This is a genomic window from Curtobacterium sp. 9128, from assembly GCF_007673775.1.
GTDB lineage: Bacteria > Actinomycetota > Actinomycetes > Actinomycetales > Microbacteriaceae > Curtobacterium.
In genome coordinates, this window is record NZ_VEAF01000001.1 from 455985 (window position 1) to 562163 (window position 106179).

Genomic DNA, 106179 nt, shown 5'->3' on the forward strand with positions numbered 1-106179 from the left:
TCGCGAGGTAGTTGCCCATCCCCGGCCAGCTGAAGACCTGCTCGACGACGACGTCACCGGCGAACATGAAGCCGAGCTGGAGTCCGGCCATCGAGAGGGCGGGGCCGATCGCGTTCCGCACGACGTGGTGTGCGAGGATCCCGGCGTCGCCGATCCCCTTCGACCGCGCGGTGCGGATGTGGTCGGCGGCGAGGGTCGTCTCCAGCCCGGCACGGAGGATCCGACCGATCGCCAGGGCCGGCGCGATCGCGAGGACGGTCGCGGGCAGCACCAGGTGTGCGAGCTCCGAGCCGGGTCCACCGTCGCCCCGCCCGGAGGCCGGCAACCAGCCGAGCTGCGCGTAGAAGAGGACGATGCCGCCGAGGGCGAGCAGGAACGGCGGTGCCGTCGCCCCGAGGAGCAGCACGCCGCGGTACACGCCGGCGAACGGCCAGGACAGCGCTGCCGACGCCGCGAAGAGCGTGGCCAGCAGGAGCGCGACCACGAACGCGGCGAGCACGAGCTCCACGGTCGCCGGGAGCGCCGACGCCAGGTCCGTCGCCACCGCGCGGTGGGTCCGGAAGCTCGTCCCGAAGTCCCCGTGCAGCGCGTTGCCGAGGAAGCGCAGGAACTGGACCGGCAGCGGGTCGTCGAGCCCGAGACGGTGGCGTTCGGCGTCGACGGCCTGCCGGGACGCATTCGCGCCGAGCGCCGCCCGCGCCGGGTCGCCCGGTGCGACCTGCTGCAGGACGAACACGACCACGCTGAGCACGAGCAGCACCACGACGAGCGAGCCGGCGCGTCGGAGCAGGAACCTGGTCATGCGGTCACCTCCTGGTGACGAGGGTTCGGATGCCGTCGCCGGCGAGGTTCGCGACGAGGCTGAGGACGAGGACGGCGACACCGGGGACGACGGGCACCCACCACGCGGTGAGGAGCAGCTGCGTGTTCGCCGCGGTGTCCGCGCCGAGCTCCGGCGCCGGTGACGGCTGCCCGAGTCCGAGGAACGACAGACCGGCGAGCAGCAGGACGACGTTGCCGATGTCGAGGCTCGCGGTGACGATCGCGGTGGGGACCGCACCGGGCAGGACGTGCCGGAACACGAGGCGTGGACCGCCGACGCCGGTGACACGGGCGGCCTCGACGTGTGGCCTGGCGACGATCGACCGGATCTCCGAGCGGATGATCCTGGCGTAGTACGGCCACCAGACGACCGAGATGCCCATGAGGGTGTTGGTCAGCCCCGGGCCGAGCGCGGCGACGATCGCGATCGCGACGAGGGTCGACGGCAGCGCGAGGAACAGGTCGGTGACCCGCATCAGCGCCGTGTCCACCCACCCTCCGGCGACACCGGCGGTGACACCGACCACGCCGCCGACGAGCAACCCGACCGCGACGACGGCGAGCGCCGAGAACCACGAGGTGCGGAGCCCGTACAGGGTGCGGGAGAGGATGTCGCGCCCGATGGAGTCCGTGCCGAGCAGGTGACCGGGGGTCCCGACGGCCAGCTGCACACCGCCGACGGGTTGGATCGGGTCGGCCGGCGCGAGGACCGGCGCGAGGAGGGCGACGAGGGTGAGTGCGCCGAGGAGCCCGACGAGGACCCAGGCTGTTGCCCGGCCGGCGTGCACACCGTTGGTGAGGTTCACCGGGGAGAACCGTCTCGTGACGGCGACGGCGCTCACCGGGTCACCGCGATCTCGGGGACCGACGCGACGAGGGTGCGCGTGTAGGGCTCGCGGGGGTCGCGGACGACGGCGTCGGAGTCGCCGACCTCGACGATCCGACCGCCCTGCACGACGGCGATCCGGTCCCCCATCAGTCGGGCCACCGCCAGGTCGTGGGTGACGAACAGCACGGTCATGTCGAGCTCCCGTCGCATGTCGCGGATGAGGTTCAGGGTCATCGCGGCGAGCGACGCGTCGAGGGCGCTGGTCGGTTCGTCGCAGAGGAGGACGGCGGGTCGGACGATGGTCGCCCGGGCGAGGGCGACGCGTTGCCGCTGCCCGCCGGACAGGTCGGCCGGTCGGAGCCGGGCGACGGCGGCGGGGAGTCCGATGCGCTCGAGCGCTGCCGTCACGCGTCCCTCCGTCTCGGCGCGGCCGAGCCGTTCCGGCGCGAGGCGTTCCCGGAGGGTCTCCCCCACGGTCATCCACGGCGTGAGCGACGACCCGGCGTCCTGGAACACCATCTGTGCGCCGCCGGCGGCGACGGTGATCGATCCTGACCGTGCGGGGACGAGTCCCGCGACCGCGCGGAGCACGGTCGACTTGCCGGAACCGCTCTCGCCGACGATCGCGAGTGCCTCGCCGGCGCCGACGGTCAGGTCGATGCCCTGCACGGCGTGGACGGTGCGACGACGGCGGCCGTGCCCGGTGGTGTAGGAGCAGACGAGTCCGGAGACGACGACGGCCGGTGCGGCGGCCGGGTCCGCCGTCGGTGGGGCGGACGTGACGGCCGTCGGTCGGGCGTCGTGCACCGGGGCGGAGGCTCGGCTCGCCGCCGTCAGGTCGGTTCGGACCGTCTCGGCGGGCACCAGGCACGCGGCGCCGTGGTCCGGAGCGGGTCGGGAGTCCGCCAGGGTCGGCATCTCGACGGCGCACCGGTCGAGGGCGAGCGGGCAGCGTGCCCGGTAGGGGCACCCGACGAGGCGCTCGGCCGGGTCGAGGGTGTCGACGGGGAGGGTGGGCAGTCGGTCGCCCCGGTCGAGGCGGAGCGAGAGCCGGGAGCGCATGAGCCCGGCGGTGTAGGGGTGTGCCGGTGTGGTCAGGACGGCGGCGGCCGGGCCGACCTCGGCGAGGCGTCCGGCGTACATCACGGCGATGCGGTCGGCGATCTGCGACGCGACGCCGAGGTCGTGCGTGATCAGGAGGACGCTGCACCCGTGCTCGTCGCGGAGTTCGCGGAGGAGGTCGAGCAGCTGGGCCTGCACCGTGACGTCGAGCGCGGTGGTCGGCTCGTCGGCGACCACGAGCGCGGGACGACCGGCCACGGCGATCGCGGCCATGACCCGCTGCCGCAGACCACCGGAGAGCTCGTGCGGGTAGACGCTGAAGCGCATGGTGGGGTCGGGGACGCCCATGGCGTCGAGCAGCGCGATCGCGCCGGCACGGTCCTGCCCTGCCTCGACGATCTGTCGGCCGACGCGCATCGTGGGGTTCAACGAGGTCATCGGGTCCTGGAACACGGCGCCGAGCGCGGTGCGTCTGGTCGCGCGCCGTTCGGACTCCGCTCCGTGTGCCATGTCGGTCCCGGCGACGGTGACCGCACCGGTGACGACCGGGTGCGCGGCGTCCGGCAGCAGGCCGAGCAGGCTCATCGCGAGCATGCTCTTGCCGGATCCGGACTCGCCGACCAGGCCGACGATCTCGCCGGGTCCGATCGTCAGGTCGATCCCGCGGAGCACGTCGGAACGGACGCCGTCGCGTTCGAGCGACAGGTGGAGGTCGTGGACCTCGGCGATCGGGGTCATGCCGTCCTCCCCACGTCGGTGCCGTGCGCGGCGAGGTGCGCGGCGATGGCGCGGGGCTGGGTGAACCACACCGCGTCGCGCCGTTCGGTCATGTGGCGCAGCGCCCGGTCGAGGGCACGGAGGCGGAACGGTGCGCCGGAGATGAACGAGTGCACGACGACGCTCATGACGAGGGGCTGGTCGGCGGAGCGTTCGAGCAGTTCGTCGAACTCGTCGACGATCATGTCGGCGAACTCCCCCGCGGACGCGCCGCGCCCGATGACGGTCGTGCTGTCGTTGACCTCGAGGGCGTAGGGCAGCGCCGTGATCGGCCCGGACGGCGTCGTGATGGTCACCGGACGGTCGTCGATCCGCAGGTCGAGCAGGTAGCGGTACCCGGTCGCTGCGAGGTTGTCGACGGTGGAGGTGGTCTGGGTGAGCCACGGGCTCGACCAGCCGCCGGGCGCGGTCCCCTCCTCGGCCGCGATCCGTGCGGCGACGGCGGCGAGGTACGCCGCCTCCTGCGCCGAGGACATGCCGGCGAGGGAGTCGGAGTTCGAGATCCCGTGTCCGACGAACTCGGCGCCGAGACGCCGTGCCTCGGCGACGAGTCCCGGTGCGGTGTCGTAGACGGCGGTGTTGAGCAGCACGGTCGGGGGGATGCCGGCGCGGTCGAGTCGTTCGAGGAGCCGGAACGCGCCGACGCGGTTGCCGTAGTCGCGCCACGAGGTGTTCACGAGGTCGGGGGCGGTGACGTCGGGGACGACGTCCTCGGTCCGACCGACGCCGAAGCGGTACTCCTCGAGTCCCACGGCGACGTAGACGGCGAGCCGGCGGCCGTCCGGCCAGGCGGGTCCGCCCGGTGCCGTGATCGGCCGGTAGGGCCAGAGGTCGTGTCCGGGGGTCGTGGCCGCCCGGAGCATGTCGTCGTGTGTCATCCGATCCACCTGTTCATGCCGACGTCGGTGCGGGCGGCGCGGCGCACGACGGCGTCGTACGCCGGCAGCACCGCGTCGGCCGCGGCCCACGTCCGTTCGAGAGCCGGGCGGCGAGCGGCGTGCAGCTCGCGGGCCTCGGCGAGGAGTGCGTGTTCGTCGACCGAGACGACCCGGCCGTCCTCGGCGACCACGCGGCCGGCGACGATCGTCATCCGGACGCTGCCGCCGGTCTCGCAGTACACGAGCTGGCCGCGGAGGTCGTTGAAGGGCGTGAACGCGGGAGCGTGCAGGTCGAGGAGCACGAGGTCCGCCTGGGCGCCGACCGACACGCGGCCGATCTGCCCCGTCCGCCGCATCGCCGCGGCACCGCCCTCCCAGAGCGCGTCGAGGACCTCGGCCGGTGCGGGCCAGTCGTCGGCGTCGAGTCCGGAGACGTTGTGCACGAGGCCGGTCTGCTTGACCACGCCCCACGTGTTGACGGTGTCGTCGCAGATCGCCTCGTCGACGCCGAGGGCGATCGTGATCCCGCGGTCCCGCATGGCCCGGAACGGCATGACCCCGCTGCCGAGGCGCAGGTTGCTGACCGGGTTGTGGGCGACGACGGCGCCGGCCTCGGCGATCAGGTCGAGGTCGTCGTCGTCGACCCACACGGCGTGGATGACGTTGACACGGTCGTGCAGCAGCCCGAGGTCTGCCGCGTACCGCACCAGGCTCCGTCCGACGAAGCGCTCCTGGCCGCTGCCCGGTGCCGAGAGCGCCCGCTGGGTCCGGGTCTCGAGCATGTGTGCGAACACGGGCAGGTCGTGGGTACGGCTGAGGTCGTCGAGTGCTCCCCAGTACTCGGGGCTCACCCGCTGCGGTGCCGAGATCGACACCGCGGCGGACAGACGACCGCCGGCAGCGCCGTGCCAGCGCCCGATCAGGTGGTCGTAGGCGGCGAGGAGTTCCGGTGCCGCCGCCGGGGCCGGTGTGTGCAGGGCTGCGGCGAAGTCGGTGTCGGCGCCGTCGAGGAAGGGCAGCTTGTCGGCGTCCGGGAGCTCCGGCTGGTCGAGTGCCACCGTCGCGCGGATGCCGCTGTCGGCGTAGGCCTGCAGCACCGCGTCGATGACGTCGGGGTCCGGCGTCGGCATCAGGAACGCGTCGTCCTGCACGCTCGTCGTCCCCGTGCGGAGCATCTCCAGCGCGGCGAGCATGGTGCGCAGGTACGCCTCGCGCGGAGTCGGTGCGAGTGCCGGGTCCGCCGGCGACTCGTAGAGCATGAACGTCTCCAGGGGACGGCTGCGGAACGCGCCCTTGAGGTGGTTCGCCGGCGAGTGGAAGTGCGCGTTCACGAGTCCGGGGACGACCACGTGGTGTCCGCCGCCGTCGACCACGCGGGCGTCGGCCGGAGCGGCCGCGCGGGCACCCGGTCCGATCGAGAGGACGGTGTCGTCGACGACGAGGACGTCGGTCGGCCCGGTCATGCCGGCCGGCGTCGCCGGGGCCCAGACGTACACGTCGGTCAGGAGCACGCTCATCGCCACACCTCGTCCGTCGTGGCCGAGCCCGTCGGCGCCGCCCAGGTGCCCGCCCTGGACGTCGAGAGCCGCTGCGCCAGCAGGCCCTCGACGGCGGTGGTCGCGGCGGCGACGCCGTCGACGACCGGGATGCCGAGCGCGTCCGTGAGCGACGCGACGAGCTCGGTGAGCCCGGCGCAGCCGAGCACCACGGCCTCCGCACCGTCCGCTGCCACCGCGGCACGGGCCTCCAGGACGAACGCGTCGAACGCCGGACCGGCGCCCGCCTCGATCGCGGCGACCGAGACGTCCACGGCGCGCACCGTGCAACGGTGCGCGAGTCCCATGGACGCGACGACGCGGTCCGTCATCGCGAGCGTCCGTGGGGGCATGGTGATGACGGTGAAGCGGTGTGCCAGGAGCGTCGCGGTCTGGAGCGCCGCCTCGGTCATGCCGACGACCGGGCCGGCCGCGCGTTCCCTGGCTGCCTCGAGCCCGGTGTCGCCGAAACACGCGACGACGTACCCGTCCACGCCGTCGCGTTCGCCGCGCTCGACCTGGCCGAGCACGCCGGCGGCACCGAAGACCTCGTCGACGTGCGTCTCGACGGTCGCCGGCGCCCCCGAGGAGTGCGTGGCACTCACCGTCGTGTCCGGGCGGGCGACGGCCCGGGCCGCGGCGAGCACAGCGGCGGTCATCGTCGCACTGGTGTTCGGGTTCAGGATCCGCACGTGGGTCATCGGTGGTCCTCCATCCGGGCGATCGTGCGGGTGATGCCGTGGTCGTCGAGGAGCGCGGACACGCCGTGGCCGCCGATCGCGACCCGCGCCGCTGCCGCGCCGTGCCGGGCTGCCTCGACCGGGTCGGCGCCGGCGACGTGCGCCGCTGCGAAGGCGCCGCAGAACGCGTCGCCCGCACCGGTCGAGTCGACCGGCTCCACCGCGTCAGTCGGGACGACGACGACGCCCTCCTCCGAGCAGACGAGGCAGCCGCGTTCGGCCGTCTTGACGACGACGACGCCGGCACCGGCGTCCCGGAACCGGGACGCGGCGAGCGGCAGGTCGGTGGTCCCCGCCAGGGCGACGGCCTCGACCTCACTCGGCAGGAACACGTCGCACGTCGGGAGGAGCGCCATGAGCGCGGCCTCGTTGCCGACGACGTAGTCCTCCTGCAGGTCCAGGTAGACCGTGGTCCGGCGGGCTCGGGTCGCCGCCCGGAGCCAGGGGCCGAGGGTGAGCTGCGAGCCCAGGCTCATCGCGGAGACGAGCACGCCGTCCACGTCGAGCGCCGCGGGAGCGACGTCGTCCGGGTACACGCTCATCACGTCGAACGCGTCGTCGCCGGAGAGCAGGTCCCACGACCGCGATCCGTCCGCCGCGTACGTCACCCGGTTCCGGATCGTGGGCACGGCACGGGGTCGGGTCGCCTCGATCCGGACGCCGGCTCCGGCGACGGCCTGGAGGAGCGGTGCCGGCAGGTCCGTCCCCACCGGTGCCAGCATGCGCACGTCCGACAGCACGCGTCGCGCCGCGAGCGCGGCGAAGAGGGCGTCGCCGCCGAGGGCGGTGGTCGTGGTGCCGTCGAGGACGAGGTCGTCGATCGTCAGGTTGCCGATGCAGAGCAGCGAGGCGTCAGCCATCGAGGCTCCCCGATGCGAGGGCGGCCTCGGCGGCGCGGAACTGCTCCATCGCGAGGAGGTAGCCGACCAGCTGCGCGGGAAGCACGGTGAGCAGCGGACTCAGCGGCTCGGGGACGGCCGGGACGACGAGGACCTCGTCCGCGACGGTGTCGAACGCGTCGACGCCGTCGGTGGTCACCACGTGGACGCGACCGCCGAAGCGCTTGGCCTCGCTCGCCGTGTGCACCGCGCGCGGCACCGAGGGGCCGGCGGGGGCGATGATCCAGATCGGCTCCCCCGTCTTCAGGGAGTTGTAGTGGTGGAACTCCTCGACCTGGATCGCCTCGGCGCGGTCCGGGGTGCACTCCTTCACCTTCGCGGCGCCGATGATCGCCGCGCCCCAGCTCGGGCCGGCCGCGGAGAACAGGAAGGTCCCGCTGGCGTGCTCGCGGGCGGCCACGGCGGCCAGGCGCGGTTCGGTGGCGGCGATGACCTCCTCCATCCGGTCGGGGATCGTCGCGAGACCGGCACGGAGTGCCGCGGCCTCGGGGTGCCCCTGCACCACGCCGACCCGGGTGGCCAGGTCGAGCAGCAGCGCCAGGGCGGTGGTCGAGGACTGCGTCGGCCAGCCCACGCGGGTGGCACGCAGCAGGAGGGTGCGCTCGCTCTCCTGGTCGAGGGTCGACCCGGCGGTGTTCGTGATCGCGACCGTCAGTGCGCCGACGTGCTGGGCGATGAGCGCTGCCTCGACCGTCCGGGTCGTCTCCCCCGAGCTCGAGAGCGCGATGACGACGCTGCGGCTCGTCACGAGCGGTGCGAGGTAGTAGGCCAGGTCGAGGCTCTGCACCGGTTCGCACGGGACGCCGAGCATGAGCTCGAGTGCCTGGCGCGCGGCGATCGCCACCGCGAGGGAGTCACCGGCGCCGGTCACGAAGACGCGGTCGACGTGCATCGCCGCGATGACCTCGGCCAGGTCAGTGAGGGCGGCGTCGTTCACCGCGAGGGTCTCCCGGATGCGCTCGGGTTGCGCCAGCAGCTCCGGGTAGGTCGCCTCGTCACGAGCGCGTCGCTTCGGGTCGAGGGGGTGGTCGGTGGGGAGCGCGACGATCGAGGCGTGCTCGGCGGCCGAGACCCGCTCGACGACGCGCTGCTGACGGGCGTCGAGGGGGCTGCCGTCGCCGATGAACGGGCTGGGCGGGGTGGTGGTCATCGCGGGCTCCGTGTGTCGGGGTCGGTGGTGGTCAGTGCGGCGCCGAAGCGGGCGGCGACGGCGGGGTCGACCCGGGCGTCCGCCGCACGGGACCGCTTGATCGCGCTGCCGAGGACCGCGCCGTCGGCGCCGGCGACGGTCTCGCCGATGGTGTCGAGCGTGACCCGTCCTCCGACCAGGAACGGAACGTCGGGCAACGTCGCGCGGAGGGACGCGATGGACGCCAGCGCGTCCGGGACGCCGCTGTCCCGCGTGACGACGAGGGCGTCGGCCCGACCGAAGTCGTGCGACTCGACCGCGGCCCACGCCGGGGTCGACGCCAGCGCCAGGCTCGTCGCCTCGTGGACGTCGGCCCAGACCTCGACGTCGCTCCCGATCAGGCGGCGCATCGCCGCGACCTCGTGGGCGCACCCCTGGATCCAGCCGGTCGGTCCGATCGAGACGCCCGTGAGGACCTTCACCCGGACGAAGGACGCGCCGATCGCGTGGGCGATGGCCACGGCACTCGGGCCGTCGTTGTGGCCCACCACGACACCGACGGGCAGCTCGACCGCGGCGGTGACGGCGGCGCCGATGACGGCCAGTGCCGCGACCGTCGGGGCTCCGACCCGCACGGCCTGGGGCATGTCGCTCGCATCCTGCACCATCACGTGCGTGAAACCGGCGTCCCGGAGGGCGACGGCGTCCTCGGCAGCGCGTTGCGCGATCTCGCGGACGAAGGCACCGGCGTAGTTGACCGCACCGGGCAGCGGTGGGAGGTGGAGGACCCCGACGAGGCGGAAAGCGTGTGGCATGCGGCAACGGTATACAGTTCGGTGTTTCCGTCGCGTCAACGCAGATTTCGAGGCTGTTACGGGAGGGTTGTCTTCACGGCAATTGGGGTAGAAACCCCCGTTCAGCGCGGTTCGTCGGCGTCTGGCCACCCATCGAACTCGCTCAACTCGGCTGCGAACGTGTATACACGCGAGCGATCCTCGTGCTCGTGGTCCGGCGCGCATGCCCGCCCGGTCGAGCGGGCGGAATGCCGTGGTGTGCCTGGCTTCCGTCCCCGCGATTCCGCCCGCTCAACTCGGAGGCATGCGCCGCGGGGCATGCAGACCACGTCGAGCGGGCGAAATGCCGCGGTGCGCCCAGCGCCCGACCCGGCGATTGCGCCCGCTCGCGGACGCATACCTCTCCACGCATGGTCCCGACGCTGAGCGGGCGAAATGGCAGGGTCGAGCGGCTCACGCACCCCGGTACTTCGCCCGCTCGGCCCACGGCCGATGCCGCGCGGCGCATGAGGCCCTGTCGAGCGGGCGGAATGCCAGGGTCAGGCGGCTCGCGCACCACGGCATTCCGCCCGCTCGACGGCGGGCGAGTGCCGCGCGGCGGGCGACGCGGGTACGGGCGGGTGTAGGAACGAGGGATGAGGCGGGTTGCGGCAGCGGTGGCGGCAGGGGTCGTGGTCGTCGCGCTCGCGAGCGGGTGTGCGCAGCAGGGAACGCCGACCTGGTCGCGGCCGACCGACCTCGCCACACGTGCGGCGGCGGCCGGACTCCACGACGTGTGGGGGCAGCCGCTCGCCGAGCACATCCACACGCACGTGACGATCACGGACGGGGACACCCCGGTCGTGATCCCGGCGGACATCGGCCACTCGGACACCCGGCGGTTCGCCGCCGAGCTGCACACGCACGACACGTCGGGGATCGTCCACGTGGAGTCCCCCGAGCGCCGCGACTTCACCCTCGGGCAGTTCTTCGACGAGTGGGACGTCCCACTCAGCGCCTGGGGCGTGGGTGGACTGCACGGCGACCTCACGGTGTGGGTCGACGGGCACCGGTACTACGGCAACCCGCGCTCGATCGTGCTCCGGGACCTCGGCGAGGTCGACCTCGTCGTCACCTCGATCGGCGAGGCTCCGCATCGCCCGGCGGCGTTCGACTGGCCGCCGCAGTACCACTGACCGCAGCGTCCGCGACGGCACGGACGACCGCGGCGGGGTGCTCGACGTGGGCGAAGTGGCCGCAGTCGTCGAGGAGCACGGTGCGTGCCTGCGGGACCACGCGACGGAGTCCGTCGAGGTCCGACGCGCGGGCGAAGACGTCGTCCCGCCCCGAGATCGCGACGACCGGGCAGGACACCGCACGCCACCGCTCGGTGTCGTAGCCGGCACCCGTCCGCGCCGCGGCGAGGAACGCGGCCGGACGGAGCTCCTCGACGAACGCGTCGAGGACGCTGCGGTCCAGTCGGCGGACGTGGGTGAAGACCGGAGCGGCGAGGAGCCGGAGCAGCCCGATCCGGTCGGAGGCACGGAGCAGTGGGAGCGCCGCGTTCCGGGTGACCGCGAGCCCGGCCCGGAGCAGCGTGAACGCCGGCAGCGTCACGGCGCCACGGAGCGGGTGTCGGGCGGCGTCGATCCCGGCGAACGTGGTCCCGGACACGAGCGCGACCGACCGGGTCCGCTCGGGAGCGGTCACCGCGAGGTGCATGCCGATGAATGCGCCCATCGAGTGCCCGACGACGTCGACGGACGCAAGGCCGAGCGCGTCGAGCACCTCGCTGACCACGGCGACGGCGTCGTCGACGGAGAGCGGCCGCGCCGGGGCCGGCGAGGATCCCCAACCGGGCAGGTCGAGGAGGACCACCCCGCGGGACGGGTGCCCGTCGGCGGCGTCGAGCAGCGGGGTCCACGTGGTCCACGACCCGGCGACGCCGTGCAGGAACAGCACCGGGTGGTCACCCGGACGCGCGTGCACGACGACCGGCCCGGACGCCGTGTCGACGACGGAACGGCGGAGCGACCACCTGGCGGGGTCGGACGTGAGCGGGAAGGGCGCGTACTCGTCCGTGGTGACCACCCGCGGTGCCGCGGTGCTGTCGGGTGCGTGCACCGTGCCTCCAGTCCGGCGCGGATGCGCCCAGGAGGTGTTCGGAACGGGAGGGACGGGCGCTTGCCCTAGCCGACCGGGACGGGCGCGGTGCAGGCGGCGAGCCGGTCGAGGGCCGCCCGGTACTCGGTGACGTCGCGGGCGACGCCGGGCTCCGAGATGATGGAGGCGCGGATGCGGCCCTGCACGTCGATGACGAACGTGGCGCGGTTGGCGAAGCCCTTGTGCTCGAGGAAGACGCCGTACTCCTTCGACACCGCGCCGTGCGGCCAGAAGTCGGCGAGCAGCTCGAAGTCGTAGCCGTTGACGTCCGCGAACGAGCGGAGCGTGGCCTTGGAGTCGACCGAGATGCCGATGAGCTCGACGCGGTTGTCCTGGAACATCGCGATGTTGTCCCGGAGGGCGCAGAGCTCACTCGTGCACGTCGACGAGAACGCGAGCGGGAAGAAGACGAGCGCGACGGGGCGGGACCCGCGGAAGTCGCTGAGGCGGATGTGCTCACCGAACTGGTTCGGGAGTTCGAAGTCCGGCGCGAGTGAGCCGCTCTCCAGTGCCATCGTTGCGTGTGCTTCTTCCTCGGGCGGCGGGTGTGCCCGTTCGGTCCGTGCACGCGCAGGGTCGCACGGGCACGATCGGCAATCGTACGCCGACGGCACGCGAATGCAAGCACCCGTTCACCCGCTCGGGACACACGGCACCATCAGGTGGCACGTCGGCGGCTGGGCCTAGAGTGGGGTCGGCCCCACCGCTGGTCGTGACCCGACCGACCGGTGCGCCACCATGTCCACCACCACGAGAACGAACCGAGGTCAAGGGTGACGGTGAACGACCAGGACCCGCGCAGCACTGCAGCAGGGACCGACCAGGACCCCGAGGAGACCGCAGAGTGGCGTGAGTCGCTCGACGGCCTCGTCGCGACGCACGGCCACCAGCGGGCCCGCGAGATCATGCAGAGCCTGCTGAAGCGCTCGAACGAGCTGCACCTCGGCGTGCCGATGGTCCCGACGACGGACTACGTCAACACGATCGCGCCCGAGGACGAGCCGGAGTTCCCCGGCAACGAGGAACTCGAGCGCCGCTACCGCCGGTGGATCCGGTGGAACGCGGCGATCACGGTGCACCGCGCACAGCGGCCGGGCATCGCGGTCGGCGGGCACATCTCGACGTACGCGTCGAGCGCCGCCATGTACGAGGTCGGCTACAACCACTTCTTCCGCGCGCAGGACCACCCGTCCGGCGGCGACCAGGTCTTCTTCCAGGGCCACGCCTCCCCCGGCATGTACGCCCGCGCCTTCATGGAGGGGCGTCTCAGCGAGGACCAGCTCGACGGGTTCCGCCAGGAGAAGTCGCACGCGGGCGGCGGTCTGTCGTCGTACCCGCACCCGCGACTCATGCCGCACTTCTGGCAGTTCCCGACCGTGTCGATGGGCATCGGCCCGATCAACGCGATCTACCAGGCCCAGCAGGCCAAGTACCTCTCGAACCGCGGCATCAAGGACGCCTCCGACCAGCAGGTCTGGGCCTTCCTCGGCGACGGCGAGATGGACGAGGTCGAGTCCCGCGGGCAGCTGCAGGTCGCGGCGAACGACGGGCTCGACAACCTCAACTTCGTCATCAACTGCAACCTCCAGCGCCTCGACGGCCCGGTCCGCGGCAACGGCAAGATCATCCAGGAGCTCGAGGCCTTCTTCCGCGGCGCCGGGTGGAACGTCATCAAGGTCGTGTGGGGCCGCGAGTGGGACGACCTGCTCGCCCGCGACACCGAGGGCGCCCTGCTCAACCTCATGAACCAGACGCCGGACGGCGACTACCAGACGTACAAGGCCGAGAACGGCGCGTACGTCCGCGAGAACTTCTTCGGGCGCGACCCGAAGGCGCTCGCGCTGGTCGAGGACTACACCGACGACCAGATCTGGAACCTCAAGCGCGGCGGTCACGACTACCGCAAGGTCTACGCGGCGTTCAAGGCGGCGACCGAGCACAAGGGGCAGCCGACGGTCATCCTCGCGAAGACCGTCAAGGGCTACGGCCTCGGCCCGAGCTTCGAGGGCCGCAACGCGACCCACCAGATGAAGAAGCTCACGCTCGACAACCTCAAGCAGTTCCGCGACGAGATGCGCATCCCGATCTCCGACGCGCAGCTCGAGGAGAACCCCTACACGCCGCCGTACTACCACCCGGGAAACGACGACGAGGCGATCCAGTACATGCACGAGCGCCGTCGCGCGCTCGGCGGGTACGTCCCGGAGCGCCGGACGAAGTACACGTCGATCACCCTCCCCGACGACGCCAAGTACCAGGTCGTCAAGAAGGGCTCCGGCAAGCAGGAGATCGCCACGACCATGGCGTTCGCCCGGCTGCTGAAGGACCTGCTCCGCTCCCCGGACTTCGGCGACCGCGTGGTCCCGATCATCCCGGACGAGGCGCGCACCTTCGGCATGGACGCGTACTTCCCGACGGCGAAGATCTACAACCCGAACGGGCAGCACTACACGTCGGTCGACCGCGAGCTGCTGCTGGCCTACAAGGAGAGCCCCCAGGGCCAGATCATCCACGTCGGCATCAACGAGGCCGGAGCCCTGGCCGCGTTCACCGCCGTCGGTACCTCGTACTCGACGCAGGGCGAGCCGCTCATCCCGGTCTACGTCTTCTACTCGATGTTCGGGTTCCAGCGCACCGGCGACGCGATCTGGGCCGCCGGCGACCAGATGACCCGTGGGTTCATGATCGGCGCCACCGCCGGTCGCACCACCCTGACCGGTGAGGGCCTGCAGCACGCCGACGGGCACTCGTTGCTCCTCGCGACGACCAACCCGGCGGTCGTGTCCTACGACCCCGCGTACGGCTACGAGATCGGGCACATCGTGCAGGCCGGCCTCGACCGGATGTACGGCACGGACGAGGACGGCTCGCCGAAGCACGACGACCCGAACGTCATGTACTACCTGACGGTGTACAACGAGCCGATCGTGCAGCCGGCCGAGCCCGAGGGCGTCGACGTCGACGGGATCGTCAAGGGCATGTACCTGCTCAAGCCGAGCGAGCACGACGGCCCGAAGGCCCAGCTGCTCGCGTCGGGTGTCGCGGTGCCGTGGATCCTCGAGGCGCAGGAGCTGCTGGCGTCCGACTGGGGCGTCTCCGCCGACGTCTGGAGCGTCACGAGCTGGGGTGAGCTCTACCGTGACGGTCTCGCCGCGGAGCAGCACGCGTTCCTCAACCCGGGCGACCAGCCCCGCACGCCGTACGTCACCGAGCGCCTGCTCGGCACCGAGGGGCCGGTCGTCGCCGTGAGCGACTTCATGCACCAGGTGCAGGAGCAGATCCGCCCGTTCGTGCCGACGGACTACGCCACGCTCGGCGCCGACGGCTTCGGCTTCTCGGACACCCGCCCCGCGGCACGCCGTTTCTTCCACATCGACGGCCCGTCGGTCGTCGTGCGGACGCTGCAGCAGCTCGCGAAGCAGGGCAAGGTCGACGCCGCGCTCGTGCAGCAGGCGATCGACAAGTACCGGCTGCACGACGTCACCGCCGGGACCACCGGCTCGGCCGGCGGCGAGAGCTGACCTCGCCTGTGACGACACCCCGCACCGCCACCGCCGCGAGCCGGGAGAGCGATCGCGAACGCGCGCTCTCCTGGCTCCGGCAGGTGTCGGGCGAGCTCTCGACCGCCACGATCAAGCGGCTCGAGGACACCCTCCCCTGGTACAGCGAGATGCCTCCCGGGCGCCGTTCGGCGGTCGGGATGGTCGCGCAGGCCGGCATCACCTCGTTCATCTCGTGGCTCGAGGGCAGCGCGTCGACGCCGTGGATCGCCGCCGCCGACGTCTTCGGGTCCGCTCCGCGGGAGCTCCTGCGCTCGGTGAGCCTGCAGCAGACCCTGCAGCTCATCCGCGTCGTGGTCACCGTGGTCGAGGAACGCGCCAAGGACGACGAGATGCTGCAGGAGGCGATCCTGAAGTACTCGCGGGACATCGCCTTCGCGGCCGCCGACGTCTACGCCCGAGCGGCCGAGGCCCGTGGGCTGTGGGACGCCCGGCTCGAGGCGCTCGTGGTCGACTCGATCCTGTCCGGGGAGTACGACGACGAGCTGCCGTCCCGGATCGCCGCGCTCGGCTGGCACGGGCACGGCGAGGTCGCGGTGCTCGTCGGCACGGCACCGAAGCAGCTCGAGGTCGACCAGGTCCGTCGGACGGCGCGCCACATGGACGCCGACGTCCTCATCGGCGTGCAGGGCTCCCGGCTCGTGGTCGTCATCGGCCGCTCGACCCCGCGGGACGACGTCCCCGAGGGCGAGGAACCGGTCTCGTTCATGGCCATCGCGCAGTCCCTCGAGCCGATGTTCGGCGAGGGGCACCTGGTGCTCGGCAACGAGGTCCCCGGTGTCGTCGACGCGTCCACCTCGGCGAAGGCCGCCCTCGCCGGGTTCGCCGTCGCCCGGGCCTGGCGCGGCGCTCCCCGCCCGGCACTCGCGGACGACCTGCTGCCCGAGCGTGCCCTGGCCGGCGACCCGCTGGCCCGATCCGCCCTCGTGCAGCGCATCTACGTGCCGCTGAAGGACCAGTCCACCGAGCTGCTCCAGACGCTCTGGTGCTACCTCGACACCGGACGGTCGCTCGAGGCGACCGCCCGCGAGCTCTTCGTCCACCCGAACACGGTGCGCTACCGCCTCCGCCGTGTGGCCGACATCATCGGCTGGGACGCCACCCACGCCCGAGACGCCCTCATCGTGCAGTCGGCGCTCATCCTCGGTGCGATGTCGGAATCGGCCTCCGGTCGTCGCCGCGTCGGTCGCCGATGACCACGACACGCCGTCGCCGCGTCGGTCACCGATGACCACGACACGCCGTCGCCGCGTCGGTCGCCGATGACCACGACACGCCGTCGCCGCGTCGGTCGCCGGTGACCTCCTCCCCGCGAGACCACACGGACGGTAGGGGTTCCACAATGTCCCGTAGCGTTTCGTGTCGGGTGTCCACACGGGCCCCGCGCCCCGCTGCCGTCAGGATTGTCCGGTGATCGTCGTCGTCGCGCCCGGACAGGGCTCCCAGACCCCCGGCTTCCTCGCCCCATGGCTCGAGGACGCCGCCGTCCGCGAACGCGTCGGGCAGTGGTCCGAAGCGATCGGCGTGGACCTCGCCCTGCACGGCACCGACTCCGACGCGGACACGATCAAGGACACCGCGCTCGCCCAGCCGCTCATCGTCGCCGCCGGTCTCGTCACCGCGGACGCACTCCTGGCCGACGGCCGCCGCTCGCTCGTCGGCGGTGTGGCCGGGCACTCGGTCGGTGAGTTCACCGCCGCAGCGGTCGCCGGGGTGCTGCAGCCGACCGACGCCGTCTCCCTCGTCGCCGCCCGCGGTCGCGCCATGGCCGACGCCGCCGCGCTCGAGCCGACCTCGATGGCTGCCGTCCTCGGCGGCGACCCGGACGAGCTGGCCAGCGCACTCGAGGCCACGGGTCTCGTCGCCGCGAACCACAACGGCGGCGGCCAGACCGTCGTCGCCGGTGCCGCCGACGCGATCGCCGCCCTCGCCGCCGACCCGCCGGCCAAGGCCAGGGTCGTGCCGCTCGCGGTGGCGGGTGCCTTCCACACCCGGTACATGGCCCCGGCGGTCGAGCGCGTCGCGCCCGTCGCCGCCGCAGCAGCGGTGGCCGACCCGACGCTGCCCATCTGGACGAACGCCGACGGGTCACGTGTCGACGACGGCCGCCGGTTCGTGGACCTGATGGTCGCCCAGATCGCCAGTCCGGTGCACTGGGACGCCGTCATGACCTCCTTCCAGGAGGCCGGGGTCACCGGGATCATCGAGCTCGCTCCCGCAGGGGCGCTCGTCGGACTCGCCAAGCGCGGCATGCGCGGCACGCCGTCGGTCGCGATCAAGACCCCCGAGGACCTGCCGGCCGCGATCGAGCTCCTCAGCACCTCGGAGGTGTCCGCATGACCGACGTGTCCACGCACGACGAGCCCGCCGTCCGTCCCGTCCTCGCGCAGCGCCGCGGGCACGAGTTCAGCCGCATCCTCGCCTTCGGCGCAGCCCGTGGCGCGAACACCGTCCCGAACGACGACCTCGTCGGGCCGATCGACTCGTCGGACGAGTGGATCCGCCAGCGCACCGGCATCGTGACGCGCATGCGCGCCGGGGCCGACGTCGAGGCCGTCGACCTCGCCGAGGAGGCCGCCCTCGAGGCGATCGCGAAGGCCGGCATCGCCCCGGAGCAGATCGGCGTCGTGCTGGTCAGCACCGTGACCCACACCGTGGCGACCCCGTCGATGGCGTCGCTCCTCGCCGAGCGCATCGGGGCCACGCCCGCGGCCGCGTACGACATCAGCGCCGCGTGCGCCGGCTACGCCTACGGCATCGCCCAGGCGGACTCGTTCGTCAAGTCCGGCATCGCCGACCACGTGCTGGTCGTCGGCGCCGAGAAGCTCAGCGACATCGTCGACCCGACGGACCGGTCGATCTCGTTCCTGCTCGGCGACGGAGCGGGCGCGGCGATCGTCGGCCCGAGTGACTTCCCCGGCATCGCGCCGACCATCTGGGGCTCCGACGGCTCCAAGTGGGACGCGATCGGCATGACCGCCACCTTCAACGAGTGGGAAGCGGGGGCCGCGCGGCCGACGATACGGCAGGCCGGTCAGACCGTGTTCCGCTGGGCCGTCTGGGAGATGGTCAAGGTCGCCCGCGAGGCGCTCGAGGCCGCCGGGGTCCGTCCCGACCAGCTCGCCGCGTTCGTGCCGCACCAGGCGAACATCCGCATCATCGACGAGTTCGCCAAGCAGCTCGGCATCCCCGACTCCGTGATGATCGCCCGCGACATCACGACCACCGGCAACACCTCGGCCGCGAGCATCCCGCTCGCCACGCACCGCCTGCTCGACGAGCACCCCGAGCTGTCGGGCGGCCTCGCCCTGCAGATCGGGTTCGGCGCCGGACTCGTGTTCGGCGCACAGGTGGTCGTCCTCCCCTAGCACTTCCCAGTCCCCCCGGCTGCAGGCACGGAACCACCCCGTGCCCTAGGCTGGTCCACGGTCAAACGACACCCCCCTCAAGGAGACACCATCATGGCCCTGTCCAACGAAGAAGTCCTCGCCGGCCTGGCCGAGCTGATCAACGACGAGACCGGCATCGCGACCGACACCGTGCAGTCCGACAAGTCGTTCACCGACGACCTCGACATCGACTCGATCTCGATGATGACCATCGTCGTCAACGCCGAAGAGAAGTTCGACGTGAAGATCCCGGACGAAGAGGTCAAGAACCTCAAGACCGTCGGGGACGCTGTCGACTTCATCGTCAAGGCCCAGGCCTGACACGTCCTTCCTGAGCGCCGTGGTCCGGCTCGACCCTTCCGGTCACGGGCCGCGGCGCTCTTCTCGTCCACCTCGGAAGAAACAAGTCGTTCCATGACCAACAAGACCGTCGTCGTCACCGGGATCGGTGCGATCACCCCTCTCGCCGCGACCGCCTCGGAGACCTGGGACGCCCTGCTCGCGGGCAAGTCCGGCATCACCAGGATCGAGGACCCGCGCTACGCCGAGCTCGAACTCCCCGTCGAGTTCGCCGGCCAGGCGCGGAACTTCATCACCGACCAGCTCACCCGCCCGGAGACCAAGCGGTTCGACCCGTCGTCGCAGCTGTCCCTCATCGCGGCGCGCGAGGCATGGGCCGACGCCGGCATCGACGACGAGACCGTCGTGCCCGAGCGCCTCATCGTCGACTGGGCGACCGGGATCGGCGGCGTGAACACGCTGCTCGACGCCTGGGACACCCTCCGCGAGAAGGGTCCGCGTCGCGTCCTGCCGATGACGGTGCCGATGCTCATGGCGAACGGCCCGGCGGCGGCGATCGAGATGGAGTTCGGCGCCCGTGGTGGTGCCCGCACGTACCTCTCCGCATGCGCCTCGTCCACCGAGTCGCTCGCCGAGGCCTACCGGCACGTCGCCACCGGCGAAGCCGACATCGTGATCGCGGGTGGCGCCGAAGCCGCCCTGCACCCGATGCCGCTCGCGTCCTTCGCCGCGATGCAGGCCCTGTCGCGTCGGAACGACTCCCCCGAGACCGCATCGCGCCCCTACGACGTCACGCGCGACGGCTTCGTGCTCGCCGACGGGGCCGCTGCCCTCATCCTCGAGACGAAGGAGCACGCCGAGGCCCGCGGCGCGAAGATCTACGCGGAGATCGCCGGCGCCGGCATCACCTCGGACGCGTTCCACATCACCGCTCCGGACCCGGAGGGCAGCGCGGCCGCCCGTGCCGTCCTGACGGCGCTCGAGCACGCCGGCGCCTCCCGCGACGACGTCGTCCACGTCAACGCGCACGCCACGTCGACGCCGGTGGGCGACATCGCGGAGTACCACGCGATGCGTCGGGTCTTCGGTGACCACCTCGACTCCGTCGTGGTCTCCGCCACGAAGGCCTCGACCGGGCACCTGCTCGGCGGTGCCGGTGCGATCGAGGCGATGTTCACGGTGCTCGCGCTGCACAACCGCGTGGCCCCGCCGACGATCAACCTCACCGAGCAGGACCCGGAGATCGTCATGGACGTCGCGACCGCGCCGCGCGAACTGCCCGCCGGTGACCTGCTCGCGGTCAGCAACTCGTTCGGCTTCGGCGGCCACAACGCCGTCGTCGCGTTCCGCTCGGTCTGACACCGCTCGGCCTGGAGGCCCGTCCCGCGTCAGCGGGGCGGGCCTCCGTCCGTCCCGTGGTCGCGCCCGGACGTCCGTCCGTCCGCTGGCCGGTCGGCGAAGCGTCCGTCCGCCGCCCTGCGCCGCCGCGGGTCAACCGACGCGGGTCAACCGACGCGGTGCAGCCAGACGACGGGATTGCCCTCGGCGGCGTGCCGGAAGGGCTCGAGTTCGTCGTCCCAGGCCTGCCCGAGCGCGAGCCGGAGTTCACGGTGGAGTTCGAGGGCGTTGCTGCCGGCGACCTCCATGGCGTAGCGCACGCGGTCCTCGGGGATGACCATGTTGCCCGTGACGTCGGTCTGCGCGTAGAAGACGCCGAGGTCCGGCGTGTGCATCCACCGGCCGCCGTCGGAGTCCGCCGTGGGTTCCTCGGTCACCTCGTAGCGGAGGTGCTCCCAGCCGCGGAGGGCAGACGCGATCGCGGCACCCGTCCCGACGGCACCGGTCCAGGTGTACTCGGTCCGACGCGACCCGTCCTGCGCCGGCTGATCCAGCCAGGAGAAGTTCACGGCGCGACTCATGGCGCGACCTGCTGCCCATTCGACATGGGGGCAGAGCGCGCGAGGAGAGGAGTGCACGTAGAGCACTCCTGACGCAGTCCCGGTCATGGTTCCTCCGATCATCAGGTGCGACTTCCCCATCGACCTGCGGAGGATCTCGTGGCTGGAACCATCGATATCCGATTGTGATGTCCTTGCAGACACGCCCATTATGCAGCGTCCCCGCTGGGAACGGCAAGGACGCGGGCAGGATCAGTGGAAGACGGCGCCGTCCCGATCGAGCGGGTGCCGCTCCCCCGCCGTGATCCGCACGGTCGTGCGGTTCTCCGGCGGCGGGATCGGGCACGCGTACTGGTAGGAGAACGCGCACGGCGGCAGGACGAGTTCGTTCCAGTCGAGCTCGACGTCGGACGGCTGGCCCGGGTCTGCGACGAACAGGAACCGGCCCATCGAGTAGCTGCTCTCGGCGTCGTCCTCGGGCAGCGCGGCGGTGCCGTCCTGGACGATGAGCTGCAGCCGCGCCGAACCGCCGAACGGCGCCGAACGGACCGCGAGGAGCTCCGTCTCCACGCCACCGACACGCGTCGCGATCGTCCCGGCGACCACGAGCGGATCGCCGGCGGCGTCGAGGACGGTGCCACGAGCCTCCAGGCCGACGACGTCCGCCGCGGGACGGAAGCGACCCGGAGCGACCCACGCCGACGACCGCGGGAACCGGTCGATGCGTCCGAAGCGGGCGATCGCCTCGGATGCCGGATCCCACACACGCAGGGTGTGCCCGGCGACGGTGCCGGCGAAGCCGTCCGGGAACGCGACGGTGGACGGCACGACGGCGTCGTCACCGGCCACCAGGACGCTCCCGTCCACGGGGACACCGTCGACGAGCACGCCGTCCTCGGCTGCGGCCGTCACGGTGAGACCGCCGACGGCCGGGGCCCACGACCCCGGGACCGGCCAGACCGTCTGTGGATGGTCGACCCGCTGGGCGTTCACGAGTGCGAGCGGACCGCGCGGGCTGACCGCCCAGCGGTCCCGCGGCGAACGTTCCTCGGTCATGCCTGCTCCTGGCGGGGGTAGATGACCTTCTGCACGATGATGATGACCGACGCGGCGATCGGGACGGCGACGAGGGCACCGAGGACTCCGCCGATCGTGGCGCCGGCGACCGCGGCGATGACGACGAGGGCTCCGGGGACCTGCACGGCGCGGGACATGATGCGCGGAGAGATCACGTACGACTCCACCTGCATGTAGACGAGGTAGTAGATCGCCGCGGCCAGGGCGGTCGCCGGTGACGCGAACAGGCAGAGCAGCGAGATCACCACGGCCGCCCCGAGGGTGCCGACGAGCGGGATCAGCGATCCCATGAAGGCGAAGGTCGCCAGGAGCACCGGGAGCGGTGCGCCGATGATGAGCAGCCAGACCAGGCTGAGGATGCCGTTGGTCGCGGCCTGGGTGATCTGCCCGACCACGTAGCGGCCGACCGACGAGGTGACCTCTTCGCTGACCTCGCGGAAGTTCTCGCGGCGGGACGCCGGGACGAAGCGGTACAGCATGCTCTTCATGCTGCGCATCGACGCCAGGAAGTACAGCATCAGGATCAGGACGATGAGCACGCCCGTCAGACCCGACAGGATGCCCGAGCCGACCGCCAGGATCCCGCCGCCGAGGCTCAGCAGGTTGCCGGGGTCCTCGGCGAAGGACTGCACCGACTGCAGCGCGTGGCCGAGGTCGAACGCTCCGGAGAGCTGCTTCGACAGGTCCTGCACCCACTGCTGCCTGGAGATGTCCTCGACGATGTCGGGGAAGTTCTGCACCAGGTTGGTGGCCTGCGTGACGACGATCGGCACGACCGCGAAGACGATGCCGACGAAGGCCCCGAGGACGACGACGACGACCGCGAGGATCGCTGCCCACCGCGGGACGTACCGCTCGAGGAAGGTGACGAGCGGGTCGAGGCCGAGTGCGATGAAGAGTGCGACGCCGATGTAGACGAGCACGGTCGACAGCTGACCGATGAGCGCGCCGGCGAGCAGCGCGACGAGGACGCCGATGCCGCCCATGAAGCCGATGCGGAAGGCGTTGACACGGACACCGGTGTTGGAGCCGGACGAGTCGAACGTGACGTTCGGCGTCGGGCCGTGGTCCTGGGTCACGGCGTCGTCCTGACGCCGCTTGCGAGTTGGGAGGTGCACGTGGGCCGAGCCCGCCTTTCGGATCTGCTGGGACCCGCGCCGGGGTGCGCGCTCGTCATCCAGCGCGGTCCACTCCCTGGGCGGGCCGATCTTGCTACGTGGGGCGGGCGGGACTCGAACCCGCGGATCGTTCCGTTATGAGCAGACTGCCTTGACCAGCTTGGCTACCGCCCCTCGTCGGCGGCCGAGGCCACCCGCTCCCCACGATACAGCGACTCGAACGTCGAGAGGGTGCGGTTGATGTCGTGTGCCTCGATCATCGCCAGGCTGCGCTTCCGCATCGCGACGTAGTCCTCGTCGGATGCGGTGAGGACCGCCTGGAGCTTCTCGGCGAGGTCCTGCTCCGACCCCGGCTCGAACAGGTACCCGTTGCCGTCGACGAGGTGCGGGAGCGCCATCGAGTTCGCCACGACGACGGGGAGGCCCGAGGCCATCGCCTCGAGGGAAGCGATGCTCTGCAGCTCGGCGGTCGACGGCATCGCGAAGACCGTGGCGTTCGTCAGGGTCCGGAACTTCACCTCGTCCGTGACGAAGCCGAGGAACGTGACCCGGTCCTCGATGCCGAGCTCCTTCGCGAGCGTGGTGAGCTTCGGGATCATCTCGCCGTCGCCGACGATCGTGATGCGGGCGAGCAGCTCGGCGGGCAGCAGCGGCAGCGCACGGAAGAGGACGTCGAGGTTCTTCTCGGGGGCCACCCGGCCGACGAAGACGATGTCGTTGACCGCCGGGCGACCTTCGCGGGCGACGTAGCGGGAGGCGTCGATGCCGCACGAGATCGCCAGCACCCGCTGCCCGGCGATCGCCTGGCGCAGGTAGTCCGCGGCGAGGTTCGTCGGCGTGGTGATCACGTCGGCCCGGCGGTAGGTCTGTGCGGCGTCGTTCCACGCGATCTTCAGCGCGATCGGCAGCGTGAAGCGTCCGAAGGGCGTGTACTCGAGCAGGTTCTCGGGCATGAAGTGGTTCGTCGCGATGACCCGGATGCCACGGTCGTGGGCTTCGCGGGCGACGCCGCGGCCGATGATGATGTGCGACTGGATGTGGACCACGTCGGGCCGCAGCGCGTCGATGATCGGCGCGACGTGCTTCCGGACCGTCCACGGCCACGCGAAGCGCAGCCAGGCGTGGAGCGGCCACTTGTACGACGGCAGCCGGTGCACGACGAGCATGACGCCGTGGTGCTCTTCCTCGTAGGTGCCGTGGTGACGGCCGGCGGCCGGCGCGATGATGTGGACCTCGTGGCCGCGTTCGGCGAGTCCGACGGCGAGCTGCTCGGTGAAGGTCGCTGCGCCGTTCACGTCCGGCGCGAAGGTGTCCGCTGCCATGAGGATGCGCAGCGGGCGTCCGGTGGGGGTGGCGTCTCCTGACACGGCGGGCGTCGTCCTCTCCTGGGCCTTCGACCGGTCCGTCGGTGTTCCGTCGGACCGGGGTGGGTCTGGGTCTGAAACGCTACCGTACGCCGCTGCGACGGCTCGTCCGCCGCGCGGCTGACCGTCCTGGTCCCTGCGGAGGACACCGTCGGCAGGGTGTCAGCGTCGCGCTTCCGGGTGGTACTTCGCGAGCATGAACACCCCGGTCACGGCGATCGCCGCGGCGACCACGAACCAGATCACGGCACCGACCGGTGCCCCGGCGGCTTCGCCGAGGACGATCACGCCGATCCCGACGGCGACGATGGGGTCGACCACGGTCAGCCCGGCGATGACGAGGTCGGCGGAGCCCGTCGAGTACGCGTTCTGCACGAAGTACCCGCCGAGCGACGCCGCCACGACCACACCGACGATGGCCAGGACGGTGAGCCAGTCGAAGGAGTGGTTGACGAACCGGTTCAGCGCCACCTTCGCCAGGGTCGCCACGAAGCCGTAGAGCACACCGGCACCGATGATGTAGTACAGCGCGTTCTTGTGCTTCGCGACGATCCGGAAGGACAGCAGCACGAGGACGAGCACGACCGCCAGGACGACGAGCACGGTGACGAGCTGCCCCCGGGTGATCGCGCTCTCGCGACCGACGAAGGCCGCGATCGCGACGAAGATGCCGACACCGATGATGCAGGTCCACACCGCGCGACGTGCACGCTGCCCGAGCGGGATGCCGGACGACCGCGACGAGAACCACGTCGTGATGACGAGCGCCACAGCACCGAGCGGCTGCACCACGATGAGCGGCGCGTTCGTGATGCTGATCAGCTGCAGGACCACTGCGATGCCGAGCATCAGCGTCCCGAGCACCCAGTACCCGCTGCCGAGCAGGGCCATCACGTGCCCGAGGCTGAGCCCCTTCGACTGTTTGCCGAGCTTCGCCTCGACGCGCTTCACCCCGCGGGCCTGGAACTGCGCTCCGAGCGACAGGAACACCGCCCCGATCAGGGCGACCGGGATCATCAGCGCCTGGAAGGGCGTCAGGTTGCTCACTGCCGCTGGCAGCTGGAGATCCGGCGTCACGCGTCGAGGGTATAGGACCGCTCCCGATAACCTGGGGGAATGGCCGTCCTCCCGATCCGGATCACCGGTGAACCCGTCCTGCACACCCGCGCCGACGAGGTCACCGACTTCGACGACGACCTCCGCACCCTGGTGGCGGACATGTTCGCGACGATGGACCTGGCGCCGGGCGTCGGGCTCGCGGGTCCGCAGGTCGGTGTCGGCAAGCGGCTGTTCGTGTACTCATGGACCGATGATGACGGGGTGCTCTGGCGCGGCGCAGCGGTGAACCCCGTCCTGTGGATCACGCCGGCCGAGCCCGAGTCCGTGGAGGAACTCGACGAGGACGAGGAGTCCGAGGGGTGCCTCTCGATCCCGGGTGACCGCTTCCCGCTCCGGCGGAGCGAGGGTGCCCTGCTCCGGGCCTTCGACGAGCACGGTGCGCCGTTCGAGATCGAGGCGCACGGCTGGCTCGCCCGGATCTTCCAGCACGAGTACGACCACCTCGACGGCGTCCTCTACGCGGACCGGCTGTCGCACCCGTGGTTCAAGCAGTCCGTGAAGTCGGTCAGGAAGCAGAGCTGGGGCGTCCCCGGCAAGACGTGGCTGCCCGGTCGCGACCACCCCGAGGGCTGAGACAGCGGCACGTCCGGCCCGGCCCGGCGCGACCAGCACACCCGGCCCGACCAGCACATCCGGCCCAGCCCGACCAGCACGCCCGGCCTGGTGCACCGGCTTGGAGGCCCGCCTCACCCCCGGTAGGCCGCGATCGCCTCCCGCAGGTGCTCCATCTCCGGGTGCCCCGGGCAGTACAGCGCCAGGCCCGCCGCTGCCGCCGCCTCCGCCGCGGAACCGATCGGCGTCGTCCACGGAGCCGTCCCGGACACCGCGCACGTCGCCGCGAGGTCCTCGAGCGAGGCGTTCCCGGCCGCAGCCTCGACGGCGGCCCGCTGCTGCGACGAGGCTGTCGTCCCCGTGACCCGCTCGGCGCGACAGTGGGTCCGCTCGTCCGCCCACACGGCCGCGTACGTCGTGTAGGTGGCCGAACCGTCCGGTCGTTCGCCGCCCGGACCCCCCTCGCACACGAAGGCGAAGACGATCGGAGCCCCGCCGGTCTCGTCCACCGCCGACGTCGGCGCGCGGTCCACGGACGCGTCCGGTTCCGGCGCGGCCCCGGCGGTGCAGCCGGCGAGCACCGCGACGACGACGGCCCCGAGTGCGGTACTCAGGCCGAAGCGCGATCGGACGCCGCGGAGACCCAGGCCGAGGAGCCCGCCGGCAGCGGGATCGACTCGACGGGGACGGCGCACCTGTGAACGCTAACAGCTTGCCGTTCCGAGGACGCTGACGATCCGCACGGCGACGGCGGACCACGCCGACGGCGGACCACGCCGACGATCGACCGGCCGACGGACACCAGCGCCACCCGGACGACGAAGAGGCCCCCACCCCGAAGGGTGAGGGCCTGACGCTCCCCGAGTTGGACTCGAACCAACAACCTGCCGGTTAACAGCCGGCTGCTCTGCCAATTGAGCTATCGAGGATCAGTTGCCGTCTCGGTCGGACCGGTCTGGACAACGGGTAACAGCATAGCAGGACAACGCCCGCGCACCGCGCATCGGACACGCACCCCGGGCGTGCCGCCCATCGGCGACTGGCCGATCAGTACCCGGCGGCCGGGTCCACGACCCCCACGAAGCCGGTCCCGGAACCGGACAGGAACGCGCGGACGTTCGCACCGACGCGCTCGGCGAGCAGCGGCGCGACCATCTCCGGCGTGTCGGCCTGGTGCGGCGTGACGACCGCGCCCGGCGTCGTCCACAGCGGGTGTCCGTCCGGCAGCGGCTCCGGGTCGGTCACGTCCACACCGGCACCGCCGATCTGCCCGGTCCGGAGTGCCTCGACCAGCGCGTCGGTGTCGACGAGCCCACCGCGGGCGACGTTCACGAGCCGGGCGGTCGGTCGCATGAGCGCGAACTGCGCCGGACCGAAGAGCTTCGCCGTGTCGGAGGTCATCGCGGCCGCGATCATCACGACGTCGGCGGACGGCAGAACAGCGTCGAGGTGGTCCGTCGTCACGGTGCGCGACGCCCCGGGGACCGGCGTGCTCGAGCGCCGGACGACGGTGACGTCGACCTCGAACGGGGCGAGCAGCCGCAGGTACTCGAGCGCGATCCCGCCGGCACCGACCACGAGCACCGACCGCCCGTACAGGGACACGCCCTCCTGCTCCGTCGCCCAGGACGTCGCACGTGCACGCTCGGGCAGCACCCGCAGCGTCGCGAGGGTCAGCGCGAGGGCGTGCTCCGCGACCGGCTCCGCGTAGGCGCCCTTGGCCGAGGTGAACAGGACGCGGTCGCCGTGCTCGGCGATGAGGTGCGCGAACGCGTCGACGCCGGCGAACGGCAGCTGCACCCAGCGGACGTCGGGAGCCGTCCGGAGCGCGGATGCGAGCCCGTCGGCGTCCCGTGCGTCGAGCCAGACGATCCCGCGGGTGTCGGCACCGAGTGGTCCGACCGTCCCACCGGCGTCGGACACGGCGGCGACGTGCAGGTCCCGCGGGTCCGGCAGGACCGCGACGGGCCCCGGCTCCGGTGGGGCCACCGGCAGCGGCGCTCCCTGGTCGGTCAGCACGGCACGGTGGCCACGGTTCGTCACGCGTTCTCCTGTCGATCGGTGCGGGGTCCGGCCCCGGCGGCGGCGGGTCGCCGCGGCGCCGAGGACCGACGCGGCCCACCGGCAGCAGCGGAACCCGCCGCACCGGTGCCGGCAGCACCGCCAGGTCGTCGCTTGACCGGCCGAGCGGCGGTCGCGGCGAGGGTCTTGACGTAGGGGTCGACGGGGCTGTCGAGCACCTCGTCGAAGGTGCCGAGTCCCACCAGGCGCCCCTCGCTCATCACGGCCACCCGGTCCGCAAGCGCACGGGCTTCGCGGAGGTCGCTCGACACGACGACCGCGGAGAACTGCCGGCCCTGCTGCAGGCTCGCCAGTGCCTCGAGCACGGACTGCCGGACGAGCACGTCGACACCGCGGGCGGGCTGGTCGGCGACGAGGAGCTGCGGTTCGAGCACGAGTGCCTGTGCGAGGGCGACCCGCTGCCGCTGCCCGCTCGAGAGCTCCCACGTGTTGAGGCGCATGACGCCGAGCGGCAGGTGTACGGCGTCGACGAGTCGCGCGACGATCAGTCCCGCCGCCTTCCGGTCGAACCGTCGGTCGCGGGCGTAGATGGGTTCGGCGATGGCCTCACCCACGGTCAGGTCGGGGCTGAGACGGTCGGCGGCGTCCTGCGCGAGGTAGCCGATCCGTCCGGTGAGTCGGGCGAAGCGCCGGGAGGACGCCCGCAGGCCGCGGGTCTTCTGCCCGAGCACCGTGAGCTCACCGCCGACGATGTGGCGGCGCTGCGCGCCCTCGCCCTCGCCGCGCGCGCCGAACTGGCCGGCGATGGTCGCGGCGAACGTCGACTTGCCGGACCCGGACTCCCCCAGGAGCGCCAGGATCTCCCCGCTGCGGACGGTCAGGCTGACGCCGTCGACCGCCCGGATCGGCCGGGCACCCGGCACGCGGTACTCGATGGAGACGTCGTCAGCGACCACCGCAGGTCCGTTGACCCCGATCATGGAACCCCTTCCGCGCCGCCCCTGGCGGCACAGCGCGGACGGAACGCGGCCGCGCATCGTACGTGGTGCAGTGGAGACCACCGACTGGAGGCGCGACCCGCGTCGTCGACGCTGGTCGGGCCTCCAGGACGGTCGGCCGGGTCAGGACCCGACGTGCTCCAGTTGCTCCAGCGTACGCCGTCGCTCCGCCTGCTCCGCCGGGTCCGGCACCGGGAGCGACGCCAGCAGGCGCTGCGTGTAGGGGTGCTGCGGGGCGCCGAGCACCTCGGCCGTGGTCCCGGTCTCGACCAGGTCGCCCCGGTACAGCACCGCGATCCGGTCGGACAGGGCGCCGACGACCGCCAGGTCGTGGCTGATGAACAACGACGCGAAGCCGAAGTCCTGCTGCAGCTCGAGGAAGAGCTCCAGCACGCGCGCCTGCACCGACACGTCGAGCGCACTGGTCGGCTCGTCCGCGATGAGGAGCTTCGGCCGCAGCGCCAGTGACCGGGCGAGGGACGCGCGCTGGCGCTGCCCACCGGACAGCTCGTGCGGGTACCGGTCGCCGTACGCCGCCGGGAGCTGCACGGCCTCCATGAGCTCGTCGACCTGCTTCCGGGCCGCACGCGGCGACGACGCCACCCCGTGCACGATGAGCGGCTCGGCGACGCACTCGGCGATCGTCAACAGCGGGTTGAACGACGTCGCCGGGTCCTGGAAGACGAACCCGATGTCCTTCCGCAGCCGCTTGAAGTCCCGCTCGCGGTACCCGAGCATCTCGGTCCCGAGGACCCTGAGCGATCCGCCGGTGACCTTCGTCAGCCCGGCGATGGCCCGCCCGATCGTGGTCTTGCCCGAACCCGACTCCCCCACCAGGCCGAGGACCTCGCCGGGTCGGATCGCCAGGTCGACGCCCTTGACCGCCCGGAACGCGGGTGACCCGAGGCGACCCGGGTACTCGATCTCGAGGGCCCGCGCCTCGACGACGGGTTCGACGTCCTCGGCGATGATCGCGCGGCGGGCGACGCCGGTGCTCGCCTCGAGCCGGGGCACCGCCGCGAGCAGGCGCTTCGTGTAGTCGGCCTGCGGGGCGCTGAAGAGCTCGGCGACCGGCGCCTCCTCGACGATCTCGCCCTGGTACATGACGGCGACGCGGTCCGCGAGGTCCGCCACCACGCCCATGTTGTGCGTGATGATCACGATCGCGGCCCCGAACTCGTCGCGGCAGCGGCGCAGCAGGTCGAGGATCTCGGCCTGGACCGTCACGTCGAGCGCGGTGGTCGGCTCGTCCGCGATGATCACGCTCGGTTCGAGCGCCAGCGCGCTCGCGATCACGACACGCTGCTTCTGCCCGCCGGAGAACTGGTGCGGGTAGTGGTCGACCCGGACCTCGGGGTCGGGGATGCCGACGCGGCGCAGGTAGTCGATCGCCTTCGCGCGGGCCTCCTTCTTGGACATGCCGCCGTGGGCGCGGAGGCCCTCGGCGATCTGCCACCCGACCGTGAAGACCGGGTTCAGGGCCGTCGAGGGCTCCTGGAACACCATCGCGCCGGCGGTCCCGCGGAGTTCGCGGAGACGCTGCGCCCCGACGGACACGACGTCGGTGCCGTCGAGCATCACCGCGCCGCCGAGCGTCGCGGTCTCCGGCATGAGGCGCAGCATGCTGCGCGCCGTCACGGACTTGCCGGAACCGGACTCGCCGACCAGGGCGAGCACCTCGCCGGGTCGGACGTCGATGCTGACGCCCTTCACCGCGTCGACGGCGCCGCCGTCGGTGGCGAAGGTGACCGTGAGGTCGTCGACGACGACCACCGGCTCGTTCCGTGCTGACTGGAGGCTGTCGGTCGCGTCGGTCATGCTGCTGCCCCTTCCGCTGCGGTCGCCGAGTCACGCGTGGAGACCAGCTGCTTGAGTCGCCGGCGCGCACGCAGGCGGGGATCGGAGATGTCGTTGAGGCTCTCGCCGACGAAGGTGACGCCGAGGACGAGCACCACGATCGCGACACCCGGGTAGACGCCGGTCCACCAGACGCCGGATGCGACGTCGGACAGCGCACGGCTGAGGTCGTAGCCCCACTCGGCACCGGCGGTCGGGCCGATGCCGAACCCGAGGAACCCGAGTCCGGCGAGCGTGAGGATCGCGTCACTCGCGTTCAGGGTGAGGATGAGCGGCAGGCTGCGCGTCGAGTTGCGGAGCACGTGGCGCGTCATGATCCGCCACGGGTTCGAACCGATCACCCGGGCGGACTCCACGAAGGCGTCGTTCTTCAGCCGGACCGCCTCCGCGCGCACCACGCGGAAGTACTGCGGGACGTAGACCACGGTGATCGAGATCGCCGCGGCCGTGATGCCGCCGTAGTAGCTCGAGTTGCCCCCGGAGACGACGATCGAGACCACGATCGCGAGCAGCAGCGACGGGAACGCGTAGATCGCGTCCGCGACGACGACCAGGATCCGGTCGAGCCAGCCGCCGATGTACCCGGAGACCATGCCGAGCAGGACGCCGACGATGATCGACACGACCACGGCGACGATGACGACGAGCACCGCGGTGCGGGCGCCGAACACGACGCGGCTGAACACGTCGAAGCCGCCGACGGTGGTGCCCCAGATGTGCTCGGGGCTCGGCGCACCGGTGCGGGGGAAGCTCGCGCCGTCCGCGGACTGCAGCTGGCCGAAGCCGTACGGGGCGATGAGCGGTGCGAAGACCGCGACCAGCAGGTACACGGCACAGATGACGACGCCGGTGATGAGCATGGCGCGCTGCCAGCCGGTGCTGCGGCGGAGCTGGACGACGACGGGCAGGCGCTTCCAGAGCGGCTCGTGGCGGTCGACGAGGGACGAGTCGGTCATCGTCAGAACCTCACTCTCGGGTCGATCAGGGCCGCGACGACGTCGACGACGAAGTTGGTCACGGCGACGATCACCGCGAGGATCGCGACGATGCCCTGCACCGCGACGAAGTCACGGGCCGACAGGTACTGGTTCAGCTCGAAGCCGAGGCCGCGCCACCCGAAGGTGGTCTCGGTGAGGACGGACCCGCCGAGGAGCATCGCGATCTGCAAGCCCATCACGGTGATGATCGGCACGAGAGCGGGACGGAACGCGTGGGTGCGGACGAGCCGCGACTCCCGGACACCGCGCGAGCGGGCCGCGTCGACGTACTCGGAGCCGAGCGAGCCGATCATGTTCGCCCGCACCAGGCGGAGGAAGATGCCCGCGGTGAGGAGGCCCAGGGTCAGGGCCGGCAGGACGGCGTGCAGCAGCACGTCGCCGATGATCTGCCCGTTGCCGGTGCGGAGCGCGTCGATGATGTAGATGCCGGTCGCGCCGGGGACCTGGTCGAGTGCGAGCTCGACGCGCGTCGATGCCCGGTCGCCGAGCGGCAGCCACCCGAGCCAGACCGAGAAGACGAGCTTCATCAGCAGACCGCCGAAGAACACCGGCGTGGCGTAGGTCAGGATCGCGAGTGCCCGGAGCAGCACGTCCGGCCACTTGTCGCGGAGGTACGCGGCGAGCATGCCGAGCGGGATGCCCAGGACGAGCGCGACAATGAGCGCGTAGAAGACGAGCTCCGCGGTGGCACCGCCGTACGTGACGATGATCTCGGTGATCGGTCGGTGGTCCGTGGCCGTCGTGCCGAAGTCGCCGCGGGCGATGTTCCCGAGGTACTCGAGGTACTGGACGATCACCGGGCGGTCGTACCCGGCGGCGTGCAGGCGTTCCTGCAGCTGCGCCTGGGTCAACCGGCCGCCGACCGACGCGACGATCGGGTTCCCGATGATGCGCATCAGGAAGAACACGAGCGTCACCAGGATGAAGACGGTCGGGAAGATGAGGAGGAACCGGATGAGGACGTACCGGCCGAGGCCACCGCCGGACTTGGCACTGCGCTGTGCCGCCGGCTTCGTGGGCTCGGTGTCGATCGCCTCTGGGGTCGTGAGGGTCACTGGGTGGGTGCCTTTCGGGGCTGTGCGGCCGAGAAGGGGGCGTTCCGGTGTCGGAACGCCCCCTCCGGGGTGGTGCTTACTTGCTCAGCGTGGCGTAGCGGAACTTGAACGACGCGTCGAGCTTGAGGCCCTTGACGTCCTTCGAGGCGACCGCCACGGACTTGCCCTGCAGGAGCGGCAGCGTCGAGATCTGCGTCGCCTCGCGCTCCTGGGCCTGCTCGATCAGGTCAGCGCGCTTGGACGGGTCGGACTCGGCCTGCTCCTTCGCGATGAGGTCCTGGATCGTCGGGTCGTCGTAGTGGTTCTGCACGAAGTTGTCCTTCGTGAAGAACGGCGACAGGTAGTTGTCGGCGTCCGAGAAGTCCGGGAACCACCCGAGCTGGTACTCCGGGTACGAGTCCTTCGTGCGCTCCTGGGCGTAGGTCGTGTAGACCGTCGACTGGATGTTCACGGTGAACAGGCCCGACTTCTCGAGCTGCGTCTTGAGGAGCGCGTACTCGTCGTCCGAGGCCGAGCCGTAGTGGTCCGGCGCGTACTGGATGTCGAGCTGCACCTTGCCGTCGACGCCGGCGTCCGCCAGGGTCTTCTTCGCCTTGTCGACGTCCGGAGCCCCGCTGCCGTTGCCGTACATCGACTTGAACGGCGTCGACGCACCGGTGAGGCCGTCCGGCACCATCGAGTACAGCGGCGTGTACGTGTTGTTGTAGACCTCCTTGGCGAGCGCGTCACGGTCGACGACGTCCGCCACGGCCTGCCGCACAGCGAGGGCCTTCGTGTCGCTCGCGTCGGACTGGCCGGTGCCGAAGGGCTGCGACTTGAAGTTGAAGACGAGGTAGCGGATCTCGCCGCCGGGGCCGTCGGTGACCGTGAGCTTGCTGTCCTTGCGGAGCGAGGCGATGTCGGTCGGCGTCAGCGAGCGGTACGCCACGTCGACGTCGCCCTTCTGCACGGCGAGCTTGAGGTCGGTCTCCTTGGTGTAGTAGTTGGCCGTCACCTCGTCGGTCTTCGCCTTGCCGAGCAGCCCGTCGTACTTCGGGTTGGCCTTGTACTGGATGAGCTGGTTCTCCTTGTACGAGGTGATCTCGTACTGCCCGGCGAAGGCCTTGCCCTTGACGATGTCCGCGGCGGGGGTGAGCTTGTCGGCGGAGAAGACCTGCTCGTCGACGATCGGACCGGCGGGGCTCGAGAGCACCTGCGGCCAGGTCTGGTCGGCGTGGTCGAGGTTGAACACCACGGTGGTCGCGTTCGGCGTGTCGATGCTCTTGAGGTTGGCGAGCAGGGACTGCGGGCCGTTCTCGTTGTTGATCTTGAGCTCACGCTCGAACGAGAACTTCACGTCGCTGGAGTCGAGCTTGTGGCCGTTCGCGAACTCCAGACCCTTCTTGAGCGTCACCGTGTACGTCGTCGGGTCGGTGAACTCGCCCTTCGTGGCGATGTCCGGCTTGACGTCGGGGCTGCCGACGGGGGTGTTCATCAGGAACGGGAAGACCTGGTTCTGCACGGCGAAGGAGCCGTTGTCGTACGAGCCGGCCGGGTCGAGCGACGTGATCGAGTCGGTCGTGCCGATGATCAGGCCGTTCAGGTCGGTCGTCGAGCCGCTGCCGCCGGCGCAGCCCGTGAGCACCAGCGCCGTCGCTGCTGCTCCGGCGCCGAGCGCGATGGTGCGCTTGCCCCACGTGGCCGTGCGCTTGTGGAACATGGATGCCATGTCCGATGCCTCTCTGGTGGTGGTTGCAGGAACCCCGGTGCCGGCGGGTGGAACCGCTGTGTGCCGGTCCGGGCTGTTCATTGAGAGACACCATGCCACGGAAGTCCGCGCGGCGGGGCCGATTTGTTTACACCGCTGTAACGCAGGAGTGGTGCGCGTGCCGCAAGATGCGCTCGTGCCCAGCGGCGCGCCGCACACGAACGTTGCGTGCCGCAACACTTGCGTGCGCGGGGTCGCGCGGCGTCGTGCTGGCCGTCAGGGGCCCGGACGGGTCGTGACACCCCGCGTGCGGATGCCGAGTGGGCACGAGCCGTCGCTCCCGCGGCGCCCGGACGACGGTCTGTGACCGTTCGGCGGCACCTGACGAGGTGTCGCGCCCGCCTGCGGTTCCGACGGTCGGGTCAGGACGCCTCAGCGTCGGCGCGGAGCCGCATGCGCTGCGCGTCGATGTCGACGAGCTGCCGCTGGATGTCCCCACGCCGCTCGGGGTCGCCGTTCGGGTCGGCACGCTGCAGCTGCCCGAGGAGGGACGCCTTGCGCGCGAGCAGGTCCCGCTCCACCAGGGCCACGACGATGCCACGGCAGTAGATCGCGAGGTCCTCGTCGTTCCGCGCGGGGATCGGCGCGAGGGCGAGCTCGGACACCAGGCCCCGGACCGGCGCGGGCACGTCGGCGGTCAGGCGGTCGAGCCAGTCGGACCGGCCGAGGGCGTCGACGTTCGCCACGACGGCGTCCCGGACGACGGCCAGCATCGGCGCGGAGAACGTCGCCGCGGCCGCGAGGCCGAGGAGCGGCGCCCCGACGGAGGTGGGCTGCTGCACCATCGCCATCACCGCGTCGCGCTCCATCCGGGTGATCGGGTCGTTCGGCAGCGACCGGATGCCGGCGACGGGCTCGTCGAGCGGCGCCACCATCTGTCCTCCTGGACCGGCCTGGCCGACCGGGACCGCACCGCGGCCGTGGTCCGCGGACGCCCGGGACCTGGCGCCCTCGACCGCACGGCGGACGTCGCCCATCTCCATGCCGAGCCACCCGGCGAGCTCGCGGACGTAGCCCTGCGTCAGGGAGCGGTCACGGATGCCGGCGAGCACGGGCGCCGCCGAGCGGAGCGCGGCCACGCGGCCCTCGACCGTCTCGAGGTCGTGGCCGTCGAGCGTCCGACGGATCATGAACTCGAACATCGGCCGCTTGTTCGTGACGAGTCGGCGGATGGCGTCGTCCCCGCGGGCGAGCCGCAGGTCGCAGGGGTCGAGTCCACCGGGAGCGACGGCGACGAACGTCTGCGCGGCGAAGCGCTGCTCCTCGGCGAACGCCCGGGACGCCGCACGCTGACCGGCCTCGTCGGGGTCGAAGGTGAAGACGACCTCGCCGTTGGCGTTCGGGTCGGCACCGCTGACGTCCCCGAGCATCGGACGGAGGACCTTGATGTGGTCGACGCCGAACGACGTGCCACACGTGGCGACCGCGGTGGTCACCCCGGCGAGGTGGCAGGCCATCACATCGGTGTAGCCCTCGACGATCACGACCTGCTTCTGCTTCGCGATGTCCCGCCGGGCGAGGTCGAGCCCGTAGAGCACCTGGCTCTTGTGGTAGATCGGCGTCTCGGGGGTGTTGAGGTACTTCGGGCCCTTGTCGTCCTCGAGCAGCCGTCGGGCGCCGAACCCGATCGTGGCACCGGTGACGTCGCGGATCGGCCACATGAGGCGGCCGCGGAACCGGTCGTACGGTGAGCGGTCCCCCTGGCTGACGAGTCCGGCGGAGACGATCTCCTCCATCGTGAAGCCCCGACCCGTGAGGTGGTCCTTGAGCGCGTCGTACGACTTCGGCGCGAACCCGACACCGAAGTGCTGCGCGGCCGCGGGGTCGAACCCGCGCTCCCCCAGGAACCGGCGCGCGGGGTCGGCCTGCGGCGTGGTGAGCTGCGCGACGTAGAACTGCTGCGCTGCCTCGTTCGCGGCGATCAGCCGCGCGCGGGTGTTGTAGTCGGTACGCGGCCCGTCGCCCTCCTCGTAGTGGAGCGTGAAGCCGATCTTGGCGGCCATCCGCTCGACCGCTTCGGAGAAGGTGGTGTGGTCCTGCTTCATGATGAAGCTGAAGACGTCGCCGTCCTCGCCGCACCCGAAGCAGTGGTACCGGCCCACCTGGGGTCGGACGTGGAACGACGGGGAGCGCTCGTCGTGGAACGGGCAGAGCCCCTTCAACGACCCGACCCCGGCGGACTTGAGCGTGACGAAGTCACCGACGACGTCGGCGATGTTCACGCGTGCGCGGACCTCGTCGATGTCGTTCCGCGCGATGAGTCCAGCCACACGACGATCTTAGTTCGCGGCGCCGACGGCCCAGACCGTGCCGCCCGACCAGCGATCCGGCCGACCGACGGCCCAGACCGTGCCGCCCGACCAACGATCCGGCCGACCGACGGCCGCGACCGTGCCGCCCGACCAAGAGCCAGGCCAGACCGCCGGCCCGGACCGCGCCGACGTCCCCGGCCGCTCAGACCGCGATGTGCACCGCTTCCCGCTCGCCGACGACCAGGCGCCGGTGCCACGCCAGGGCTCCCTGGTCGGTCAGGCTGGCGACCTGGTCGACCACTGCACGGAGTCGCCCGTCGTCGTCGCCCGCAGACCGCCAGTCCGCGGCGAACCCCGGCTCGAGTGCGGCGTCCTCGCGCGCGGCGACGGCGTCGAGCAGCTCCGTGAGCAGGCGACGCTGGTCCTCGTACACCGGCTGTCGATCGCCCTGGGTCATCACGAACGCGGCCACGATGCCCTTGAGCACGGCGATCTCGCCGATGATCTCCGGTGGGGTGACGACCGACGCGGCGAACCGGACGAGCGACCCGGACGCGTACGCCTGCCGGGTGGCGCTCGTGGCGGTCCTGGCGAAGCGGCCGATGAGCTGCGACGTGAGGTTCTTCAGCCGTGCGGCGTCCTGCCGTGAGCCGTCGTAGGACGTCATCCACAACGGCAGCGACCGCAGCCGGTCGAACGCCTCGAGCAGTTCGTCGCGGCTGAGGTCGTCGCCGACCCAGGCGTGCATGGCGGAGACGATGTCGTTCTCACCGACGCGGTCCCCCAGCGCCGCGACGTCGATGAAGCCCGCGACGACGGCGTCCTCGAAGTCGTGCACGGAGTACGCGATGTCGTCGGAGAGGTCCATCACCTGCGCCTCGATGCAGCGCTGTCGGCGGGGTGCCCCGGCGCGGAGCCACTCGAACGCGTCGTGGTCGTCGTCGTAGAACCCGAACTTGGTGCGCCCGGAGGACGCCTCGCCGACGCCCTGGGACGCCGGCCACGGGTACTTGCACGACGCGTCGAGCGAGGCGCGGGTGAGGTTGAGCCCGTACGCCCGGCCGTCGTCGCCGTACACCTTCGGTTCCAGGCGGGTCAGGAGCCGCAGGGTCTGTGCGTTCCCCTCGAACCCGCCGATGTCCGCGGCCCACGCGTTGACGGCGGTCTCCCCGTTGTGGCCGAACGGCGGGTGCCCGATGTCGTGGGCGAGGCACGCCGTGTCCACCACGTCCGGGTCGAGCCCCAGCGAGTCGGCGAGCTCGCGGCCGACCTGGGCGACCTCGAGCGAGTGCGTCAGGCGGTTCCGGGCGAAGTCGAGACCGGTCGTCGGACTGAGGACCTGGGTCTTCGCGGCCAGGCGACGGAGGGCACTCGAGTGCAGCAGGCGTGCGCGGTCGCGGGCGAAGTCACTGCGGCGGTTGCCGTGTTCCTCGGGCAGCCAGCGGTCCGCGTCGGCCGGCCCGTACGAGCTCGTGGCGCTCATCCGCCGCTGTGGTGCAGCTCGGCGGCGGCGAGGACCTTGCGGAACTCGGAGTCGACGTCACGGCTCTCGAGCCAGCGGTCGGGCAGCGCCGTGCGCTTCGGGTGACCGGCACGACCGCGGGGACCCTCGGCGTCGGCGCCCGGGTACGGCGCCGCGGCGTCGAGCTGCCCGAGCAGGTCGTCGATCTCCTGCAGGCTCGACGCCATCGCGAGGCCGGAGCGCACGTCGCCACCGATCGGGTACCCCTTGAAGTACCAGGCGACGTGCTTCCGGACGTCGCGGCAGCCGTGCTCTTCCGATCCGAAGAACTCGACCAGGAGCTCGGCGTGCCGACGGAAGCCGGCAGCGACCTCCCCGAGGGTCGGCATGTACCGCAGTCCCTCGCCGCGGAACGCCGCAGCGAGGTCGCCGAACAACCACGGCCGACCGAGGCAGCCACGTCCGACGACGACGCCGTCGGCCCCGGTCTCGTCGACCATCCGGAGCGCGTCCGCGGCGGACCAGATGTCACCGTTGCCGAGCACCGGGATGTCGGTGATCGTCTCCTTCAGCGTGGCGATCGCCGACCAGTCGGCGTGGCCGGAGTAGTGCTCGTTCGCGGTGCGGGCGTGCAGCGAGACCGCGGCGACGCCGGCGTCCCGCGCGATGCGGGCGGCGTCGAGGTAGGTGAGGTGGTCGGCGTCGATGCCCTTGCGCATCTTGACCGTGACGGGGACGTCACCAGCGGCGCGCACGGTCTTGGTCACGAGCTCGCGGAAGAGGTCGAGCTTCCACGGGAGCGCGGCGCCACCGCCCTTGCGCGTGACCTTCGGCACCGGGCACCCGAAGTTGAGGTCGATGTGGTCGGCGCGGTCCTCGGCGACGAGGATCGTGGCGGCCTCGGCCACGGTGTTCGGCTCGACGCCGTACAGCTGGATCGACCGCGGGGTCTCGGACTCGTGGTGCTGGATGAGCTGCATCGAGACCGGCGTCCGCTCCACGAGGGCGCGGGACGTGATCATCTCGCACACGTACAGGCCGGCGCCGTACTCGCGGCAGAGCCGGCGGTACGCCATGTTCGTGATGCCCGCCATCGGCGCGAGCACGACGGGCACGTCGACCTCGATCGGGCCGATGCGCAGGGGCTTCCGGGGAGCTTGAGTGATGGTCATACGGGCTCCATTCTCCCACGTCGGCGCGCGCCGGTAGCGTTCTCCCCATGACGACCGACGCCATCGCCCGATTCGACGCCGACGCAGCAGCCCGAGGCCTCCGGGTCGAGGTGGTCGAGCGCCCGGCAGCGGACTCCCTGGCCGGGGCCGCCGACCTGCTCGGCATCACCCCGGGCGACGTCGTCAAGACCCTCGTCGTGAAACGGCACGACGGCGACTTCGTCCTCGCGCTCGTCCCCGGCGGCCGCAGCATCGCGTGGAAGAAGCTCCGCGCGGTCGTCGGCGTCAACAAGCTGTCGATGCCCGACGCCGCCACCGCGCTCCAGGCGACCGGCTACGAACGCGGCACGATCACGCCCATCGGCGCCACCGGGGACCTGCCGGTGTTCGCCGACGAGCGCATCGTCGGCCGTCGGGTCGCCCTCGGCGCCGGACGCCACGGTGCGAGCGCGTTCGTCGATGCGGACGACCTCATCGCCGCCTACGGCGCGACCGTGGCCGACATCACCGACGAGGAACCGCAGCGCTAGTCCGGGACCTCCGACCAGTCCCCCTCGGCGCCGGGCACGAAGCACGAGTCGCCCTCGCACACGACGGCGTCCGCCAGCAGCGGCTGCAGCCCCGGCACGGCCTGGAGGCTCGGTGCGGCCTGTGCGCGCACGTCGAGGTCCGTCATCGGGTCGCCTCCACGTCCGCGCTCGCGTCGTCCGCGGCCCGTGCGGCCGCCTCGGCGACCTCCGCCGGTGTCGACTCGCGCAGCGCGACGACCTGCCGGAGCACCTGCTCGAACGCCGCCGGGTCCTGGGCGCCGGAGACGCCGTACTTGCCGTCGATCACGAAGAACGGCACCCCGTTGATGCCGTATGCCTGAGCCTGCGCCTGGTCGGCCCGGACGTCGGCCAGCTTGGCGTCGTCGCGGAGCGTGGCGAGGACCTCGTCGCGGTCGAGGCCGACCTCCGCCGCCAGGGACGCCAGCGACTCGTCCTGCCCGACGTGTTCGCCGCGCTCGAAGTACGCGGTGAAGAGCCGCTCGACCATCTCGAGCTGCTTGCCGTGCTGCTTGGCGAGGTGGATGACCTGGTGGGCCTTGACCGTGTTGGTGTGGCGGAGCGCGTCGTAGTCGTAGTGGAGCCCGACCGAGCCCGCGATGCCCGCGACCTGGTCGATCATCTGCTGGGCCTGCTGCACCGGCAGGCCCTTGTGCCGGGAGAGGAACTCGGCCTCGGTGCCCTCGAAGTCCACGGGGGTGTCCGGGCTCAGCTCGAACGAGTGGTACTCGACCTCGACGGGTGAACCGAAGGCTGCCACGCCCGCCTCGAACTTGCGCTTGCCGATGTAACACCAGGGGCACGCGATGTCGGACCAGACGTCGACCTTCACGGAGTCGTTGCTCATGCTGACGACAACGCCGGCGCGGTGCGCGTATTCCGGTGCACGGTTCCCCGTGCCGCCGCGCACCGGCCGCGCGCCGGGGGCTACGCGCCGAGCAGGCGCTCGGCCAGGTACCCCTGCAGCCGGTCGAGCGACACGCGCTCCTGGCTCATCGAGTCGCGCTCGCGCACGGTGACCGCGCGGTCCTCGAGCGTGTCGAAGTCGACCGTGATGCAGAACGGCGTGCCGATCTCGTCGTGACGGCGGTAGCGGCGGCCGATCGCACCCGCGTCGTCGAAGTCCACGTTCCAGACCTGGCGGAGGTCGTCGGCGAGGCCTCGGGCGACGGGCGACAGCTGCTCGTTGCGGGACAGCGGCAGGACGGCGGCCTTGACCGGGGCCAGCCGCGGGTCGAGCCGGAGCACGGTGCGCTTGTCGACGCCACCCTTCGCGTTCGGGGCCTCGTCCTCGTGGTAGGCGTCGATGAGGAACGCCATCAGCGCGCGGGTCAGACCGAACGACGGCTCGATGACGTACGGCACGTACTTCTCGTTGGCGGCCTGGTCGAAGTACCGCAGGTCCTTGCCGGAGGCCGTGATGTGGTTCTGCAGGTCGAAGTCGGTGCGGTTCGCGACGCCCATGAGCTCGCCCCACTCCGAGCCCTGGAACCCGAACCGGTACTCGATGTCGGCGGTGGCGTCCGAGTAGTGCGCACGCTCCCCGTCCGGCACGTCGAACCGGCGGAGGTTCTCGGGGTCGATGCCGAGGTCGGTGTACCAGGCGACCGAGTCGGCGATCCACTGCTCGTAGTGCTCCCCCGCGGTGGCCGGCGGGACGAAGTACTCGATCTCCATCTGCTCGAACTCGCGGGTGCGGAAGATGAAGTTGCCGGGGGTGATCTCGTTGCGGAACGCCTTGCCGACCTGACCGATGCCGAACGGGGGCTTCATGCGGCTGGTGGTGACGACCTGCGCGAAGTCGGTGAAGATGCCCTGCGCGGTCTCCGGGCGGAGGAAGTTCAGGCCCTCCTCGGACTCGACCGGGCCGAGGTAGGTCTTCAGCATGCCGGAGAACTCACGGGGCTCGGTCCACTGGCCGCGGGTGCCGCAGTTCGCGCAGGCGATCTCGGCCATGCCGCCCTCGGGCGCGCGGCCCTTCTTCGCCTCGAACGACTCGATGAGGTGGTCCTCGCGGTAGCGGTGGTGGCAGTGCAGGCACTCGACCAGCGGGTCGGTGAACGTCGCCACGTGGCCGGACGCCTCCCACACCTTCCGGGGCAGGATGACGGCGGAGTCGAGGCCCACCATGTCGCCGCGACCGCGGACGAACCGCTGCCACCACTGGCGCTTGATGTTCTCCTTCAGTTCGACGCCGAGGGGCCCGTAGTCCCAGGCGGAACGGGATCCTCCGTAGATCTCACCCGACTGGAAGACGAACCCGCGGCCTTTGGCGAGGGCGATGACCGAGTCGAGACGGGTGGGCTGAGCCAAGGAGAACTCCGTAGTGTCGCCGAGCTGGGTGCCCGGGGCGGGAAACGTACCCGGCAAGACTAACGGGCGAGCACGGCGGCCACCGCGTCGACGTCCGACTCGTCGTTCCAGTGGTGGAACGCGAGCCGCAGCCGCCCGGCCCGTCCGGACGCCGTGATGCCGGCCGCGGTGAGCGCCGCGAGCTGTGCGCCGGACGGGTCGGGCACCGTCATGACGGCCTGCGACTGCCGGGCCACGCCGAGGCGGTCCGCCAGCCGGTCCGCGAGACCGGTGGCGTGCCTCCAGGCCGACGCCGGGTCGAGCGACGCGATGTGCCGCAGCGCGGCGACCGCTCCGGGCCAGGCCTGCCACGCCGGGGACACGTCGAAGCGGCGCGCGTCGTCGGCGAGTCGCATCGCCGGGCCGTAGCAGGAGGACCAGACGTCGGCCCCGGCGTACCACCCGGCCTGCACCGGACGGAGCCAGCCGAGCGCCGCCTCGGACAGCGTCATGAACGCGACGCCCCGCGGCGCGCAGAGCCACTTGTAGGCGTGCGTGACGGTCACGTCGAAGGGCTCGGCGGAGACCGGCAGGACACCGGCCGCCTGCGTCAGGTCGCAGAGGGTCCGTGCGCCGACGGCGTGGGCGGCGTCGACCACGGCGGTGCTGTCGGCGACGACACCGGTCGCGGACTGCACGGCCGACCACGCGACGAGTGCCGTGTCGGGCGCGAGACTCGACGTCAGTGCGTCGAGCGGGACGCTCCGGACGCGGACCCCGCGGTGCGCCTGGGCGAGGAACGGGAAGACGATCGAGCTGAAGTCGCCCTCCGGGACGACGACCTCGGCGCCGTCCGGCAGCGACGCCGCGACCACCGCCGTCATCACCGAGGTCTGCGAGCCCGTGGCGACGCGTTCGGCGGGGACCCCGACGACCTGCGCGAACAGGCCGCGCCCCTCCTCGACGAGCGCGCCGTACCCGACCGGGCTCGACGCGCCGGTGCCCCACGCGTCGAGGTCGGCACGCTGCGCGGCGAGCGTGCCGCGCGTGGGGAGCCCGGCGGTGCAGGCGGCGAGGTAGCCGTGGCCGTCGACGAAGGAGTCCATGCCCACGATCGTGCGACGTCCGCGCCCATCACACCACGGCAGCTTGGTTGGCGGAGCCATAGCATCGTGTTGTGGACGATCTCGACCCGCAACTCCTCCGGACCCTCCGTGCCGTCGCCGACGCCGGCTCGATCACGAGTGCCGCGGCGCAGCTCGGGTACAGCCAGCCAGCGGTGAGCCAGCTGCTCCAACGCGCCGAGACACGGCTCGGGCACGCGCTCGTGCTGCGCGGCGCGCGCGGGGTGACCCTGACCGAGGCCGGCCAGGTGCTCGCCGACCATGCACTGCACGTGCAGGCGGCCCTGACAGCTGCCCGCGAGGACCTCGACGCCGTCGGCGGTCTGGCCCGGGGCCGGGTCCGGATCGCCGGGTTCCCCAGCGCGTCGTCGACGCTCGTCCCGGCCGTGCTGGCGTCGATGGCGTCGACCGTCCCCGGCGTCACGACGTCCTACGTCGAGGTCGAGCCCCCGGAGGCGCTCGACCTGGTCCGGCGCGGCGAGGTCGACGTCGCGCTGACGTTCACGTACGTCGGTGACGAGGTGGTGGCGGATCCGGCGCTCGTCACGCGGGCGCTGGGGCGGGACCCGCTGGCGCTGGTCCGGCCGGGAGGCTCGGCGCACCCCGGCGCGTCGACCGCGGTCCCGGCGGTGGTCGGGTCGAGGGCCGGCACCGGTCCCGGTGCCGGGGCCGGTCCCGGGGCCGCGGCCGGTCCCGGGGCCGTCGTGGACCTGGCGTCGCTGCGGGACGCCCGGTGGATCGGCGGCTGTCCGCGCTGCCGAGGGCACCTGCTCGCCTCGTGCGCGACGGCCGGGTTCACACCGGACATCGTGCTCGAGACCGACAACGCCGCCGCGGTCGTGGGACTCGTCGCGGCGGGGCTCGGGGTGGCGCTGCTCCCCCGGCTGGCCCTCGCGACGACGGTCATCCCCGCCGCGGTGACGATCGACCCGGTGGACGACGACCTGGCCCGGCGCGTCGAGGTCGTCGTCGCACGGGGGGCGGAACGGGTGCCGAGTGTCCGAGCGACGCTCGATGCGGTGCTCGGGGCGGCGGCGCTGCTGGCGGAGTAGCTGCGCCGCTCCGCGTCGCACGGTCGCGCGCCGCCGACCCGCCGGGCTGCGTCGCATGGTCGCGCCCCGCCGTCGGACCTCGGCGCGCCGGACTACGCGGTGGGGGCGTCCACGGCCCCGCCGTAGCGGCGATCACGACGGGCGTACTCCTCGATCGCGCCCCACAGATCGGTGCGGCGGAAGTCCGGCCAGAGCCGGTCGAGGAACACCATCTCGGCGTAGGCGGACTGCCACAGCAGGAAGTTGCTCGTCCGCTGCTCTCCCGAGCTCCGCAGGAAGAGGTCGACGTCCGGCATCTCGGGCACGTACAGGCGCTTGGCCAGGGCCTTCTCGGTGACCTGGCTCGGCTTCAACCGGCCGGCGGCGACGTCCTCGGCGAGGGACCGGACAGCGTCGGTGATCTCGTTGCGGCCGCCGTAGTTGACGCACATCGTCAGGGTGAGCACGTCGTTGCCCGCCGTCATCCGCTCGGCGGCCTCGAGCTCCTCGATGACACTGCGCCAGAGCCGCGGCCGACGTCCAGCCCAGCGGACGCGCACGCCCCACTCGTGGAGCTGGTCGCGGCGACGGCGGATCACGTCCCGGTTGAAGCCCATCAGGAACCGGACCTCTTCCGGGGAGCGCTTCCAGTTCTCGGTCGAGAACGCGTACGCCGAGATGTGCTCGACGCCGATCTGGATGCCGCCGGCGACGACGTCGAGCAGCGAGGCCTCGCCCGCCTTGTGCCCCTCGATCCGGGTCAGGCCGCGACCGTTGGCCCAACGTCCGTTGCCGTCCATCACGATCGCCACGTGCTCGGGGACGAACCGCTGCGGGATCGCCGGCGGTGTCTCGCCGGTCCAGTCGACGGGCAGGAAGGGCTCGGGAGCATCGGTGCGGCGAGGGCTCATGCGGTGGGGGCTCCTTCGTGGACGTCGGGGAGGGACGGTGCCGGTGTCGCGGCGACCGCCCGTGCCGTCGCGGCGGCGCTGTCGTGCACCGGTCCGTCGTGCGCCGGGACGGGCGCGGGGTGCTCGGTCCGGTCGACGTGCGGCAGCGACTTGAGCGATCGTTCCAGGTGCCACTGGGCGTAGGCCGCGACCACGCCGGACGCCCGGGAGCGCGTCCGTTCGTCGGCGCTGTCGACCGTCGCCCAGTCCCCCGCCAGCAGCGAGCCGAGGAGCGACAGCGTGGTGTGGTCGAGGCGGGGCGATCCGGGTGGCGCGGCTCCGTCGGCGACCACTCCGCCGAGCTGCACGACGAAGGCCGAGTGTGGTCCGGGCTCCCCCGTGACGGCGCAGTCCGAGAACGACGGCGCCCACCCGGCGATGCTCATCGCGCGGAGGAGGTACGAGTCGAGCGTGGCGCTCGGGAAGTGTTCGCCGCGGGACAGGGAGCGCAGTGCGCCGACGAGCAGCAGGTACTGCTGGAGTCCGGCGTCCGCCTCGCTCAGCCGGTCCGCCGTCTCGACCATCGCGCTGGCAGCCGTGTACGCGCCGTAGTCCGCGACGATCTGCGCGCCGTACGACCCGAGGGACTCCGCCTGCGTGACGATGTCGAGCGACCGGCCCTCGTAGAACTGCGCGTCGACGACCATGAACGGTTCGAGTCGGGACCCGAACTTCGACGCCGTCCGCCGCACGCCCTTCGCGACGGCGCGGATCTTGCCGTGCTGGCGACTCAGGAGCGTGACGATGCGGTCCGCCTCACCGAGCTTGTGGGTGCGGAGCACGACACACTCGTCCCGGTACAGCGGCATGCGCCCAGTATCCCCCGGTGCGCCGACACCACGCGCCCACGACGCGGGCCGGTGTCGGGCGGTGACGCGAGCCGAGCCTCCCGACCGGGTCGTCGTGGTCGGCGGACGCGCCCGGACACGCACGTCGCGCCCCGTGGGAACGGGGCGCGACGTGTGGAGCGGGGTGCGGTCAGGCGGAGACGAGCTCCGCGGTCCCCGAGGCGGCACCCGCGCGGACCGCGCGGTTCACCGCGGAGACGATCGCCTTGAGGGACGCCGTCGCGATGTCGGCGTCGATGCCGACGCCCCAGAGGCGGACGCCGTCGACGTCGAGCTCGACGTAGGACGCGGCCTTCGCGTCGCCGGACGCGCTCATCGTGTGCTCCGAGTAGTCGTAGAGCGTCACGGCGACACCCTGCTCGCGCATGACCGAGAGGAACGCGTCGATGGGGCCGGTGCCGACCGCCTCAGCGGTGACCGAGCCGTCGTCGACCCGCAGCGCCACCGAGAGCTTCGTCGTGCCGTCGAAGTCGCTCGACGTCGCGGTCTTCGTGATCTCGTAGCGGCCCCACTTGTCCTCGTCGACCGGTGCCGGCAGGTACTCGTCGCGGAACAGGTCCCAGATCTTCTCGGAGCTGAACTCGCCGCCCTCGGTGTCGGTGCGCTGCTGCACGACGCCGGAGAACTCGATCTGCAGCTTGCGGGGCAGGTCGATCGCGTGGTCCGTCTTGAGCAGGTAGGCGACCCCGCCCTTGCCGGACTGCGAGTTGACCCGGATCACCGCCTCGTAGGACCGACCGATGTCCTTCGGGTCGACCGGCAGGTACGGCACGGCCCACTCGACCTCGTCGACGCTCGTGCCCGCGGCGGCGGCCTTCGCCTGCATCGCGTCGAAGCCCTTCTTGATGGCGTCCTGGTGCGACCCGCTGAAGGCCGTGTAGACGAGGTCGCCGGCCCACGGCTGTCGTTCCGGCACCGGGAGCTGGTTGCAGTACTCGACGGTGCGCTTGATCTGGTCGATGTCGGCGAAGCTGACCTCGGGGTCGATGCCCTGCGTGAACAGGTTCATGCCGAGGGCGACGAGGTCGACGTTGCCCGTGCGCTCCCCGTTGCCGAACAGGCAGCCCTCGATGCGGTCCGCTCCGGCCATGTAGCCGAGCTCGGCGGCGGCGACGGCGGTCCCGCGGTCGTTGTGCGGGTGCAGCGAGAGGATCACGTCCTGCCGGTGGGCGAGGTTGCGGGACATCCACTCGATCGAGTCGGCGTACACGTTCGGCGTCGCCATCTCCACCGTCGCCGGCAGGTTGATGATGACCTTGCGCTCCGGGGTCGGCTCGAAGACCTCGAGCACGGCGTTGCAGATCTCCAGCGCCACGGCGAGCTCGGTGCCCGTGTAGGACTCCGGCGAGTACTCGTAGTACACCGTCGTGTCGTGCTGCAGGTTCGCCTCGGCCGCCTTGCAGAGCTTCGCCCCGGCGACCGCGATGTCGACGACGCCCTGCACGTCGGTCCGGAAGACGACCTCGCGCTGGACGATCGACGTCGAGTTGTAGAGGTGGACGATGGCCTGCTTGGCGCCGTCGATGGCCTCGTACGTGCGCTGGATCAGGTGCTCGCGCGCCTGGGTCAGCACCTGGATGGTCACGTCGTCGGGGATGGCGCCCTCGTCGATGAGGCTGCGGACGAAGTCGAAGTCGGTCTGCGAGGCGCTGGGGAACCCGACCTCGATCTCCTTGTAGCCCATCCGGACGAGGAGGTCGAACATGGCCCGCTTGCGCTCGGCGTCCATCGGGTCGATGAGGGCCTGGTTGCCGTCCCGGAGGTCGACCGCGCACCAGCGCGGAGCCTTCTCGATGCGCTTGGTCGGCCACGTGCGGTCGGGCAGGTCCACGGTGATCTGCTCGTGGAAGGGGACGTACTTGTGGATCGGCATCCCGGAGGGGCGCTGGGTGTTCTGCATCGGTCGTTCGCTTTCGGTTCGTCAGGTGGTGTCGGCCGACGACGAGACTCCGCGACGAGGTGGGCCGGTGTGTCAGGCCTCGTCGCGGCAGCGAAGGAGGAGGAGCGCCGAGTACATAGCCCGTCCACCGTAGCACCGGTGGTCCGCCGTGTGACGTGGTGCGGGGTGCGCGCGCTCTCTCGCCGAGGTTCCGTAATTCTGGAACCTCGGCTTGCGGGGAGGGCGAGTCGTGGAACCTCGGCGGATGTGAGCGGCGAGTCGTGGAACTTCGGGGATGGTCTGCGGAGTCCGAGCCCGAGCCCGGCGGGGCGTGCGGGACCGTCGCGGAGTGGTCACGCCACCCCGGGCGCGTGCGCTGAGTGGTCACGGGTGGTCGCTCGGGAGCGTGCCGTGCGACGTTCCGCGACCCTTCGGTGCACGTGAGCGGTGTGTCGCGACCACTCGGTACGCGCGCGATGCACGATGCCGCGCGTCCGTCGGCGTTCCACAATTCCGGAACCTCGGCGTGCCGCGAGGGCGCGTCGTGGAACCTCGGCGGACGTGAGCGGCGAGTCGTGGAACCTCGAGCCGCGGGGTACGCGAATGCGCCGGGCAACGCGGGGCTGCAGGCGCGGCGGATGGGGTGGCGAGTACAGGTCCCGGCAGCACGCGCACGACGGGAGGCTCGACGCCTGACCGGCACCGAGCCTCCCGTCCGTCGCCGCTGACGACGCGGGGTCAGTCGACGGCGAGCGCCTCCGTCGGGGGGACGCGCATCGCGCGGCGCACGGGTGCGACCGTGGCCACCACCGCGAGGACGAGCGCCCCGATGACCACGATGGCGATCGTCATGGGCGGCAGCACCGGCGCACCGGCGGCGCCGAGCGAGCCGAGCAGTGTCTGGCCGCCGACCCAGCCGTAGAACGTGCCGAGCACCAGCCCGGTGAGGACGGCTGCGACGACCATCTGCACGGCCTCGGTGACGATCATGCGTCGGACCTGCGCCCCGGTGAGGCCGAGGACGCGGAGCAGCCCGAGCTCGCGACGCCGCTGGAGCACGCCGAGTGCGAGGGCGTTCACGACCCCGACGGCGGCGATGACGGCGGAGAAGCCGACGATCACGCTGACGACCCCGTTCACCCGGACGAAGACGTCGTTCAACGCCTGGACCTGTTCCGGGCTGCCGCCCTGCGCGTGGTCGTGCAGCTGGGCCGCGAGCACGTGCTGCATCATCCCGAGCGCCACCGCGAAGGTGACGAGCAGGGTGACACCGATCACCAGCCCGATCGTCGCGCGGGCAGCCCGCCCCGGGGCCCGGAGCGCGTTCCGGCCGGCGAGCAGCACCACGGGGTCCTTCGCGCCGACCCGGCCGATCAGGGCGAGCACCGGCGGCATGACGATGGTCGCGCCGACGGCGATCCCGGCGAAGGACACGAACCCGCCGAGCGCCGCGGGGAGGACCGCGATCGGCGTCGAGTGGCTGACGGCGAGACCGAGCACCATGAGCAGGCCTCCACCGGCCATGAGCACGATCGCCGTGACCTTGCGCGCGGTGCCCGACCGGACGTCGTCGTGGCTGGGCTCGATGCCCGACGACAGGGCCTGGAGTGGGGTGACGGTCAGGACGCGCCGCGACCCGACCGCGAAGGCGCCCCACGTGGCGAGCACGACGGCGACGATCGGCAGGACGAGCTGCCACGGCACCAGGGTGTACCCGGTGTCCGGGAGCGACCCGTTGCCGCGCAGGACGGCGACGAACAGCGCGCTGACCCCGGTGCCGACGATCGCGCCGAGGACGCCCCCGACCAGGCCGACGACGAGGCCGGCACGGGTGATCCGGGAGCGGAGCGATGCCCCGCTCGCACCGACCAGTCGCTGCAGGGCGAGGACACGGGTCTGCCCGGCGATGAGCGTCGCGCAGGTGTTCGCGGTGACGATCGCCCCGACGTAGAGCGCGATCCCGAGGAACAGCCATCCGATGACGTCGAGGATCGACCGGACGCTGGCGAGGTCGGACAGTCCGAGCGCGCCGAGCGCCTCGGTCACGATGCCGGGAGCGATCACGAGCGCGGACCCGAACGTGGTCCCGAGGGCGGCGACGAGGACGGTGGGAGCGAAGTCGCGGACGGCGTTCACGCGGCCGCCTCCATCCCGAGCATCGTGGCGGAGATCTCGGCAGCGGACATCGCCGGACGGTCGGCGACGACCCGGCCGTCGGCGAGGAACAGGATCCGGTCGGCGTTCGCGGCCGCGGTCGGGTCGTGCGTCACCATCACGACGCTCTGCCCCCACTCGGCGACGGCGCCGCGCAGGATGGCGAGCACGTCGCGCCCGGTCCGCGAGTCGAGTGCACCGGTCGGTTCGTCGGCGACGACGACGGCTGGTCGGGATGCGAGGGCCCGGGCGATGGCGACGCGCTGCTGCTGGCCGCCCGACAGCTGGTGCGGACGGTGCGTGAGACGGTCGCCGAGGCCGAGCTGGTCGACGAGCCGGTCGATCCACTCGCGTTCCGCCCGGGCGGGCTCGTGCCCGCCGAGCAGGAACGGGAGTCGGATGTTCTCGCTGACGTCGAGCGTGGGGACGAGGTTGAAGGACTGGAAGACGAACCCCAGTCGGCGCCGCCGCAGCTCGGTGAGCTCGCGGTCGCCGAGGCGGGTGATGTCGGTGCCGTCGATCGTGATCCGGCCCGTCGACACGGCGTCGAGCCCGGCAGCGACGTGCATGAGCGTCGACTTGCCGGATCCGGACGGCCCCATGACCGCGGTGAACTCTCCGGCGCCGATGTCGACGCTGACGTCGTCGAGCGCCGTGACACGGCGCACAGCGTCGCCGTAGTGCTTGGACACGTGGTCGAGTCGGATGATCGGGGCGTGGCTCGTGGTCATGCATCCACCTTGACCGCCGGGAGGCACGGATCGCGTCGGTCGCGCGGCTCCTGTGGATCGTCCGCTCGGCTCGGTTCGCCGTGGAGGGATCATCCCGAGGGATGAGGGACGGTGCCGGTCAGTCCTTCGTGACGAGCCCGTGCTCGTGGGCGAACACCACGAGCCGGACGCGGTCGCGGAGCTCGAGCTTCGTCAGCACGCGCGAGATGTGCGTCTTCACCGTGGCCTCGCTGACGTACTCGTGCTGGGCGATCTCGCTGTTGCTGAACCCGCGCGCCGCGAGGTCGAAGATCTCCCGTTCGCGCGGTGTCAGGTCGGCGAACGCAGCCGGCACCTTCGCTGCCTGGGTCTGGGTGTCGTCGTAGCGGCGCAGGAGCTCCCGGGTCGCCGAGGCCGCGAAGACGGCGGTCCCCGCGTGCACCGTGCGGATCGCGGCGAGGAGGAACTCCGGATCGGCGTCCTTGAGGACGAAGCCGCTCGCGCCGGCGCGGATCGCCTTGGCCGCCGCCTCGTCGAAGTCGAAGGTCGTGAGCACGAGCACCTTCGCGCCGTCGGTGCCGGCGTCCTCGACGATCTTCGCGGTCGCGGTGATGCCGTCCATGACCGGCATGCGGACGTCCATGAGCACGACGTCGGGGCGGTGTCGCCGGACGAGTTCGACGCCCTCGCTGCCGTCGCCGGCCTCCCCGACGAACACCAGGTCGGGCTGTGAGTCGACGAGCATGCGGATGCCGGTGCGGAACAGCGCCTGGTCGTCGACGAGCGCGACGCGGATCTGGGTGTCGGTCATCGTGCGGTGTGCTCCCGGTCGGTCGGTGTCGTGGTCGAGCTGAACAGCCCGCGCGGCATCTGACCGCTGGCGGGGTGGGCGGGCATGCGGACGGCCACGGCGAAGTCGTCGCCGCGCGGCCCCGCGGTCATGCTCCCGCCCGACATCGTGGCACGCTCGCGCATCCCGACGAGCCCGTGGCCGGTGCCGGGCCCCGAACGACCGTCGTCGGCGCGTCGGTTCACCACGTCGATCTCGACCGTGTCGGGCCGGTACGTCAGCGTGGTGTGCACGGGGGTGCCCCGCTCGCCGTGCTTGTACGCGTTCGTCAGGCTCTCCTGGACGATGCGGTACACCGCGAGCTGCGTCGACGTCGGCAGGGTCGACCCGTCACCACGGCGTTCGATGCGCACGTCGAGGCCGACGTCGCGCATCTCGCCGGCGAGCCGCTCGATGTCGTCCACGTCCGGCGTGGGCGTCGTTCCCTGCTCGTGCCGGAGCGCTCCGAGGAGCTCCCGGACGTCGCCGAGGGCCCGTCTGGCCGTCCCGGAGATCGTGCCGAGCGCCTGGTCCGCGATCGCGGGGTCGGCGCGCAGCGCGTAGCGGGCCCCGTCGGCCTGGGCGATGACGACGGCGAGCGAGTGCGCCACGATGTCGTGCATGTCGCGGGCGATCCGGACGCGCTCCTGTTCGACGGCGACGGCCTGGTCGGCACGCGCGGCGTCGCGTTCGGCGAGCAGCTGCGCCTCACGGCTCATCCGGGCCGTCTGGCGCGTGCGGGCCACGACGCCGCTGAGCCAGGGCAGGAGCAGCACGGCGAGCACCACCGCGAACACGCCGGCGGTCAGCGTGAGGGACTCGGGGCCGGCGCCGTACATCGTCGGCGCCGTCGAGCGGGTCGCGAAGTCCGTGAGCCCGATGTACGCGGCGGCGATGACCGCCCCGGCGATGGCCGACACGAGCCCGGCGAGTCGGACGCGGCGGCTGCCGTAGGCCGCGGTCGTGTAGACGATGCCGGCGATGAAGAGGTCGGCGGGCAGGACGAAGTCCGTGCCGACCACCTGGTCCGTGGCCATCTGGAAGACCGCGACGACCCAGGCGATGGTCAGCGCGAGCCCGGGCGACAGGCGGCGCAGGGCGAGCGCGACCGTCAGCCCGAGCACCACGACGTACGCGGTCGGGCTCTCGATCCCCCGGGCCGACGCGACGACGAGGAGCACACCGAGGGCGCCGGCGATCACGACGTCGGTGACGACCTGCGCGCGGAGCATGGGACGGAACACCCGTCCACGGTACGGCGCGACGCGCACGAGCGCGTCGTTCCCCGGGATGACGTGCTCCCGGTCAGAACCCGAGTCGGCCGAGCTGCTTCGGGTCACGCTGCCACTCCTTGGCGACCTTCACCCGGATGTTCAGGTACACGTGCCGACCACCGAGCAGCGACTCGATCGCCGCACGCGCCCTCGTGCCGACGTCCCGCAGACGCTCCCCCTTGTGCCCGATGACGATCGCCTTCTGGCTGTCCCGCTCGACGAACAGGTTCGCGAAGATGCGGAGCGGTCCGTCCGGGTCGTCGTCCGGGTCCGGCTCGACCATGTCCTCGATGAGGACCGCGAGCGAGTGCGGGAGTTCGTCGCGGACACCCTCGAGGGCCGCCTCGCGGATGAGCTCGGCGATGCGGTCCTCGCTCGTCTCCTCGGTCACGGCCTCGGCCCCGTAGAGCGGCGGCGACTCGGGCAGGAGCGCGGTGATCTCGCCGAGGAGCGCCTCGAGCTGCGTCCCCTCCGTTCCGGAGGTCGGCACGATCGCGTCCCACTCGCGCAGCGCGGACACCGCGATGAGCTGCTCCGCGACCTTCTCCTTGCCGGCCCGGTCGATCTTCGTCACGATGGCGATCTTCTTCGCGCGCGGGAAGTGGTCGAGCGTCTCGTTGATGAAGCGGTCGCCCGGGCCGATCGGCTCGTTCGCCGGCACGCAGAAGCCGATCACGTCGACGTCCCCGAGGGTCGACTGCACGAGGTCGTTGAGCCGTTCGCCGAGGAGCGTGCGCGGACGGTGCACGCCAGGGGTGTCGACGATGATCACCTGCCCGTCGGGGCGGTGCACGATGCCACGGATCGCCCGGCGGGTGGTCTGCGGCTTCGAGGACGTGATCGCGACCTTCTCGCCGACCAGGGCGTTGGTCAGCGTCGACTTGCCGACGTTCGGGCGCCCGACGAACGAGACGAACCCGGCGCGGAAGGTGGGCGTGCTGGCGGTGTCGCTCATGCGGAGGTGGATCCCGTCGTGGTGGATGTGGAGCCCTCGAACGCCTGCTCCGCGCCGGCGAGGGCATCGGTGCGTTCGGCGAGCACGGAGATGAGGTGGCGGCGCTTGCCCTCGACACGGTCCGCGGTGAGCACGACGCCGGAGACGGTCACGGACTCGCCCGCGGTGGCCAGGTGACCGAGTTCCTTGGTGAGCAGGCCCCCGGCGGTGTCGACGTCGTCGTCGTCGAGGTCGACGCCGAACAGGTCGCCGAGGTCGTCGATGGGCATGCGGGCCGAGATCCGCCAGACGCCGTCGCTGACCTCGACCCGGTCGACGACGGTGCGGTCGTACTCGTCGGAGATGTCGCCGACGAGCTCCTCGATGAGGTCCTCCATCGTCACGAGTCCGGCCACCCCGCCGTACTCGTCGACGACCAGGACCAGGTGGTTCTTCACGGCCTGCATGTGCCGGAGCGTCTCGTCGGCGTGCTTGGACTCCGGGACGAACTCGGCGGCCCGCAGGAGCGACGTGACGACACGGCCGCCGGCACGGTCGTTCTCGTAGAGGGCCCTGGCGAGGTCGCGGAGGTAGACGACGCCGAGCACGTCGTCGCTGTCGCGGCCGGTGACGGGCATCCGGGAGACCCCGGCGGCCAGGAACTGCTCCATGACCGTGGACACCGTGTCGGACGCGTCGGCGGTGACCATGTCGGTGCGGGGCACCATGACCTCGCGCACCAGGGTGTCGCTGAACTCGAAGACCGAGTGGATGAGCTCGCGGTCGTCGGCCTCGAGCACGTTGCTCTCGGTCGCCTCGTCCACGAGCGAGAGCAGCTGCTCCTCGCTGGACACGCTCGACGCGCTGCCGTTCCGGCCGGGCGTCACCCGGTCGCCGATCAGCACGAGGAGGTCGGCGAGCGGACCGATGACGATGCGGACGCCGTGCACGAGCCCTCCCGTGACGCCGACCAGGGCCTCGGCGTGGGCACGACCGACGCTCCGCGGGCTGGACCCGACGAGCACGAAGGACACCGCCGTCATGATCGCCGCCGAGACGATGAGCGCCACCCACCACGTGTCGAGCACCGTGAACAGCGCGATCGTCACCAGGACCGCGGCGGCCGTCTCGGCGAGCACCCGGACGAAGTTCAGCGCGTTCACGTGTGCACCGACGTCGTCGGCGATCGCCTCGATGGCACGACGGCGCTTGCTGCCCCGGGCGACCTCGTCGAGGTCGGCGCGGGAGAGCACCCCGAGGGCGGCGTCGGACGCGGCGAGCAGCCCGCCGAGCACGACGAGGACGAACGCCACCGCGAGCAGGACGGCGACGAGGAGCACCGCGGTCACCGCCCCCGGCGAGCAGCCGCGAAGGCCGTGAGGATCTCGCCCTGCAGGCCGAACATCTCGGCCTTCTCCTCGGGTTCCGCGTGGTCGAACCCGAGCAGGTGCAGGATGCCGTGGCAGGTCAGCAGCAGGAGCTCGTCGGTGGTGGAGTGCCCGGCGGTCTTCGCCTGCGCCTCGGCGACCTGCGGGCAGAGCACGATGTCGCCGAGGAGTCCTGCGGGCGTCGGGTCGTCCTCGGTGCCGGGGCGGAGCTCGTCCATCGGGAAGCTGAGGACGTCGGTCGGGCCCGGTTCGTCCATCCAGCGGATGTGCAGCTGCTCCATCGCCCCCTCGTCGACGAGCACGACGGCGAGCTCCGCGTCGGCGTGGACGTGCAGCGCGTCGAGCGCGAAGGTGGCGAGACGCTGGATGGCGTCGTCGTCGACCTGGACGCCCGACTCGTTGTTGAGCTCGATGCTCACCGGGTTCCTCCTCGGGTGTCGTTCTGCGGCCAGGGTGCAGCCTGGCGGTCCTGTGGTGGTCGCCCGCGCCGTTCCGCGCGGTTCACCCCGGACGGGTTGCCCGCCGGAGCGGTGCCGCGACCGCCGGGGCGCTGTCCGGCCTGCTCGGCGAGCCGCTGTTCGTCGTACACCGTGTACGCGTCGACGATCCGACCGACGAGCGTGTGCCGCACGACGTCCTCGCTGCCGAGTCGGGCGAAGTGGATGTCGTCCACGTCGGCGAGGATGCGCGTCACCAGGCGGAGACCCGACACGTTGCCGGGGAGGTCCACCTGCGTGATGTCGCCCGTGACGACCATCTTCGAACCGAAGCCCAGACGCGTCAGGAACATCTTCATCTGCTCCGGCGTGGTGTTCTGCGCCTCGTCGAGCACGACGAACGAGTCGTTGAGCGTCCGGCCGCGCATGTACGCCAGCGGAGCCACCTCCACCGTGCCCGCCGCGAGCAGCTTCGGCACGAGCTCGGGGTCCATCATCTCGTTGAGCGCGTCGTACAGCGGCCGCAGGTACGGGTCGATCTTGTCGGTCAGGGTCCCGGGGAGGAACCCGAGCCGCTCGCCGGCCTCCACCGCGGGACGGGTAAGGATGATGCGGGTGACCTCACGCCGCTGCAGTGCCTGCACGGCCTTCGCCATCGCCAGGTAGGTCTTGCCGGTGCCGGCCGGACCGATCCCGAACGTGATGGTGTTCTCGTCGATCGCGTCGACGTACGCCCGCTGCCCGTCGGTCTTCGGCCGCACGGACTTGCCACGGCTCGACACGATCGGGGTCCCGAACACGTCGGACGGGCTGCGCTGCTCGTCGATGATGCGTGCCGAGGTCGGGATGTCGGCCTGACCGACGTCCTGGCCGCGACGGACCATGCCGACGAGCTCGTCGACGAGCGCGCGGGCACGGGCGACGTCGCGCTCCGGGCCGGTCAGGGTGACCTCGTTGCCGCGGACCAGGACGCGCACGCCCGGGTACTGGCGTTCGACGGTCTTCAGCAGTCGGTCCTGGGGTCCGAGCAACTGCACCATGGCGATGCCGTCGACGGTGATCTCCGAGACGGCTTCGGTCTCGGTTGGGGCGGTTTCGTCAGCTGGCAAGGGTGCCTTCCTGCAGGTCGCCTGCGAGTACGTGCGCGTGCACGTGGAACACGGTCTGACCGGCGGCTTCGCCGGTGTTGAAGACGAGACGGAACTGACCACCCGCACGCTCGTCGGCGATGCGCTGCGCGGTGGCCACGACGTGGGCGAGGAGGTCGGGGTCCCCGGCGGCGAGCTCGGCGACGTTCGCGTACGCGTCGGTCTTGGGGATGACGAGCACGTGGACCGGGGCCTTCGGGGCGATGTCCTCGATCGCGATCACGCGGTCGTCCTCGGCCACGACGGTCGACGGGATCTCGCGGTCGATGATCTTGGTGAAGACGCTGCTCATGCGTCCATCGTAGATCGCACCACCGGCACGGGGCCGGTCCGCGGCGCGGCCTCGGACCGCTGGCGGTGCCCGATCCGGGCCGACACGGCCGCGGTCACCATCGCCCGAGCCGGGTCTGGAGCACCGCGAGTGCGGCGGGACCGGCCGTCGACGTCCGGAGGACGGTGTCCCCGAGCCGCACCCGGACCGCACCGGCCGCGGACAACCGGTCGAGCTCGGATCCGTCGATGCCGCCCTCGGGTCCGACCACCAGCGCGATCGACGTCGCGTCCGTCGGCGGCTCCCAGGTGGCGAGCCGATCGGTGGCGGTCGGGTCGAGGACGAGCAGCACGGACTCCGCGGACACCGACGCCGCGAGCGCGGCCGTCGTGACCGGGTCCGACACCGTCGGCACCCAGGACCGGACCGCCTGCTTCGCGGCCTCGTGCGCGATGGCGGCCCAGCGCGCCCGGCCCTTGGCGACCTTCGCACCCTCCCACCGGGAGACGCTGCGGGCAGCGGACCACGGTACGACGTGGTCGACGCCCACCTCGGTCGCCGCCTGCACCGCCATCTCGTCACGGCCGCCCTTCGCCAGGGCCTGCACGAGAGTCAGGGACGGCACCGGCTGCGGCGCCGCGGCGACGTCCGACACGGTCAGTTCGAGGGCATCGCGACCGAGCGTCGCCACCGCACCGGTGACGACGGTGCCCCGGCCGTCCGAGATGCGCAGCACCTCGCCGACCCGGACCCGGGACACCGTGACGGCGTGCCGTCCCTCGGCGCCGTCGAGCGTCACGGAACCGCCGATCGAGACGCCCTCGAGCGAGTCGACGAGGTAGAGGGACGCCATCAGTGGTTGAAGAAGCGGTCGCGCAGCTTGCCGAACATGCCCTGCTGGAACCGCGCGAGCTGTGGCGGCGACGCCTTCTGCGACTTCGCGAGCTGCTCGACGAGCTGCCGCTCCTTGTGCGAGAGCTTGGTCGGCGTGACGACCTGCACGCCGACCCGGAGGTCGCCGCGACCGTTGCCGCGCAGCTTCGTGACCCCGCGGTCCTTCAGGACCAGCACGTCGGCGCTCTGCACGCCCGGGCGGATCTCGAGTTCCACCGGTCCGTCCAGCCCGTCGATCGTGGTGGTCGTCCCGAGCACCGCATCGGTCATCGCGACCTCGAGCGTGGCGAGGAGGTCGTCGCCGTCACGGCTGAAGACGTCGTGGTGCCGCACGCGGATCTCGAGGTAGAGGTCGCCGGCGGGTCCACCTGCGGGCCCGACCTCGCCCTGTCCGGGCATCTGCAGTCGCAGCCCCGAGTCGACACCGGCCGGCACGTCCACCGGGATGGTGCGACGCGCACGGACCCGGCCCTGTCCCTGGCAGGTCGGGCACGGGTTGGGGATGACGGTGCCGTGGCCGCGGCAGGTCCCGCAGGGGGCACTCGTGACGACGTTGCCGAGGAGCGAGCGGACCTGGCGCTGGATGTGGCCGGAACCACCGCAGATGTCGCAGGTGCGCGGGCTCGTCCCCGGCGCGCAGCACGATCCGCCGCAGGTCTCGCAGAGCACCGCCGTGTCCACCTCGACGTCCTTGTGCGTGCCGAAGACGACCTCGTCGAGGTCGACGTCGATCCGCAGCAGGGCGTCCTGTCCGCGCTCGGCGCGGCTGCGGGGGCCGGATCCGCGACCGCCACCACCGCCTCCACCGAAGAAGGCGTCGAAGATGTCGCTGAAGCCGCCCGCTCCACCGCCGAAGGGCCCGTCTGCGGCGGGGCCGGCGTCGTAGCGGCGGCGCTGCTCCGGGTCGCTCAGCACGTCGTACGCGTGCGTCACGTCCTTGAAGCGCTCGGCGGCGTCGGGGCTCGGGTTCACGTCGGGGTGGAGCTCGCGAGCGAGTCGGCGGTACGCCTTCTTGATGTCGGCGTCGGCCGCGTCGCGCGGGACACCGAGGACGTCGTAGTGGTCTGCCACGTGTTCCTCAGGAGGTTTCGTCGGTCGTGTGGATGGGTCGGACTGGAGGCTCGGGGTGTGCCCGCCTGTCGGCGCGCGTCCCCGAGACGGCGCGCGCACCGTCGGCGGACGTCGGGGCGGTCGTCAATTCTCTCCGAGCAGTCTGGACAGGTACCGCGCGACCGCGCGCACCGCGGCCATGTTCGAGCCGTAGTCCATGCGGGTCGGGCCGAGGACGCCCAGGCGGGCGACCTCGCCGCCGGCGGCGAGGTAGCCCCCGGCGACGATGCTGGTGGCGTCGAGGCCGTACTCGGCGTTCTCGACGCCGATGCGGGCGGTGACGGTCGCGTCGTCGAGCTGCATCTCGCCGAACAACCGGAGCAGGGTCACCTGTTCCTCGATCGCCTCGAGCACCGGGAAGAGGCCCCCGGAGAAGTCTGACTCGCTCTTGGCCAGGTTCGCGGCACCGGCCATCAGCAGCCGGTCCTGCCGCCCCTCGGCGACCTGCTCGATGAGGGTCGCGACGACGACGCCGGCCAGGACCTGGGCGTCGGGTCGGATCTGGGCGGGCACGGCACGGAGCGCGGTGGGGACGTCGTGGAGCAGGAGCCCGACGGATGCGGCGTTGAGCACCGCACGGAGCTCGACCAGCGCGGACTCGTCGAGGTCGACGTCGGTCTCGACGACGCGCTGCTCGACCCGGGCGGTGTCGGTGATGAGCACGACCATGAGGCGGGTCTCGGCGAGCCGGACGAGTTCGACGTGCCGCACCCGAGCGCGCACCATCGACGGGTACTGCACCAGGGCGACCTGGTTCGTCAGCTGGCTCAGCAGCCGGACGGTTCGGCTGAGGACGTCGTCGAGGTCGTTGGAGGCGCCGAGGAAGGTCTCGATCGCCTGTCGCTGCGCGCTCGAGAGCGGTCGGGCGGCCGCGAGGTGGTCGACGAAGAGCCGGTAGCCCTTGTCCGTCGGGACGCGACCCGACGAGGTGTGCGGCGCGATGATGAGCTGCTCGTCCTCGAGCAGGGCCATGTCGTTGCGGATGGTCGCGGCGCTGACCCCGAACGCGTGCCGCTCGACGATCGACTTCGAGCCGACGGGTTCGCGGGAGGCGACGTAGTCGCGCACGATGGCCTTGAGGACCTCGAGGGAACGTTCGCTGACCATCGGCATCCCTTCTCTCGACGCTGGCACTCGGACGTGTCGAGTGCTGATCCTACGCCCGGGCACCGACGTCCCGACACTTCTGCACCGGTGTGGATACGCTGGCGCGCATGAGCTACGGACAGCCGCCGAACGGTCCCCACGGCTACGCACAGCAGCCCGGTGGGCCCCAGTACCAGCCGCCCCAGCCGATGACCCCGGAGGACCAGCGCCTCTGGTCGACGCTGACGCACGTCGGGGGCATCTTCTTCAGCTTCGTCGCGCCGCTCGTGGCGTACTTCGTGCTCCGCGACCGCGGCCAGTTCGTCCGCGAGCACACCCGCGCGGCCCTGAACTTCCAGATCACGATGGCGATCGCCGACGCGGTCGGTGTCATCACGAGCTGGCTGGGGATCGGGCTGCTGATCCTGCTGGCCGTGCGAGTGCTCACGATCGTCTTCAGCATCCTCGCCGCGGTCGCCGCGAACCGGGGACAGCTCTACCGCTACCCCGTCGCGATCGAGTTCGTGAAGGCCTAGTCGAGCAGCTCGCGCACGACCGCGTCGGCGAGCAGCCGCCCCTGGAGCGTGAGCTCGACCCGGCCGGGGCGGGCCAGGGCACTGCGACCGTCCACGAGACCACGGGCGATGAGCCCCGCGACCCGGCCACGGGCCTCCTGGCGGAGGTCGTCCGTCGTGAGCTCGCCGCGGACGCGCGCAGCGAGCAGCACCCGTTCGACGTACCGGGTCTCGTCGTCGATGGTCTCGCGTCCCGCCGCCGGCGACTCGCCGGCGAGCACCCGGTTCGCGTAGGCGGCCGGGTGCTTGACGTTCCACCATCGCGTGCCCGCGACGCTCGAGTGCGCGCCGGGGCCGATGCCCCACCAGTCGTGGCCCTTCCAGTAGGACAGGTTGTGTCGGCTGGCGTGGTCCTCGCCCCTCGCCCAGTTCGACACCTCGTACCAGCCGTAGCCCGCGTCGCCGAGGACCCGGTCCGCGAGCTCGTACATGTCCGCGGCGAGGTCGTCGTCCGGAGCCGGGAGCTCCCCGCGGGAGACCGCGCGGCCCATGGCGGTGCCGTCCTCGACGATGAGCGAGTACGCGGACACGTGGTCCGGCTCGCAGGCGAGCGCGGCGTCGAGGGAGGTCCGCCAGTCGTCGAGGGACTCCCCCGGCGTCGAGTAGATGAGGTCGAGCGAGACGTCGAGCCCCTCGTCACGGGCCAGGGCCGTGACCAGCGGGACGCGGGCGGGCTCGTGCGTCCGGTCGAGCGTCGCGAGCACGTGCGGGACCGCGGACTGCATGCCGTAGCTCATCCGGGTGAAGCCCGCGCGTCGCAGCGTGCGGATCGCGTCGGCGTCGACCGAGTCGGGGTTCGCCTCGGTCGTGACCTCGGCTCCGGGCAGGATCCCCCACGTGTCGTCGATCGCCCGGAGGATCATCGCCAGGTCGCTCGCCGGCAGCATCGTCGGGGTGCCCCCGCCGAAGAAGACGGTCGAGACCGGACGACGCGGCACCCCCGAGCGGTCGAGCACCTGGGCGGCCCACTCGACCTCGCGGACGGCGTGGCCGGCGTAGTCGTCACGGCGGACGCCACGGAGTTCCGAGGCCGTGTAGGTGTTGAAGTCGCAGTAGCCGCACCGCACCCGACAGAACGGCACGTGCACGTACACGCCGAACGGGACGTCGCCGGCGCCGGGACCCGGGGTGAGCAGGCCGTCGGCCGGGGCCGGGTCGGCGATCGGCAGAGCACTCGGCATGGGCTCCATTCTCCGTCATGATGGAGGGCATGGAGCACCACCCCGTCCCGACCACGGTGCTGTGGGACATCGACGGCACCCTCGTCCGCAACGCGACCTCGCCGGGCAACCTCTACCACCTGGCCCTGGAGCGCGCCGTCGGCCGTGACCTCCCCCAGCTCGTCGGCCACCAGCACGGTCGCACGGACGCCGGCATCATCGCCGAGCACGTCCGGGCGCACGACCTCGACGACGGCGTCGTCTCCGCGGTCAGCGACCACCTGCGCGACCTCTCCGAGGAACGACACCGCGCGGGCGACCACCGCACGCCGGCCCCCGGCGCGCGGGACCTCGTCGCGCGCTTCGCCGAGATCGGCTGGCGGAACGGCCTGCTGACCGGCAACTCCGCCTACCGGGCCCGGGTCAAGCTCCTCGGGGCGGGCTTCGACGTCGACGCCTTCGACTGGGACCACTCGTACTTCGGCGACGAGGAGGTCGAACGGGCCGGGGTCACCGCCCGTGCGGCCGCGGCACTCGCGGGCACCCGCGCGGTGATCGTCGGGGACACGCCGCGGGACGGCGAGGCCGCGGACGCGGTCGGCATCCCGTTCCTCGCCGTGGCGACCGGCGTCTACGACGTGGACGCCCTCCGACACACGAACGCCGTCGTGGTCGCACGGGACTGCGTCACCGACGCGTCGCTCATCGAGGACGCCATCGCCGCACTCCCGCCGCTGCGTCCCGTCGCGTAGGCGCGCCCGCGGTCGGTCGTCGGGCGTCAGTCGCCGCGGAGCGCCTCGAGGTAGCGCTGCGCCATCGCCCGCTGCTGACGACGCAGCATCGGCGCGACCAGCCGCCACTTCCGGCTCGCGGGCTGGGAGAACTGGCGGACCTGCAGCCAGACCGAGCCGTCCGAGGTGCGCTCGACGACGAACGACTCCTCGCCGGAGAGCGGGTGCCCCTCGAGCGTGCCGTAGGCGAAGCCCTTGCGGTCGGGCTCGTCGATCACGGACACGACCCGGACCGGCGCCTGCACGGTCTGCCCGAACGCGTGCATCGTCAGCACCGCGGACGTGCCCGCGGTGACCAACGGTGTGCCGTCCGGCGCGAAGTGCTCCACCCGCGGGGTCCCGATGGACGCCGGGGCGATCGGCACGCCCTGCTCGTCGAAGGTCACCGGGTTGTAGCGGACCTCGTCGTCGTCCGGGGCGTCGTCCACCCGCACCTCGATGCCGCTGCGCTTTTGGATCTGCCACGTCAGGGCCTGCGTGACGGCGGTCTCGAACCGCTGGTCGCCGTGGCCGATCCGAGCGCGGGACTCCGCCGGCACGAAGCCCTCCGGCGGGTACGTCATCAGGTCCGGCGCCTGGGTGGCCCCGACGGCGCCGTAGGTCAGGGCGGTCAGGTAGCCTCCGCGGCCGCTCACTTCTTCTTCTCCTCGACGTCCCCGGACAGCGCGGCGATGAAGGCCTCCTGCGGGACCTCGACCCGGCCGATCGTCTTCATGCGCTTCTTGCCCTCCTTCTGCTTCTCGAGCAGCTTGCGCTTCCGGGTGATGTCACCGCCGTAGCACTTCGCCAGGACGTCCTTGCGCATCGCGCGGATGCTCTCGCGGGCGATGATGCGGGCACCGATCGCGGCCTGGATCGGGACCTCGAACTGCTGGCGCGGGATGAGCTTCCGGAGCCGCTCGGTCATCAGCGTGCCGTAGGCGTAGGCCTTGTCGCGGTGGACGATCGCGCTGAACGCGTCGACCTGGTCGCCCTGCAGCAGGATGTCGACCTTGACGAGGTCGGCGGCCTGGTCGCCGGTGGGTTCGTAGTCGAGGCTCGCGTAGCCCTGCGTCTTGCTCTTCAGCTGGTCGAAGAAGTCGAACACGATCTCGCCGAGCGGGATCTCGTAGCGGATCTCCACGCGGTCCTCACCGAGGTACTCCATGCCGAGCAGGGAGCCGCGGCGCTGCTGGCAGAGCTCCATGATCGCGCCCACGTAGTCCTTCGGCGCCAGGATCGCGGCGCGGACCATCGGCTCACGGACCTCGACGATGCGCCCGGTCGGGAACTCGGACGGGTTCGTGACCTCCGTCACGCTGTTGTCCTCGGTCGTCACCTCGTAGATCACGCTCGGGGCGGTGGTGATGAGGTCGAGTCCGAACTCCCGGCTGAGGCGCTCGGTGATGATCTCGAGGTGGAGCAGGCCGAGGAACCCGCAGCGGAAGCCGAAGCCGAGCGCCACCGACGTCTCGGGTTCGTACACCAGTGCCGCGTCGGAGAGCTTGAGCTTGTCGAGGGCGTCGCGGAGGTCCGGGTAGTCGGAGCCGTCGATCGGGTAGAGGCCCGAGAAGACCATCGGCTTCGGGTCCGTGTAGCCGGCCAGGGCGTCGGTCGCGGGCTTCTGCGCGCTGGTGACGGTGTCGCCGACCTTGGACTGGCGGACGTCCTTCACGCCGGTGATGAGGTAGCCGACCTCGCCGACCGAGAGGCCCTTCGTCGGCTTCGGCTCCGGCGAGGAGACCCCGATCTCGAGGATCTCGTGCGTCGACTTGGTCGACATCATCTGGACCTTCTCGCGCGGGCCGATCGAGCCGTCGACCATGCGGACGTAGGTCACGACGCCGCGGTAGCTGTCGTAGACCGAGTCGAAGATCATCGCCCGCGCCGGGGCGTCGACCTCGCCGACGGGCGCCGGCACGGTGCGGACCACGCGGTCGAGGAGCTCCGCCACCCCGACGCCGGTCTTGCCGGAGACGCGGAGGACGTCCTCGGGCTTGCCGCCGATGAGCTGCGCGAGCTCGGCGGCGTACTTGTCCGGGTCGGCCGCGGGGAGGTCGATCTTGTTGAGCACCGGGATGATCTCGAGGTCGTTCTCGAGCGCCAGGTAGAGGTTCGCGAGCGTCTGGGCCTCGATGCCCTGCGCGGCGTCGACGAGGAGGATCGCACCCTCGCACGCGGCGAGCGACCGCGACACCTCGTACGAGAAGTCGACGTGGCCGGGCGTGTCGATCATGTTGAGCGCGAAGGTCTGTCCGTCGAGCTCCCACGGCATGCGAACGGCCTGCGACTTGATCGTGATGCCGCGCTCGCGCTCGATGTCCATCCGGTCGAGGTACTGCGCGCGCATCGCACGTTCCTCGACGATGCCGGTGATCTGCAGCATGCGGTCGGCCAGCGTGGACTTGCCGTGGTCGATGTGCGCGATGATGCAGAAGTTGCGGATCGCCTCGGCCGGAGTCGCGGCGGGCTCGAGCGGAGCGGATGCTTGTGGGCTCACGGTTCCTCAGGTGGGTCGGACGGTCGAACGATTGTCCCACGGTTGTGTGCACTCGGGGTGCGGCGCATGCCGGACGCGTGCCGTGCCTCCAGTCCGGCGCCCGCGCACGGTGCGCCGGTGCGAAGGTGCACGGTTCGGCCGGCGCTGGCGGCGCACCGGCCGGGCAACCGCGCACGGTGCGCCCCTGCGCCCATCCGCGCCTGGTGCGCCGCGCCTGGTGCGCCCTCAGTCGTGCCGTGCGCCGCTGTTCCCACGCACCACCCCACTGACGGCGCACAACCCTGCAACCGCGCACGGTGCGCCCCTGCGCCCTTCCGCGCCTCGTGCGCCGCGCACCGGGCGCATCCGAGCACGGTGCGCCCTCAGCCGCGCCGTGCGCCGCTGTTCCCGCGCACCACCCCACTGACGGCGCACCACCCTGCAACCGCGCACGGTGCGCTCAGACGCGCGCGTGCTCCGGCGCGGGCAGCGCACCCAGGCCGTGCCGCAGGTCCTCCGGCGTCGCCGCCAGGCAGACCCGGATCCAGCCCTCGCCACTCCGACCGAACGCGCTCCCGGGCGCGACCGCGATCTTCTCGCGCTGCAGGAAGCCGAGCGTCCACGCCGCGATGTCACCGTCGGACGCGTGCGACATGTCGATCCACAGGTAGAAGGCGCCCTCCGGGTCGTTGTACCGGATGCCAGCGGCATCGAGCACCTCGGTGGCGACCGCGAGGTTCGCGCGGTAGTGCTCCCGGGCATCGCGCACGGCCGAGTGGTCCCCCACGATCGCCGCGAGGGCCGCGTACTGGTCGGGCTCCGCGACGCAGCTGATCATCGACTCCTGCACCGTGCGCATCGTCGGACCGAGCCCCTTCGGCGTCACCAGGTACCCGACGCGGACGCCGGTCATCGCGTACGTCTTGCTCAGCGAGAACGCGGTGAAGACGCGGTCGTCCTCGTCGAGGGCAGCCAGGCTGACGTGGCGGGTGCCGTAGGTGAAGTACTCGTAGACCTCGTCGCTGATCACCCAGAGGTCGTGCTCCTTCGCGAGCGCGAGGAGGCTGCGGAGCGTGTCCTCGCCGAACACCGACCCGAGGGGGTTCGACGGGGAGTTCACCACGATCGCCCTGGTGCGCTCGGTGATGCTCGCCTCGAGGGCACCGAGGTCGGGCTCGAACCCGCGCTCCGCCTCGAGCCGGTACGGCACCGGCGTCGCGCCGAGGATGTGCGCGTTCATCGTGAAGGTCGTGTACCCGGGGTCCGGCACCAGGATCTCGTCGCCGGGGCTCAGCACGAGCGTCATCGCCTGGAAGAGCGCCTGCGTCGCGCCGATCGTCATCCAGATCTGTTCGAGGTCGGCCTCGATCCGGTTCTCGCGCAGCAGCTTCTGCTGGATCGCCTGCCGGAGCGGGAGGATGCCCCCGTTCGGCGTGTAGTCCGTCCGGTCCTCGGTCCACGCACGCCTGGCGGCGTCCCCGATGTGCGCGGCCACGGGGACGTCGGGCTCCCCGACGACGAGCATCGTCACGGCCTCACCACCGCTCTGCAGCAGGGCGGCCTGTTCGAAGACCCGGCGGATGCCGGAGGCGGGGACGGTGTCGATCCGAGGTGCGAGGGACGGCATGACCGCCACGGTAACGCGCCCGTGTTTCCGCGCGGTGACGCGCACCATCGCGGGGCGCGACCGCGTGTCGGATGCGTTGTACGGCGTCCCCCGTCCTGGTAGTGTTGCTTGCTGGCTTGCGCGTTCCCCGCCCACGGGTGGAACGCGAGACGACCAAGGGCCCCTCTACCCAGCGGTCGCACTCACCCGTACGAGACGAAGCAGGAGCACCACGCATGGCGAACATCAAGTCGCAGATGAAGCGCATCAAGACCAACCTGAAGGCCCAGGAGCGCAACAAGGCCTACAAGTCCGAGCTCAAGACGCTCATCCGCCACACCAACGAGGCCGTCTCGTCCGGCGACAAGGAGAAGGCTGCTGCCGCTCTGGTCACCGCGACGAAGAAGCTCGACAAGGCCGTGAGCAAGGGCGTCATCCACAAGAACCAGGCCGCGAACCGCAAGTCGGCCATCGCGAAGAAGGTCGCTGCGCTCTGACGCACTGATCCTCTCGGAGGCCCCGCACCGGCTCGGTGCGGGGCCTCCGTCGTTCCACGGGAGTGGAACGGTGAACCGCGGTCCGGACACAGCACCGCGCATCGACACGGTGTCGTGTCCGGAACGCAGTGCAGTGGGCGTCTCGCGGCGACAGGGCCGCGGCCGGACGCCGGACGCCGCCCGCCGGACAGGAGGCTCGGCTCGCCTCAGCGCTCCTCGCCGCGTCGGGCGATGGTGCGGACCATGACCTCGAGCGCGTAGTGCGCGTCGCGTGCGCCGCCCTTGACCGCCGTGTCCGCCTCGGCGATGCTGATGATCGCGTTCGCGAGCCCGGACTCGCTCCACCCGGCGACGTCGCGCTGTGCGCGCTGCACCTGCCACGGCGCCATGCCGAGCGCCGATGCCGCCTGGCCGCTGGAGCCCCGGAAGGCGCTGACCTTCGCCATCGTGCGGATCTTGCTCGCGAACGCGGCGACGATCGGCACGGGGGCCTCGCCGGTCGCGAGGGCGTGCCGGAGTTCGACGATCGCCGGAGCCGATCGCCCCGCGAGCGCGATGTCGGCCACCTTGAAGGCGTTCGTCTCGACCCGACCGCCGTAGTACTTGTCGACGACCTTGTCCGTGATCTCCTGCGCTTCGTCGGCGAGGAGCTGCCGGCACGCCGCCGCGAGCTCGGCGAGGTCGTCCGCGAACGCCGCCACGAGCGTGCGCACGGCCGACGGGGCGATCTTCCGTCGAGCGGCGCGGAACTCGGCGTTCACGAAGTCGGCGCGGTCCGACTCCCGCTTGAGTTCGTCGCACTGCACCTCGATCCCACCGCCGACACCGCTGCGGATCGTGTCGAGGAGTTTCTTGCCGCGGACGCCCCCGCCGTGCCGCAGCACGATCGTGACGTCGTCCGCCGGTGCGCCGAGGTACGCGATGGTCTCGGTGATGAACGCGTCCGTGCACTTCTCGACGTTCGTGACCCGGACCAGTCGGGGCTCGCCGAACAGCGAGGGGCTGGCGAGCGTCGCCAGGACCCCCGGCGCGTACTGGTCTGCTTCGAGGTCGTGGACCTCGAGCGCGGGGTCCTCGCCGACGAGGAGGTCGCGCAGCATGCCTGTAGCCCGTTCCGCGAGGAAGGTCTCCGGCCCGGTGACGAGGACGACGGGCGCGGGACGGATGCCGGACCACGGGACCTGGTCGATCTTCGCGGCGGCGCGCGCGGGCTTCTTGGCGGGCATGCGTTCCTTCCGATGGTGCGCGTCCGAGTCTAGGGGCCACGTCCGACCCTGCGTCGGACGGCGTGCGCTCCGTCCACACCACCGGACTCCCGTTCGTTCCTGAGACGACGACGGTGCCCTGCTGGTCCGTGCGGAACGCGGTGGTCCCGGCGTCGGCGAGCATCCGCAGGGCCCGTTCGGTCGGGTGGCCGTAGGGGTTGTCGGCGCCGACGCCGATCAGTCCGACCCGGGCTGCGAGCTGCCGGTACAGGGTCGGGTCCTGGTCGGCGGACCCGTGGTGCGACACCTTCACGACGTCGATCGGTCCCCGCGGTGCCACCGTTCGGAGTCGTCGTTGCGCGTCGCGGTCGAGGTCCCCGAGGAACACACCGGACAGGCAGGGCGGACAGGACCCGTCGGCGTCGAGCTGCAGCACGATGCTCGCGTCGTTGCCCGCGGCGGTGGCACCGTGCCGCGGCCAGAGCACACGCCAGTGCACGCTGCCGAGTGTCCCCGCCGTTCGGTCGTCAGCGCGCCGGACGTCGACCCCGGCCGCGACGAGGCCACGGACGACCGCGGCGTCGGCGGGACGGTCGACCGGGCCGGTGAGCGCGACGTCCACCTGCCCTGCGACCTCGTCGACGGCGCCGACGTGGTCACGGTCGAAGTGCGTGAGCATGAGGAGCTCGAGGTGACCGACCCCGAGCAGGTCGAGGCAGGAACGCAGGCGCTCCGGTTCGTCACCGACGTCGATGAGGGCGGTGCTCGTCCCGCTCCGGACCAGGACGGCGTCCCCCTGACCGACGTCGCACGCCACCACCGACCAGTTGCTCGGCACGCCGGCGCGGACGACCACCAGTGGGACGACGGCCGTACCCGCGCCGACCACGACGACGACCCCGGCGGCGAGGAGCAGTCGCCAGCGCGCAGCGGCGGGGACGAGCACGGCGACGGCGACGGCGGCGCTGACCACGACGGCGGCTGCGACACCGACCAGGCCAGCCGGCCAGGGGACGGACGCGGCCGGGAGGGTCGCCGCTCCGCGTGCGACGACACCGATCGCGGATGCCGGCACCCACGCCACGGCCGCCAGCGCGGCAGCCCCGGCTGGCCACAGCGGCGCGAGGACGCAGGCGGCGAGCCCGACGACGGTCACGATCGGGGCGAAGGGCTCGGCGAGGAGGTTCGCCGGGACCGCGTACGTCGGCAGCGCGGCGGACAGCGGGACCGTCAGCGGCCAGCACGCCACCTGCGCCGCGACGGGCACGGCGACGGCAGCGGCCACCGGCCCCCACACGCGGCGTGCGAGCACTGCGGTGAGGGGTGGTCCGAGCACGACGATGCCGCTCGTCGCGAGGACCGACAGCCCGAACGCGAACGACCGGGAGAACCACGGGTCGACCACCAGCATGCCGATCACCGCGAGCGCGATCAGCGGAACGCCGCGCACCGGTCGACCGGCCAGGTGGACGACCAGCACGACGACCGCCATCACCGTCGCGCGGAGGACGGACGGGTCCGGTCGCACGAGCACCACGAAGCCGAGCAAGAGCGCGACCGCAACGGCTGTCCTGATGGCGCGACCGAGGCCGATCGCCCGCCCGACCACGACGACGAGCGCCACGATCACGGCACAGTTCGATCCCGACACGGCAGTCAGGTGGGTCAGCGCACTCGTCTCCATCGCGGCCTCGGTGTCCGCATCGAGTCCGCTGCGGTCGCCGATGGCCAGTCCCCGCAGGAGCGCTGCGCCCGGTTCCGGCAGGCCCCGCGTGACGTCCACGAACGCGCGTCGGGTGTCGTCGGTCACCGCGAGGAGACCCGAGGGTGTCCCCACGGTCACGGATCCCCGGATGAAGAGCACGAAGGCCGTCGCCGACCCGGGTGTGTCCGGCTGCACGACGGCCCGGGCGGAGAGCCGACTCCCCGCGCCGACGGTGCGCTGGTGGTCGTGGTCGCGGTCGGGCACGACCCGCACCGGGACGTGCAGTGGCGACGCCCCCGCGCCGACCGTGACCAGCGTCCCGACGACCGACCGGTCCCCCGGCGCGAGGTCACGGCCGAGGACGACCTGCACCGCGACCGGCCCGCGCGGCGGCGACGCGAGCGCTGCCGGCGTCCGCTCCGCCGCACCGACCGCGACCGAGACCCCGACCAGGCCCACGAACAGCGCCGTCGCCACCGCGATCGAGGCGACCAGCCGGAGTCCGTCCGCCCGAGACCGGGCGAGCACGACGACGCCCACCACCGCCACGATCGCCGCGACGACGGAGACGCCCCAGGCCGCTGCGATGCTTCCGACGAGCACGGCCGACGCCGCCCACACGACCGCCGCGGGCGCACCCACCCGCAGGTCCGACCAGCCCACCGCGGCGGTCACACGCGCACCCGCTCCCGGAGCTCGGCGAACCGGGCGTCGCCGATCCCGCTGACGTCGAGGAGGTCGTCGACCGCCGTGAACCGTCCGTGCTCGTCGCGCCACGCCAGGATCCGCCCGGCGAGCGCCGGACCGATGCCCGGCAGGGTCTCGAGCGCCGCCTGGTCGGCCGTGTTGAGGTCCACCACGGCGTCAGCGGCAGACGCCGAGCCCGGGCCGGCACCCGCGGCCGGAGCGCTGCCCGAGGCCGGCCCGTCGATCGCCTGCGGCACGTCGACCTCGCCGACACGCGGCACGTACAACCGCTCCCCGTCCACGAGTGGCCGCGCGAGGTTGAGCCGCGCCAGATCGGCGTCCGCGGCGGCTCCCCCGGCCGCCGCGAGCGCATCGGTCACCCGACTCGTCGCCGGCAGCGTCTCGACCCCGGGACGCTCGACCGCCCCGAGCACGTGGACGACGACCGTTGGTGCGGCCGTTCCACCCGACCGGTCAGGAGTGCCGGACGGACCGGTCGAGTCCGGCGTGAGGGGCTGTCGACCGGCGGCTCCAGACCCCGAAGACCCCGCCCCCGACCCCGCAGAGCCCGGCCCCGAGCCCGGAACCGCTGGCGCCCCGGTCACCGTCGCCGTGGCTCCAGCACCACTCCGGACGGTCCCGACCAGCACCACGACGAGCGCGACCACGACGACGAGGCCCGCGAGGACCAGCGCGGCACGGGGCGTCAGGGCGAAGCGGGACATGGCACCAGACGCTAGGGAGCCCGGGAGGGCCGCATCGACCTCCGCGTGCGGATGGTGGACGGATGCGCTCCGGGACCCCCCTGTGGAGAACCGACGCTCACCGGCGGCGGGACAGTCCGTTCTCCGCTCGGATCAGCCGGTTCTCCCGCCGTCGGTTCAGCACCCACAGGACGACACCGACCACGAGGACGGGAACGCCGAGCGCCGCCTGCCCGTGCGGCCACTGCGCGGCACCGAGGTACATGCACCCCACCCAGGTCACACCGATGCCGACGGTCACCCACGCGAAGGCGACGGACGGCAGCGCGGCTCCGACGACGCGCCGGTGTCGCAGCAGGAGCAGGCTGCTGACGACGACCACGAGGACCAGCGCGATCGGGACCGGCCAGGGCGCCGTGAAGTCCGGCCACCCGGTGGCGACGTTCGCGTACCGGTACTTCCCGTGCGCGGGTACCGGGGGATGCGTGATCGATCCGCGGATCGACGCGAACAGGCCGAGCCCCACCGGCCAGAGCAGGCCGGCGATGCCGGTGACCAGCGCGGTGCGCTCGAAGCGGCGCCGTGCAACCCGTTCCGCCACGCCGAACGTCCGGGACGCTCGCGCGTCCGCGCGCACGACCGCGATCATCCGGCCACTACGACGCCGACGCCTGGCGTTCGAACGCTCCCCCATGGCAGACCATCCTGCCACCCGAGCGTGCGGTCACCGGTGACAGAGACCCCACCCGGTGATGGTCGCCGCGCCCGCGCCGTCGGTCGGGTAGGTGAACACGACCGTGGGGCTCCGTCCCGCCGCGCCGGTGGCGGTGATCGACGTGCTGTGTGCGTCGCGCGCCGCCTCGGTGATCGTGGTGAGGTGGTGCTCGCGGAACACGGCCCTGACCTGCTGCCGCACCGACGGCGTCACGACCTGCTGGTCGTCATGCAGGTGCACCTCGGACGAGAACCCCGTCGGGTCCTGGTCGTTCAGGCCCATCCACGTCGTCCCCTGGCACTCCCCGTCGTCGAGGTCGTCGACGGTGACGTCGTCGGCGGGTGCTCCGGTGGCGAGCTCCCAGCCCGGCCCGAGCACGTCGGTCAGGTCGTTCGCCGTGGCCAGCATCGTCGCGGTCGTCCGAGCGGCCGTCCGGTCGTCGACGTTCGCCGGGGCGGGCGTCCCGGAGCAGCCGGCGACCGCGACAGAGACGGAGACGGCCACCACGGCCGCCACCATCACGGCTCGATGACCACGCCGTGTGTTCCCCCGGTCCACCATTCCAGGGTAACCCCGTCGTTCCGCTCCAGGTCCGCTCACCCCGACGCACGCACCGACGCCAGACCGCCACCGGCACACCGCGGGGCCCGGCCGACCGACCGGCCCCGCGTGCGATCAGCCCTTGATCGCGATGTTCACCAGCTTCGGCGCCCGCACGATGACCTTCACGACCTCCCGGTCGCCGATGTACCGCTGCACGTTCGCCGAGGACCGCGCGAGCGCCTCGAGCTCGTCCGGCTCGATCGACTTCGACACCTCGAACGAGTCGCGCACCTTCCCGTTGACCTGGACCACGGCGGTCAGGGTCTCCTGCACGAGGAGCGTCGGGTCCGCCTTCCGCCAGCCGTACGTGGCGACGGAGCCCTCGTAGCCGAGCTTCTCCCACATCTCTTCGCCCGCGTACGGCGCGAACACGCTGAGGCCCAACGCGACGGTCTCGACGGCCTCGCGGACCGCGGGGTCGCCTGCACCGGGACCGCTGTCGATGGCCTTCCGGGTGACGTTGACGAGGTCCATCAGCCGCGCGATCACGACGTTGAACTTGAAGGACTCCATCAGCCCCGGCGCGTCCGCGAGGAACCGGTGCGTCACCTGGCGCAACGCACGGTCGCCGTCGGCCCAGACAGTGTCCGGGGTGGACGTGACGTCGGTGGCGAGACGGTAGGCGCGGGCCAGGAAGCGTGCGGAGGCCGCCGGCGAGACGTCCTCCCAGTTGATGTCGTCCTCCGGCGGGCCGGCGAAGCCCATCACCAGGCGGATGGCGTCGACACCGTGCGCGTCGAGCTCGTCACCGAGCGAGACACCGCCCTTCGACTTCGACATCTTGGAGCCGCCGGAGAGCACCATGCCCTGGTTGAGCAGCGCCGAGAACGGCTCCGTGAAGTCGAGGTAGCCGAGGTCGAACAGCACCTTCGTGACGAAGCGTGCGTAGAGCAGGTGCAGGATCGCGTGCTCGACACCGCCGATGTACTGGTCGACGGGCGCCCACTTGTTCACGAGCGCCGGGTCGAAGGCCTGCGTGTCGTCGTTCGCCGACAGGAAGCGCAGGAAGTACCAGGACGAGTCGACGAACGTGTCCATCGTGTCGGCGTCGCGCTTGGCGGGCGACCCGTCGACGGGGTTCGGCACGTTCACCCAGTCGGTGGCGCCGCCGAGGGGCGAGGTGCCCTTCGGCTTGAGGTCGAGTCCCTCGGTCGGGGGCAGCACCACGGGCAGCTGGTCCTCCGGCACCGGGTACTCGGTGCCGTCTTCGCCGTGGATGATCGGGATCGGGGTGCCCCAGAAGCGCTGGCGGGAGATGAGCCAGTCACGCAGGCGGTACGTCTTCGCCGCGCGCCCGGTGCCCCGCTCGTCGAGGAGCGAGATCGCGGCCGTGATGGCGTGCTGCTTCGACATGCCGTCGAGCGGGCCGGAGTTGATCATCCGTCCCTGCCCGGTGAGCGCCTGACCGGTGGACACCGGGTCCAGGGCGGGCAGCTCCATGTCGTCGGTGATCACCGGGATCGCGCCGGTGACCGGCTGGTTCGTGTCGACGACGACCTTCACCGGCAGGTCGAAGGCCCGGGCGAAGTCCAGGTCGCGCTGGTCGTGCGCGGGCACCGCCATCACGGCACCGTGGCCGTAGTCCGCCAGCACGTAGTCGGCCGCCCAGATCGGCAGGCGCTCGCCGGTGAGCGGGTGGATCGCGAACCGGTCCAGGGGCACGCCGGTCTTCGGGCGGTCCGCGTTCTGCCGGTCGATCTCGGAGGTCTTCTGCGTCGCGACGAGGTAGTCCTCGAACGCGGCACGCACCTCGGGCGAGGCCGTGGCGACGAGCGACGCCGCCAGGTCGGAGTCGGGCGCCACGACGAGGAACGTCACACCGTGGATGGTGTCCGGACGGGTCGTGAACACCGTCACGGGCTCGTCACGACCCTCGATGACGAAGTCGACGTCGGCACCGACGGAACGACCGATCCAGTTGCGCTGCATCGCCAGGACCTTCGCGGGCCAGCGCCCCTCCAGCTGGTTGAGGTCGTCGAGCAGCCGGTCCGCGTAGTCGGTGATCTTGAAGTACCACTGCGTGAGCTTCTTCTTCACGACGACGGCACCGGAGCGGTCGGATGTGCCGTCCGGCAGGACCTGCTCGTTCGCCAGGACGGTCTGGTCCACCGGGTCCCAGTTGACCCAGCTGTCCTTCCGGTACGCCAGGCCCTTCTCGTACATCTTGAGGAACAGCCACTGGTTCCACTTGTAGTACTCGGGGTCGGAGGTGTGGATCTCCGTCGTCCAGTCGAAGGACGGTGCGTACCGCTTGAAGGACGCCTTCTGCTGCGCGATGTTCGCGTAGGTCCAGTCCTTCGGGTCCACCCCGCGCTTGATCGCCGCGTTCTCGGCCGGCAGGCCGAAGGAGTCCCAACCGATCGGGTGGAGCACGTTGAAGCCCTGCTGCCGCCAGTAGCGCGCGACGAAGTCACCGAGCGCCCAGTTCTCGGCGTGCCCCATGTGCAGGTCGCCGGACGGGTACGGGAACATCTCGAGGATGTACTTCCGGGGACGGCGGTCCTCGGGGTCGACGGTGAAGAGCCCGAGCTCCTCCCACCGCCCCTGCCACTTGTCCTGGATGCGCCGGAAGTCGTAGGTGTGCGGGTCCTCGACGTGCTGCTCGATGGTCACGGAACTCTCAATCGGTCGGGATGCGCCGGTCTGGAGGCGCGTGGAACGTCCGTCGGACGTGTTCCGGTCCTCAAGATTACAAGGCACGGGCCCCACTCGCGGACGGCCAGGAGCGAACGTCACGGGGATGGTCAGGCCACGATGCGGCCGTCCCGCATCCGGATCGTCCGGTCGACCAGGTCGGCGGCCACCGGCACGTGTGACACGACCACGACGGTCCGCCCGGCGGCACGGGCGGTGGACACGAGGTCCCGGAGGACGGCACCGCCGAGATCGGGGTCGATGTCGGCCGTCGGCTCGTCGAGGACGAGCACCGGGAAGGCGTGCAGGAGCGCCCGGGCGAGTGCGAGCCGGTGCGCCTGCCCGCCGGAGACCAGGCCGCCCCGCTCCCCCACCCCCGCGTCGAGACCACCGCGCCGTTCGACCCACGAGCGCAGGCCGACCCGGTCGAGCACGGCCAGCAGCTCGTCGTCACCGGCGGTGTCGCGCGCGAAGAGCAGGTTCTGCCGGATGGACTGGTCGAACACGAACGGGTCCTGCTCGATCAGCCCGACCCGCGCGCGCACCGCGTCCGGGTGCATCGTCCGCGCCTCGACCCCGTCGATCGTGTAGCTGCCCCGGTGGTCGACGAACCGCACGAGCGCGTCGACGAGCGTCGACTTGCCTGCGCCGCTCGGGCCCTCGACCACGACGACCTCGCCGGGGGCCAGGTCGAACGACACGTCCTCGACCGCGGCCGTCGCGGCGCCGGGCCACTGCACCGTCATCCCGCGGACCGACACCGTCACGGGTCCGTCCACGACGAGTGCGGCGGGGTCGGCGTCCTCGTCGGGCTCGGCGACGATGCCCGTCGGGGTCTCCGCGGGGACGACCCGCTCGACGCGGTCGGCGGCGGCACGGACACGACGGAGGGTCAGGACCGCGAGCGGGACCCCGCCGACGACCTCGAACAGCGCCAGCGGGACGAAGACCGCCAGGACCCAGAGCGGACCGTCGAGGGCACCGGCGGCCACGACCGGGGCGCCGACGGCGAGGATCCCGATGACGGCGGCGCCACCGATGAGTCCGACGAGGGCTCCCACGAGGGACTCGACCGTGGCCCGGCGTCGCACCGCCCTGGTGACCCGGGCGTCGAGGGCAGCGATGCGGCCGAGCCGCTCGTCGAGGGTGCCGTACGCGGCGAAGACGTCGAGCGTCCGGACGGTGTCGAGCACCAGGTCGGCCACCCGCCCGCGCTCCGCGGCGGTCTCCGCGTCGCTGCGCCGCGCGATGGACGCGGTGACGACCGAGCCGAGCACGGCCGCGACGCCGAGCGCGACGAGGAGGACGACGGCCGCCGGCACGGAGACGAGCGCCACGGCCACGACGGAGAGCGCCGCGGTGACGCCCGCGGTGACCAGCGGCCCGACGACGCGGATCGGCAGGTCCTGCAACCGGTCGGTGTCGGTGACGAGCCGGGTCATGAGGTCGCCGCGACCGGTCGTGCCGAGGCCGGCCGGCGCGACGGAGGCGAGGCGTCGGTACATCTCGGTGCGGACGACCGCCAGCTGCCGGAACGACGCGTCGTGCCCGGCGAGCCGGTCGACGTAGCGGAGGGCCGCCCGCCCGAGCGCGAACGCCCGCACCCCGACCATCACGAGCGTCAGGTAGAGGATCGGCGGGTGTTCGGCAGCCCGCGTGATGAGGTAGCCGCTCGCGGCCAGCAGCGCCACGGCGCACAGCGCGCTCAGGGAGCCGGCGGCGACCGCGCGCCACCACCCGGCACCGCGCGGCATGGCGAGCCGGAGGACGGACGCGTCCCGAGCCTCCAGGCCGCTCATGCGCGGACCCCGGCAACCGCGACGGCACCGCTGGCGGCGACGTCGACCCGGACGTCCGCTGCCGCGAGGACGGCCGGGCGGTGGCTCGCGACGACGACCACGGCTCCGGCGTCGGCGAGCCGACGCAGCGTGTCGACGACGTGGGCCTCGGCCTCGGCGTCGAGGGCCGACGTGGGTTCGTCGAGGAGGACGAGGCGCGTGTCCGCGCGTCGGTGCCGGTACAGCGCGCGGGCGACGGCGACGCGCTGCGCCTGGCCGCCGGAGAGTCCGGTCCCACCGGCGCCGACCTGGAGGCCAGGGTCGAGTCCCAGCGCAGCGTCGCGGAGCGCACACCGGACGTCGTCGAGGTCCGGTTCCGCGCTGAGTGCCACGTTCTCCGCGACGGAACCGCGCACGAGGCGCGGACGCTGGTCGGCCCAGGCGATGCGGTCACGCGTGGTCGTCCCGGCGACGCCCGGCACGCGAACGGTGCCCTCGTGGGGCAGGACCCCGCGGATCGCGGCGATGAGGCTCGACTTGCCGGAGCCGCTCGGACCGGCGAGCACGACCAGCGTGCCCGCCGGTGCGGTCAGGGACACCGGGCCGACGACGACGTCGGGGCGGCGGACCGTCACCGCGTCGAGCGCGAGCGCGTCCGACGCCGCGGGCACGGCCGCGTCGACGACGGGTGCGTGGGCGTCGTCGAGGACGTCGAGCACGGCGGCCGACGCCTCCACGCCGTCCTGCGCCGCGTGGAAGTCGGCGCCGACCTGGCGGATCGGTGCGAAGGCCTCCGGTGCGAGGACCAGGACGAACATCGCGGCACCGAGGCCGAGGGACCCGTCGACGAGCCGGATGCCGATCGAGACGGCGACGAGCGCGACCGACAGGCTGGCCGCGAGCTCGAGCGCGAACCCGCTGACGAACGACAGGCGGAGGACGCCGAGCGTGCCGCGACGGTAGGCGTCGGTGACGGTGCCGATCCTGGCGACCTGCCGACGGGCACGACCGAACACCTTGAGCGTGGCGACCCCCTCGACGGCCTCGAGGAAGGCGCCACCGAGCCGGGCGAGGGCGTCGGACTGGCGACGCTGCAGCGTCTGGGTCGCGAGTCCGATCAAAATCATGAACACCGGGATGACCGGCAGTGCGGCCAGGACGATCAGCCCGCTCGTCAGGTCGCCGAACCCGATCGCGACGAGGAGCACCGGGGTCGCGATCGCGGTGAGCGCGAGCTGCGGCAGGTAGCGACCGAAGTAGGCGTCGAGAGCGTCGAGCCCGGGTCCGAGGGTGGTGGCGAACCCGGCGCTCGAGCGCTCCGCGAGCCAGGCCGGTCCGCGCTCGGCCGCCCGGGCGAGCACCGTGCGGCGGAGCTCGCTCTTCACGGTGGCGGCGGCACGGGCGGCGAGGTCGTCCGTCGCCCACGCCGCCACGGCGCGGAGGACGAACGCCCCCGCGAGCAGCGCCAGCGTCGGCACGACCGTCGACGGGACGACGCCGCCGTGGTGCACCACGTCCACCACCTCGGTGACGGTCGCGGCGATCCCCCAGGCGATCGCGATGGTCGCGACCGTCCGGAGGACGCCGGTGCCGGCTGCGGCGACGACGAAGCCGCGCGCCGAGCGGGACAGGCGGAGCAGGCGCGGATCGAGCGGCTTCATCCTCGGGCCTCCTAGTGCGCGGCGGCGGTGACCTGGGCGCGGGTGACGCGCTTGCGGAACACCCAGTAGGTCCAGGCTTGGTAGGCGAACACGAGCGGCACGAAGACCACCGCGACCCAGCTCATGACCGTCAGCGTGTAGGTGCCACTGGAGGCGTTGTACACCGTGAGGCTGTTCGCCGCGTCGACCGAGTCGGGCATCACGGCCGGGAAGATCGCGGTGAACATGGCCAGCACCACCGCGGCGATCGTCACGGCCATCAGCGTGAACGCCCGGCCCTCGCGCCCCCAGGCGTTGCAGAGCACGGCGAGGACGAGTGCCAGGGCGGCGACGACGGAGAGCACCAGGGACGCCGGGGTCGCCCGGACGGACGCCATCGCCACCAGGAACGCCGCCGCGACGACGATCGTCACGATGCCGGCACGGGTCGCGAGGCGCTTGGCGCGCTGCCGGATGTCGCCCTCGGTCTTCAGCGCGATGAAGACGACCCCGTGGGTGAAGAACACCAGGAGCGTCGCCAGGCCGGTCAGCAGGGCGAACGGGTTGAGCAGGTCGAACAGCGTGCCGGTGTAGTTGTGGCCGGCGTCCATCGGGATGCCACGGACGACGTTGCCGAACGCGACGCCCCAGAGGAAGGACGGCAGGGCGCTGCCGACGATGATCATCAGGTCGAAGCGCCGCTTCCACTCGAGGTGCTTGTTCTGGTGCCGGTACTCGAACGACACCCCGCGGGCGATGAGCGCCGCGAGGATGAGCAGCAGCGCGAGGTAGAAGCCGGAGAACATCGTGGCGTACCACTCGGGGAACGCCGCGAACAGGCAGGCGCCGGCGACGATGACCCAGGTCTCGTTGAGGTCCCAGACCGGGCCGATCGTGTTGATCATCACGCGACGGTCGGTGTCGTCCTTGCCGAGGAACGGCAGCGCCATCCCGACGCCGAAGTCGAACCCGTCGAGCACGAAGTACCCGACGAAGAAGACGCCGACGATCGCGAACCAGAGAACAGGGAGATCCATCAGTACACCGTCACTTCGTGCTTGACCTCGCCGGTGGCCTCGTCGACCTCCGCGGGAGCCGCCGGGCCCTCCTGGGCGACCTTCTTGATGAGTCGGAACTCGACGACCGCCAGCGCGCCGTAGATGAGCGTGAAGACGACCAGCGAGATGAGGACCTCCAGCCCGGTCACGTTCGGGGACACCCCGTCAGCGGTCTTGAGGAGGCCGAACACGAGCCAGGGCTGACGACCCATCTCGGTGAAGACCCAGCCGACGATCATCGCGGCCATCGGCAGCGGCACCGCCCAGGTGGCGATCCGCCAGACCCAGCGCTTGGTCGGGAACCGGCCCTTGCGGGTGAGCCAGAGCCCCGCCAGGGAGACGAGGACCGCGCCGACGCCGAGGGCGATCATCCAGCGGAACGACCAGTAGGTCACCCAGATGATCGGCTTGTAGTCGCCGGGGCCGTACACCTGCGTGTACTGCGCCTGCAGGTCGTTGATGCCCTCGACGGTGCCGGTGAAGGTGTGCGTCGAGAGGAACGAGAGCAGGTACGGCACCCGGATCGAGAACAGCTCGTGGACACCGTCCGGGGTGCCGAGCGTGAAGATCGAGAACGAGGCGTCCTTGCCGGTGGCGGTGTTGTAGAGCGCCTCGGCCGCGGCCATCTTCATCGGCTGCGTGTCGACCATCGTCAGACCGAGCTGGTCACCGGTCAGCACCGTCAGGGCGCCGGCGGCCACCATCGTCCAGAGCCCGAACTTGAGCGCCGGCATCATCGTCTCGAGGTTCTGGTTCCGCGCCAGGTGCCACGACGCCACCGCGATGATGACCCCGGCGGCCACCATGAAGCAGGCGAACAGCGTGTGCGGGAACGCGGCGAGGGCGACCTTGTTCGTCAGCACCGCCCAGATGTCGGTGAGCTGCGCCCGGCCCTTCGCCGCGTTGATCTCGTACCCGACCGGGTGCTGCATGAACGCGTTCGCGGCGATGATGAAGTACGCCGACATGATCGTCCCCGCGCTGACGCACCACATGCTCGCCAGGTGCAGCCCCTTCGGCAGGCGGTCCCAGCCGAAGATCCACACGCCGATGAAGGCCGCCTCGAAGAAGAACGCCAGGATGCCCTCGAGCGCGAGCGGGGCGCCGAACACGTCACCGACGAAGCGGGAGTAGTTCGACCAGTTCATGCCGAACTGGAACTCCTGCACGATGCCGGTGACGACGCCCATCGCGAAGTTGATGAGGAAGATGCGCCCGAAGAAGCGGGTGAGCTGGAGGTAGTGCGCCCGCCCGGTGCGGTACCACGCGGTCTGGAACACCGCCACGACCACGGCCATCCCGATCGTCAGCGGGACGAAGAGGAAGTGGTAGATGGTGGTCAACCCGAACTGCCACCGCGAGAGGATGAGGGGATCGAGGACCGCGTTCATGCCGCGTGACCGATCGTGGATGCCGAGCGGATGTGGTGCACGTCAGTTGCTTCCTGTGGAAGGGCTGCTGTCTGGTCGTCACGCCCTCGGGACGCCTCCACGGTACCGAACCAGGAACCACTTCGACAAGATGTAGAAGGCCTCCGTGCACAAACGTGCACGGCCGCTGCACGGCACATCCGTGCGGAAAATCGGTTCCCCGGAACGACGAAAGGTGCCGGGCATGTTGCCCGACACCTGTCGTCGTACTTCGGTGGTCAGCCGATCAGAGCAGACCCTTGTCCGAGAGGAAGTCCTTCGCGATCGTGGACGCCTTCTCCTTGTCCTTCGTGCTCTTGGTGTTGAGCTCGATGAGCGCGTCGGTGGTGAGCACCTTGCTGACCTTGTCGATGTCGGCCGCGGCCTTGTCGCTGACCTTGCTCGACACGACCGGCGTGACGTTCTGCGGCAGGATGAGGTTCTTCGGGTCCTTCAGCGACACGAAGTCGTTCGCCTTGATGCTCGGGTCGGCGCTGTAGATGTCCGCGAGCTGGACGGTGCCGTCCTGGAGCGCCTTGACCGTCAGCGCGCCGCCGGAGTCCTCGATCGCCTTGAAGTCGACGTCGACGCCGTACTCCGACTTCAGCCCCTCGGGACCGTACGGACGGGTCTGGAACTCGGAGTTCGCGCCGACCGTGAGCTTCTCGCTGACCTTCGACAGGTCGGACAGGCTCGTGACGTCGTTCTTCTCGGAGAACTCCTTCGTCACGGTGTAGCTGTCCTGGTCCGTGGCCTCGGCGGCGTCGAGGGCTCGGAGGCCCTTCGGCAGCGCCGTCTTCAGCCCGGACGCGATCTCCGACGCGGTCTTCGCCGTCGAGCTCTTGTCGTAGTACTGCAGCAGGTTGCCGCTGTACTCCGGCATGACGTCGATCGCGCCCTTCTGCAGCTGCGGGAGGTAGACCTCACGCTGACCGATGTTGAAGTTGCGCTGGACCTTGAAGCCGTCCTTCTCGAGGACCTGCGCGTAGAGCTCGGCGATGATCTCGTTCGAGTAGTACTGCTGCGAGCCGACGACGATCGTCTTCGAGTCCGACGAGGCGCTGGAGCCGCTGTCCAGCGGGCTGCTCGACGAGCAGCCGGCCAGTGCGGCGACGACGCCCACGGCCAGCGCGGCAGCGATGCCGGCGCGGATCTTGGGTGCTGTGATCACGAGGGGTTTCCTTCCGGGATGGGATTGCGGGCCCGCTTGCGCGACCCCGTGCGTCCCCCCGCGACCCGAGCGGAGACGCCCGCGGGCACCACCGCCCGCTGGAGCAGGGAGAAGACGATCTCGAACGCGATCGCGAGGGCGATCACGAGGACGGAGGCGCCGAGCATCTCGGCGTAGTCCTGGGTCTTGAGCCCCAGGAACACGTAGCCTCCGAGGCCGCCGGCGCCGACGTAGGCAGCCAGGGTGGCGGTGGCGACGACCTGCAGGACGGCGGCGCGGATGCCACCGATCAGCAGGGGCAGCCCGAGCGGGACCTCGACCTTGGTCAGGATCTGCCACCCGGTCATGCCCTGGGCACGGGCCGCGTCGACGGTGACGGGGTCGACGGACTCGATCCCCGAGTACGCACCGGCGAGCACCGACGGGATCGCCAGGATCACGAGCGCCAGGAGCGGCGCCTGCAGGCCCACGCCGAGCAGCAGTCCGAACAGGGTGAGCACGCCGAGGGTCGGCAGGGCGCGGATGCCGCCGGACAGCGCGATCGCGACCCCGCGGGCCCGACCGGTGTGTCCGATGAGCCAGCCGAGCGGCACCGCGATCACCGAGGCGATGAGCACCGCGAGCAGCGAGATCCAGACGTGTTCCCAGAGCCGGGTCGGGATGGCGTTGAAGCCGCCGTAGTTGGCGGGGTCGAAGACCCACGCGAAGGCCTGTCCGATGATCACGAGGTCACCTCCGCCGACTGCAGCACGCGGCGGGTCTGCCGGCGGGACACCGTGTTCCTGCGTGTCCAGGGCATCACGATGCGCCCGAGCAGCACGAGCAGGCCGTCGAGCGCGAACGCCAGGACCAGGACCATCACGATGCCGCTCACGATCTCCTCGGTGATGCCGCGGCCGATGCCGTCGGTGAACAGCGAGCCGAGACTCTGGATGCCGAGCACCGCGCCGACCGTCGTCAGCGAGATCGTGGAGACCGCGACGACCCGGAGCCCGGCGAGCAGCACCGGGCCGGCGAGGGGCAGGTCGACCCGGAAGAACCGCTGCACCGGTGAGTACCCCATCGCCGTGGCTGCCGAGACGGTCGGGCCGTCGATGGACTCGAGCCCGTCGACCGTCGAGCGCACCATCAGGGCCAGGCCGTACAGGGTCAGGCCGATGACGACGTTGACGGGGTCCTGCAGGCCGGTGCCGAGGATGCTCGGCAGGGCGATGAAGAGCGGCAGCGACGGGATCGCGTAGAGCAGCCCGGCCACCGTGACGATGCTGCCGCCGATGCCGCGGGTCACCGGACGGCCACCTGCCCGACGGAGCCGGACGACGAGCCAGCCGATCGGGATCGACAGCAGGAAGCTGATGATGATCGGCGGGATCGCGATCGCGAGGTGCGCGACGACGTCGTCCCCGATCGTGTCGAGGTTCGACAGCACCCAGTTCACCGGGTGCTCCCACCCTGCGCCGGAGCACCCGCTGCGTCGGACGCAGCGGCCTCGGTCGTGGCGGACGGGGCACCGTGCATCCCTGCCGCGGCGTCCACCACCGCCACGGGGCCGGTCAGGACACCGGCGGCGCGACCGTCGCCGTCGACGACGATCGGGCCGGTGGGGGTCTGTTCGACGCGCAGGGCACGACGACCGCGACCGGCGCCGATGAAGTTCGCGACGAAGTCGTCGGCCGGTTCGGAGAGGATCTCCGCCGGGGTGCCGAGCTGGGCGATCTCGCCGCCCTTCTTCAGGATGACCACCTGGTCGCCGAGCTTGAACGCCTCGTCGATGTCGTGCGTGACGAACACGACGGTCTTGCCGAGCTCCCGCTGCAGCCGGATCAGTTCGTCCTGCAGGTCGTTGCGGACCAGCGGGTCGACGGCGCCGAACGGCTCGTCCATCAGCAGGATGTTGGGGTCGACGGCGAGCCCGCGGGCGACACCCACGCGCTGCTGCTGGCCGCCGGACAGTTGCGACGGGTAGCGGTCGGCGAAGGCACGGTCAAGGCCCACGGTGTCCATGAGCTCGAGGGCCCTGGCACGGGCCTCCGACTTGGACACGCCGGTGAGCAGCGGCACCGTGGCGATGTTGTCCGCGACCTTGCGGTGGGGCAGGAGCCCGGAGCTCTGCATCACGTAGCCGATGCTGCGGCGGAGCTGCACGGGGTCACCGTCGGCGACGTCCTTGCCGTCGATGGAGACGGAGCCCGACGAAGGGTCGACCATCCGGTTGATCATGCGGAGCAACGTCGTCTTGCCACAGCCGCTGGACCCGACGAAGACCGTCGTGGTGCGGGAGGGGATGACGAGGTCGAACCGCTCGACGGCGTTGGTGCCGTCCGGGTACGTCTTGCGCACCGAGCGGAACTCGATCATGGGTGCCCTTCTGGTAGGAGGTAGCCCGACTCCGAGTGAGAGTACCCGTCGGCGCCGACAGTGGTGCACCCAGGTGACGATCCGTGACACAGCCGGGCGTGTTCCGGCCATCCGGAGCCGCAACCAGGGCCGATCGACACGACGGCGCCCGCGCTCCTCGTCGAGGTGCGCGGGCGCCGTCGGGTGGGTCCTGCCGCTCAGGAAGCGGCGACCAGCGACTCCATGTACATGCGCGTCATCGTCCGGTACGACTCGATCAGCGCGGTGTCCGGGTGCTCGCGGTCCTGTGTCGCCCGGGCGAGGACCGCGTGGCCGGACTCGGCGAGCACGACCCACGCACGGTCGATCGCCTCGCCGGAGGGCATCCCGAACCGCTCGTGCATGATCGCGTTGACCGCGCCGCCGAGGGCCCCCATGCGGTCCTCGTCGTCACCGACCCCGGTGTCCGCCGCGTCGCCGAACCGGATCGCGCGGAAGCCCGGCTCGGTGCGGTACATCTCGGCGGTCATGTCGATGAGCGCGTCGCAGGCCTCCTGCCAGGTCGTCGCGCCGCTGGAGTCGAGCACCTCGACGAAGCGGGTGGCGAGGCGCTGGGTGCAGCGGATGGCCAGCGCCTCGACGACGGCGATGCGGTCCGGGAAGTACCGGTAGACCGTGCCGATGGACGCCCCCGCCCGCTCGGCGACCATGGCCGTGGTGAGCCGCTCGAAGCCGATCTCGTCGATCACCGCTGCTGCGGCGTCGAGGAGTCCGGCGAGGCGCGCCGAACTGCGGGCTTGGACCGGCTCGTTCCTGAGCAGTGATGATCCCCCCGGCAGTGCGTTCGAAACCTCGGTGACGAGCACGTGTTCTCCTTCTCGCGGCGACCGCGGACTGGTGGTTGACGGGAGGAGTCTCGCAGAGCCCGGCTGGAATACTGCTGCGATTCGCCGGGTGTCGAGTGCGTCGTGTCCCACCGGGACCGCCGCGTGGGATGATGGCACGATGCCCGACCCGAGGTCCCACGAACCGTCGCTGGCCGAGCCGATCCTGCACCGTGCGGCCCGCATCGAGGACGCCGTCCAGGAGTTCCGCGAGCAGCGGGCCCGCCGCCACGGTCTCGTCCCGACGGTCATCCCGTACACCGGGTACGGCGCTCCCGGGTGGATCCGCGTGCTCTGTCGCGTGCTCCTCACCCGGCGCGGGCTCGCCTCGGATGCCTCCTACACCGGCGTCCGCGGCTGGCGGACCTTCACGAGCGTCGCGGTGGACCACGCCGAGGTGACGATCAGTGCCGGCGGGGTGACGCACACGGTGCAGTCCGACCGGGGCGGCGTCGTGGACACGATCGTGCCGATCGACCTCGAACCCGGGTGGCAGACCATCCGCCTGTCGGCCGGCGGACAGCGCGACGCCGAGGCCGACGTGTTCGTCGTGCACCCGGACACCCGCTTCGGCCTGCTGTCGGACATCGACGACACCGTCATGGTGACCTCGCTCCCCCGCCCGATGCTCGCGGCGTGGAACTCGTTCGTCCTCACCGAGCACGCCCGCCGCCCCGTGCCGGGCATGTCGGTGCTCTACGAGCGCGTCCTCGCCCAGCACCCCGGCGCCCCGACCGTCTACCTCTCCACGGGGGCGTGGAACGTGGCGCCGACGCTGCAGCGCTTCCTGACGCGGAACATGTACCCGTCGGGCACGCTCCTGCTGACCGACTGGGGCCCCACGCACGACCGCTTCTTCCGCAGCGGGCAGCTCCACAAGCACGAGAACCTCCGCCGGCTCGCGCGGGACTTCCCGGACGTGAAGTGGCTGCTCGTGGGCGACGACGGTCAGCACGACGAGACCCTGTACGGCGACTTCGCCCGGGAGCACCCGGAGAACGTCGCGGGTGTGGCGATCCGCCAGCTCTCCACGAGCGAGGCCGTGCTCGCCGGTGGCCGGTCGCGGGCACAGGAGCGATCGCGTGAATCCGCGGCGCCGTGGGTCTACGCGCCGGACGGTGCGGGACTGTGGACCGAGCTGGCCCGGGTCGGGATCACGCAGCTCGACTAGTCCCTGCGTGCACTCTCAGTCCGCGGCGCACGGCAGCGGTGTGACCCCTGCCGCGAGTGGTTCGATCGACCCATGACCCAGCGCATCGAAGACCACGCGATCATCGGCGACTGCCACACCGCCGCCCTCGTCGACCGATCCGGGACCATCGACTGGGCGTGCCTGCCGCGCTTCGACAGTCCGTCGACCTTCGCCGCGCTCCTCGGTGACGAGCACGACGGGCACTGGACGCTCCGGCCGACCGACCAGGACGCCACCGCGGTCCGCCGGTACGACGAGGACACCCTCGTGCTGACGACGATCTGGACGACCGCGACCGGCGTCGTCGAGGTGACGGACTTCATGCCCGTCGGCGCGCACCGGGCGAGCATCGTCCGACGCGTCCGCGGTCTGCGTGGCGAGGTGGAGGTGCGCCAGGCCATCCGCATCCGGTTCGACTACGCGCGGGCGCTCCCCTGGGTCCGCCAGGTCGGGGACGACGACGGTCCCGCCCTCGTCGCCACCGCCGGACCCGGGTCGGTCATCGTCACGGGCATCCGGTTCCACGCGGACGACCACCGGCACGTCGCGACGAGGACCGTGCACGACGGCGACGTGCTCGACACCGTCCTCACCTGGTACCCCTCGCACCGCGAGCCGCCGGAGCCGGTCGACGTCGACGACGCCCTCGCATCCACCAGGCGGTGGTGGCGCGACTGGGCCGGGAGCGCCCGCGTCGACGGCCGGTACGCCGACGCCACTCGCCGCTCACTGCTCTTCCTCCGTGCGATGACGCACGCCGAGACCGGCGGGGTCGTCGCCGCGGCCACCACCAGCCTGCCGGAGGACCCGGGCGGGGAACGCAACTGGGACTACCGGTACGTGTGGCTCCGCGACGCGTCGCTGGCGCTCGCCTCGATGATCGCGCACGGCTACCGCGACGAGGCGAAGCACTGGCGGGGGTGGCTGCTCCGCGCGATCGCCGGCGACCCCGCCGACGTGCAGATCATGTACGGCATCGCGGGCGAGCGGGAGCTGCCCGAGTGGGAGCTCGACCACCTGGCCGGGTACGCCGACTCGAAGCCGGTCCGGGTCGGCAACGGCGCGTACACGCAGTACCAGGGCGACGTGTTCGGCGAGGTGCTCGCCGCGCTGCACGACGCCCGCGAGCTCGGGGTCGAGGAGAACGCCGACTCCTGGGCCCTCCAGCGGGCACTCCTCGGCTACGTCGAGGAGCACTGGAAGGAGCCGGACAACGGCATCTGGGAGATGCGCGGACCGCGGCGCGACTTCACGCACTCCCGCGCGATGGTCTGGGCGGCGTTCGACCGCGGTGTCGCCGCGGTCGAGGAATTCGGGCTCGAGGGCCCGGCGGACCGCTGGCGACAGCTGCGTGACGCCGTGCGCGCCGAGATCGACGAGCACGGGTGGAACGCCGAACGCGGCTCGTTCCGCCAGCACTACGACACCGACGAGGTCGACGCCAGCCTGCTGGTGCTCCCCCAGATCGGCTTCTGCCGGGCCGACGACCCCCGCATGCTCGGCACCGTCGCGGCGATCGAGCAGGACCTCCGCGTCGGCGACGACGGCCTCGTCCTGCGGTACCGCACCACGAGCGGCTTCGACGGGCTGAGCGGCAGCGAGCACCCGTTCCTGGCGTGCTCGTTCTGGCTCGTCGAGCAGTACGCGGCGTCCGGCCGGATCGAGGACGCGGAGAAGCTCATGGACGTGCTCGTCGGGTACGCCAACGACGTCGGCATGCTCTCCGAGGAGATCGACGTCGCCACCGGACACCACATCGGCAACACCCCGCAGGCCCTGTCCCACCTGACGCTCGTCTCGGCCGCCGACGCGATCGCCCGTGCCCGCGGCGCCGCCGCCGGTCACCGCACCCGCACGCCGCAGCACGACGGCTCCACGCACTCCTGGACCGGGGAGGGCGGCCGGGCCGGCGTGCCGGCCTGAGTCGTTCGTCGGGTCCCGACCACACGCAGACGGGAGGCCCGGTGCCAGCTGGCACCGGGCCTCCCGTCATGCAGGTGCGTCGGTCAGGACGCGGCGTGCGTCAGGAGGACGACTCCCAGTCCGCCGGCCCGCGCGAACCGGCGCGGTACTCCTCGAGCGGGACCTCGTCGGCCTTCCAGGCCGTGACGACCGGCTCGACGATCTCCCAGCAGCGCTCCGCGACGTCGCCGCGGATGGAGAGCAGCGGGTCGTCGTGGAAGATCCCGTTGAGCACCTCGCCGTAGGGGGTCAGTTCGCCGTCGCTGAAGGACGACGACAGCGTGACCTGGCCCATCTCGAACGGGTTGCCACCGCCGTTGGCCGACACGGTCAGCTCGATCTCGTCCGGGTTCAGCACGATGCGCAGCGTGTCCGCCTTCGGGCGACCGCTGAGGCCGGAGGGCAGGCGCGTCACCGGCTTGAAGGTGATGAGCACCTCCTTCCGGCTCGCACCGAGGGCCTTGCCCGAACGCAGCGTGAAGGGGACGCCCTTCCAGCGAGCGGTGTCGACCTCGACGGAGATCTCGGCGAGCGTCTCCGTCTCGCGCGACTTGTCGACGCCGTCCTCGTCCTGGTAGGACGGCAGCTCCTTGCCGTCGATGGTGCCGGCCGTGTAGACCGCACGACGCGACGCGATCTTCGGGTCGCCGCCCTTGAGTTCGGTCGATCGGAGCGCCCGGGCCAGGGACGAGCGGAACTCGACGGCGTCGATGTCGGCCGGAGCGTCCATCGTGACGATGCCGAGGATCTGCAGCAGATGCGACTGGATCATGTCGACCATCGCACCGGCCTCGTCGTAGTACTGCGCGCGGTTCTCGAGCCCGAGGGTCTCGTCGTAGAAGATGTCGACCTTCTCGATGTTCTCCGCGTTCCAGATGGGCTCGAACAGGCGGTTGGCGAAGCGCAGACCGATGATGTTGAGGACCGTGGTGCGACCAAGGAAGTGGTCGGTGCGGTGCACGCGCTCTTCGGGGACGAGCTTGAGGACCGTCTCGTTGAGGGCCTTGGCGCTGGCGACGTCCGTGCCGAAGGGCTTCTCGAAGGCGAGGGTCGTCCCCTCGGGGAGCTCGACCTGCTGCAGGGCCTCGCAGATGTCCGAGGCGATCTGCGGCGGGAGGGCGAAGTACAGGATCGGCTCGTTGTCCGCCGCGGCGAGGAGCGCCTCGAGGTGCTTCGGGTCGGTCGGGTCGCCCTGGATGAACTGCGTCGACGCGATCGTGGCGTCGACCTCGGGGCCCTGGACGTCCTGCGAGGCGAAGGACTTCGTGACGATGTCCTTCCACTGCTCGGGGGAACGCTCGCTGCGTCCCGTACCGATCAGCTGCACGGGGACGGAGCGTCCGCTCTGCAGGAACGTCCCGAGGCCGGGCAGCAGCAGGCGGGAGGCGAGGTCGCCCGTCGCGCCGAAGATGATGAGGGTGCGCTTGTCGGTCACCGGTGGTGACTCCTTTCGCGAGGTGGAGGGGTCCGCATGGCTCCAAGCCGTACACGGGCCGGTTGATTCCCGGGTGGGCGAACGCCGTTGCGCGCGCTCCCGGAGGTCGTCCGGACGCACGTCGGGCGGCACCGGAAGTGGTGCCGCCCGAAGTGCGTCAGGTGTGGGTCAGTGCCCGAAGTTGCCGCGGTAGTACTCGAAGACCCAGCCGACGAGGGTCACGGCGACGAACGCGAGACCGATCGGCACGATCCACAGTCCGGCTGCGACGCCGAGGAAGACGATCGAGGTGGAGGCCGCCAGGAGGATGGGCCACCACGACCACGGGCTGAAGTGCCCGAGCTCGGCGTCGCCGTCCTCGATGTTGGCGTCCTGACGGTCCTCCGGCAGGTCGCCGCCCTGGGCGGAGAGCACGCGGCCGAGGTAGAACGCGATGAACGCGGCCATGATCCCGACGAGGCCGATGCCGACCGTGCCGACCGGCTCCCACCCGCCGTTGTGGGCGAGTGCGTACCAGGTCGTGTACGCGGCATCCGCGAGGACGAAGAACCCGAAGAGGATCCAGAACAGGTTGACGTTGGCGCGCATGGCCTTACTTCACCTCGCCCTTCGCGGCGTCGTAGGTCGGGGCGTCCGGAGCGTCCTTCGCGGGACCGACACCCACCGGCACGCCGGCTTCCGGGTGGTTCAGGTCGAAGGCCGGGGACTCGGAACGGATCCGCGGGATCGACGTGAAGTTGTGCCGCGGCGGCGGGCAGCTGGTCGCCCACTCGAGCGAACGGCCGTAGCCCCACGGGTCGTTCACGGCCACCTTCGGGGCGTTCCGCGCGGTGACGTAGACGTTGAAGATGAACGGCAGGAACGAGATGCCGAGGATCATCGCGCCGATCGTCGACAGCTGGTTCATCCAGGTGAAGCCGTCGTTCGGCAGGTACGTCGCGTAGCGGCGCGGCATGCCGATGACGCCCAGCCAGTGCTGGATGAGGAACGTCGTGTGGAAGCCGATGAACAGCAGCCAGAAGTGGATCTTGCCGAGGCGCTCGTTGAGCATGCGTCCCGTCCACTTCGGCCACCAGAAGTAGAAGCCGGAGAACATCGCGAACACGACGGTGCCGAACACGACGTAGTGGAAGTGCGCCACGACGAAGTAGGAGTCGGACACGTGGAAGTCGAGCGGCGGGGACGCCAGGATGACACCCGTCAGACCACCGAACGTGAAGGTGATGAGGAAGCCGATCGCCCAGAGGATCGGGGTCTCGAACGTCACCGAGCCGCGCCACATGGTGCCGACCCAGTTGAAGATCTTCACGCCGGTCGGGACCGCGATGAGCATCGTCATGAGCGAGAACCACGGCAGCAGCACCGAACCGGTGACGTACATGTGGTGCGCCCACACCGTGACCGACAGGGCTGCGATCGAGATGGTCGCGTAGACCAGGGTCTTGTAGCCGAAGACGGGCTTGCGGCTGAAGACCGGGAAGACCTCGGTCACGATGCCGAAGAACGGCAGGGCGATGATGTAGACCTCGGGGTGGCCGAAGAACCAGAAGAGGTGCTGCCAGAGCAGGGCCCCGCCGTTGGCCGGGTTGAAGATCTGCGCGTCGAACACGCGGTCGAGCCCGAGGCCGAAGAGCGCGGCGGCCAGCACCGGGAAGGCCATCAGGACCAGCAGCGACGTCACGAGGGTGTTCCACGTGAAGATCGACATGCGGAACATGGTCATGCCGGGGGCACGCATCGTGATGATCGTGGTGATGAAGTTCACCGCGCCGAGGATCGTCGAGAAGCCGGTCAGGCCGAGCCCGAAGACCCAGAGCGTCCCGCCGAGCCCCGGTGTGAACGTGGTGTCACTGAGTGGGGCGTAGGCGAACCAGCCGAACGACGCCGCACCCTGCGGGGTGAGGAAGCCGCCGACGGCGATGAGGCCGCCGAAGAAGTACAGCCAGAAGGCGAAGCCGTTCAGACGCGGGAACGCCACGTCCGGCGCACCGATCTGCAGCGGCATGATCGCGTTCGCGAAGCCCGAGAACAGCGGCGTCGCGAAGAGCAGCAGCATGATCGTGCCGTGCATCGTGAACAGCTGGTTGTACTGCTCCTTCGTGGCCACGAGCTGCAGCCCGGGCTCGAAGAGCTGCGCGCGGATGACGAGCGCCATCACGCCGGCGAGCAGGAAGTACAGGAACGACGTGATCAGGTACATGTACCCGATCGTCTTGTGGTCGGTGGAGGTGATCCACCGGACGATGGTGTTGCCCTTCCGACCGACCTTCGACGCCTGGAAGTCCGGCGTCGCGGTGGTGGTCGGTTGGCCGACGAATGACGTGGTCATCTGGCGAGCCCCTACTACTTGTTGTCGCTGGACGCCGTGACGGGCGCCTTGTTGTCAGGCTGGTTGGTGTTGGTGTTGTACTCGTTGCCGAGCAGGCCCACCTTGCCCTGGTCCTTGAGCGTGTCGAGGTACGCCTGGTACTTCGCCGGCGACACGACCTTGACCTGGAAGAGCATCAGGGAGTGGTACTCGCCGCAGAGCTCGGCGCACTTGCCCTGGTACGTGCCTTCCTTCTCCGGGATGAAGTACTCGTAGTTCGTCTTCCCGGGGAGCATGTCCTTCTTGTAGAGGAAGTCGATGACCCAGAAGGAGTGGTCGACGTCGCGCGAGCTGAGCTCGATCTTGACCTTCTTGCCGACCGGCAGGTACAGCGTCGGCAGCTGCGACTCGTCGATCGAGCCGTTGCCGTTCTCCTCTTCCTGGGCCTGGATGCCCTGGTAGTAGACGCTCTTCGACGGGTCGTTCTGGTCGATGTAGTTGAAGTCCCATGCCCAGCGCTTGCCGTAGACGTGCACCGTGGTGTCCGGCTGCGCGAACGGCTTCTCGATCGCGGCCTGGTCCTTCGCGGTGAAGGCGAAGAAGCCGAGCACCAGGATGAGCGGCACGATCGTGTAGAAGATCTCGAGCGGCATGTTGTAGCGCATCTGCACCGGGAGGCCGGTCTGGCCCTTCCGACGGCGGTAGACGATCGCGGCCCAGATGATCAGGCCCCAGACGATGAGACCGACGGCGAGGAGCACGACCCAGCTGGTGGTCCACAGTCCGACGATGCGGCTGGTGTGGTTCGTGACGTTCTTCGTCTCATCGGTGCCCGGCAGCCACCCGTTGAGCTGCTGCTGCGAGCAACCCGCCAGTGCGATGACCAGACCGACGGCCACCGGGACGGCCGCCCAACGTATACGGCGATTCGAACGCACTGTTACCTCTCGGAATGACGTGAACCCGGAGCACAGTCCGTCGAAGACCGACGTGAGGCGCACCAAGGCGTCTCCTGGCTGGCTCCCAGCTTGGTTGGAACACTCCTAGCTTACTCGCAGCTGGTGACGCCTCGCGCACACGCGACACACCCAGCGACCGGATGTGGACACTCACGGGAGGCGTTTCCCCTGGTCACCGCGGACTGGCCGCACGACGAACGCGAGCGGGGAGCGACCGTGTCGGTCGTTCCCCGCTCGCGTTCGTCGAGCCCGTGCGGTTCAGTGGAAGCTGTCGCCGCACGCGCAGCTGCCCTGCGCGTTGGGGTTGTCGATGGTGAAGCCCTGCTTCTGGATGGTGTCCTCGAAGTCGATCGTCGCGCCGTCGAGGTACGGGACGCTCATCTTGTCGACGACGACCTCGACCCCGTCGAACTCGGCGGTGGCGTCGCCGTCGAGGAGACGCTCGTCGAAGTACAGCTGGTAGATCAGACCCGAGCAGCCGCCCGGCTGGACGGCGAGACGCAGGCGGAGGTCGTCACGGCCTTCCTGCTCGAGGAGGCTCGCCACCTTCCCCGCTGCGGCGTCGCTGAGCAGGACCCCGTGCGACGCGGGTGCCGTCGCCGGCGTTGTCTCACTGGTGATGGTGTCGCTCATGCGCCCCTCCTTCTGCGGCGGTGCGGATCACCGCGCCGGATCGATTGTAAGCACGCCCACCGACGGGCCGCAGCCGTTGTGGAGAACGTGCACCGGGCCTCCAGGTCGTCAGCGGGTCGCGAGGCGGGCCAGCAGGATCGTCTCGGAGGCGATCGCCCGGTGCAGCACCCCGAGGTGCTGCGACTCGTTCGGGCTGTGCGCCCGCGTGTCGGGGTCCTCGACCCCGGTCACCAGGATCTGCGCGTCCGGGAACTCCGCGGCCAGGTCGGACACGAACGGGATGGACCCGCCGATGCCCTGCTCCACCGGTTCGGCACCCCAGCCCTCGGTCATGGCGGTGCGGGCCTCGGCGACGGCCCAGCCGCTCGTGTCGACGAGGAAGCCGTCGCCGGCGTCGGGCTCGGTGATCTCGACGCGGGCGCCGAACGGCGTGTGCGCGTGGATGTGGCGCTCCACCGCGGCGTACGCGTCGCGGGCCGACTGCCCCGGTGCCACGCGCACCGACACCCGCGCGGAGACGGTCGGCAGCAGCGTGTTCGAGGCGTTCGCGACGCTCGGGACGTCCATGCCCGTGACGGTGATCGACGGCTGGAACCACATGCGCGCGAGGACGTCACCGGTCCCGATCGGCGTCGCGCCCGCGACCAGGGCGGCGTCAGCGGCGAGCTCGGACTCGCTCCTGGCCGGGACCGGGGCGTCGTACGCGGTGAGCCCCTCGACCGCGACGGACCCGGCATCGTCGTGCAGCGATGCGAGGAGTCGCACCATCGGCAGCATCGCGTCGGGTGCCGCTCCCCCGAACATGCCGCTGTGGCTGGCGTGCTCGAGGGTCGTCAGCGTGAGCTTGAAGGTGACGTTCCCGCGGAGGGACACGGTGATCGCCGGGACCTCGGTCGACCAGTTGTCGCTGTCGGCGACCACGATGACGTCGGCGGCGAGGTGCTCCTTCTGCTCGCGGAGGAACGTGCGGAACGAACGGGAGCCGAACTCCTCCTCGCCCTCGACGAAGAGCACGATGCCGAGGTCGAGGTCGTCGCCGAACCGGGCGTGCAGGGCGCGGAGCGCGGCGACGTGGGTCATCACGCCGGCCTTGTCGTCCGACGCGCCGCGGCCGTAGAGGCGGTCGCCGCGGAGGGTCGGCTCGAACGGCGGCGTCTCCCACAGCGCGTCGTCGCCCTGCGGCTGGACGTCGTGGTGCGCGTAGAGCATCACGGTCGGCGTGCCGTTCCGGGCCGGTCGCACGGCGAGGACCGCCGGCTGGCCGAGCTCCACGCCGTCGTGCTCGGTGCCGGCGGCGGCGGAGGCTCCGTCGGGGGTGTCGCCGTCCACGGCACTGCGGACGATGCGGACCTCGTCGAACACACCGGTGCTCCGTGCCAGGTCCGCGACTGCCTCGGCGTTGCGGCGCACGTGGGCGGGGTCGAACGCCGACCACGACACCGACGGGATCCGCACGAGCGCCGACAGGTCCGCGATCGTGGTCGGCAGGTCGCCCTGCACCTGTTCGCGGAGGGCGTCGAGCAGGTCGGGGTCGGTCGCGGCGGCGGGCTGTGCGGTGTCGGTCATGCCCGGTAATCTAGAGGACAACCGGCGCGGGGGCCCTCCCCGGCGCACCGCTCTCCGACAGCAGGAATCACCGTGGCCAAGGCAGCACCCAAGACCGACACGACAGTCAACCCCTCGGAAGAGGAACTGCTCGAGCACGGCAAGGGCCGTCCGACGCCGTCCCGCCGCGAGCGTGAGGCCGCGAACCGTCGTCCCCTGGTCGGCAACACCCCGGTCGACAAGAAGGCGGCTCGGGCGCGGCTCACCAGCGAGCGGGAGCGTGCTCGGATCGGCATGGCCAACGGCGAGGAGCGCTACCTCCCGGCGAAGGACCGCGGCGACCAGCGTCGGTTCGTCCGTGACTACATCGACGCCAGGTGGAACGTGGGCGAGGTCATGATGCCCGTGCTCGTGGTCTTCCTGATCGTCGGGTTCGTCGGGTCGCAGACGGCGGCGGCCTCGTACGCGCTGTTGCTCGTGTGGGCGTTCGTCGGGCTGTTCATCCTCGACTGCCTCGTGCTCTGGTTCGTGCTCCGCAAGAAGCTCACCGCCAAGTTCGGCGAGTTCCAGCGCGGGACCTTCCTCTACATCCTGACGCGGGCGTGGCAGCTGCGCTTCCTGCGTCTGCCGAAGCCGCAGGTGAAGCGTGGGCAGTACCCCGCCTGACCCCTTCGCGCGTCACTGCAGCGCCGTCGGCTCCGGCCGGCGGCGCTGTGTCGTTCCCGGGGCGCTGTGTCGTTCTCGGGCGGTGTCAGTGCGGGGTCGTGTACGCGGGCGGTGCTGCGTCGAGTGGTCACGACACACCGCCCGTTGACCGTCGATCGGCCACGAATCGTCGTCAGCGGCACGCCCGACCGACCAGACGTGACCACTCGAGGAACATGAGCGGGGTGTCGTGACCACTCGGCTACCCCGGGGGCCGGACGCCGGACGCCCGAGACCGTCCCGTCCCTAACGTCCGTCCCGTTCCGTTCCGTCCCGTCCCGTCGCGTGCCCGAGGTTCCACAACTCGCCGCTCACGTTCATCGCGGTCGCACGACTCGCCCGTGCTGGCCGCGCGGGTTCCGCAATTGCGGAACCTCCACGGCGAGGGTGCGGCGCCGAGCGCCACCGGACTGGAGGCGCGGTGCCAGCGGGAGCAGCGCCTCCAGTCCGGGGCCGGTTCCGGGGTTCCACGACTCGCCGTGCGTGGGTCGGCACGGTTCCACGACTCGCGCGCAGAGTCCGCCGAGGTGCCGGAATTGCGGAACCTCGACGGGCCGCACAACCGGGCCGCACAACCGGGCCGCAGAGCCGGGCCGCAGAGCCGGGCCGGAGCCCCGGGCCGACGGGCGGGCCACCGCCCGGCGGACGCGTCAGCGGGCCGCGCGCGCCTCGCGCCGCAACCGCCGCCGACGCAGCCGGTTGATCCGCGTCGCCCAGGTCGGCCCCTCGTAGAGGAACGCGGTGTAGCCCTGCACGAGCGTCGCACCCGCCTCGATGCGGGCCTGCACGTCGGCCTCGGTGGTCACTCCCCCGACCGCGATCACGCAGAACGACGACGGCACCGCGGCGCGCACACGCCGGAGGACGTCGAGCGACCGTGCGGCGAGCGGGGCGCCGGAGAGCCCACCGGCACCCATCGCCTCGACCTCCGGAGCGGGAGTCGTGAGTCCGGAGCGCTCGATCGTCGTGTTGTTCGCGATGATGCCAGCGAGCCCGATGTCGACCGCGAGTCCCGCGATCGCGTCGATCTGCTCGTCCGTCAGGTCCGGCGCGATCTTGACGAGCACCGGCACGCGGCCGGCGGCGTCGTGGACCGCGGAGAGCAGCGGGCGGAGCTGGTCGAGTTCCTGCAGCCCTCGGAGTCCCGGGGTGTTCGGCGAACTGACGTTCACCGCGAGGTAGTCCGCGAACGGCGCGAGCAGCCGCGTGGACTCCAGGTAGTCGTCCGTGGCGTCCGCGACGTCGACCACGCGGCTCTTGCCGATGTTCACGCCGATGACCGGGCGTCCGGGGTTCCGGCGGGCACGCTCGAGACGCCGGGCAGCCGCGGCCGCACCGTGGTTGTTGAAGCCCATCCGGTTGATCAGCGCCCGGTCGGGGATCAACCGGAAGAGCCGGGGCCGGTCGTTGCCGGGCTGGGCCTTCGCGGTGATCGTGCCCACCTCGACGTGCCCGAACCCGAGGAGGCCCAGGCCGCCGATCGCCCGCGCGTCCTTGTCGAACCCGGCGGCGAGCCCGAAGCGGGACGGGAAGTGGATGCCCATCGTGGTGACGCCGTCCTGCGCGGGCGGGCGGGAGTACCGCTCGACGAGCCCGGAGAGGACGGGGATGCTCGGCAGCGCCCGGATCACGCCGAACGCCAGGTGGTGCGCCCGCTCGGGGTCCATGTTCGCGAAGACCCCGCGGAACACCACTCCGTACCCGGCGTGGACGATGCGCTCCGCGATGCCGCTCACGCGCCCGACCCCGCGGCCGGCTGCTCGGAGCCGTGGTGGTCGATGCGCAGCTGTCCGATCGCGGACTCGAAGTCCTCGAGCGAGTCGAACGCCTGGTAGACGCTGGCGTACCGGAGGTAGGCGACCTCGTCGAGCTCGCGGAGCGGGTCCAGGATCGCGAGGCCGATGTCGTTCGCCTCGATCTGGCTCGCTCCGGAGGACCGGACGATCTCCTCGACGCGCTGCGCGAGGACCGCCAGGTCGGAGTCCGTGACCGGGCGACCCTGGCACGCCTTCCGCACGCCGGAGATGATCTTCTCGCGGCTGAAGGGTTCGAGCACGCCGTTCCGCTTGACGACGTTGAGCGAGGCGGTCTCCGTCGTCGAGAACCGACGCCCGCAGTTCGGGCACTGACGGCGGCGACGGATCGAGGTGCCGTCGTCGCTCGTGCGGGAGTCGACGACGCGGGAGTCCGGGTGGCGGCAGAAAGGGCAGAACATGTCCCGCCCAGGCTATCGGTTCGTCGGGCGCGCTACGGGCGCTCGGACCCGCCGGTGTGGACAACGGGGCCGGTCCGGACCGTCACCGCGGCACCGTGCGCGGGGAGCTGCTCCTCGGTTGCGAGCGCCACGATGTGCGGTGCCACCTCGGCCAGCGCGTCGGCGGTGTACCGGATCACCTGCTGCGGGCGCAGGAACGTCGACGCGGACAGCCCGGAGCCGAAGCGCGCCTGCCCGCCGGTCGGCAGCACGTGGTTCGAACCGGCGAGGTAGTCCCCGAGGCTGACCGGCGTACTCCGCCCGACGAACACGGCACCGGCGGCGTCGATGTCCGCGAGGACCGCATCGTCGTCCGCCGTCTGGATCTCGAGGTGCTCCGGCCCGTAGGCGTTGCTCACGGTCGCCGCATCGGCGAGGGAGTCCACCAGCACGACGGCGGACTGCGGCCCGTCGAGTGCGGTCTGGAGGCGCACCGCCGTCCCGAGTCCGACCGTCTGCGCGGGGATGGCCGCCTCCACCGCATCGGCGAACGCCGCCGACGTCGTCACGAGCACACTGCCCGCCTGTTCGTCGTGCTCGGCCTGGCTGACGAGGTCGGCCGCCACGTGCGCGGGGTCGGCCGTGTCGTCGGCGATCACGAGGATCTCGGTCGCGCCGGCCTCGGCGTCGATGCCGACGGTCCCGCGGACCAGGCGCTTGGCGGCGGCGACGTAGTTGTTGCCGGGACCGGTGACGAGGTCGACGGGCTCGAGGCCGATCTCCGGGACGCCGTACGCCAGCGCGGCGATCGCACCCGCGCCACCCATCGCGTAGACCTCGTCGATCCCGAGCAGCCCCGCCGCCGCGAGGATCGTCGGGTGCACCGCTCCCCCGTGGTCGCGCTGCGGCGGCGACACCAGGGCGATCGACCCGACGCCGGCGACCTGCGCGGGGACGACGTTCATGACGACGCTCGACGGGTACACGGCCTTCCCGCCGGGCACGTAGAGCCCGACGCGGCGCATCGGCTGCCAGCGCTGGTGGACCTCGGCGCCGGGGGCGAGCGTCGTGACGGACGCGGCGGGGACCTGGGCCGCGCTCGCCGCCCGGACACGGCGGATCGCCTCGTCGAGCGCCGACCGGAGCTCCGGGGTCAGACCGGCGACGGCCGCGGCGATCTCGGCCGCCGGGACGCGGACGTGCTCGGGCGCGCCCCCGTCGAACCGGTCCGCCTGCTCGCGGAGCGCCGACGCCCCACGGTCACGCACGTCGTCGACGAGCACGCGCGCAGCGTCGACCGCATGACCGACGTCACCGGCGGCACGCGGCATGAGACGGAGGAGGTCGGCGCGGGCGGGCAGGCCACCGCGGAGGTCGATTCGCTGCATCATGAGGGGTCCAGCGTACCGGCGCTCCGGGCGGAGCCAGCCCGCCTACACCAGGCAGCGCGGACCGAGCAGGCTCTTCAGCTCGCCGAACAGGTCCGGGGTGAGGTTGACCGGGAAGGGCAGCTCGAACGTCCGTGCCACGTCGTCCTTGAGCAGCCGCAGTCGCACCTCGGTCTCGCCCGTGTGCCGACCGAGGACGGCGGCGAGCTCGGTGACGATCTCGGTCGTCGCCTGTCGCTCCGGCACGCTCAGCGTCAGCGGGCCCGAGCCCATCACGTCGCCGAGGTTCGGCTGGAACATGCTCACGGCGTGCAGGGCCTTGCCGTCGTCACGGACGTTCACCCGCCCTCGGAGCACCACGATCGAGTCGGCCACCAGCGACGGCCCGAACTCCTGGTACGTCTTGCCGAGGAACATCACGCCGATCTCACCGCCGAAGTCCTCGATCTGGACGATGCCGTACGGGTTGCCGCTCGTCTTCGCCACGCGGTGCTGGACGCTCGTCAGCAGGCCGGCGACCGTGACTGTCTCGCCCTCGACGGAGTCGTCCATGCCGATGAGGTCCGCGATGGTCACCGACTGGTGCTTCGCCAACTCGATCTCGAGCCCGGCGAGCGGGTGGTCGGACACGTAGAGCCCGAGCATGTCGCGCTCGAACGCCAGCTTGTCGCGCTTGGACCACTCCGGCCGGTCTGGCACCTGCGAGACGGCCGCCATCGCGGGCTGCTCCTCGGCGACCTCGGCGAACAGCGAGTCGAAGTCGAAGCCGACGTTGCCGTGGACCTCGTCGCGCTTGACCTTGACCGCGGCCTCGACGGCGCTCTCGTGGATCTCGACGAGTGCGCGCCGGGTGTCCCCGAACTCGTCGAACGCCCCGGCCTTGATGAGCGACTCGACGGTGCGCTTGTTCGCCGACGAGATCGGGATCTTCCGGAGGAAGTCGTGGAAGGAGTCGAAGGGGCCCTTCTCAGTGCGCGCCGCGACGATGTCGTCCACGACGTTGAACCCGACGTTGCGGATCGCGCCCATGCCGAAGCGGATGTCGTCCCCGACGGCGGCGAAGAACCCGATCGACTCGTTGACGTCCGGCGGCATGACCTTGATGCCCATCCGGCGGCACTCGTTGAGGTACAGGGCGAGCTTGTCGCGTGCGTCGCCGACACTCGTCAGCAGGGCCGCCATGTACTCGGCCGGGTAGTGCGCCTTGAGGTACGCGGTCCAGAACGACACGACGCCGTACGCGGCGGAGTGCGCCTTGTTGAACGCGTAGTCCGAGAACGGCAGCAGGATGTCCCAGAGCGTCTTGATCGCAGCGGCGGAGTAGCCGTTGTCCTGCATGCCCTTCTCGAAGCCGGCGTACTGCTTGTCCAGCTCGGACTTCTTCTTCTTGCCCATCGCTCGGCGGAGGATGTCCGCCTGGCCGAGGGAGAACCCGGCGACCTTCTGCGCGATGGCCATGACCTGCTCCTGGTAGATGATCAGGCCGTAGGTCGTGCCGATGATGTCCTGGAGCGGTTCGGCGAGCTCCGGGTGGATCGGCGTGATCGCCTGCTCGCCGTTCTTCCGGAGCGCGTAGTTGGTGTGCGAGTTCGCGCCCATGGGTCCAGGACGGTACAGGGCGATGAGCGCGGAGATGTCCTCGAAGTTGTCCGGCTTCATCAGGCGCAGCAGCCCGCGCATCGGACCACCGTCGAGCTGGAACACGCCGAGGGTGTCACCGCGCTGCAGCAGCGCGTAGGCCTCCGGGTCCTCGAGGCCCATCGTCTCGAGGTCGAGGTCGATCCCCCGGTTCGTCTTGATGTTGGCCAGGGCGTCGCTGATGATCGTGAGGTTCCGGAGCCCCAGGAAGTCCATCTTGATCAGACCGAGCGACTCCGACGCCGGGTAGTCGAACTGCGTGACGATCTGGCCGTCCTGCTCCCGCTTCATGATCGGGATGATGTCGATCAGCGGGTCGCTCGACATGATGACGCCGGCCGCGTGCACGCCCCACTGGCGCTTCAGCCCCTCGAGTCCGAGCGCGGTGTCGAACACCGTCTTGGCCTCGGGGTCGGTCTCGACGACCGTGCGGACGTCCACGGCTTCCTTGAAGCGCGGGTGGTTCTTGTCGAAGATCCCGGTGAGCGGGATGTCCTTGCCCATCACGGGTGGCGGCATCGCCTTGGTGAGCTTCTCGCCCATGCCGAACGGGAAGCCGAGCACGCGCGAGGAGTCCTTCAGCGCCTGCTTCGCCTTGATCGTGCCGTAGGTGACGATCTGCGCCACACGCTCGGAGCCGTACTTCTCGGTGACGTACTTGATCGCCTCACCGCGGCGCCGGTCGTCGAAGTCGACGTCGAAGTCGGGCATCGAGACGCGGTCCGGGTTGAGGAAGCGCTCGAAGATCAGGCCGTGCCGGATCGGGTCGAGGTCGGTGATGCGCATCGCGTACGCCACCATCGAGCCGGCGCCGGAACCGCGCCCCGGTCCGACGCGGATGCCGTTGTTCTTCGACCAGTTGATGAAGTCCGCGACCACGAGGAAGTACCCGGGGAAGCCCATCTGGTTGATGATCCCGACCTCGTAGTCGGCGCGCTCCTGGACCTCGGGCGTGACGCCGTCCGGGTAGCGGTACGCCAGGCCCTTCGCGACCTCCTTCTCGAACCAGGAGTGCTCGGTCTCCCCCTCGGGCACGGGGAACTTCGGCATGTAGTTCGCCGCGGTGTCGAACTCGACGTTGCATCGCTCGGCGATGAGCAGCGTGTTGTCGCAGGCTTCGAGGGTGTCCCGGAAGACGTGGCGCATCTGCTGCGGGGTCTTCAGGTAGAACTCGTCGGCGTCGAACTTGAAGCGGTTCGGGTCGTTGAGCGTCGAGCCGGACTGCACGCAGAGCAGTGCGGCGTGCGACTTGGCGTCGTGGGCGTGGGTGTAGTGCAGGTCGTTCGTGCCGACCAGGGGCAGGCCGAGGTCCTTCGCGATCTTGATGACGTCGCTCATCACCCGACGCTCGATCTCGAGCCCGTGGTCCATGATCTCGGCGAAGTAGTTCTCCTTGCCGAAGATGTCGCGGTAGTCCGCCGCGGCCTTGATCGCCTCGTCGTACTGCCCGAGGCGCAGGCGGGTCTGGATCTCCCCCGACGGGCAGCCCGTCGTGGCGATGATGCCCTCGTGGTGTTCCTGCAGGAGTTCGATGTCCATGCGGGGCTTGAAGTAGTAGCCCTCGATCGAGGCCTTCGACGACAGCCGGAACAGGTTGTGCATGCCCGTCGTGTTCTCGGCGAACATCGTCATGTGCGTGTACGAGCCGGAACCGGAGACGTCGTCCCCGCCGCCGTCGCCCCAGCGCACACGGGTCTTGTCGGTGCGGTGCGTCCGCGGCGTGATGTAGGCCTCTGTCCCGATGATGGGCTTCACCCCACCGGCCTTGGCGGCCTTCCAGAACTCGAACGCGCCGAACATGTTGCCGTGGTCGGTGACCGCCACGGCGGGCATGCCCTGCGCCGCGGTCTCCGCGACGAGGTCGTTCAGTCGCGCGGCACCGTCGAGCATCGAGTACTCGCTGTGCACGTGCAGGTGGACGAAGGAGTCGGAATCCGACACGGAACCTCCGGTTCATGACGCTGCGGCAGGGTGGGAACAGCCTAACCGCGACCGGGGACACCGCGGGCCCCGACGGCACCGGATCCTGCCTCGACCTCAGCGCACGAGCGGCAACCAGATGTCGTCGACGATCTCGAGGATGCGCGCGTCGGGCACCCGCTTCAGCGTCATCACGAGGTCGTGCCGCATCAGGTCCGACGGCAGGGTGACGAGTCCTTCCGGCCAGTCGTGCGCCGGCACCTCCCCGCGCGCGGCCGCTCGTTCGAGGAACTCCCGCCCGAGCGGGGTCCCGCCGCCGAGCAGTCGCTCGCGGAGGTCGGCGGGTGACAGCCCCGTGTCCGCGTTGATGTTCGACATGTACAGGCTGATCAACGTGATGAAGTCCGAGCGGGCGGCGTTGAAGTCGCGCAGTGCCGTGAGCACGTCGCCACGGAGGCTGCCGGTGTCGGCGACCGGCCGTCGTTCGAAGAGGCCGGCGTGCTGCAGGGCAGCGAGGACCAGGTCCACCTTCGTCGGCCACCGGCGGTACAGCACCGGCTTCGACGTCTCGGCGCGGGCGGCGACGCCCTCGTAGGTCAGGGCGGCGTAGCCGACGTGCTCGAGCTCGTCCCACGCCGCGTCGAGCAGCGCCGCCTCGAGCTCGGCACCCCGTCGTCGCGTCTTTGCAAGATCCACTTGCGTATCTTACTGCGCCGCAGTAGTTTGGCGCCAACAAGAAACGGGAGCGTATCTTCATGGACAAGAACCTCAGCAGGTTGGCCATCGCCCTGGTCGTCGGCGCGATGGCACCGCTGTTCGACTCGACGATCGTCAGCGTCGCGCTGCACACCCTGAGTCGGGACCTGCACGCCAGCGTCGAGACCATCCAGTGGGTCAGCACGGGCTACCTCCTCGCCATGGGCGTCACGGTGCCCCTGGTCGGGTGGCTGCAGAACCGCGTCGGCGGTCGGCGCCTCTGGATGGCCGCACTCGTCGTGTTCCTCGTCGGCAGCGTGCTGTGCTCGCTCGCATGGGACGCGCCGAGCCTCATCGCCTTCCGCGTCGTGCAGGGGGTCGGCGCCGGCGCGATGATGCCGTTGCTGACGACGCTGCTGATGCAGGCCGCCGGCGGGCGCGACGTCGGCAAGCTCATGGCCGTGGCATCACTGCCGACCGCGCTCGGCCCGATCCTCGGCCCGGTGATCGGCGGCCTGATCCTCGGCGCCGGGAGCTGGCCGTGGCTGTTCTGGGTGAACGTGCCGTTCGCGGTCGTCGGACTCGTCCTCGCATGGCGGTTCATGCCCGCTGACGGTCCGGTCGGGACCGCACGGCTCGACCTCGTCGGACTCCTGCTGCTCTCCCCCGCCGTCGTCGGCGTGCTGTACGGCCTGAGCAACGCCAGCCGCACGGACGGCTTCGCCCGACCGGACGTCTGGGCGCCGCTGGCCGTGGGCCTCGCCCTCCTCGTCGCGTTCACCCTCTGGGCGACACGGCGTCGCGAGACCGCGCTGGTCGACCTCGTCCTGCTCCGACACCGCCCCCTCGCGGCCGCCGCGACGCTGATGTTCCTCATGGGCGCCGCGCTCTACGGCGGGATGCTCCTGCTGCCGCTGTCGTTCCAGGAGCTCCGCGGCACCGACGCCCTCGGTGCCGGGCTGCTGCTCATCCCCCAGGGCGTCGGCTCCCTGCTCAGCCGGTCGCTGGCCGGACGACTCACGGACCGCATCGGTGCGCGATGGGTCGCGATCGTCGGCTTCGCCGTGGTGCTCCTCGCGACGATCCCCTTCGCCTTCGCGGACGGGTCGACGAACGCGTGGTGGATCGGACTCGTCCTGGTGATCCGCGGGCTCGGGCTGGGCGCCGTGATGATCCCGGTGATGGCGGTCGGGTTCGTCGGCCTGGAGCGCACCGAGATGCCGCACGCGAGCACCATCACGCGGCTCGCGCAGCAACTCGGTGGCGCGTTCGGGACCGCGGTGCTCGCGGTCGTCCTGGCCGGTGCCGCAGCGGGTGCCGACCCGGTCGCCGCGTTCCAGCAGGCGTTCTGGTGGGCGATCGGCATCACGGTGGTCGCCACCGGCACCGCGGTCCTCCTGCCGGGACGCCAGCGCACGACGCCCGGCAGCCAGCCCACCACGCCCGGCGGCCAGCCCACCACGCCCGGCAGCCAGCCCACCACGCCCGGCAGCCAGCCCACCACGCCCGGCAGCCAGCCCACCACGCCCGGCA

Annotated in this window: 91 protein-coding genes, 2 tRNA genes and 1 pseudogene (1 of these 94 cut by a window edge); 17 read left to right on the plus strand and 77 right to left on the minus strand. The window is 71.3% G+C overall.

The features are described from left to right. The 9 genes in view from FS641_RS02165 to FS641_RS02205 are tightly spaced (at most 32 nt apart) and all read right to left on the minus strand, a layout consistent with a single transcriptional unit that may run on beyond the window. On the minus strand, nucleotides 1-802 hold the 5' portion of the coding sequence (locus FS641_RS02165) for an ABC transporter permease (RefSeq protein WP_144759211.1). The gene continues 125 nt to the left of window position 1, outside the view; 802 of the gene's 927 nt are visible here — the first part of the coding sequence; the start codon lies at nucleotides 800-802; its stop codon lies beyond the left edge, outside the window. 4 nt (nucleotides 803-806) lie between these two features. Continuing rightward, the gene (locus tag FS641_RS02170; protein WP_260855609.1) at nucleotides 807-1628 is read right to left on the minus strand and encodes an ABC transporter permease; all 822 of its coding nucleotides are present in this window, start codon (nucleotides 1626-1628) and stop codon (nucleotides 807-809) included. Between the two features lie 32 nt (nucleotides 1629-1660). Beyond that, a complete protein-coding gene (locus FS641_RS02175) occupies nucleotides 1661-3451 on the minus strand; it encodes an ABC transporter ATP-binding protein (protein ID WP_144759215.1) in 1791 nt (596 codons plus the stop codon). Further along, nucleotides 3448-4368 carry a hypothetical protein gene (locus FS641_RS02180; RefSeq protein ID WP_222122032.1) on the minus strand — a complete coding sequence of 307 codons (921 nt, stop codon included), beginning with the start codon at nucleotides 4366-4368 and terminating at the stop codon, nucleotides 3448-3450. Before FS641_RS02180 ends, FS641_RS02175 begins: the two co-directional genes overlap by 4 nt. Next, nucleotides 4365-5885: an amidohydrolase family protein gene (locus FS641_RS02185; RefSeq protein ID WP_144759217.1), complete on the minus strand. Its 1521-nt coding sequence runs from the start codon at nucleotides 5883-5885 to the stop codon at nucleotides 4365-4367. Before FS641_RS02185 ends, FS641_RS02180 begins: the two co-directional genes overlap by 4 nt. Next, nucleotides 5882-6604: an aspartate/glutamate racemase family protein gene (locus tag FS641_RS02190; RefSeq protein ID WP_144759219.1), complete on the minus strand. Its 723-nt coding sequence runs from the start codon at nucleotides 6602-6604 to the stop codon at nucleotides 5882-5884. Before FS641_RS02190 ends, FS641_RS02185 begins: the two co-directional genes overlap by 4 nt. Beyond that, complete coding sequence (locus FS641_RS02195; RefSeq protein WP_144759221.1) at nucleotides 6601-7503, minus strand: carbohydrate kinase family protein; 903 nt, start codon at nucleotides 7501-7503, stop codon at nucleotides 6601-6603. Before FS641_RS02195 ends, FS641_RS02190 begins: the two co-directional genes overlap by 4 nt. Continuing rightward, a complete protein-coding gene (locus FS641_RS02200) occupies nucleotides 7496-8692 on the minus strand; it encodes an SIS domain-containing protein (protein WP_144759223.1) in 1197 nt (398 codons plus the stop codon). The genes FS641_RS02195 and FS641_RS02200 overlap by 8 nt, the downstream gene beginning before the upstream one ends. Continuing rightward, a complete protein-coding gene (locus FS641_RS02205) occupies nucleotides 8689-9486 on the minus strand; it encodes a BtpA/SgcQ family protein (RefSeq protein ID WP_186317534.1) in 798 nt (265 codons plus the stop codon). Before FS641_RS02205 ends, FS641_RS02200 begins: the two co-directional genes overlap by 4 nt. A gap of 614 nt (nucleotides 9487-10100) precedes the next feature. Here FS641_RS02205 and FS641_RS02210 point away from each other — a divergent pair. Next, nucleotides 10101-10640 carry a hypothetical protein gene (locus tag FS641_RS02210; protein WP_144759227.1) on the plus strand — a complete coding sequence of 180 codons (540 nt, stop codon included), beginning with the start codon at nucleotides 10101-10103 and terminating at the stop codon, nucleotides 10638-10640. On the opposite strand, the gene FS641_RS02215 is transcribed toward FS641_RS02210, so the two are convergent. Together FS641_RS02215 and FS641_RS02220 are read right to left on the minus strand one after the other, a co-directional pair. Continuing rightward, the gene (locus FS641_RS02215; protein ID WP_186317535.1) at nucleotides 10576-11568 is read right to left on the minus strand and encodes an alpha/beta fold hydrolase; all 993 of its coding nucleotides are present in this window, start codon (nucleotides 11566-11568) and stop codon (nucleotides 10576-10578) included. The two genes, FS641_RS02210 and FS641_RS02215, sit on opposite strands and share 65 nt — an antisense overlap. 65 nt (nucleotides 11569-11633) lie before the next feature. Beyond that, nucleotides 11634-12122, minus strand: coding sequence for a peroxiredoxin (locus FS641_RS02220; RefSeq protein ID WP_144759231.1), 489 nt, complete (start codon nucleotides 12120-12122; stop codon nucleotides 11634-11636). A 258-nt stretch (nucleotides 12123-12380) separates the two neighbouring features. Between FS641_RS02220 and aceE the strand changes: the two genes are divergently transcribed. The 6 genes from aceE (at nucleotide 12381) to FS641_RS02250 (ending at nucleotide 20215) form a co-directional block, all read left to right on the plus strand. Beyond that, nucleotides 12381-15128 carry a pyruvate dehydrogenase (acetyl-transferring), homodimeric type gene (gene aceE, locus FS641_RS02225; RefSeq protein WP_144759233.1) on the plus strand — a complete coding sequence of 916 codons (2748 nt, stop codon included), beginning with the start codon at nucleotides 12381-12383 and terminating at the stop codon, nucleotides 15126-15128. Nucleotides 15129-15136: 8 nt separating this feature from the next. Continuing rightward, the gene (locus FS641_RS02230) at nucleotides 15137-16363 is read left to right on the plus strand and encodes a CdaR family transcriptional regulator (RefSeq protein WP_144759235.1); all 1227 of its coding nucleotides are present in this window, start codon (nucleotides 15137-15139) and stop codon (nucleotides 16361-16363) included. A 214-nt stretch (nucleotides 16364-16577) separates the two neighbouring features. Beyond that, complete coding sequence (locus FS641_RS02235; protein WP_144759237.1) at nucleotides 16578-17507, plus strand: ACP S-malonyltransferase; 930 nt, start codon at nucleotides 16578-16580, stop codon at nucleotides 17505-17507. Next, nucleotides 17504-18535 carry a beta-ketoacyl-ACP synthase III gene (locus FS641_RS02240; protein ID WP_144759239.1) on the plus strand — a complete coding sequence of 344 codons (1032 nt, stop codon included), beginning with the start codon at nucleotides 17504-17506 and terminating at the stop codon, nucleotides 18533-18535. The genes FS641_RS02235 and FS641_RS02240 overlap by 4 nt, the downstream gene beginning before the upstream one ends. A 93-nt stretch (nucleotides 18536-18628) precedes the next feature. After that, nucleotides 18629-18877, plus strand: coding sequence for an acyl carrier protein (locus FS641_RS02245; RefSeq protein ID WP_071275967.1), 249 nt, complete (start codon nucleotides 18629-18631; stop codon nucleotides 18875-18877). Nucleotides 18878-18970: 93 nt separating this feature from the next. Next, the gene (locus FS641_RS02250) at nucleotides 18971-20215 is read left to right on the plus strand and encodes a beta-ketoacyl synthase (RefSeq protein ID WP_144759241.1); all 1245 of its coding nucleotides are present in this window, start codon (nucleotides 18971-18973) and stop codon (nucleotides 20213-20215) included. Nucleotides 20216-20361: 146 nt separating this feature from the next. Here the strand turns inward: FS641_RS02250 and FS641_RS02255 are convergent, their stop codons facing one another. The 6 genes from FS641_RS02255 to FS641_RS02280 all read right to left on the minus strand — a co-directional run bounded on the left by FS641_RS02255 (nucleotide 20362) and on the right by FS641_RS02280 (nucleotide 25390). Continuing rightward, nucleotides 20362-20862, minus strand: a complete 501-nt coding sequence (locus FS641_RS02255) for a DUF3145 domain-containing protein (RefSeq protein WP_144759243.1) — start codon at nucleotides 20860-20862, stop codon at nucleotides 20362-20364. A gap of 144 nt (nucleotides 20863-21006) precedes the next feature. After that, the gene (locus tag FS641_RS02260) at nucleotides 21007-21810 is read right to left on the minus strand and encodes a DUF1684 domain-containing protein (protein WP_144759246.1); all 804 of its coding nucleotides are present in this window, start codon (nucleotides 21808-21810) and stop codon (nucleotides 21007-21009) included. Next, nucleotides 21807-22910, minus strand: a complete 1104-nt coding sequence (locus tag FS641_RS02265; protein WP_144759248.1) for an AI-2E family transporter — start codon at nucleotides 22908-22910, stop codon at nucleotides 21807-21809. The genes FS641_RS02260 and FS641_RS02265 overlap by 4 nt, the downstream gene beginning before the upstream one ends. A gap of 138 nt (nucleotides 22911-23048) precedes the next feature. After that, nucleotides 23049-23123 (minus strand) — tRNA-Ile (locus tag FS641_RS02270). Continuing rightward, nucleotides 23114-24316 carry a glycosyltransferase gene (locus FS641_RS02275; protein ID WP_313957789.1) on the minus strand — a complete coding sequence of 401 codons (1203 nt, stop codon included), beginning with the start codon at nucleotides 24314-24316 and terminating at the stop codon, nucleotides 23114-23116. The genes FS641_RS02270 and FS641_RS02275 overlap by 10 nt, the downstream gene beginning before the upstream one ends. A 159-nt stretch (nucleotides 24317-24475) precedes the next feature. Continuing rightward, a complete protein-coding gene (locus FS641_RS02280) occupies nucleotides 24476-25390 on the minus strand; it encodes a multidrug DMT transporter permease (RefSeq protein ID WP_186317536.1) in 915 nt (304 codons plus the stop codon). Nucleotides 25391-25429: 39 nt separating this feature from the next. Between FS641_RS02280 and def the strand changes: the two genes are divergently transcribed. Then, nucleotides 25430-26005 (plus strand): peptide deformylase, encoded by a 576-nt coding sequence (gene def / locus FS641_RS02285; protein WP_144759251.1) that lies wholly within the window; start codon nucleotides 25430-25432, stop codon nucleotides 26003-26005. 113 nt (nucleotides 26006-26118) lie between these two features. Here def and FS641_RS02290 read toward each other — a convergent pair whose 3' ends face one another. The 11 genes from FS641_RS02290 to dusB form a co-directional block, all read right to left on the minus strand. Then, a complete protein-coding gene (locus FS641_RS02290; RefSeq protein WP_144759254.1) occupies nucleotides 26119-26679 on the minus strand; it encodes a hypothetical protein in 561 nt (186 codons plus the stop codon). A 161-nt stretch (nucleotides 26680-26840) separates the two neighbouring features. After that, nucleotides 26841-26913: transfer RNA gene (locus tag FS641_RS02295), tRNA-Asn, on the minus strand. 118 nt (nucleotides 26914-27031) lie between these two features. Then, the gene (locus FS641_RS02300; protein ID WP_144759257.1) at nucleotides 27032-28027 is read right to left on the minus strand and encodes a D-isomer specific 2-hydroxyacid dehydrogenase family protein; all 996 of its coding nucleotides are present in this window, start codon (nucleotides 28025-28027) and stop codon (nucleotides 27032-27034) included. After that, a complete protein-coding gene (locus tag FS641_RS02305; RefSeq protein WP_222122033.1) occupies nucleotides 28024-28986 on the minus strand; it encodes an ATP-binding cassette domain-containing protein in 963 nt (320 codons plus the stop codon). Before FS641_RS02305 ends, FS641_RS02300 begins: the two co-directional genes overlap by 4 nt. Before the next feature lie 141 nt (nucleotides 28987-29127). After that, nucleotides 29128-30822, minus strand: a complete 1695-nt coding sequence (locus FS641_RS02310) for an ABC transporter ATP-binding protein (RefSeq protein ID WP_144759260.1) — start codon at nucleotides 30820-30822, stop codon at nucleotides 29128-29130. Continuing rightward, nucleotides 30819-31817, minus strand: a complete 999-nt coding sequence (locus FS641_RS02315) for an ABC transporter permease (RefSeq protein WP_144759263.1) — start codon at nucleotides 31815-31817, stop codon at nucleotides 30819-30821. The genes FS641_RS02310 and FS641_RS02315 overlap by 4 nt, the downstream gene beginning before the upstream one ends. A gap of 2 nt (nucleotides 31818-31819) precedes the next feature. Further along, complete coding sequence (locus tag FS641_RS02320) at nucleotides 31820-32890, minus strand: ABC transporter permease (RefSeq protein WP_260855659.1); 1071 nt, start codon at nucleotides 32888-32890, stop codon at nucleotides 31820-31822. A gap of 100 nt (nucleotides 32891-32990) precedes the next feature. Next, on the minus strand, nucleotides 32991-34622 hold the full coding sequence (locus FS641_RS02325; RefSeq protein ID WP_186317537.1) for an ABC transporter substrate-binding protein: 1632 nt from the start codon (nucleotides 34620-34622) through the stop codon (nucleotides 32991-32993). Nucleotides 34623-35023: 401 nt separating this feature from the next. Continuing rightward, entirely contained in the window at nucleotides 35024-36931 is a 1908-nt protein-coding gene (gene dnaG, locus FS641_RS02330) for a DNA primase (RefSeq protein ID WP_144759269.1), read from the minus strand. A gap of 184 nt (nucleotides 36932-37115) precedes the next feature. After that, a complete protein-coding gene (locus tag FS641_RS02335) occupies nucleotides 37116-38396 on the minus strand; it encodes a deoxyguanosinetriphosphate triphosphohydrolase (RefSeq protein WP_144759272.1) in 1281 nt (426 codons plus the stop codon). Continuing rightward, on the minus strand, nucleotides 38393-39547 hold the full coding sequence (gene dusB / locus FS641_RS02340) for a tRNA dihydrouridine synthase DusB (protein WP_144759275.1): 1155 nt from the start codon (nucleotides 39545-39547) through the stop codon (nucleotides 38393-38395). The genes FS641_RS02335 and dusB overlap by 4 nt, the downstream gene beginning before the upstream one ends. 47 nt (nucleotides 39548-39594) lie before the next feature. Between dusB and FS641_RS02345 the strand changes: the two genes are divergently transcribed. Beyond that, nucleotides 39595-40077: an aminoacyl-tRNA deacylase gene (locus FS641_RS02345; RefSeq protein WP_144759278.1), complete on the plus strand. Its 483-nt coding sequence runs from the start codon at nucleotides 39595-39597 to the stop codon at nucleotides 40075-40077. Here FS641_RS02345 and FS641_RS17890 read toward each other — a convergent pair. From FS641_RS17890 to FS641_RS02360, 4 genes are all read right to left on the minus strand, one after another. Beyond that, complete coding sequence (locus FS641_RS17890; RefSeq protein WP_186317538.1) at nucleotides 40074-40223, minus strand: hypothetical protein; 150 nt, start codon at nucleotides 40221-40223, stop codon at nucleotides 40074-40076. The genes FS641_RS02345 and FS641_RS17890 overlap by 4 nt on opposite strands. Then, on the minus strand, nucleotides 40220-40942 hold the full coding sequence (locus tag FS641_RS02350; protein ID WP_144759281.1) for a DsbA family protein: 723 nt from the start codon (nucleotides 40940-40942) through the stop codon (nucleotides 40220-40222). The genes FS641_RS17890 and FS641_RS02350 overlap by 4 nt, the downstream gene beginning before the upstream one ends. An 80-nt stretch (nucleotides 40943-41022) precedes the next feature. After that, nucleotides 41023-42408 (minus strand): glycine--tRNA ligase, encoded by a 1386-nt coding sequence (locus FS641_RS02355; protein ID WP_144759284.1) that lies wholly within the window; start codon nucleotides 42406-42408, stop codon nucleotides 41023-41025. 59 nt (nucleotides 42409-42467) lie between these two features. Beyond that, a complete protein-coding gene (locus FS641_RS02360) occupies nucleotides 42468-43493 on the minus strand; it encodes an aminotransferase class V-fold PLP-dependent enzyme (protein ID WP_144759287.1) in 1026 nt (341 codons plus the stop codon). Between the two features lie 71 nt (nucleotides 43494-43564). Here FS641_RS02360 and FS641_RS02365 point away from each other — a divergent pair, with 71 nt between their 5' ends. Further along, nucleotides 43565-44563 carry a LysR family transcriptional regulator gene (locus FS641_RS02365; RefSeq protein ID WP_144759290.1) on the plus strand — a complete coding sequence of 333 codons (999 nt, stop codon included), beginning with the start codon at nucleotides 43565-43567 and terminating at the stop codon, nucleotides 44561-44563. 92 nt (nucleotides 44564-44655) lie between these two features. Here FS641_RS02365 and FS641_RS02370 read toward each other — a convergent pair whose 3' ends face one another. The 15 genes from FS641_RS02370 to hrcA form a co-directional block, all read right to left on the minus strand. Further along, nucleotides 44656-45453, minus strand: a complete 798-nt coding sequence (locus tag FS641_RS02370; RefSeq protein ID WP_144759293.1) for an isoprenyl transferase — start codon at nucleotides 45451-45453, stop codon at nucleotides 44656-44658. After that, nucleotides 45450-46301, minus strand: a complete 852-nt coding sequence (gene recO, locus FS641_RS02375; protein ID WP_144759296.1) for a DNA repair protein RecO — start codon at nucleotides 46299-46301, stop codon at nucleotides 45450-45452. The genes FS641_RS02370 and recO overlap by 4 nt, the downstream gene beginning before the upstream one ends. A 169-nt stretch (nucleotides 46302-46470) precedes the next feature. Further along, nucleotides 46471-48240: a 2-isopropylmalate synthase gene (gene leuA, locus FS641_RS02380; RefSeq protein WP_144759299.1), complete on the minus strand. Its 1770-nt coding sequence runs from the start codon at nucleotides 48238-48240 to the stop codon at nucleotides 46471-46473. Nucleotides 48241-48957: 717 nt separating this feature from the next. Then, complete coding sequence (locus tag FS641_RS02385; RefSeq protein ID WP_144759302.1) at nucleotides 48958-50355, minus strand: ABC transporter permease; 1398 nt, start codon at nucleotides 50353-50355, stop codon at nucleotides 48958-48960. Then, nucleotides 50352-51104: an ABC transporter ATP-binding protein gene (locus FS641_RS02390; RefSeq protein ID WP_144759305.1), complete on the minus strand. Its 753-nt coding sequence runs from the start codon at nucleotides 51102-51104 to the stop codon at nucleotides 50352-50354. Before FS641_RS02390 ends, FS641_RS02385 begins: the two co-directional genes overlap by 4 nt. A gap of 118 nt (nucleotides 51105-51222) precedes the next feature. Beyond that, nucleotides 51223-51894 carry a response regulator transcription factor gene (locus FS641_RS02395; RefSeq protein ID WP_144759308.1) on the minus strand — a complete coding sequence of 224 codons (672 nt, stop codon included), beginning with the start codon at nucleotides 51892-51894 and terminating at the stop codon, nucleotides 51223-51225. Continuing rightward, nucleotides 51891-53252 (minus strand): sensor histidine kinase, encoded by a 1362-nt coding sequence (locus FS641_RS02400; protein ID WP_222122034.1) that lies wholly within the window; start codon nucleotides 53250-53252, stop codon nucleotides 51891-51893. Before FS641_RS02400 ends, FS641_RS02395 begins: the two co-directional genes overlap by 4 nt. Further along, on the minus strand, nucleotides 53218-54141 hold the full coding sequence (gene era / locus FS641_RS02405) for a GTPase Era (RefSeq protein WP_144759311.1): 924 nt from the start codon (nucleotides 54139-54141) through the stop codon (nucleotides 53218-53220). Before era ends, FS641_RS02400 begins: the two co-directional genes overlap by 35 nt. Continuing rightward, nucleotides 54138-55469, minus strand: coding sequence for a hemolysin family protein (locus FS641_RS02410; protein ID WP_260855610.1), 1332 nt, complete (start codon nucleotides 55467-55469; stop codon nucleotides 54138-54140). The genes era and FS641_RS02410 overlap by 4 nt, the downstream gene beginning before the upstream one ends. Continuing rightward, complete coding sequence (gene ybeY / locus FS641_RS02415) at nucleotides 55466-55927, minus strand: rRNA maturation RNase YbeY (RefSeq protein WP_144759314.1); 462 nt, start codon at nucleotides 55925-55927, stop codon at nucleotides 55466-55468. The genes FS641_RS02410 and ybeY overlap by 4 nt, the downstream gene beginning before the upstream one ends. Beyond that, a complete protein-coding gene (locus FS641_RS02420; RefSeq protein WP_260855661.1) occupies nucleotides 55924-56985 on the minus strand; it encodes a PhoH family protein in 1062 nt (353 codons plus the stop codon). Before FS641_RS02420 ends, ybeY begins: the two co-directional genes overlap by 4 nt. Nucleotides 56986-57043: 58 nt before the next feature. Beyond that, nucleotides 57044-57385: a histidine triad nucleotide-binding protein gene (locus tag FS641_RS02425; RefSeq protein ID WP_144759320.1), complete on the minus strand. Its 342-nt coding sequence runs from the start codon at nucleotides 57383-57385 to the stop codon at nucleotides 57044-57046. 94 nt (nucleotides 57386-57479) lie between these two features. Continuing rightward, nucleotides 57480-58217 carry a 16S rRNA (uracil(1498)-N(3))-methyltransferase gene (locus FS641_RS02430; RefSeq protein WP_144759323.1) on the minus strand — a complete coding sequence of 246 codons (738 nt, stop codon included), beginning with the start codon at nucleotides 58215-58217 and terminating at the stop codon, nucleotides 57480-57482. Beyond that, entirely contained in the window at nucleotides 58217-59329 is a 1113-nt protein-coding gene (gene dnaJ, locus FS641_RS02435; protein ID WP_144759326.1) for a molecular chaperone DnaJ, read from the minus strand. Before dnaJ ends, FS641_RS02430 begins: the two co-directional genes overlap by 1 nt. A 123-nt stretch (nucleotides 59330-59452) precedes the next feature. After that, nucleotides 59453-60475 carry a heat-inducible transcriptional repressor HrcA gene (hrcA, locus tag FS641_RS02440; protein ID WP_144759329.1) on the minus strand — a complete coding sequence of 341 codons (1023 nt, stop codon included), beginning with the start codon at nucleotides 60473-60475 and terminating at the stop codon, nucleotides 59453-59455. 107 nt (nucleotides 60476-60582) lie between these two features. Here hrcA and FS641_RS02445 point away from each other — a divergent pair, with 107 nt between their 5' ends. After that, nucleotides 60583-60990, plus strand: coding sequence for a DUF4870 domain-containing protein (locus FS641_RS02445; RefSeq protein WP_260855611.1), 408 nt, complete (start codon nucleotides 60583-60585; stop codon nucleotides 60988-60990). On the opposite strand, the gene hemW is transcribed toward FS641_RS02445, so the two are convergent. Further along, nucleotides 60987-62210 (minus strand): radical SAM family heme chaperone HemW, encoded by a 1224-nt coding sequence (hemW, locus tag FS641_RS02450; RefSeq protein ID WP_144759332.1) that lies wholly within the window; start codon nucleotides 62208-62210, stop codon nucleotides 60987-60989. The two genes, FS641_RS02445 and hemW, sit on opposite strands and share 4 nt — an antisense overlap. A 29-nt stretch (nucleotides 62211-62239) precedes the next feature. Here hemW and FS641_RS02455 point away from each other — a divergent pair, with 29 nt between their 5' ends. Continuing rightward, on the plus strand, nucleotides 62240-62941 hold the full coding sequence (locus FS641_RS02455; RefSeq protein ID WP_186317539.1) for an HAD family hydrolase: 702 nt from the start codon (nucleotides 62240-62242) through the stop codon (nucleotides 62939-62941). A 26-nt stretch (nucleotides 62942-62967) separates the two neighbouring features. Here FS641_RS02455 and FS641_RS02460 read toward each other — a convergent pair whose 3' ends face one another. The 3 genes from FS641_RS02460 to FS641_RS02470 form a co-directional block, all read right to left on the minus strand. Then, nucleotides 62968-63615, minus strand: a complete 648-nt coding sequence (locus tag FS641_RS02460; protein WP_260855612.1) for a DUF1990 family protein — start codon at nucleotides 63613-63615, stop codon at nucleotides 62968-62970. Next, the gene (gene lepA, locus FS641_RS02465; RefSeq protein WP_144759337.1) at nucleotides 63612-65459 is read right to left on the minus strand and encodes a translation elongation factor 4; all 1848 of its coding nucleotides are present in this window, start codon (nucleotides 65457-65459) and stop codon (nucleotides 63612-63614) included. The genes FS641_RS02460 and lepA overlap by 4 nt, the downstream gene beginning before the upstream one ends. Before the next feature lie 439 nt (nucleotides 65460-65898). Beyond that, nucleotides 65899-67065, minus strand: coding sequence for a pyridoxal phosphate-dependent aminotransferase (locus FS641_RS02470; RefSeq protein ID WP_144759340.1), 1167 nt, complete (start codon nucleotides 67063-67065; stop codon nucleotides 65899-65901). Between the two features lie 215 nt (nucleotides 67066-67280). On the opposite strand from FS641_RS02470, the gene rpsT reads away from it, so the two are divergent. Beyond that, nucleotides 67281-67541: a 30S ribosomal protein S20 gene (rpsT, locus tag FS641_RS02475; protein ID WP_144759343.1), complete on the plus strand. Its 261-nt coding sequence runs from the start codon at nucleotides 67281-67283 to the stop codon at nucleotides 67539-67541. 206 nt (nucleotides 67542-67747) lie between these two features. Here rpsT and holA read toward each other — a convergent pair whose 3' ends face one another. The 15 genes and pseudogenes from holA to FS641_RS02550 all read right to left on the minus strand — a co-directional run bounded on the left by holA (nucleotide 67748) and on the right by FS641_RS02550 (nucleotide 86053). Continuing rightward, on the minus strand, nucleotides 67748-68767 hold the full coding sequence (gene holA / locus FS641_RS02480; RefSeq protein WP_144759346.1) for a DNA polymerase III subunit delta: 1020 nt from the start codon (nucleotides 68765-68767) through the stop codon (nucleotides 67748-67750). Nucleotides 68768-69365: 598 nt separating this feature from the next. Further along, a pseudogene (locus tag FS641_RS18565) lies at nucleotides 69366-70430 on the minus strand (ComEC/Rec2 family competence protein); the annotation flags it as partial. A gap of 692 nt (nucleotides 70431-71122) precedes the next feature. After that, on the minus strand, nucleotides 71123-71863 hold the full coding sequence (locus FS641_RS02490) for a ComEA family DNA-binding protein (RefSeq protein ID WP_144759349.1): 741 nt from the start codon (nucleotides 71861-71863) through the stop codon (nucleotides 71123-71125). Nucleotides 71864-71960: 97 nt separating this feature from the next. Beyond that, complete coding sequence (locus FS641_RS02495; protein ID WP_144759352.1) at nucleotides 71961-72536, minus strand: hypothetical protein; 576 nt, start codon at nucleotides 72534-72536, stop codon at nucleotides 71961-71963. Nucleotides 72537-72566: 30 nt separating this feature from the next. Then, nucleotides 72567-73115: a hypothetical protein gene (locus tag FS641_RS02500; protein ID WP_144759355.1), complete on the minus strand. Its 549-nt coding sequence runs from the start codon at nucleotides 73113-73115 to the stop codon at nucleotides 72567-72569. A gap of 117 nt (nucleotides 73116-73232) precedes the next feature. Next, nucleotides 73233-75773 (minus strand): leucine--tRNA ligase, encoded by a 2541-nt coding sequence (gene leuS, locus FS641_RS02505; protein ID WP_144759358.1) that lies wholly within the window; start codon nucleotides 75771-75773, stop codon nucleotides 73233-73235. A 131-nt stretch (nucleotides 75774-75904) separates the two neighbouring features. After that, entirely contained in the window at nucleotides 75905-77593 is a 1689-nt protein-coding gene (gene cydC, locus FS641_RS02510) for a thiol reductant ABC exporter subunit CydC (protein WP_144759361.1), read from the minus strand. Continuing rightward, nucleotides 77590-79233, minus strand: coding sequence for a thiol reductant ABC exporter subunit CydD (cydD, locus tag FS641_RS02515; RefSeq protein ID WP_144759364.1), 1644 nt, complete (start codon nucleotides 79231-79233; stop codon nucleotides 77590-77592). Before cydD ends, cydC begins: the two co-directional genes overlap by 4 nt. Before the next feature lie 11 nt (nucleotides 79234-79244). Then, nucleotides 79245-80249, minus strand: a complete 1005-nt coding sequence (cydB, locus tag FS641_RS02520) for a cytochrome d ubiquinol oxidase subunit II (RefSeq protein WP_144759367.1) — start codon at nucleotides 80247-80249, stop codon at nucleotides 79245-79247. Further along, complete coding sequence (locus FS641_RS02525; RefSeq protein WP_144759370.1) at nucleotides 80249-81661, minus strand: cytochrome ubiquinol oxidase subunit I; 1413 nt, start codon at nucleotides 81659-81661, stop codon at nucleotides 80249-80251. Before FS641_RS02525 ends, cydB begins: the two co-directional genes overlap by 1 nt. A 265-nt stretch (nucleotides 81662-81926) precedes the next feature. Continuing rightward, on the minus strand, nucleotides 81927-82850 hold the full coding sequence (locus FS641_RS02530) for an ABC transporter substrate-binding protein (RefSeq protein ID WP_144759373.1): 924 nt from the start codon (nucleotides 82848-82850) through the stop codon (nucleotides 81927-81929). After that, the gene (locus tag FS641_RS02535) at nucleotides 82847-83575 is read right to left on the minus strand and encodes an ABC transporter permease (protein ID WP_144759376.1); all 729 of its coding nucleotides are present in this window, start codon (nucleotides 83573-83575) and stop codon (nucleotides 82847-82849) included. The genes FS641_RS02530 and FS641_RS02535 overlap by 4 nt, the downstream gene beginning before the upstream one ends. Continuing rightward, the gene (locus FS641_RS02540; protein WP_144759379.1) at nucleotides 83572-84288 is read right to left on the minus strand and encodes an ABC transporter permease; all 717 of its coding nucleotides are present in this window, start codon (nucleotides 84286-84288) and stop codon (nucleotides 83572-83574) included. Before FS641_RS02540 ends, FS641_RS02535 begins: the two co-directional genes overlap by 4 nt. Then, entirely contained in the window at nucleotides 84285-85208 is a 924-nt protein-coding gene (locus FS641_RS02545; protein ID WP_144759382.1) for an ABC transporter ATP-binding protein, read from the minus strand. Before FS641_RS02545 ends, FS641_RS02540 begins: the two co-directional genes overlap by 4 nt. A 197-nt stretch (nucleotides 85209-85405) precedes the next feature. Next, nucleotides 85406-86053 (minus strand): TetR/AcrR family transcriptional regulator, encoded by a 648-nt coding sequence (locus FS641_RS02550; RefSeq protein WP_260855614.1) that lies wholly within the window; start codon nucleotides 86051-86053, stop codon nucleotides 85406-85408. 139 nt (nucleotides 86054-86192) lie between these two features. Here FS641_RS02550 and FS641_RS02555 point away from each other — a divergent pair, with 139 nt between their 5' ends. Then, the gene (locus FS641_RS02555) at nucleotides 86193-87242 is read left to right on the plus strand and encodes an App1 family protein (protein WP_144759389.1); all 1050 of its coding nucleotides are present in this window, start codon (nucleotides 86193-86195) and stop codon (nucleotides 87240-87242) included. A gap of 3 nt (nucleotides 87243-87245) precedes the next feature. Beyond that, nucleotides 87246-89186, plus strand: coding sequence for a glycoside hydrolase family 15 protein (locus FS641_RS02560; protein WP_260855663.1), 1941 nt, complete (start codon nucleotides 87246-87248; stop codon nucleotides 89184-89186). Between the two features lie 100 nt (nucleotides 89187-89286). Here the strand turns inward: FS641_RS02560 and FS641_RS02565 are convergent, their stop codons facing one another. The 6 genes from FS641_RS02565 to FS641_RS02590 form a co-directional block, all read right to left on the minus strand. Beyond that, entirely contained in the window at nucleotides 89287-90660 is a 1374-nt protein-coding gene (locus tag FS641_RS02565; protein ID WP_144759395.1) for a glucose-6-phosphate dehydrogenase, read from the minus strand. Between the two features lie 168 nt (nucleotides 90661-90828). Continuing rightward, a complete protein-coding gene (locus FS641_RS02570; protein WP_144759398.1) occupies nucleotides 90829-91248 on the minus strand; it encodes a cytochrome c oxidase subunit 4 in 420 nt (139 codons plus the stop codon). Nucleotides 91249-91252: 4 nt separating this feature from the next. After that, complete coding sequence (gene ctaD / locus FS641_RS02575; RefSeq protein WP_186317540.1) at nucleotides 91253-92989, minus strand: cytochrome c oxidase subunit I; 1737 nt, start codon at nucleotides 92987-92989, stop codon at nucleotides 91253-91255. A gap of 14 nt (nucleotides 92990-93003) precedes the next feature. Beyond that, a complete protein-coding gene (coxB, locus tag FS641_RS02580; RefSeq protein ID WP_144759402.1) occupies nucleotides 93004-93906 on the minus strand; it encodes a cytochrome c oxidase subunit II in 903 nt (300 codons plus the stop codon). Nucleotides 93907-94185: 279 nt separating this feature from the next. Then, a complete protein-coding gene (locus FS641_RS02585) occupies nucleotides 94186-94560 on the minus strand; it encodes an iron-sulfur cluster assembly accessory protein (RefSeq protein ID WP_144759405.1) in 375 nt (124 codons plus the stop codon). A gap of 108 nt (nucleotides 94561-94668) precedes the next feature. Further along, nucleotides 94669-96126 carry a dipeptidase gene (locus FS641_RS02590; RefSeq protein ID WP_144759408.1) on the minus strand — a complete coding sequence of 486 codons (1458 nt, stop codon included), beginning with the start codon at nucleotides 96124-96126 and terminating at the stop codon, nucleotides 94669-94671. Between the two features lie 72 nt (nucleotides 96127-96198). Here FS641_RS02590 and FS641_RS02595 point away from each other — a divergent pair, with 72 nt between their 5' ends. After that, entirely contained in the window at nucleotides 96199-96771 is a 573-nt protein-coding gene (locus tag FS641_RS02595) for a DUF3043 domain-containing protein (protein ID WP_144759410.1), read from the plus strand. A 689-nt stretch (nucleotides 96772-97460) separates the two neighbouring features. On the opposite strand, the gene FS641_RS02600 is transcribed toward FS641_RS02595, so the two are convergent. The 5 genes from FS641_RS02600 to FS641_RS02620 all read right to left on the minus strand — a co-directional run bounded on the left by FS641_RS02600 (nucleotide 97461) and on the right by FS641_RS02620 (nucleotide 104646). Beyond that, complete coding sequence (locus FS641_RS02600; RefSeq protein ID WP_144759413.1) at nucleotides 97461-98546, minus strand: quinone-dependent dihydroorotate dehydrogenase; 1086 nt, start codon at nucleotides 98544-98546, stop codon at nucleotides 97461-97463. After that, nucleotides 98543-99025 carry a transcriptional regulator NrdR gene (gene nrdR / locus FS641_RS02605; protein WP_144759416.1) on the minus strand — a complete coding sequence of 161 codons (483 nt, stop codon included), beginning with the start codon at nucleotides 99023-99025 and terminating at the stop codon, nucleotides 98543-98545. Before nrdR ends, FS641_RS02600 begins: the two co-directional genes overlap by 4 nt. Nucleotides 99026-99057: 32 nt before the next feature. Continuing rightward, a complete protein-coding gene (gene hisD / locus FS641_RS02610; RefSeq protein ID WP_144759419.1) occupies nucleotides 99058-100395 on the minus strand; it encodes a histidinol dehydrogenase in 1338 nt (445 codons plus the stop codon). Nucleotides 100396-100437: 42 nt separating this feature from the next. Next, on the minus strand, nucleotides 100438-103920 hold the full coding sequence (gene dnaE / locus FS641_RS02615; protein WP_395878865.1) for a DNA polymerase III subunit alpha: 3483 nt from the start codon (nucleotides 103918-103920) through the stop codon (nucleotides 100438-100440). A gap of 147 nt (nucleotides 103921-104067) precedes the next feature. After that, entirely contained in the window at nucleotides 104068-104646 is a 579-nt protein-coding gene (locus tag FS641_RS02620) for a TetR/AcrR family transcriptional regulator (RefSeq protein ID WP_144759425.1), read from the minus strand. A gap of 59 nt (nucleotides 104647-104705) precedes the next feature. On the opposite strand from FS641_RS02620, the gene FS641_RS02625 reads away from it, so the two are divergent. Continuing rightward, a partial coding sequence (locus FS641_RS02625; protein WP_144759880.1) for an MDR family MFS transporter occupies nucleotides 104706-106179 on the plus strand: 1474 nt, incomplete at its 3' end.

Bases quoted from the DNA above. Each gene is read 5' to 3' on its own strand.
- FS641_RS02175 (WP_144759215.1), bottom strand. From the start codon at position 3,451: ATGACCCCGATCGCCGAGGTCCACGACCTCCACCTGTCGCTCGAACGC.
- FS641_RS02180 (WP_222122032.1), bottom strand. From the start codon at position 4,368: ATGACACACGACGACATGCTCCGGGCGGCCACGACCCCCGGACACGAC.
- FS641_RS02185 (WP_144759217.1), bottom strand. From the start codon at position 5,885: ATGAGCGTGCTCCTGACCGACGTGTACGTCTGGGCCCCGGCGACGCCG.
- FS641_RS02190 (WP_144759219.1), bottom strand. From the start codon at position 6,604: ATGACCCACGTGCGGATCCTGAACCCGAACACCAGTGCGACGATGACC.
- FS641_RS02195 (WP_144759221.1), bottom strand. From the start codon at position 7,503: ATGGCTGACGCCTCGCTGCTCTGCATCGGCAACCTGACGATCGACGAC.
- FS641_RS02200 (WP_144759223.1), bottom strand. From the start codon at position 8,692: ATGACCACCACCCCGCCCAGCCCGTTCATCGGCGACGGCAGCCCCCTC.
- FS641_RS02205 (WP_186317534.1), bottom strand. From the start codon at position 9,486: ATGCCACACGCTTTCCGCCTCGTCGGGGTCCTCCACCTCCCACCGCTG.
- FS641_RS02210 (WP_144759227.1), top strand. From the start codon at position 10,101: ATGAGGCGGGTTGCGGCAGCGGTGGCGGCAGGGGTCGTGGTCGTCGCG.
- FS641_RS02220 (WP_144759231.1), bottom strand. From the start codon at position 12,122: ATGGCACTGGAGAGCGGCTCACTCGCGCCGGACTTCGAACTCCCGAAC.
- FS641_RS02240 (WP_144759239.1), top strand. From the start codon at position 17,504: ATGACCGACGTGTCCACGCACGACGAGCCCGCCGTCCGTCCCGTCCTC.
- FS641_RS02245 (WP_071275967.1), top strand. From the start codon at position 18,629: ATGGCCCTGTCCAACGAAGAAGTCCTCGCCGGCCTGGCCGAGCTGATC.
- FS641_RS02250 (WP_144759241.1), top strand. From the start codon at position 18,971: ATGACCAACAAGACCGTCGTCGTCACCGGGATCGGTGCGATCACCCCT.
- FS641_RS02255 (WP_144759243.1), bottom strand. From the start codon at position 20,862: ATGACCGGGACTGCGTCAGGAGTGCTCTACGTGCACTCCTCTCCTCGC.
- FS641_RS02260 (WP_144759246.1), bottom strand. From the start codon at position 21,810: ATGACCGAGGAACGTTCGCCGCGGGACCGCTGGGCGGTCAGCCCGCGC.
- def (WP_144759251.1), top strand. From the start codon at position 25,430: ATGGCCGTCCTCCCGATCCGGATCACCGGTGAACCCGTCCTGCACACC.
- FS641_RS02305 (WP_222122033.1), bottom strand. From the start codon at position 28,986: ATGATCGGGGTCAACGGACCTGCGGTGGTCGCTGACGACGTCTCCATC.
- FS641_RS02310 (WP_144759260.1), bottom strand. From the start codon at position 30,822: ATGACCGACGCGACCGACAGCCTCCAGTCAGCACGGAACGAGCCGGTG.
- FS641_RS02315 (WP_144759263.1), bottom strand. From the start codon at position 31,817: ATGACCGACTCGTCCCTCGTCGACCGCCACGAGCCGCTCTGGAAGCGC.
- FS641_RS02325 (WP_186317537.1), bottom strand. From the start codon at position 34,622: ATGGCATCCATGTTCCACAAGCGCACGGCCACGTGGGGCAAGCGCACC.
- FS641_RS02335 (WP_144759272.1), bottom strand. From the start codon at position 38,396: ATGAGCGCCACGAGCTCGTACGGGCCGGCCGACGCGGACCGCTGGCTG.
- dusB (WP_144759275.1), bottom strand. From the start codon at position 39,547: ATGACCATCACTCAAGCTCCCCGGAAGCCCCTGCGCATCGGCCCGATC.
- FS641_RS02345 (WP_144759278.1), top strand. From the start codon at position 39,595: ATGACGACCGACGCCATCGCCCGATTCGACGCCGACGCAGCAGCCCGA.
- FS641_RS17890 (WP_186317538.1), bottom strand. From the start codon at position 40,223: ATGACGGACCTCGACGTGCGCGCACAGGCCGCACCGAGCCTCCAGGCC.
- FS641_RS02350 (WP_144759281.1), bottom strand. From the start codon at position 40,942: ATGAGCAACGACTCCGTGAAGGTCGACGTCTGGTCCGACATCGCGTGC.
- FS641_RS02360 (WP_144759287.1), bottom strand. From the start codon at position 43,493: ATGGACTCCTTCGTCGACGGCCACGGCTACCTCGCCGCCTGCACCGCC.
- FS641_RS02370 (WP_144759293.1), bottom strand. From the start codon at position 45,453: ATGAGCCCTCGCCGCACCGATGCTCCCGAGCCCTTCCTGCCCGTCGAC.
- recO (WP_144759296.1), bottom strand. From the start codon at position 46,301: ATGCCGCTGTACCGGGACGAGTGTGTCGTGCTCCGCACCCACAAGCTC.
- leuA (WP_144759299.1), bottom strand. From the start codon at position 48,240: ATGCAGAACACCCAGCGCCCCTCCGGGATGCCGATCCACAAGTACGTC.
- FS641_RS02390 (WP_144759305.1), bottom strand. From the start codon at position 51,104: ATGACCACGAGCCACGCCCCGATCATCCGACTCGACCACGTGTCCAAG.
- FS641_RS02395 (WP_144759308.1), bottom strand. From the start codon at position 51,894: ATGACCGACACCCAGATCCGCGTCGCGCTCGTCGACGACCAGGCGCTG.
- era (WP_144759311.1), bottom strand. From the start codon at position 54,141: ATGAGCGACACCGCCAGCACGCCCACCTTCCGCGCCGGGTTCGTCTCG.
- FS641_RS02420 (WP_260855661.1), bottom strand. From the start codon at position 56,985: ATGGTGCAGTTGCTCGGACCCCAGGACCGACTGCTGAAGACCGTCGAA.
- FS641_RS02425 (WP_144759320.1), bottom strand. From the start codon at position 57,385: ATGAGCAGCGTCTTCACCAAGATCATCGACCGCGAGATCCCGTCGACC.
- FS641_RS02430 (WP_144759323.1), bottom strand. From the start codon at position 58,217: ATGGCGTCCCTCTACCTCGTCGACTCGCTCGAGGGCGTCTCGATCGGC.
- hrcA (WP_144759329.1), bottom strand. From the start codon at position 60,475: ATGGTCAGCGAACGTTCCCTCGAGGTCCTCAAGGCCATCGTGCGCGAC.
- FS641_RS02445 (WP_260855611.1), top strand. From the start codon at position 60,583: ATGAGCTACGGACAGCCGCCGAACGGTCCCCACGGCTACGCACAGCAG.
- hemW (WP_144759332.1), bottom strand. From the start codon at position 62,210: ATGCCGAGTGCTCTGCCGATCGCCGACCCGGCCCCGGCCGACGGCCTG.
- FS641_RS02455 (WP_186317539.1), top strand. From the start codon at position 62,240: ATGGAGCACCACCCCGTCCCGACCACGGTGCTGTGGGACATCGACGGC.
- FS641_RS02470 (WP_144759340.1), bottom strand. From the start codon at position 67,065: ATGCCGTCCCTCGCACCTCGGATCGACACCGTCCCCGCCTCCGGCATC.
- rpsT (WP_144759343.1), top strand. From the start codon at position 67,281: ATGGCGAACATCAAGTCGCAGATGAAGCGCATCAAGACCAACCTGAAG.
- holA (WP_144759346.1), bottom strand. From the start codon at position 68,767: ATGCCCGCCAAGAAGCCCGCGCGCGCCGCCGCGAAGATCGACCAGGTC.
- FS641_RS02490 (WP_144759349.1), bottom strand. From the start codon at position 71,863: ATGTCCCGCTTCGCCCTGACGCCCCGTGCCGCGCTGGTCCTCGCGGGC.
- FS641_RS02495 (WP_144759352.1), bottom strand. From the start codon at position 72,536: ATGGGGGAGCGTTCGAACGCCAGGCGTCGGCGTCGTAGTGGCCGGATG.
- cydC (WP_144759361.1), bottom strand. From the start codon at position 77,593: ATGAGCGGCCTGGAGGCTCGGGACGCGTCCGTCCTCCGGCTCGCCATG.
- cydD (WP_144759364.1), bottom strand. From the start codon at position 79,233: ATGAAGCCGCTCGATCCGCGCCTGCTCCGCCTGTCCCGCTCGGCGCGC.
- cydB (WP_144759367.1), bottom strand. From the start codon at position 80,249: ATGGATCTCCCTGTTCTCTGGTTCGCGATCGTCGGCGTCTTCTTCGTC.
- FS641_RS02525 (WP_144759370.1), bottom strand. From the start codon at position 81,661: ATGAACGCGGTCCTCGATCCCCTCATCCTCTCGCGGTGGCAGTTCGGG.
- FS641_RS02545 (WP_144759382.1), bottom strand. From the start codon at position 85,208: ATGATCGAGTTCCGCTCGGTGCGCAAGACGTACCCGGACGGCACCAAC.
- FS641_RS02555 (WP_144759389.1), top strand. From the start codon at position 86,193: ATGCCCGACCCGAGGTCCCACGAACCGTCGCTGGCCGAGCCGATCCTG.
- FS641_RS02570 (WP_144759398.1), bottom strand. From the start codon at position 91,248: ATGCGCGCCAACGTCAACCTGTTCTGGATCCTCTTCGGGTTCTTCGTC.
- ctaD (WP_186317540.1), bottom strand. From the start codon at position 92,989: ATGACCACGTCATTCGTCGGCCAACCGACCACCACCGCGACGCCGGAC.
- FS641_RS02585 (WP_144759405.1), bottom strand. From the start codon at position 94,560: ATGAGCGACACCATCACCAGTGAGACAACGCCGGCGACGGCACCCGCG.
- FS641_RS02590 (WP_144759408.1), bottom strand. From the start codon at position 96,126: ATGACCGACACCGCACAGCCCGCCGCCGCGACCGACCCCGACCTGCTC.
- nrdR (WP_144759416.1), bottom strand. From the start codon at position 99,025: ATGTTCTGCCCTTTCTGCCGCCACCCGGACTCCCGCGTCGTCGACTCC.
- hisD (WP_144759419.1), bottom strand. From the start codon at position 100,395: ATGATGCAGCGAATCGACCTCCGCGGTGGCCTGCCCGCCCGCGCCGAC.
- dnaE (WP_395878865.1), bottom strand. From the start codon at position 103,920: ATGCTCGACGGTGCCGCGCGACTGAACGACCTCGTCGCGGAGACCGCG.